The organism is Rhodococcus yananensis (assembly GCF_020515525.1).
GTDB classification, from domain to species: Bacteria; Actinomycetota; Actinomycetes; order Mycobacteriales; family Mycobacteriaceae; genus Rhodococcus; species Rhodococcus yananensis.
Genome location: NZ_JAIYEP010000008.1, coordinates 1 through 97,343 on the forward strand (window position 1 = coordinate 1; position 97,343 = coordinate 97,343).

91 protein-coding genes, 2 pseudogenes and 1 riboswitch are annotated in these 97,343 nt (G+C 69.0%); of the genes and pseudogenes, 17 read left to right on the forward strand and 76 right to left on the reverse strand.

The window, feature by feature from the left end; all coding sequences use genetic code 11:
• Positions 1 to 57: 57 nt before the first annotated feature.
• On the reverse strand, positions 58 to 399 hold the full coding sequence (locus LDQ05_RS03145; RefSeq protein WP_226435449.1) for a hypothetical protein: 342 nt from the start codon (positions 397 to 399) through the stop codon (positions 58 to 60).
• Between the two features lie 23 nt (positions 400 to 422).
• Here LDQ05_RS03145 and LDQ05_RS03150 point away from each other — a divergent pair, with 23 nt between their 5' ends.
• Positions 423 to 1,388 carry a quinone oxidoreductase family protein gene (locus LDQ05_RS03150; protein WP_226435450.1) on the forward strand — a complete coding sequence of 322 codons (966 nt, stop codon included), beginning with the start codon at positions 423 to 425 and terminating at the stop codon, positions 1,386 to 1,388.
• A gap of 141 nt (positions 1,389 to 1,529) precedes the next feature.
• On the opposite strand, the gene LDQ05_RS03155 is transcribed toward LDQ05_RS03150, so the two are convergent.
• Positions 1,530 to 2,507 (reverse strand): heme o synthase, encoded by a 978-nt coding sequence (locus LDQ05_RS03155; protein ID WP_226435451.1) that lies wholly within the window; start codon positions 2,505 to 2,507, stop codon positions 1,530 to 1,532.
• A gap of 210 nt (positions 2,508 to 2,717) precedes the next feature.
• On the opposite strand from LDQ05_RS03155, the gene tkt reads away from it, so the two are divergent.
• The 5 genes from tkt to pgl are packed head-to-tail and all read left to right on the forward strand — an operon-like array spanning position 2,718 to position 9,167.
• Positions 2,718 to 4,820 (forward strand): transketolase, encoded by a 2,103-nt coding sequence (gene tkt / locus LDQ05_RS03160; RefSeq protein WP_226435452.1) that lies wholly within the window; start codon positions 2,718 to 2,720, stop codon positions 4,818 to 4,820.
• A gap of 4 nt (positions 4,821 to 4,824) precedes the next feature.
• On the forward strand, positions 4,825 to 5,970 hold the full coding sequence (gene tal, locus LDQ05_RS03165; protein WP_226435453.1) for a transaldolase: 1,146 nt from the start codon (positions 4,825 to 4,827) through the stop codon (positions 5,968 to 5,970).
• Between the two features lie 2 nt (positions 5,971 to 5,972).
• The gene (gene zwf / locus LDQ05_RS03170; RefSeq protein ID WP_226435454.1) at positions 5,973 to 7,514 is read left to right on the forward strand and encodes a glucose-6-phosphate dehydrogenase; all 1,542 of its coding nucleotides are present in this window, start codon (positions 5,973 to 5,975) and stop codon (positions 7,512 to 7,514) included.
• Positions 7,511 to 8,419, forward strand: coding sequence for a glucose-6-phosphate dehydrogenase assembly protein OpcA (gene opcA / locus LDQ05_RS03175; protein WP_372461025.1), 909 nt, complete (start codon positions 7,511 to 7,513; stop codon positions 8,417 to 8,419). Before zwf ends, opcA begins: the two co-directional genes overlap by 4 nt.
• On the forward strand, positions 8,412 to 9,167 hold the full coding sequence (gene pgl, locus LDQ05_RS03180) for a 6-phosphogluconolactonase (protein WP_226435456.1): 756 nt from the start codon (positions 8,412 to 8,414) through the stop codon (positions 9,165 to 9,167). The genes opcA and pgl overlap by 8 nt, the downstream gene beginning before the upstream one ends.
• Before the next feature lie 17 nt (positions 9,168 to 9,184).
• Here the strand turns inward: pgl and LDQ05_RS03185 are convergent, their stop codons facing one another.
• Positions 9,185 to 9,346 (reverse strand): hypothetical protein, encoded by a 162-nt coding sequence (locus LDQ05_RS03185; RefSeq protein WP_226435457.1) that lies wholly within the window; start codon positions 9,344 to 9,346, stop codon positions 9,185 to 9,187.
• Positions 9,347 to 9,575: 229 nt separating this feature from the next.
• Here LDQ05_RS03185 and LDQ05_RS03190 point away from each other — a divergent pair, with 229 nt between their 5' ends.
• Positions 9,576 to 10,064, forward strand: a complete 489-nt coding sequence (locus LDQ05_RS03190; RefSeq protein ID WP_226435458.1) for an SRPBCC domain-containing protein — start codon at positions 9,576 to 9,578, stop codon at positions 10,062 to 10,064.
• A gap of 34 nt (positions 10,065 to 10,098) precedes the next feature.
• On the opposite strand, the gene LDQ05_RS03195 is transcribed toward LDQ05_RS03190, so the two are convergent.
• The 16 genes and pseudogenes from LDQ05_RS03195 to rpe all read right to left on the reverse strand — a co-directional run bounded on the left by LDQ05_RS03195 (position 10,099) and on the right by rpe (position 25,282).
• Complete coding sequence (locus LDQ05_RS03195; protein ID WP_372461026.1) at positions 10,099 to 11,331, reverse strand: RNA polymerase sigma factor; 1,233 nt, start codon at positions 11,329 to 11,331, stop codon at positions 10,099 to 10,101.
• Positions 11,332 to 11,346: 15 nt separating this feature from the next.
• On the reverse strand, positions 11,347 to 11,688 hold the full coding sequence (locus tag LDQ05_RS03200; RefSeq protein ID WP_226435460.1) for a YciI family protein: 342 nt from the start codon (positions 11,686 to 11,688) through the stop codon (positions 11,347 to 11,349).
• Positions 11,689 to 11,905: 217 nt separating this feature from the next.
• Complete coding sequence (gene secG, locus LDQ05_RS03205; protein ID WP_226435461.1) at positions 11,906 to 12,139, reverse strand: preprotein translocase subunit SecG; 234 nt, start codon at positions 12,137 to 12,139, stop codon at positions 11,906 to 11,908.
• A gap of 288 nt (positions 12,140 to 12,427) precedes the next feature.
• Complete coding sequence (tpiA, locus tag LDQ05_RS03210) at positions 12,428 to 13,213, reverse strand: triose-phosphate isomerase (protein ID WP_226435462.1); 786 nt, start codon at positions 13,211 to 13,213, stop codon at positions 12,428 to 12,430.
• A 1-nt stretch (position 13,214) separates the two neighbouring features.
• The gene (locus LDQ05_RS03215; protein WP_226435463.1) at positions 13,215 to 14,426 is read right to left on the reverse strand and encodes a phosphoglycerate kinase; all 1,212 of its coding nucleotides are present in this window, start codon (positions 14,424 to 14,426) and stop codon (positions 13,215 to 13,217) included.
• Positions 14,427 to 14,473: 47 nt separating this feature from the next.
• Positions 14,474 to 15,490: a type I glyceraldehyde-3-phosphate dehydrogenase gene (gene gap / locus LDQ05_RS03220; RefSeq protein ID WP_226435464.1), complete on the reverse strand. Its 1,017-nt coding sequence runs from the start codon at positions 15,488 to 15,490 to the stop codon at positions 14,474 to 14,476.
• A 150-nt stretch (positions 15,491 to 15,640) separates the two neighbouring features.
• Positions 15,641 to 16,624 (reverse strand): DNA-binding protein WhiA, encoded by a 984-nt coding sequence (gene whiA, locus LDQ05_RS03225; protein WP_226435465.1) that lies wholly within the window; start codon positions 16,622 to 16,624, stop codon positions 15,641 to 15,643.
• Complete coding sequence (locus tag LDQ05_RS03230; protein ID WP_226435466.1) at positions 16,615 to 17,628, reverse strand: gluconeogenesis factor YvcK family protein; 1,014 nt, start codon at positions 17,626 to 17,628, stop codon at positions 16,615 to 16,617. Before LDQ05_RS03230 ends, whiA begins: the two co-directional genes overlap by 10 nt.
• Positions 17,625 to 18,527 (reverse strand): RNase adapter RapZ, encoded by a 903-nt coding sequence (gene rapZ, locus LDQ05_RS03235; RefSeq protein ID WP_226435531.1) that lies wholly within the window; start codon positions 18,525 to 18,527, stop codon positions 17,625 to 17,627. The genes LDQ05_RS03230 and rapZ overlap by 4 nt, the downstream gene beginning before the upstream one ends.
• Entirely contained in the window at positions 18,527 to 20,668 is a 2,142-nt protein-coding gene (uvrC, locus tag LDQ05_RS03240; protein ID WP_226435467.1) for an excinuclease ABC subunit UvrC, read from the reverse strand. The genes rapZ and uvrC overlap by 1 nt, the downstream gene beginning before the upstream one ends.
• Positions 20,669 to 20,678: 10 nt before the next feature.
• A complete protein-coding gene (locus tag LDQ05_RS19815; protein WP_308013150.1) occupies positions 20,679 to 21,101 on the reverse strand; it encodes a PH domain-containing protein in 423 nt (140 codons plus the stop codon).
• Positions 21,102 to 21,164: 63 nt separating this feature from the next.
• A pseudogene (gene ribH / locus LDQ05_RS03250) lies at positions 21,165 to 21,632 on the reverse strand (6,7-dimethyl-8-ribityllumazine synthase); the annotation flags it as partial.
• Positions 21,629 to 22,879, reverse strand: a complete 1,251-nt coding sequence (locus LDQ05_RS03255) for a bifunctional 3,4-dihydroxy-2-butanone-4-phosphate synthase/GTP cyclohydrolase II (protein WP_226435468.1) — start codon at positions 22,877 to 22,879, stop codon at positions 21,629 to 21,631. The gene LDQ05_RS03255 and the pseudogene ribH, both read right to left, overlap by 4 nt.
• A gap of 89 nt (positions 22,880 to 22,968) precedes the next feature.
• On the reverse strand, positions 22,969 to 23,574 hold the full coding sequence (locus LDQ05_RS03260; RefSeq protein ID WP_226435469.1) for a riboflavin synthase: 606 nt from the start codon (positions 23,572 to 23,574) through the stop codon (positions 22,969 to 22,971).
• 11 nt (positions 23,575 to 23,585) lie between these two features.
• Entirely contained in the window at positions 23,586 to 24,602 is a 1,017-nt protein-coding gene (gene ribD, locus LDQ05_RS03265) for a bifunctional diaminohydroxyphosphoribosylaminopyrimidine deaminase/5-amino-6-(5-phosphoribosylamino)uracil reductase RibD (protein ID WP_226435470.1), read from the reverse strand.
• Entirely contained in the window at positions 24,599 to 25,282 is a 684-nt protein-coding gene (gene rpe / locus LDQ05_RS03270; RefSeq protein ID WP_226435471.1) for a ribulose-phosphate 3-epimerase, read from the reverse strand. The genes ribD and rpe overlap by 4 nt, the downstream gene beginning before the upstream one ends.
• 147 nt (positions 25,283 to 25,429) lie before the next feature.
• Between rpe and ppsA the strand changes: the two genes are divergently transcribed.
• Positions 25,430 to 27,703: a phosphoenolpyruvate synthase gene (gene ppsA / locus LDQ05_RS03275; protein WP_226435472.1), complete on the forward strand. Its 2,274-nt coding sequence runs from the start codon at positions 25,430 to 25,432 to the stop codon at positions 27,701 to 27,703.
• Between the two features lie 142 nt (positions 27,704 to 27,845).
• On the opposite strand, the gene LDQ05_RS03280 is transcribed toward ppsA, so the two are convergent.
• The 9 genes from LDQ05_RS03280 to LDQ05_RS03320 form a co-directional block, all read right to left on the reverse strand.
• A complete protein-coding gene (locus LDQ05_RS03280) occupies positions 27,846 to 28,775 on the reverse strand; it encodes a 1-phosphofructokinase family hexose kinase (RefSeq protein WP_226435473.1) in 930 nt (309 codons plus the stop codon).
• Between the two features lie 133 nt (positions 28,776 to 28,908).
• Positions 28,909 to 30,267, reverse strand: a complete 1,359-nt coding sequence (locus LDQ05_RS03285) for an iron chelate uptake ABC transporter family permease subunit (RefSeq protein ID WP_308013151.1) — start codon at positions 30,265 to 30,267, stop codon at positions 28,909 to 28,911.
• Positions 30,231 to 30,905 carry an iron chelate uptake ABC transporter family permease subunit gene (locus LDQ05_RS19690; RefSeq protein ID WP_264184371.1) on the reverse strand — a complete coding sequence of 225 codons (675 nt, stop codon included), beginning with the start codon at positions 30,903 to 30,905 and terminating at the stop codon, positions 30,231 to 30,233. The genes LDQ05_RS03285 and LDQ05_RS19690 overlap by 37 nt, the downstream gene beginning before the upstream one ends.
• Positions 30,902 to 31,954, reverse strand: a complete 1,053-nt coding sequence (locus LDQ05_RS03295; RefSeq protein WP_226435474.1) for an ABC transporter substrate-binding protein — start codon at positions 31,952 to 31,954, stop codon at positions 30,902 to 30,904. The genes LDQ05_RS19690 and LDQ05_RS03295 overlap by 4 nt, the downstream gene beginning before the upstream one ends.
• 106 nt (positions 31,955 to 32,060) lie before the next feature.
• Positions 32,061 to 32,909: an ABC transporter ATP-binding protein gene (locus LDQ05_RS03300; protein WP_226435475.1), complete on the reverse strand. Its 849-nt coding sequence runs from the start codon at positions 32,907 to 32,909 to the stop codon at positions 32,061 to 32,063.
• A gap of 57 nt (positions 32,910 to 32,966) precedes the next feature.
• The gene (locus LDQ05_RS03305; RefSeq protein WP_226435476.1) at positions 32,967 to 33,815 is read right to left on the reverse strand and encodes a helix-turn-helix domain-containing protein; all 849 of its coding nucleotides are present in this window, start codon (positions 33,813 to 33,815) and stop codon (positions 32,967 to 32,969) included.
• Between the two features lie 39 nt (positions 33,816 to 33,854).
• Entirely contained in the window at positions 33,855 to 35,324 is a 1,470-nt protein-coding gene (locus LDQ05_RS03310) for an RsmB/NOP family class I SAM-dependent RNA methyltransferase (protein ID WP_226435477.1), read from the reverse strand.
• The gene (fmt, locus tag LDQ05_RS03315; RefSeq protein WP_226435478.1) at positions 35,321 to 36,244 is read right to left on the reverse strand and encodes a methionyl-tRNA formyltransferase; all 924 of its coding nucleotides are present in this window, start codon (positions 36,242 to 36,244) and stop codon (positions 35,321 to 35,323) included. Before fmt ends, LDQ05_RS03310 begins: the two co-directional genes overlap by 4 nt.
• A 159-nt stretch (positions 36,245 to 36,403) precedes the next feature.
• The gene (locus LDQ05_RS03320) at positions 36,404 to 37,363 is read right to left on the reverse strand and encodes an esterase/lipase family protein (RefSeq protein ID WP_226435534.1); all 960 of its coding nucleotides are present in this window, start codon (positions 37,361 to 37,363) and stop codon (positions 36,404 to 36,406) included.
• A 164-nt stretch (positions 37,364 to 37,527) separates the two neighbouring features.
• On the opposite strand from LDQ05_RS03320, the gene LDQ05_RS03325 reads away from it, so the two are divergent.
• Positions 37,528 to 37,947: an NUDIX hydrolase gene (locus tag LDQ05_RS03325; protein ID WP_226435479.1), complete on the forward strand. Its 420-nt coding sequence runs from the start codon at positions 37,528 to 37,530 to the stop codon at positions 37,945 to 37,947.
• Positions 37,948 to 37,966: 19 nt separating this feature from the next.
• Here the strand turns inward: LDQ05_RS03325 and LDQ05_RS03330 are convergent, their stop codons facing one another.
• The 16 genes from LDQ05_RS03330 to LDQ05_RS03405 all read right to left on the reverse strand — a co-directional run bounded on the left by LDQ05_RS03330 (position 37,967) and on the right by LDQ05_RS03405 (position 55,734).
• Positions 37,967 to 39,985: a primosomal protein N' gene (locus LDQ05_RS03330; protein WP_226435480.1), complete on the reverse strand. Its 2,019-nt coding sequence runs from the start codon at positions 39,983 to 39,985 to the stop codon at positions 37,967 to 37,969.
• 18 nt (positions 39,986 to 40,003) lie between these two features.
• Positions 40,004 to 41,218 carry a methionine adenosyltransferase gene (metK, locus tag LDQ05_RS03335; protein WP_226435481.1) on the reverse strand — a complete coding sequence of 405 codons (1,215 nt, stop codon included), beginning with the start codon at positions 41,216 to 41,218 and terminating at the stop codon, positions 40,004 to 40,006.
• A 143-nt stretch (positions 41,219 to 41,361) separates the two neighbouring features.
• The gene (gene coaBC / locus LDQ05_RS03340) at positions 41,362 to 42,633 is read right to left on the reverse strand and encodes a bifunctional phosphopantothenoylcysteine decarboxylase/phosphopantothenate--cysteine ligase CoaBC (RefSeq protein ID WP_226435482.1); all 1,272 of its coding nucleotides are present in this window, start codon (positions 42,631 to 42,633) and stop codon (positions 41,362 to 41,364) included.
• On the reverse strand, positions 42,630 to 42,932 hold the full coding sequence (gene rpoZ, locus LDQ05_RS03345) for a DNA-directed RNA polymerase subunit omega (protein WP_226435483.1): 303 nt from the start codon (positions 42,930 to 42,932) through the stop codon (positions 42,630 to 42,632). The genes coaBC and rpoZ overlap by 4 nt, the downstream gene beginning before the upstream one ends.
• 81 nt (positions 42,933 to 43,013) lie before the next feature.
• Positions 43,014 to 43,625, reverse strand: coding sequence for a guanylate kinase (gene gmk, locus LDQ05_RS03350; protein WP_226435484.1), 612 nt, complete (start codon positions 43,623 to 43,625; stop codon positions 43,014 to 43,016).
• A 5-nt stretch (positions 43,626 to 43,630) separates the two neighbouring features.
• On the reverse strand, positions 43,631 to 43,951 hold the full coding sequence (gene mihF, locus LDQ05_RS03355; protein ID WP_169646575.1) for an integration host factor, actinobacterial type: 321 nt from the start codon (positions 43,949 to 43,951) through the stop codon (positions 43,631 to 43,633).
• 534 nt (positions 43,952 to 44,485) lie between these two features.
• On the reverse strand, positions 44,486 to 45,313 hold the full coding sequence (gene pyrF, locus LDQ05_RS03360) for an orotidine-5'-phosphate decarboxylase (RefSeq protein WP_226435485.1): 828 nt from the start codon (positions 45,311 to 45,313) through the stop codon (positions 44,486 to 44,488).
• Positions 45,310 to 48,651, reverse strand: coding sequence for a carbamoyl-phosphate synthase large subunit (gene carB, locus LDQ05_RS03365; RefSeq protein WP_226435486.1), 3,342 nt, complete (start codon positions 48,649 to 48,651; stop codon positions 45,310 to 45,312). The genes pyrF and carB overlap by 4 nt, the downstream gene beginning before the upstream one ends.
• On the reverse strand, positions 48,651 to 49,832 hold the full coding sequence (gene carA, locus LDQ05_RS03370) for a glutamine-hydrolyzing carbamoyl-phosphate synthase small subunit (protein ID WP_226435487.1): 1,182 nt from the start codon (positions 49,830 to 49,832) through the stop codon (positions 48,651 to 48,653). The genes carB and carA overlap by 1 nt, the downstream gene beginning before the upstream one ends.
• A 108-nt stretch (positions 49,833 to 49,940) precedes the next feature.
• On the reverse strand, positions 49,941 to 50,456 hold the full coding sequence (locus tag LDQ05_RS03375) for a PH-like domain-containing protein (protein ID WP_226435488.1): 516 nt from the start codon (positions 50,454 to 50,456) through the stop codon (positions 49,941 to 49,943).
• A 6-nt stretch (positions 50,457 to 50,462) separates the two neighbouring features.
• The gene (locus LDQ05_RS03380; RefSeq protein ID WP_226435535.1) at positions 50,463 to 51,776 is read right to left on the reverse strand and encodes a dihydroorotase; all 1,314 of its coding nucleotides are present in this window, start codon (positions 51,774 to 51,776) and stop codon (positions 50,463 to 50,465) included.
• A 29-nt stretch (positions 51,777 to 51,805) separates the two neighbouring features.
• Positions 51,806 to 52,747, reverse strand: coding sequence for an aspartate carbamoyltransferase catalytic subunit (locus LDQ05_RS03385; RefSeq protein WP_226435489.1), 942 nt, complete (start codon positions 52,745 to 52,747; stop codon positions 51,806 to 51,808).
• The gene (gene pyrR / locus LDQ05_RS03390; protein WP_226435490.1) at positions 52,744 to 53,343 is read right to left on the reverse strand and encodes a bifunctional pyr operon transcriptional regulator/uracil phosphoribosyltransferase PyrR; all 600 of its coding nucleotides are present in this window, start codon (positions 53,341 to 53,343) and stop codon (positions 52,744 to 52,746) included. The genes LDQ05_RS03385 and pyrR overlap by 4 nt, the downstream gene beginning before the upstream one ends.
• A 188-nt stretch (positions 53,344 to 53,531) precedes the next feature.
• Positions 53,532 to 54,038, reverse strand: a complete 507-nt coding sequence (nusB, locus tag LDQ05_RS03395) for a transcription antitermination factor NusB (protein ID WP_226435491.1) — start codon at positions 54,036 to 54,038, stop codon at positions 53,532 to 53,534.
• Positions 54,039 to 54,602, reverse strand: coding sequence for an elongation factor P (gene efp, locus LDQ05_RS03400; protein WP_226435492.1), 564 nt, complete (start codon positions 54,600 to 54,602; stop codon positions 54,039 to 54,041).
• Between the two features lie 34 nt (positions 54,603 to 54,636).
• Complete coding sequence (locus tag LDQ05_RS03405; RefSeq protein ID WP_226435493.1) at positions 54,637 to 55,734, reverse strand: M24 family metallopeptidase; 1,098 nt, start codon at positions 55,732 to 55,734, stop codon at positions 54,637 to 54,639.
• A gap of 74 nt (positions 55,735 to 55,808) precedes the next feature.
• On the opposite strand from LDQ05_RS03405, the gene LDQ05_RS03410 reads away from it, so the two are divergent.
• Together LDQ05_RS03410 and LDQ05_RS03415 are read left to right on the forward strand one after the other, a co-directional pair.
• On the forward strand, positions 55,809 to 56,375 hold the full coding sequence (locus LDQ05_RS03410; RefSeq protein WP_226435494.1) for a B-4DMT family transporter: 567 nt from the start codon (positions 55,809 to 55,811) through the stop codon (positions 56,373 to 56,375).
• Positions 56,376 to 56,667: 292 nt separating this feature from the next.
• Positions 56,668 to 57,261 carry a TIGR03086 family metal-binding protein gene (locus LDQ05_RS03415; RefSeq protein ID WP_226435495.1) on the forward strand — a complete coding sequence of 198 codons (594 nt, stop codon included), beginning with the start codon at positions 56,668 to 56,670 and terminating at the stop codon, positions 57,259 to 57,261.
• A gap of 60 nt (positions 57,262 to 57,321) precedes the next feature.
• Here the strand turns inward: LDQ05_RS03415 and aroB are convergent, their stop codons facing one another.
• The 8 genes from aroB to LDQ05_RS19820 all read right to left on the reverse strand — a co-directional run bounded on the left by aroB (position 57,322) and on the right by LDQ05_RS19820 (position 64,790).
• The gene (gene aroB / locus LDQ05_RS03420; RefSeq protein ID WP_226435496.1) at positions 57,322 to 58,431 is read right to left on the reverse strand and encodes a 3-dehydroquinate synthase; all 1,110 of its coding nucleotides are present in this window, start codon (positions 58,429 to 58,431) and stop codon (positions 57,322 to 57,324) included.
• Entirely contained in the window at positions 58,428 to 58,961 is a 534-nt protein-coding gene (locus LDQ05_RS03425; protein WP_226435497.1) for a shikimate kinase, read from the reverse strand. The genes aroB and LDQ05_RS03425 overlap by 4 nt, the downstream gene beginning before the upstream one ends.
• 5 nt (positions 58,962 to 58,966) lie before the next feature.
• A complete protein-coding gene (gene aroC, locus LDQ05_RS03430; protein ID WP_226435498.1) occupies positions 58,967 to 60,154 on the reverse strand; it encodes a chorismate synthase in 1,188 nt (395 codons plus the stop codon).
• A gap of 48 nt (positions 60,155 to 60,202) precedes the next feature.
• Positions 60,203 to 60,802: a prepilin peptidase gene (locus LDQ05_RS03435; protein WP_226435499.1), complete on the reverse strand. Its 600-nt coding sequence runs from the start codon at positions 60,800 to 60,802 to the stop codon at positions 60,203 to 60,205.
• Positions 60,803 to 60,917: 115 nt separating this feature from the next.
• Positions 60,918 to 62,171, reverse strand: a complete 1,254-nt coding sequence (locus LDQ05_RS03440) for an MFS transporter (protein ID WP_226435500.1) — start codon at positions 62,169 to 62,171, stop codon at positions 60,918 to 60,920.
• 70 nt (positions 62,172 to 62,241) lie between these two features.
• Positions 62,242 to 63,183 carry a 3-carboxyethylcatechol 2,3-dioxygenase gene (locus tag LDQ05_RS03445; protein ID WP_226435501.1) on the reverse strand — a complete coding sequence of 314 codons (942 nt, stop codon included), beginning with the start codon at positions 63,181 to 63,183 and terminating at the stop codon, positions 62,242 to 62,244.
• Positions 63,184 to 63,210: 27 nt separating this feature from the next.
• Positions 63,211 to 64,077, reverse strand: a complete 867-nt coding sequence (locus LDQ05_RS03450) for an alpha/beta fold hydrolase (protein WP_226435502.1) — start codon at positions 64,075 to 64,077, stop codon at positions 63,211 to 63,213.
• Between the two features lie 47 nt (positions 64,078 to 64,124).
• Positions 64,125 to 64,790, reverse strand: coding sequence for a hypothetical protein (locus tag LDQ05_RS19820; RefSeq protein WP_226435536.1), 666 nt, complete (start codon positions 64,788 to 64,790; stop codon positions 64,125 to 64,127).
• Here LDQ05_RS19820 and LDQ05_RS19825 point away from each other — a divergent pair.
• Positions 64,695 to 65,270 carry a LysE family translocator gene (locus tag LDQ05_RS19825; RefSeq protein WP_226435503.1) on the forward strand — a complete coding sequence of 192 codons (576 nt, stop codon included), beginning with the start codon at positions 64,695 to 64,697 and terminating at the stop codon, positions 65,268 to 65,270. The two genes, LDQ05_RS19820 and LDQ05_RS19825, sit on opposite strands and share 96 nt — an antisense overlap.
• A 97-nt stretch (positions 65,271 to 65,367) precedes the next feature.
• Here the strand turns inward: LDQ05_RS19825 and LDQ05_RS03465 are convergent, their stop codons facing one another.
• The 6 genes from LDQ05_RS03465 to LDQ05_RS03490 all read right to left on the reverse strand — a co-directional run bounded on the left by LDQ05_RS03465 (position 65,368) and on the right by LDQ05_RS03490 (position 69,961).
• Positions 65,368 to 65,913, reverse strand: coding sequence for a hypothetical protein (locus LDQ05_RS03465; protein WP_226435504.1), 546 nt, complete (start codon positions 65,911 to 65,913; stop codon positions 65,368 to 65,370).
• A 72-nt stretch (positions 65,914 to 65,985) separates the two neighbouring features.
• Positions 65,986 to 66,396: a hypothetical protein gene (locus tag LDQ05_RS03470; protein ID WP_226435505.1), complete on the reverse strand. Its 411-nt coding sequence runs from the start codon at positions 66,394 to 66,396 to the stop codon at positions 65,986 to 65,988.
• A 26-nt stretch (positions 66,397 to 66,422) separates the two neighbouring features.
• Positions 66,423 to 66,534, reverse strand: a riboswitch (SAM riboswitch).
• A gap of 83 nt (positions 66,535 to 66,617) precedes the next feature.
• Positions 66,618 to 67,415 (reverse strand): SDR family NAD(P)-dependent oxidoreductase, encoded by a 798-nt coding sequence (locus LDQ05_RS03475; RefSeq protein ID WP_226435506.1) that lies wholly within the window; start codon positions 67,413 to 67,415, stop codon positions 66,618 to 66,620.
• A gap of 127 nt (positions 67,416 to 67,542) precedes the next feature.
• Positions 67,543 to 68,094 (reverse strand): NADPH-dependent FMN reductase, encoded by a 552-nt coding sequence (locus LDQ05_RS03480; RefSeq protein ID WP_226435507.1) that lies wholly within the window; start codon positions 68,092 to 68,094, stop codon positions 67,543 to 67,545.
• A 327-nt stretch (positions 68,095 to 68,421) separates the two neighbouring features.
• Complete coding sequence (locus LDQ05_RS03485) at positions 68,422 to 68,697, reverse strand: hypothetical protein (RefSeq protein ID WP_226435508.1); 276 nt, start codon at positions 68,695 to 68,697, stop codon at positions 68,422 to 68,424.
• An 871-nt stretch (positions 68,698 to 69,568) separates the two neighbouring features.
• Positions 69,569 to 69,961, reverse strand: coding sequence for a hypothetical protein (locus LDQ05_RS03490; protein WP_226435509.1), 393 nt, complete (start codon positions 69,959 to 69,961; stop codon positions 69,569 to 69,571).
• A gap of 54 nt (positions 69,962 to 70,015) precedes the next feature.
• Between LDQ05_RS03490 and LDQ05_RS03495 the strand changes: the two genes are divergently transcribed.
• Together LDQ05_RS03495 and LDQ05_RS03500 are read left to right on the forward strand one after the other, a co-directional pair.
• On the forward strand, positions 70,016 to 70,312 hold the full coding sequence (locus LDQ05_RS03495) for an AMP-binding enzyme (protein ID WP_372461027.1): 297 nt from the start codon (positions 70,016 to 70,018) through the stop codon (positions 70,310 to 70,312).
• Positions 70,313 to 70,360: 48 nt separating this feature from the next.
• A complete protein-coding gene (locus LDQ05_RS03500; protein WP_226435510.1) occupies positions 70,361 to 70,723 on the forward strand; it encodes a DUF1622 domain-containing protein in 363 nt (120 codons plus the stop codon).
• Positions 70,724 to 70,753: 30 nt separating this feature from the next.
• Here the strand turns inward: LDQ05_RS03500 and LDQ05_RS03505 are convergent, their stop codons facing one another.
• From LDQ05_RS03505 to LDQ05_RS03530, 6 genes are all read right to left on the reverse strand, one after another.
• Positions 70,754 to 71,587: a shikimate dehydrogenase gene (locus LDQ05_RS03505; RefSeq protein ID WP_226435511.1), complete on the reverse strand. Its 834-nt coding sequence runs from the start codon at positions 71,585 to 71,587 to the stop codon at positions 70,754 to 70,756.
• Positions 71,577 to 73,148, reverse strand: a complete 1,572-nt coding sequence (locus tag LDQ05_RS03510; RefSeq protein ID WP_226435512.1) for an endolytic transglycosylase MltG — start codon at positions 73,146 to 73,148, stop codon at positions 71,577 to 71,579. Before LDQ05_RS03510 ends, LDQ05_RS03505 begins: the two co-directional genes overlap by 11 nt.
• Positions 73,149 to 73,267: 119 nt before the next feature.
• On the reverse strand, positions 73,268 to 73,786 hold the full coding sequence (ruvX, locus tag LDQ05_RS03515) for a Holliday junction resolvase RuvX (protein ID WP_226435513.1): 519 nt from the start codon (positions 73,784 to 73,786) through the stop codon (positions 73,268 to 73,270).
• 2 nt (positions 73,787 to 73,788) lie between these two features.
• Positions 73,789 to 76,455 carry an alanine--tRNA ligase gene (gene alaS / locus LDQ05_RS03520; protein ID WP_226435514.1) on the reverse strand — a complete coding sequence of 889 codons (2,667 nt, stop codon included), beginning with the start codon at positions 76,453 to 76,455 and terminating at the stop codon, positions 73,789 to 73,791.
• 167 nt (positions 76,456 to 76,622) lie between these two features.
• The gene (locus LDQ05_RS03525; protein ID WP_226435515.1) at positions 76,623 to 77,285 is read right to left on the reverse strand and encodes a TetR/AcrR family transcriptional regulator; all 663 of its coding nucleotides are present in this window, start codon (positions 77,283 to 77,285) and stop codon (positions 76,623 to 76,625) included.
• Between the two features lie 123 nt (positions 77,286 to 77,408).
• Positions 77,409 to 78,821 carry a replication-associated recombination protein A gene (locus LDQ05_RS03530; RefSeq protein ID WP_226435516.1) on the reverse strand — a complete coding sequence of 471 codons (1,413 nt, stop codon included), beginning with the start codon at positions 78,819 to 78,821 and terminating at the stop codon, positions 77,409 to 77,411.
• 194 nt (positions 78,822 to 79,015) lie between these two features.
• On the opposite strand from LDQ05_RS03530, the gene LDQ05_RS03535 reads away from it, so the two are divergent.
• Complete coding sequence (locus tag LDQ05_RS03535; protein ID WP_226435517.1) at positions 79,016 to 80,614, forward strand: alkaline phosphatase D family protein; 1,599 nt, start codon at positions 79,016 to 79,018, stop codon at positions 80,612 to 80,614.
• 17 nt (positions 80,615 to 80,631) lie between these two features.
• On the opposite strand, the gene LDQ05_RS03540 is transcribed toward LDQ05_RS03535, so the two are convergent.
• Both LDQ05_RS03540 and aspS read right to left on the reverse strand, forming a co-directional pair.
• Positions 80,632 to 81,795 carry a kinase gene (locus LDQ05_RS03540; protein ID WP_226435518.1) on the reverse strand — a complete coding sequence of 388 codons (1,164 nt, stop codon included), beginning with the start codon at positions 81,793 to 81,795 and terminating at the stop codon, positions 80,632 to 80,634.
• Between the two features lie 196 nt (positions 81,796 to 81,991).
• Positions 81,992 to 83,776, reverse strand: coding sequence for an aspartate--tRNA ligase (gene aspS, locus LDQ05_RS03545; protein WP_226435519.1), 1,785 nt, complete (start codon positions 83,774 to 83,776; stop codon positions 81,992 to 81,994).
• Positions 83,777 to 83,918: 142 nt separating this feature from the next.
• On the opposite strand from aspS, the gene ypfJ reads away from it, so the two are divergent.
• Positions 83,919 to 84,830, forward strand: coding sequence for a KPN_02809 family neutral zinc metallopeptidase (gene ypfJ / locus LDQ05_RS03550; protein WP_226435520.1), 912 nt, complete (start codon positions 83,919 to 83,921; stop codon positions 84,828 to 84,830).
• 20 nt (positions 84,831 to 84,850) lie between these two features.
• Here the strand turns inward: ypfJ and LDQ05_RS03555 are convergent, their stop codons facing one another.
• The 5 genes from LDQ05_RS03555 to LDQ05_RS03575 all read right to left on the reverse strand — a co-directional run bounded on the left by LDQ05_RS03555 (position 84,851) and on the right by LDQ05_RS03575 (position 88,212).
• Positions 84,851 to 85,690 (reverse strand): hypothetical protein, encoded by an 840-nt coding sequence (locus LDQ05_RS03555; RefSeq protein WP_226435521.1) that lies wholly within the window; start codon positions 85,688 to 85,690, stop codon positions 84,851 to 84,853.
• A gap of 25 nt (positions 85,691 to 85,715) precedes the next feature.
• A complete protein-coding gene (locus LDQ05_RS03560; protein WP_226435522.1) occupies positions 85,716 to 86,165 on the reverse strand; it encodes a nucleoside deaminase in 450 nt (149 codons plus the stop codon).
• A gap of 9 nt (positions 86,166 to 86,174) precedes the next feature.
• Positions 86,175 to 86,474 carry a protease inhibitor I42 family protein gene (locus tag LDQ05_RS03565; RefSeq protein WP_226435523.1) on the reverse strand — a complete coding sequence of 100 codons (300 nt, stop codon included), beginning with the start codon at positions 86,472 to 86,474 and terminating at the stop codon, positions 86,175 to 86,177.
• A 213-nt stretch (positions 86,475 to 86,687) separates the two neighbouring features.
• A complete protein-coding gene (locus tag LDQ05_RS03570; RefSeq protein ID WP_226435524.1) occupies positions 86,688 to 87,560 on the reverse strand; it encodes a 3-hydroxyacyl-CoA dehydrogenase in 873 nt (290 codons plus the stop codon).
• A 193-nt stretch (positions 87,561 to 87,753) separates the two neighbouring features.
• Positions 87,754 to 88,212, reverse strand: a complete 459-nt coding sequence (locus LDQ05_RS03575; RefSeq protein WP_226435525.1) for a hypothetical protein — start codon at positions 88,210 to 88,212, stop codon at positions 87,754 to 87,756.
• 124 nt (positions 88,213 to 88,336) lie between these two features.
• On the opposite strand from LDQ05_RS03575, the gene LDQ05_RS03580 reads away from it, so the two are divergent.
• Positions 88,337 to 91,021 (forward strand): helix-turn-helix transcriptional regulator, encoded by a 2,685-nt coding sequence (locus LDQ05_RS03580; RefSeq protein ID WP_226435526.1) that lies wholly within the window; start codon positions 88,337 to 88,339, stop codon positions 91,019 to 91,021.
• Between the two features lie 38 nt (positions 91,022 to 91,059).
• Here LDQ05_RS03580 and LDQ05_RS03585 read toward each other — a convergent pair whose 3' ends face one another.
• The 5 genes and pseudogenes from LDQ05_RS03585 to LDQ05_RS03605 form a co-directional block, all read right to left on the reverse strand.
• The gene (locus LDQ05_RS03585) at positions 91,060 to 93,852 is read right to left on the reverse strand and encodes an aconitate hydratase (protein ID WP_226435527.1); all 2,793 of its coding nucleotides are present in this window, start codon (positions 93,850 to 93,852) and stop codon (positions 91,060 to 91,062) included.
• 291 nt (positions 93,853 to 94,143) lie between these two features.
• Complete coding sequence (locus LDQ05_RS03590; protein ID WP_226435528.1) at positions 94,144 to 95,910, reverse strand: oleate hydratase; 1,767 nt, start codon at positions 95,908 to 95,910, stop codon at positions 94,144 to 94,146.
• Between the two features lie 152 nt (positions 95,911 to 96,062).
• Entirely contained in the window at positions 96,063 to 96,401 is a 339-nt protein-coding gene (locus tag LDQ05_RS03595; protein WP_226435529.1) for a hypothetical protein, read from the reverse strand.
• 140 nt (positions 96,402 to 96,541) lie between these two features.
• Positions 96,542 to 96,700: a VOC family protein gene (locus LDQ05_RS03600; RefSeq protein WP_226435530.1), complete on the reverse strand. Its 159-nt coding sequence runs from the start codon at positions 96,698 to 96,700 to the stop codon at positions 96,542 to 96,544.
• Between the two features lie 424 nt (positions 96,701 to 97,124).
• Positions 97,125 to 97,343 (reverse strand): annotated as a pseudogene (locus LDQ05_RS03605) (IS1380 family transposase); the annotation flags it as partial.

Consider the following 97,343-nt stretch of genomic DNA (forward strand, 5'->3'; position numbering starts at 1 on the left):
CGGCCACCCCACCGGGGTGGCCGGCCCGCGTTCGTGCCGGATCGTTCGTGCCGGGTGTCAGCGTTCGTTACGTGCCTTCGGGAACCGGGTCTGCTTCGCGACCCACCCCGCCATCTTCTGCCAGTGCCCCCGTCGCGGGGTCACGATGCTGGTGACCTCCCGATCCCAGTCGGATTCGGTGACGTTCGGCAGGGCGGCGACGACGGCGTGCGCGGTCGGCAGGTCGGCGACCACCCGGTCGCCGAGGACACCGTCCTCGGCGACGACGGTGATGCGCACCCCCACGTAGCCGACAGGCTGGATGACGGCCTTCGCGGAGCCACCGTGCTCCGCGACGAATCCGCGCAGGGACGTGACGATCTCGGACGGTGCCGACACGGGCTGGGTTTCGACGGTCATGCCCGCCAGAATACTGTGGCCGCATGCGCGCAATCGAAGTGGCACAGCACGGCGGCCCCGACGTCCTCACCCCCGTGGACGTCCCCGATCCGGTGGCCGGTCCCGGCGACGTCCTCGTCCGCACCGACGCGATCGGCGTGAACTTCATCGACACGTACTTCCGCACCGGCCTGTACGGGACGGCACTCCCGTACGTGCCGGGATCCGAGGGCACCGGCACCGTCGTCGCGGTCGGCGAGGACGTGGTCGACCTCACCGTCGGGCAACGGGTGGCCTGGGCGGATGCACCCGGCTCGTACGCGGAACTGGTGCGGGTGCCCGCGCGTGTGGCGGTGCCGGTTCCCGACGGGGTACCCGCGCCGCAGGCCGCGTCCGCACTGCTCCAGGGCATGACCGCGCACTACCTCGTCGAATCGACGTACGCGGCGCAACCCGGCGACACGATCCTGGTGCACGCCGGTGCCGGCGGTGTCGGCCTGCTGCTCACCCAACTCGCCGTCGCGAAAGGGGTCCGGGTGATCACCACGGTCTCGTCCGACGAGAAGGAGGAACTGTCGCGGGGTGCGGGAGCCGCGGAGGTGCTGCGCTACGGCGACGACCTGCCCGAGCAGGTACGTGCCCTCACCGGCGGCGACGGGGTCGCCGCGGTGTACGACGGCGTCGGCGCCGCCACGTTCGAGGCGTCCCTCGCATCCCTGCGGATCCGCGGAACACTCGCCCTGTTCGGTGCCGCGAGCGGTCCGGTGCCTCCCTTCGACCTGCAGCGGCTCAACCCGGCGGGATCCCTGTTCGTCACCCGGCCCACGCTCGCCCACCACGTCCGCACCCGCGACGAGCTTCTGTGGCGGGCGGGCGACGTGTTCACCGCCCTCGCGGGGGGTGCCCTTCACGTCCGTGTGGGCGCGACGTATCCTCTCGACGAGGCAGCCCGCGCGCACAGCGACCTCGCGGGACGTCGCACCACCGGTTCGATCGTGCTGCTGCCCTAGAGCCGGCCGTCCTCGGACGGCCCACCACACCCGTGCCCTCCCGCGATCCGCACCGTGGGAGGGCACGGGCGTATCTCGGGGATACCGTGCCGGGGGATACGTGCCGGGGACTACCGCCGGCTGTGAGCGGACGGACCCGCGTCAGAAGAGCGAGGCCACCGTCGGCAGATCCAGCACCGAATCGATGGCCAGCCCCAGGCACACCACCGCAAGGTAGTTGTTCGACTGCAGGAACAACTTGAGCGGCTTCACCGAGGCGCCACCGCGCACACTGTTGTAGAGCTGGTGCGCAACGAACAGGAACCAGGCCCCCGCCGCGAGCGTCACGATCGCGTACACCAGACCCGCCGCGGGCACGATCACCAGCGTCGCCAGGACGGTCGCCCACGTGTACACCACGATCTGCTTCGTGACGTGTTGTTCGGTGGCGATGACCGGCAGCATCGGCACACCGGCCGCCTTGTAGTCCTCCTTGTAGCGCATCGCCAGGGCCCACGTGTGCGGCGGTGTCCAGAAGAAGATCACCAGGAACAGCACGACCGGCTCCCAGCTGAGCGACCCGGTCACCGCCGCCCACCCGACCATCACCGGCATGCACCCGGCGGCACCACCCCACACCACGTTCTGCCAGGTACGTCGCTTGAGGACCATCGTGTACACCAGCACGTAGAACGCGATCGTCAGCACCACGAGCGCACCGGCCAGCAGGTTGGCCCGCCACCACAACCACGCGAACGACGCCACCCCGAGCACCATGCCGAACACGAACGCGTTGCGGGTCGGCACCGCCTGCCGCGCCAACGGACGGAGCGCGGTGCGTTTCATCACCTTGTCGATGTCCGCATCGACGACGCAGTTGAGGGAATTGGCGCTCGCCGCACCCATCCAGCCACCGAACAGTGTGCTGAGGATCAGGACGATGTCGACGCTGCCGCGGTCCGCGAACAGCATCGCCGGGATCGTCGCGACCAGCAGCAGTTCGATCACGCGAGGCTTCGTCAACGCGACGTACGCCAGGATCGTGCCGGTGACCCGACCCCACATCGTGTCGGGACGGGGTGCGGCCGGGACCTCGGGGGCACCGAAGCCGTGTCCTGTCGGCCGTCGACCTTGCCGCACACCGTCTCCTCGCACCACGCGACTACGCACCTTCGCTCGCCCGCTCACGCTCGCCCGGTTCCGGACGAGCCACAACTGGGATCGATGGTAGTCCCCGGCTACCCGCGCACCGAATCGACCCGCTGACCGGCGGGCACTACTCTGGAGGAACGCGTGGACTCCTCGCGCCCACCCGCACCCCGTACACCCATGTCAGGAGACTTGAAGCTCGTGTCGATCACAGACGAGATCCGCACCCTCACCCAGCCGGTCCATCCCGCCGACTGGACCGATCTGGACACCAAGGCTGTGGACACGGCTCGGGTCCTGGCCGCCGACGCGGTGCAGAAGGTCGGCAACGGGCATCCCGGCACCGCGATGAGCCTCGCGCCGCTCGCCTACACCCTGTACCAGCGGGTGATGCGGCACGACCCCACCGACGCAGAGTGGGTGGGCCGCGACCGGTTCGTGCTCTCCTGCGGGCACTCGAGCCTGACCCTCTACATCCAGCTGTACCTGTCCGGATACGGCCTCGAACTCGCCGATCTCGAGGCGCTGCGCACCTGGGGGTCCCTCACCCCCGGCCATCCCGAGTACGGGCACACCACCGGCGTCGAGATGACCACCGGACCGCTCGGGCAGGGCCTGGCCTCCGCGGTCGGCATGGCGATGGCCGCGCGCCGCGAACGCGGACTGTTCGACCCGGACGCCGCGCCCGGAACCAGCCCCTTCGACCATCACATCTACGTGATCGCGTCCGACGGTGACATCGAGGAAGGCGTCACGTCCGAGGCATCGTCCATCGCCGGGGTGCAGCAACTCGGCAACCTCGTCGTGTTCTACGACGACAACAAGATCTCCATCGAGCACGACACCGCGATCGCCCTCGGCGAGGACGTCACCGCCCGCTACGAGGCATACGGCTGGCACGTGCAGACCGTCGAGGGCGGCGAGAACGTCACCGCGCTGCTCGAGGCCGTCGAGAAGGCCAAGGCCGTCACCGACAAGCCGTCGTTCATCGCGGTGCGCACCGTCATCGGTTACCCCGCACCGAACAAGATGAACACCGGTGACGCGCACGGCGCGGCACTCGGCGCCGACGAGGTCGCGGCCGTCAAGAAGGCCCTGGGCTTCGACCCCGACAAGAGCTTCGACGTCGACCCCGCCGTGATCGAGCACACCCGCGCGGTCGTCACCCGCGGTGCCGCGGCACGCGCCGCATGGCAGACCGCCTTCGATGCCTGGGCCGGCCGTGAGCCGCAACGCAAGGAACTGTTCGACCGTCTCCACGCCGGTGAGTTCCCCGCCGGCTGGGTCGAGGCGCTGCCCACGTACGAGCCCACCGACAACGGCCCCGCCACCCGCTCCGCGTCCGGCAAGGCCCTCGCCGCACTCGGGCCGCTCCTTCCCGAACTGTGGGGTGGTTCCGCCGATCTCGCGGGCAGCAACAACACCACGATCGCCGGATCCGACTCGTTCGGCCCCACCTCGATCACCACGAAGGACTGGACGGCTCAGCCCTACGGCCGCACCCTGCACTTCGGTGTCCGCGAACACGCGATGGGCTCGATCCTCAACGGCATCGCCCTGCACGGCCCGACCCGCCCCTACGGCGGCACATTCCTGGTGTTCTCCGACTACATGCGCCCGGCCGTGCGTCTCGCCGCGTTGATGCAGACTCCCGCGATCTACGTGTGGACCCACGACTCGATCGGGCTCGGCGAGGACGGCCCCACCCATCAGCCCGTCGAGCATCTCGCGGCTCTGCGCGCCATCCCGAACCTCGCGGTCGTCCGCCCCGCCGACGCCAACGAGACGTCCTTCGCATGGAAGGCCGCACTGGAGAACCGCACCGGCCCGACCGCGCTGGCTCTGACCCGGCAGAACGTCCCGGTCCTCGACGGCACCCGCGACAAGGCCGCCGACGGTGTCGCCCGCGGCGCGTACGTCCTCGCCGATGCGTCGAACGGCGCACCCGAGGTCGTGCTCCTCGCCACCGGCTCCGAGGTGCAACTCGCCGTCACCGCGCGCGAGACGCTCGAAGCGGACGGCGTCCCCACCCGCGTGGTGTCGGTCCCGGTCCTCGACTGGTTCCTCGAACAAGACAAGGCGTACCGCGACGAGGTCCTCCCCCCGTCGGTGAAGGCCCGTGTGTCCGTCGAGGCCGGCCTGGCGCTTCCGTGGTACCGGCTGCTCGGCGACCACGGTCGGGCCGTCTCCCTCGAGCACTACGGCGCTTCCGCCGACTACAAGACCTTGTACCGCGAGTTCGGGATCACGGCCGACGCCGTCGTCGACGCCGCCCGTGTCTCGCTCACAGACGTGAAGGGATGATGCGATGACCCAGCAGACGACCGTTCAGAACGACAGGCTCGCCCGCCTCGCCGCCGAAGGTGTGTCGGTGTGGCTCGACGACCTGTCCCGTGAACGTATCGAGTCCGGTAACCTCGCCGATCTCGTCGCGACCCGCAGCGTCGTGGGTGTGACCACCAACCCGTCGATCTTCCAGGCGGCGCTGTCGAAGGGCCACGCCTACGACGCGCAGGTCGCGTCGCTCGCCGCGGCCGGCAGCGACGTCGACGCGACGATCCTCGCCGTGACCACCGACGACGTGCGTGCCGCATGCGACGTCCTGGCCCCCGTGTACGAGGCGACCGGCGGTGTCGACGGTCGCGTGTCGATCGAGGTGGATCCGCGGCTCGCACACAAGACGGACGCCACCGTCGAGCAGGCGATCGAACTGTGGCGGATCGTGGACCGGCCCAACCTGTTCATCAAGATCCCCGCGACGGTCGCGGGTCTCCCGGCGATCGCGAAGGTCATCGGTGAGGGAATCAGCGTCAACGTCACGCTGATCTTCTCCGTCGAACGCTACGAGCGGGTGATCGAGTCGTACCTCGACGGGCTCACCGCAGCGAAGGCCGCCGGGCACGATCTCGCGTCGATCCACTCGGTGGCGTCGTTCTTCGTGTCCCGCGTCGACACCGAGATCGACGCGCGGCTCGAGGAGATCGGCACCGCCGCGGCGCTGGCGCTCCGCGGCAGGGCGGGTGTCGCCAACGCCCGTCTCGCGTACGCCGCCTACCTCGCGGCCTTCGAGGGCGGCGCGCGATTCGGGCAGCTCGCCGAGGCCGGTGCACGGCCGCAGCGAGCTCTGTGGGCGTCGACGGGTGTGAAGAACCCCGACTACCCCGACACGCTCTACGTCACCGAGCTGGTCGCCCCGAACACCGTCAACACGATGCCGGAGAAGACCCTCGAAGCGGTCGCCGACCACGGCGAGATCAGCGGCGACACCGTCACCGGCAACATCGCCGACGCCCGGCACGTGTTCGATGCGCTCGGCGCTGCCGGGATCGACCTTCACGACGTGTTCCGCAAACTCGAGGACGAAGGCGTCGAGAAGTTCGAGGTGTCCTGGAACGATCTCCTGGCCGCGACGGAGCAGCAACTGTCGGCACTGAACCCGGGTACGGAGAACTGAGGGTGCGCGGGTCCGGCGCGGCGGCATGGGTCAATCCGTTACGCGACAGCCGCGACCGCCGGCTCCCGCGCATCGCAGGCCCGTGCGCGCTGGTGATCTTCGGGGTCACCGGCGACCTGGCGCGGCGCAAACTGATGCCCGCCGTGTACGACCTCGCCCACCGGGGTCTGCTGCCGCCCGGATTCGCGCTCGTCGGTTTCGCGCGCCGTGACTGGGCAGACGAGGACTTCGGGGAGGTCGTGCATGCCGCGGTCCGCGAGCATTCGCGGACCCCGTTCCGCGAGGAGGTGTGGCAGCGGCTCGCCGAAGGAATTCGCTTCGTGCAGGGCAGCTTCGACGACGACGATGCGTTCACCGAACTCGCCACGACCCTGGCGAAGCTGGACCGGGAGCGGGGCACCGGCCGCAATCACGCGTTCTACCTGTCGGTTCCGCCCGACGCGTTCCCCGTGGTGTGCGGGCAGTTGGCCCGCACCGGCCTCGCCGCGGCGGACGGTGACGCATGGAGCCGAGTGGTCATCGAGAAGCCGTTCGGCCACGACCTCGACAGCGCCCGCGAACTGAACGCGGTGGTCGGCTCGGTGTTCTCCGAGGACTCGGTGTTCCGCATCGACCACTACCTCGGTAAGGAGACCGTCCAGAACATTCTGGCGTTGCGGTTCGCGAACCAGCTGTTCGACCCGATCTGGAACGCGCACTACGTCGACCACGTGCAGATCACGATGGCGGAAGACATCGGACTCGGGGGCCGCGCCGGCTACTACGACGGTATCGGCGCCGCCCGCGATGTCATCCAGAACCACCTGTTGCAGTTGCTGGCGTTCACCGCGATGGAGGAACCCGTCAGTTTCGCGCCGTCCGAACTCCGCGCCGAGAAGATCAAGGTGCTGTCGGCGACGAGACTGGCCGAACCGCTCGACGAGACCACCGCGCGCGGGCAGTACACGGCGGGCTGGCAGGGCGGCGAGCACGTCGTCGGGCTTCTCGAAGAAGCGGGGTTCGCGTCCGATTCGACCACCGAGACGTACGCCGCGATCACCCTCGAGGTCGATACCCGCCGGTGGGCGGGGGTTCCTTTCTACCTGCGCACCGGCAAACGGCTGGGGCGTCGGGTCACCGAGATCGCCGTGGTGTTCAAACGGGCACCGCATCTGCCCTTCGACACGACCATGACCGAGGAGCTCGGGCAGAACGCCCTGGTGATCCGGGTTCAACCCGACGAGGGTGTCACGATGCGTTTCGGTTCGAAGGTTCCCGGCTCCGAGATGGAGGTGCGGGACGTGAACATGGACTTCAGTTACGGGCAGGCGTTCACGGTGTCGTCGCCCGAGGCCTACGAACGGCTCATCCTCGACGTGCTGCTCGGCGAACCGTCGCTGTTCCCTGTCGACGACGAGGTCGAGCTGTCCTGGGAGATCCTCGATCCCGTGCTCGACCACTGGGCATCCGCGGGCCGACCGGAGCCCTACGAGTCGGGCACCTGGGGTCCGGCGACCGCCGACGAGATGCTCCGCCGATCCGGCCGCGAATGGAGACGCCCGTGAGAGTGCAGTTGCGCGACACCTCGGCGGTCGCCGTCAGCAAGAAGCTGGTGGAGTTGCGCCGAACCGGCGGTGTCGTCACACAGGGACGGGTGCTGACCCTCATCGTGTGCGCCGGGGACGCCCGTGGCCTCGAGGCCTCGATCTCCGCGGCCACCGACGCCTCCCGCGAGCATCCGTGCCGCGTCATCGTCGTCGGTCGTGGCCGCGGCGACGGCCCGTCCCGGATGGACGCGGAGATCCGGGTGGGAGGCGAGGCCGGAGCCTCCGAGGTGCTCATCCTCGCGCTGCACGGCGAACTCGGGGATCATCAGGAATCGGTGCTCGTCCCCTTCCTCGTACCCGACACCCCCGTCGTCGCGTGGTGGCCGAACACCTCACCTGCCGTGCCCGCCCGCGATCCCGTCGGACGATTGGCCGTGCGCCGCATCACCGACGCCACCAACGCCGAGAACCCGCGGGCCGCGATCTCGGCGCGCCTGGCCGGGTACACCCCCGGCGACACCGACCTCGCGTGGGCCCGCGTGACGTACTGGCGGGCCTTGCTCGTCTCCGCCCTGGACCAGCCACCCCACGAACCCGTGATCTCGGCGACGGTGTCCGGGCTGCGCACCGAGGTCGCACTCGACCTGCTCGCGGGTTGGCTCGCCAGCCGCATCGACTGTCCCGTGCAGCGCGCGGACGGGCCGCTCCGTGTCGAGTTGCACACCCCCACGCAGAGCATCGTGTTGGGCCGACCGCAGGACGGCCGTGTCGCGACACTCTCGCGGACCGCCAAGCCCGATTCGCTGATCACCCTGGCGCGACGAGACTCCGCGGAATGCCTCACCGAGGAGTTGCGTCGGCTCGATCCCGACGAGATCTACGAGGCGGCCCTGTCGGCACTACCGAAGGTGGAGTATGTCTGAGCCCGGCCCCGTCGATGTCCGTACCTCCCCCGATCCCGACGGCGTCGCACGCGCGGCCGCGGCCGCGTTCGTCGAGGCCGTCGTCGCCGCGCAGGCCGAGCGGGTACAGGCGTCGGTGGTGCTCACCGGTGGCGGCACCGGCATCGCCGTGCTCGAACACGTCCGGGCCGCTCAGGGAGACATCGACTGGTCCGCGCTGAACGTGTACTTCGGGGACGAGCGTTTCCTCCCGCCGGGCCACCCCGACCGCAACGAGGTGCAGGCCCGCGCCGCCCTGCTCGACCGGGTTCCGATCGATCCGGCGCGCATCCACACGATGCCCGCCCTCGGTGAGGACGGGTGCGCCACCCCGCAGGACTCGGCGCTGCGATACGCGGAACTGCTCGCCGCGCACTCCCCCGACGGCACCGTGCCACGTTTCGACGTGCACCTGCTGGGCATGGGCGGGGAGGGACACGTCAACTCACTGTTCCCCGATACGGATGCAGTGCGCGAATCCGTTCGCTTCGTCGTCGGCCTCGACGATTCCCCGAAACCACCGCCGGCGCGGGTGACACTGACGTTGCCCGCCGTGCAACGAGCACGGCAGGTGTGGCTGCTGGTCACCGGCGACGCGAAAGCCGACGCGGTGGCCTCCGCGGTCGGCGGGGCCGATCCACGGGATGTTCCGGCGGCGGGTGCCCGCGGCACCGAACGTACCGTGTGGTTCGTGGACGCCGCCGCGGCAGCGGATCTGCCACGTTACTGACCTCCGATGCTCTCCGTTCACCGCTCGCGGTCGTCACCGTCGTCGGTGCGGTCGCGCGGCGCCGCGGGACCGTCCGCGCGGTCACACAACAACCGGTTCGCGGCGCGTGGCCCGCGCACCGAGCGCTTGTATCCGAGTACCGTCATTCCCCTGCCGCACCGCACCGTCCGTCGATCCATTCGTCCCGCCCCTTCCGCCGTACTCGTCGTCGTGTCGTCGGACCTTGTCGCGGCCCTCATCTCATTGGACGCAGCGAAGGCCCGACCGGTTCCCCGGACTCCCCACCTCGTTCGCGGGACAATGGATACGCGAGACCACGGATACGCGAGACCACGGATATGTGAGACCACGGATATGTGAGGCCACGGATACGCCCCGGTGCGCCGGATGAAGGAAAGGACCGTGACGATGAGCACCCCCACCACGATCCCCGGCACCGTGCGCCCCGAGAGCGACTGCCCACCGGGATCGGTGCTCGTCGCGCTGCACTACCGCAGGACGTTCGTACGACCGCGATCGGCGGTGTGGGCGGCGTTGACCGATCCACGGCAACTGTCCCGCTGGTACGGCACGTTCACCGGCGACCCCGCGACCGGGAAAGTGCAGTTGACGATGGTCGACGACCACGACCGCACCGTCACCGAGGTGCACGTCCTTCGATGCACACCCCCGTCGAGTTTCTCCGTGGACATCGACGGGTGGCTTCTCGAGGTGACGCTACACGCCGTCGGTCCGGTGACAACCCTCGACTTCACGCATCGGCACGTGCCTCGCTCGGAAGCGGCGGAGATCGGTCCGGGCTGGCAGTACTACCTGGACCGACTCGAGGCGGTGCTCAGCGGCGCGCAGACACCGACCTGGGGTGACTACCCGGACCTCGCCGACGAGTACCGGTGATCGCGTGTACCGGTGCTACCGGTACCGGGCTCGGTCACCGACGGTGGAGTTCGTCGATCCGCCTGCGCAACAGGCGCTGCTCCGGATCGGTTCCGGCCAGCGCCGCCGCCCGCCGGAAGTGCACGACCGCCTCGGCCGAACGGCCCAGTCGTCTCAGCAACTCGGCTCGCACCATCTCGTACGGATGATGATCACGCAGGCGCGGGTCATCGGCGAGCCCGTCGACGAGGGCCAGCCCCGCGGCGGGGCCGTCACACATCGCGACGGCCACGGCCCGGTTCAGCGCGACTACCGGTGACGGCGTCAGTGCGAGCAGTACGTCGTAGAGCGCTATGATCTGCCGCCAGTCGGTGTCGTCGGTGCCGGTTGCCTCGTCGTGCACCGCTGCGATCGCGGCCTGCACCGCATACGATCCGGGAAGTCCCCCGGTGAGCGCGGTGACCACCAGGTCACGACCCTCGTCGATCATCGTCCGATCCCACAGGCTCCGGTCCTGGTCGTCGAGCAGGACCATCGCGCCGGTCGCATCGACACGGGCGTCGCGGCGGGCGTGGACGAGCAGCAGCAACGCCAGCAGGCCCGTCACCTCGCGGTGCGTCGGCATCAGCGCGTGCAGGACCCGGGCGAGACGGATTGCTTCCTCGGCCAGATCGACCCGCTGGAGGTCGGCGCCGCTGCTCGCCGCGTAACCCTCGGTGAAGATCGAGTACAGTGCTGCGAGGACCACCGGCAATCGTTCGTGCAGGGCGTCCGGTTCCGGCACCCGGAACGGAATACGCGCCACGCGGATCTTCTTCTTGGCCCGCACGATCCGCTGCGCCATCGTCGTCGACGACACGAGGAACGCCCGGGCCACCTCGTCGGTGCTCAAACCGGCCAGGCAACGCAGGATCAGCGCGATACGGTCGTCCGCGGACAGCGCCGGATGCGCGCAGGTGAAGAAGAGCGCGAGGCGATCGTCGGGCAGGCCACCGGAATCGGTGTCGGGGCCGGGTACCGCCGCCCGCTCGGATTCGGCCTGCAACACGGCGAGTCGGGTGGCATGGACCCGATCGCGCCGCAACCGATCCACTGCTCGGCGTCGGGCGGTGGTGAGCAACCACGCGCCGGGACGGTCCGGGACACCGTCGACGGGCCAACGCTGCAGTGCCGCAGCGAAGGCATCGGCGGTGACGTCCTCTGCGAGGTCGAGGTCACCGAACCGGTGGACGAGAGCCGCAAGCAGCCGTCCGTGTTCTTCGCGGAACACCGACTCGACGCTCGTCACCGGTCCGTTCACCGATCAGACCCCGAAATCGGCGATCGGCCGCACCACGACGGCGCCACCACCGCGCGCGCCGGGGCACCGGGCCGCCCAGTCCAGCGCGGCGTCGAGATCGGGTACGTCGATGACGTCGTATCCGCCGAGCAGTTCACGGGTCTCCGCGAACGGCCCGTCGGTGACGGTGCGGCGCCCGTCCGCCCCGACCTGCACGGTGGTCGCTGTCGTCAGGTCCTCGAGCGAGTGACCGGACACCAGCACGCCCGCATCGCGCAGAGCCGACTCGTAGTCCTGCCACTCCTGGACGTCACAGTCCGGCTCGGTCTGTTCTGCGGCGGCGTGGATCAGCAGCATGTACTTCACGATGTGTCTCCTCCGGTGAACGGTGTGGCACGGTCGCCTCACATCATGACGACGAACGAGGCCGGGCCGGATCGACACAGCGAAGAAAAATTCCTCGGGCACCCGTCATCCGCTGTTACGCAGCGCGGGGCCGGTCCGCCCACCGTCGGCGACGACGGGGCGGATCCGGTGGTGCACCGACAGGTGTCCGCGGTGTGCTCGCGTTCCGCGACGGAGGTCAGCTGAACTTGATCTGCAGACCGATACCGAGGATCGCGATCACCCAGATGATGCCGACGAACAGCGTCAGCCGGTCGAGATTCTTCTCCGCGACCGACGATCCCGAGAGGCTCGACTGGACGCCGCCGCCGAACAGGCTCGACAGGCCACCGCCCTTACCGCGGTGCAACAGCACCAGCAGGATCAGAAGCAGACTCGTGGCGATCAGCAGAATGTCCAGGAACAGTTCCATGTCGGTGATCGATATCCTTCGATGGTCGGTGACGTCGGCCGTCAGCTTACCCGGTCGCCCGGTTCGGACCGCCACGCCCACCGGCATCGACTCCTGCTTCCGGGTGAACGCCCGCCCGGTCCGAGCGAAGGGTACACCCGATCGATCGGATCGAGCCGACGATACATTCGCTCGACCGCCGGGGGTGTGGGACCAGGGGGACGTGGGGACCAGGCGGACGTGGGGAGGCCGGTGGGGGCGTACGGCAACCGCGGCGCCGCCCACCCCCACCGGTCGGGTCCCGGGTCGCTACAGCAGCGGACCGCCCGCGGCGATGGCCGAGAGCTGCGCGAACTCGTCGGCCTTCAGCGAGGCTCCGCCGACGAGTCCACCGTCGACGTCCGGTTGGGCGACGAGTTCGCCGACGTTCTTGGCGTTGACCGATCCGCCGTAGAGCACACGGACGGTCGCGGCGACGTCGGCACCGGCGAGTTCACCGAGGGTGGCGCGCACCGCAGCGCACACCTCCTGGGCGTCCGCCGCGGACGCGACCTTGCCGGTACCGATGGCCCACACCGGTTCGTACGCGACGACGACCTTCGCGATGTCGTCCGCCGACAGACCCGCGAGAGATCCCTTCAGCTGCGCGACGTTGTGGTCGACGTGGGTTCCGGCCTCACGGATGTCGAGTCCCTCACCGATGCACACGATGGGGGTCAGTCCGTGCCGCAGGGCAGCCTTCGCCTTGTCGCGCACGACCTCATCGGTCTCCCCGTGCAGGGTGCGTCGCTCCGAGTGCCCGACGACGACGTACGTGCAGCCGAGCTTGGCGAGCATGGCCCCCGATATCTCACCGGTGTACGCACCCGAATCGTGCACGGACAGATCCTGCGCGCCGTAGCGGAGACCGAGTTTGTCGCCCTCGACGAGAGTCTGCACCGAACGGATGTCGGTGAACGGCGGGATGACGGCGACATCGACCTTCGCGAGATACTTCTCGGGCAGGGTGAAGGCGATCTTCTGCACCAGCGCGATGGACTCGAGGTGGTTGAGATTCATCTTCCAGTTGCCCGCGATCAGCGGTGTACGCGCCATCTCACGCCTCCAGCACAGCGATGCCGGGCAGTTCCTTACCCTCGAGATACTCGAGGGAGGCACCACCGCCGGTGGAGATGTGCGAGAACCCGTCCTCGGGCAGCCCCAGCAGGCGTACCGCTGCCGCCGAGTCGCCGCCGCCGACGACGCTGAACGCACCCTTGCCGGTGGCCTCGACGATCGCCTCGGCGACACCCCTGGTGCCCGCCGCGAACTTCGCGAACTCGAACACCCCCATCGGCCCGTTCCAGAAGACGGTCCTGGCGGAGGACAGCAGCGACGCGAACCGCGCCACCGATTCCGGTCCGATGTCCAGTCCCATCCAGCCGTCGGGAATGTCGGTGGCGGGCACGGTCCGGGTGTCGGCGTCCGCGGCGAAACGATCTGCCACCACGACGTCCTGCGGGATGTGGATGACGTCGGCGAACCGGTCGAGCAGGCTCTTGCAGGTGTCGATCATCGACTCCTCCAACAGTGATGTTCCCACCGGGAGTCCTTGCGCGGCAAGGAAGGTGAAGCACATTCCGCCGCCGATGACGAGGGTGTCGACCTTCGGTGCGAGCGCTTCGATCACGGCGAGTTTGTCGGAGACCTTCGACCCGCCGAGCACGACCGCGTACGGACGCTCCGGATCGGCCGTCAGCTTCGCGAGGACGTCGACCTCCGCCGCGACCAGCCCACCTGCGTAGTGCGGGAGGAGTTTCGCCACGTCGTACACCGACGCCTGCGCGCGGTGCACCACACCGAAACCGTCGGAGACGAACGCGCCGTCGTCGCCGACCAGTTCCACGAGGTCTCGGGCGAGTGCCTGCCGCTGCGATTCGTCCTTGCTCGTCTCCCGCGGATCGAACCGGACGTTCTCGAGCAGGAGGACGTCTCCGTCGGTCAGGCCTTCGGAGCGGGCCAGCGCGTCCTGCCCGACCACGTCGCCGGCGAGCTGGACGTTGCGGCCGAGTACCTCACCGAGTTTCGCCGCGACCGGCGCCAGTGAGAACTTCGGATCCGGTTCGCCCTGGGGTCGGCCGAGGTGCGCGGTCACCACGACCTTGGCACCGGCGTCCGCCAACGCTTCGATGGTGGGTGCCGACGCCAGGATGCGGCCCGGGTCGGTGATGGTGTCGCCGTCGAGGGGGACGTTGAGGTCGGAGCGCACCAGCACGCCACGACCTTCGACCCCCGCGTCGAGTAGGTCCTTCAGGGTCTGAACAGCCACTGTTCGGGTGTCCTCTTCAATCGGTGTGTCGGAGTCCGACCAGTGTGTCAGAGAGACTCGGCCACGAGACCGATGAGGTCGACGAGACGGTTCGAATAACCCCACTCGTTGTCGTACCAGGCCACGACCTTGACCTGATCGTCGATGACCTTGGTCAGCGGCGCATCGAAGATCGACGAGTGCGGGTCGGTGACAATGTCCGAGGACACGATCGGGTCGACGTTGTACTTCAGGATGCCCTGCAGCGGCCCTTCCGACGCCGCCTTCATCGCCGCGTTGATCTCGTCGACGGAGGCCGACCTGCGGACGTCGACGGTGAGATCGGTGACCGACCCGGTGGGGATCGGCACCCGCAGCGCGTAACCGTCGAGTCTGCCCGCCAGCTGCGGAAGCACCAGCCCGATGGCCTTTGCTGCGCCGGTGCTGGTCGGCACCACATTGAGTGCGGCGGCGCGGGCGCGCCGCAGATCCCGGTGCGGCCCGTCCTGCAGGTTCTGGTCCTGTGTGTAGGCGTGGACCGTCGTCATCAGTCCCCGCTCGATGCCGAATTCGTCGTCGAGGACCTTCGCGACGGGTCCGAGGCAGTTGGTGGTGCACGAGGCGTTCGAGATGATGTTCTGACTGCCGTCGTACCGGGCGTCGTTGACACCCATGACGATGGTGATGTCCTCGTCCTTGGCGGGCGCCGAGATCACGACCTTCTTGGCACCGGCAGCGAGGTGCCCCTCTGCCTTCGCCGCGTGTGTGAAGATGCCGGTGGACTCCACGACGACGTCGACACCGAGATCACCCCACGGCAGCGCAGCAGGGCCGTCCTTGATCTCGAGCGCGGTGATCGTCCGATCACCGACGTGGATGGAATCGCCGTCCGCGCGTACGTCCTGACCGAGTCGACCAAGGATCGAGTCGTACTTCAGGAGCGTCGCGAGGGTGTCGTTGTCGGTGAGATCGTTGACCGCGACGATCTCGATATCGGTGGTGCCGAGTGCTTTCTGCGCCTCGACGGCCCGGAAGAAGTTGCGTCCGATGCGGCCGAAGCCGTTCACCCCTACCCGAACAGTCACAGTCGACTCCTTTTCCCAGTTCTTGGTGTGGTGCCCAGTACTCGGTGTGTCGTGTGACCACCACCCTAGTGCGCGGTCGTCCGCGATGTGCGGTCGTCGGAAAGGTCGGATCGGCAGCCCACCGGCGCGATCCTCGACGTGGCGCCCGTCCTAGGCGTCCTCGAGCAACTCCGCCGTCACCGCCGATTCGGTATCGGGGACACCGAGTTCCTTCGCGCGACGATCCGCCATCGACAGGAGCCGACGGATGCGACCGGCGACCGCATCCTTCGTCATCGGCGGGTCGGCGAGTTGCCCCAGTTCCTCCAGCGACGCCTGCCGGTGCTCGACGCGCAGCGCACCGGCCGCCGCGAGATGGTCCGGCACGTCCTCACCGAGGATCGCCAGGGCCCGTTCGACGCGTGCCGCCGCCGCGACCGCCGCACGGGCGGACCGCCGCAGGTTCGCGTCGTCGAAGTTCGCGAGCCGGTTCGCGGTGGCCCGCACCTCCCGCCGCATGCGACGTTCCTCCCACGTGAGCCGGGTGTCCTGAGCCCCCATCTGCGTGAGCAATGCGCCGATGGCCTCGCCGTCACGGATCACCACGCGGTCGGCGCCGCGCACCTCGCGGGCCTTCGCCGCGACACCGAGCCTGCGCGCGGCCCCGACCAACGCCAACGCCGCCTCCGGCCCGGGGCAGCTGACCTCGAGCGCCGACGAACGCCCCGGCTCGGTGAGCGAACCGTGCGCCAGGAACGCGCCACGCCACGCCGCCGCGGAGTCGGAGACGCTGCCTCCGACCACCTGAGCGGGAAGACCCCGCACCGGACGGCCACGACCGTCGAGCAACCCTGTCTGGCGGGCCAGCGACTCCCCGTCCTTACCGACCCGCACCACGTATCGGGAACTCTTGCGGAGTCCCCCCGCCCCGAGCATGTGCACATCCGCCTGATAGCCGAACAGGTCGAAGATCTCCCTGCGCAACCGGCGGGCGGTGGACCCGAGGTCGACCTCGGCCTCGACGACGACTCGGCCGGCGACGATGTGCAGTCCACCGGCGAACCGCAGCAGCGCCGACACCTCCGCCTTGCGGTTGCTGGTGCGGGTGACCGACAGCCTGCTCAGCTCGTCCTTGACCTCCGCTGTCATCGCCACGTGGCGCTCTCCCTTCCGTGCCCACCGGTGCTGCCGCGACCATCGGGTGTCAGATACGTTTCCAGGACCGCGGCGAGCGCGGTCGGGTCGTGCAGATGTGTGCCCGGCACCGCGACGTCGGCGTAGTCGACATCCGCTCCGAGGGTCGCGGCGGCGCGGCACAGGTGTTCGCGTTCCCGTCCGGGCGGCACCGAGGCGTCGTCAACCACGATGTGGTCGACGCGGAATCCCGGCGCGTGCTGCGCGAGGACGTGCAGGTGCCGTTCCGCCGAGAAACCCGCGGTCTCGCCGGGTTCCGCGGCGAGATTGAGTACCAGCGCCTTGCGGGCGGAAGTGTGTACCAACGCGTCGTGCAGGTCGGGCACCAACACGTGCGGGATGACGCTCGAGAACCACGAGCCGGGGCCGAGCACCACCAGGTCCGCGTCGCACACCGCATCGAGAGCCGGTGGGCACGCCGGTGGACCGGCCGGGATCAACCGGACCCGCCGCACCTTGCCGGGAGTGGTCGCGACGGCCACCTGCCCGCGGATGCAGCGGCTCACCCGCGGATCCGATTCGAGACCCGACACGTCCGCCTCGATGTCCAGCGCGATCGGCGACATCGGCAGCACCCGTCCGCGGACACCCAGCACCCGGGCGAGAGTGTCGAGGGCCGCGACGGTGTCACCGAGCACCTCGGTGAGACCGGCGAGGATCAGATTGCCCACCGAATGCCCGGCAAGGGCCCCGGTTCCCCCGAACCGGTGCTGCACCGTCTCGGTCCACACCCGCACGTCCGGACGATCCGCGGACAGGGCCGCGAGCGCCATCCGCAGATCCCCCGGCGGAATCACACCGAGTTCGGACCGCAATCGGCCCGACGAGCCGCCGTCGTCGGCGACGGTGACGACGGCGGTGACCCGGTCGGTCAGACGCCGCACCGCGCTCAGCGTCGCGAACAGGCCGTGACCACCGCCGAGCGCGGTGATCGCCGGTGGCGCGGAGGAAGTGCGGCCGCTCACTCGCGCCCCAGATCCCGATGTGCGACGTGCACCGTCAGCCCGGTGTCGTCGGCGAGACGCGCCGCGAGAGCCTCGGCCATTGCCACGCTCCGGTGTTTGCCGCCGGTGCAACCCACCGCGATCGTCATGTAACGCTTGCCCTCCCGCCGATAGCCGGCTGTCGTCAGGTCGACCAACCGACGATAGGTGTCGAGGTAGTCGGCGGCGCCCTCGCGGGACAGGACGTATTCGCGCACCGCGACGTCACGACCGGTCTGCGGACGCAACTCCGGCACCCAGTGCGGGTTCGACAGGAACCGCACATCACACACCACGTCGGAGTCCATCGGCAGACCGTACTTGAAGCCGAACGACTCCACCGTCACCTGGATGGTGTCGGCGGTCGCGTCACCGAACGCCTCGTCGATCTTGCGGCGCAGTTCCGCACCGGACAGCGCGGAGGTGTCGACGACGAGGTCGGCGACCGCCTTGACCGGCGCGAGTTGGGCGCGCTCGGCGGCGATGCCGTCGACGAGGGTGCGGTCTTCGGTGTCGGCCTGCAACGGATGGCTGCGCCGCACCTGCTCGAAGCGGCGAACGAGCACCTCGTCGCCGGCCTCGAGGAAGAGCACCCGGGTGCGGACCGGTCGCGCACCGAGGTCGTCCACGACCCGGCCGAGATCGCCGGTGAACCACCGGCTGCGCACGTCCATGACGACGGCGAGGCGTTCGACGGGTGGATCGGCGCGCACCGCGAGATCGACCATCGTGGTGACCAGTTGGGGTGGCAGGTTGTCGGTGACGAACCAGCCGAGGTCCTCGAGGGCCGTCGCGGCGGTGCTGAGACCCGCCCCGGACAGCCCGGTGACCAGGATCACCTCGGCGCGGGATCCGGGCGCCGTACCCACCTCGTGGTCCATCACAGTCCCGACTCCGTTCGTGATCCCGACACGCCGACCGTGCCATCATCACCCATCGGCGTGTCGGGCGCATCCGGCGACGCGCCGTGCAGCGCGTCGAAGACGGCACGCGCGGTGGCCTGCCCGATGCCCGGCACCGCCGTGATGTCCTCGACGGCGGCCTCGCGCAGCTTCGCGACCGACCCGAAATGGGTGACGAGTGCCTTGCGTCGGGTGTCGCCGAGTCCGGGGATGCCGTCGAGCGCCGACGCCGTCATCCTCTTCGACCGCTTGCTGCGGTGGAAGCCGATCGCGAAACGATGCGCCTCGTCGCGGATCCGTTGCAGCAGGTACAGGGATTCGCCGGACCGCGGCAGGATCACCGGGTCCTCCTCCCCCGGCACCCAGACCTCCTCGAGTCGTTTCGCGAGGCCGATCACCGCGACGTCGGTGATGCCGAGGTCGTCGAGGACCTCGGCGGCCACGGCGACCTGTGGTGCCCCACCGTCGACGACGAACAGGTTCGGCGGATACGCGAAGCGGCGGGGGCGTCCGGTCGCCGGATCGATCGCGGCCTCGGGTGCGGCGTCACCGCCGTCGCCGGACGTGGCCTCACCCGTCGCGGCACCGGCCGCATCGCGGTTGTGCCGCAGGAACCGACGGCGGGTGACCTCGGCGATCGAACCGACGTCGTCGGAGCGGCCGTCGCCGGCCGCTTCCTTGATCGCGTAGCGGCGATAGTCCGACTTGCGGGGCAGACCGTCTTCGAACACGACGAGCGAGGCCACCACGTCCGTGCCCTGCACGTGACTGATGTCGACGCATTCGATGCGCAGCGGTGCCGTGTCCAGATCCAGCGCGTCCTGGATGCCCTGCAGCGCCGCCGACCGCGCGGTGAAGTCACCGGCGCGCCGCAACTTGTGTTGTGCGAGGGCTTCCTGTGCGTTGCGCAGCACGGTGTCGGCGAGGGCCTTCTTGTCGCCGCGCTGCGGTATCCGGACGCGCACCGGGCCGCCGCGCAGACCCGACAGCCACCGCGTCATCTCGTCGGGTTGCGGGGGCAGCGCCGGGACCAGCACTTCCCGGGGTACCGCACCCGATCCGGTGCCGTCGCCGTCGCCGAGCGCAGCCTCCGCACCGTAGAACTGGGTGAGGAACTGTTCGACGAGCAGCGACAACTCCGTATCGTCGCCGCCGGATGTGTCGTCGCCGGATCCGTGTTCGTGACCGGGCGTCTCGTCCGTCGCGGGCGACGGCGATTCGGTCGGGCGGTCGACGACGTCGCCCGACTTCTCCACCACCCAGCCGCGCTGCCCCCGGACCCGGCCGGCACGCACGTGGAACACCTGCACGGACACCTCGAGATCGTCACCGGCGAACGCCACGACGTCGGCGTCCGTGCCGTCGCCGAGCACCACGGCCTGCTTCTCGAGGGCCTTGCGGAGCGCACCGAGATCGTCGCGCAACCGTGCCGCCGTCTCGAAGTCGAGCGCTTCGGCGGCCGACTGCATGCGTGCCTCGGTGTCCCGGACGAACCGGTCGGTGCGTCCGGCGAGGAAGTCGCAGAAGTCGTCGACGATCCGCCGGTGCTCGTCACGGTCGACGCGGCCGATGCACGGCGCGGAGCACTTGTCGATGTATCCGAGCAGGCAGGGCCGGCCGATCTGCGCGTGCCGGCGGAACACCCCCGCGGTGCAGGTGCGCGCCGGGAACACGCGCAGCAGCAGGTCGAGGGTTTCGCGGATCGCCCACGCATGCGAGTACGGCCCGAAATAACGCACCCCCTTGCGGCGCGGCCCCCGGTACACGAACAACCTCGGGTAGTCCTCACCGACGGACACCGCGAGCATCGGATACGTCTTGTCGTCGCGATAGCGGACGTTGAACCGCGGATCGAACTCCTTGATCCAGTTGTACTCGAGCTGCAGCGCCTCGACCTCGGTGCTGACCACCGTCCATTCCACCGACGCCGCGGTGGTGACCATCTGACGGGTGCGCGGGTGCAGGGACGCGACGTCGGCGAAGTACGAGTTCAACCGCGCGCGCAGGCTCTTGGCCTTGCCGACGTAGATCACCCGCCCGTGCGGGTCGCGGAACTTGTACACCCCCGGCTCCGTGGGAACGGTGCCGGGGGCGGGACGGTATGTGGAGGGGTCGGGCACGACGTCCAGGTTAGTCGCCGGGTCCGACGGCCCGGCCGTATCGCTGTTCGAGTTCCCGGAACCGGTCGAGCGCATCGACGGCGTGTGCGCCGTCGCGGGCCTGCACCGCCATCACCGCCAGGTATTCGTCGCCCGGAAGTTCGAGGCGAGCCCACGGCGCTTTGTGCGGGAAGGTGATGCCCCGCACCTGATCCCACGCGAAGTGCTTCTCACCGAACACGTTGCGCACCGACACTCCATCGGCGCCGGCACGCAACCGTGGACGCGTGAACATCAGCACCCCGCACGCGATGACGATCCCGATCGCGACCATCGCGATCTGATCGGAGGCACGCAGATGCACCCCCGTGTCGCCGCCGGTGCGCAGAACGATCGCCGCAGCGATGTGGGCGACGACCAGGAACGCCGCGAGGGCGATCGCCCCGACCCGCATCCAGCCGGTCTGCACGTCCAGTTCGGGCTCGGCGGCGGTGTCGGCTTTCACGACCGGGCCACCGCGCAGCCGACGGAGGGTCACCGCTGTGTCGAGGGCCGCGGCGCACGCCTGGCCGCCCTTGTCCTCCACCGATCCCGGCAGTCCCGCCCGGTCGAGGGCCTGCTGCTCGGTGTCGGTGGTGAGCACTCCGTTACCGACGGGGGTGTCCTCGTCCAGCGCGATGCGGGTCAGCCCGTAGGTGACCGCGTCGCACACGTACTCGAAGTGCGGGGTGCCGCCGCGGACGACCACACCGAGCGCGACGACCGCGTCGTGGGTGCGGGCCAACTGCTGCGCGACCACCGGCAGCTCGATCGCGCCGGCGACCCGCTCGACCGTGACGTCGGTGATGCCCGCGTCGGTCGCGACCCGCAGGGCTCCCTCGATCAGGGCGTCGGAGATCACCGTGTGCCAGCGGCCGGCGACGATGGCCAGCCGCAGCCCGGCGGCGTCCGCGAGCTGCAGGTCGGGCAGTCCTTCCGCGCTCATGCGTCGCCCGCCTCGTACTCGTCGAGCCCGATCAGGTCGTGACCCATCCGGTCCCGCTTCGTGCGCAGGTAGGCCAGGTTCTCGGAGTTGGCCCGCAACGGCATGGGCACGCGCTCGATGATCTGCAGTCCGTATCCGTCGAGACCGACCCGTTTGGCGGGGTTGTTCGTCAGCAGCCGCATCGACGAGATCCCCAGGTCGACGAGGATCTGGGCGCCGATGCCGTAGTCACGGGCGTCGGCGGGCAGCCCGAGTTGCAGGTTCGCGTCGACGGTGTCGGAGCCGGAGTCCTGCAACTGGTAGGCCTGCAGCTTGTGCATCAGGCCGATACCGCGCCCTTCGTGTCCGCGCATGTACAACACGACTCCGCGGCCCTCGGTCGCGACCATCTCGAGGGCGGCGTCGAGTTGCGGGCCGCAGTCGCAGCGCAGCGACCCGAACACGTCGCCGGTGAGGCATTCGGAGTGCACCCGCACCAGTACGTCGGAGCCGTCGCCGTCGGGTCCGGCGATGTCGCCGAGCACCAGGGCGACGTGTTCGACCTCGTCGTAGATGCTCTGGTATCCGACCGCGGTGAAGTCACCGTGTCGGGTGGGGATGCGCGCTTCCGCGACCCGCACCACGTGCTTCTCGTGACGGCGGCGCCACGCGATCAGGTCGGCGATGGAGATCAGTGCCAGGTCGTGTTCGTCGGCGAACACCCGCAACTCGTCGGTGCGGGCCATCTGCCCCTCGTCCTTCTGCGACACGATCTCGCAGATCACGCCGGCCGGCCTCAGATCGGCCATGCGCGCCAGGTCGACGGCGGCCTCGGTGTGCCCGGGGCGACGCAGGACACCGCCTTCCTTCGCGCGCAGCGGAACGACGTGGCCGGGCCGGGTGAAGTCCTGCGCGGAGGTGTCCGGATCGGCGAGCAGACGCATCGTCGCAGCGCGGTCGGACGCCGAGATGCCCGTGCCGATGCCGTCCTTCGCGTCGACGGTGACGGTGTACGCCGTGCCGTGCTTGTCCTGGTTGACGCTGTACATCGGCGGCAGGCCCAACCGATCGCAGTCGTCCCCGTCCAGGGGGACGCACAGGTAGCCGGAGGTGTAGCGGACCATGAAGGCCACCAGTTCGGGGGTGGCCTTCTCGGCCGCGAAGATGAGGTCGCCCTCGTTCTCACGGTCCTCGTCGTCGACCACGACGACCGCCTTACCGGCGGCGATGTCGGCGACCGCGCGCTCGATGGTGTCCAACCTCGTCACTTGCCTCGGCTCCAGATCTCGTGTTCGGAAAATTCGGTGGGCGAACATCGTCGCTGCGCGTCCACCGTCGGGTTCCACCCTACGACCAGTCAGCGGGCGATCTGCAGCCGCTCCACGTACTTGGCGATCACGTCGACCTCCAGGTTGACGACGGTGCCCGGTTCCGCGAGCCCCAACGTCGTCAGCGACAGGGTCGTCGGGATCAGTGAGATCTCGAACCACTCGTCGCCGGGGTCCCCACCGAGGCCGGACACGGTCAGCGACACCCCGTCGACCGTGATCGATCCCTTCTCCACCACATACCGCGAGACGGTGGCGGGCAGCGAGATCCGCACCACCGTCCAGTTCTCCGACGGCACCCGGGACACCACCGAGCCGGTTCCGTCGACGTGCCCCTGCACGAGATGACCGCCGAGCCGACTGCCGAGCGCGGCAGCCCGCTCGAGGTTGACGCGACTTCCCGTGACGAGTCCCGCGAGGCTCGACCGGTCCAGGGTCTCCTTCATCACGTCCGCGGTGAACGCGCCGCCGTCGAGCACATCGACCACGGTCAGGCACACGCCGTTGACGGCGATCGAATCGCCGTGCTTCGCGTCGGAGGTCACCTGCGGCCCGCGCACGGTGAAGCGCGCCGCGTCGGCCAGGTCCTCCCGCGCGGTGATCTCACCCAGTTCCTCGACGATCCCGGTGAACACGCTCGGCTCCTTCACTCCCGGTCCGGGACCAGGGTCATCAACACATCGGCGCCGACGGTTTCGACGCGCTCCCGACGAAACCGTAGCGCTTCGACGATCGTCGTGACGCCGGCGTCCTCGACAGCGGAACTTCCCGCACCCAGCACCACGGGTGCGACATAGGCCTGGATGCGGTCCACGGAGCCCGCGGCGAGGAACGCCCCGGCGAGTCGCGGACCGCCTTCGAGCAGCACGTCGGGGTGGTCGCCGAGCGCGGCGAGCACCTCCCCGACGTCGTGTGTGCGCAGCAACAGGGTGGGCGCTGCGTCGTCCAGGACCCGCGCGTCGGTGGGGATGTCGCGCATCCCGACCACCACGCGCAGCGGCTGGTGCGGCGCGAGATCTCCGTCGGGTAGTCGCGCGGTCAGCCACGGGTCGTCGGCGAGCACGGTGCCGGTGCCCACCACGATCGCATCGAGCCGGCTGCGTTCGTCGTGGACACGGGCGCGGGCGGCGGCACCGGTGATCCACTTGCTGGTGCCGTCCGCGGCGGCACTGCGCCCGTCGAGGCTCGCGGCGTACTTCCACGTCACGTGGGGGCGCCCGAAGCGTTGCCGGTGCAGCCACGCGCGCAGCGGCCCACGACTGACCGCGTCGGCACCGAGTCCGGCGTGCACGGTGATCCCGGCGGCGCGCAGCGTCCCGGCGCCGCCACCGGCGACCGGATTCGGGTCGGGCACCGCGTAGTGGACGGTGGCCACACCCGCGGCGATCAGCGCCTCGGCGCACGGTCCGGTCCGGCCGGTGTGGTTGCACGGTTCGAGGGTCACCACCGCGGTGCCCCCGTGGGCCCGCTCCCCCGCCGCCGACAATGCCCGCACCTCCGCGTGCGGGCCACCGGGCGGCGCGGTGGCGCCGACGCCCGCGATGGCGCCGTCGGCGTCGAGGATCACCGCCCCCACCGGCGGGTTGGGGCTGGTGGTGCCGCGCACCGCCTCGGAGGCGTCCAGTGCGAACTGCAACGCCTCGGCGAGCCGGGGCGCGGTCACGGCGCGAGCGTCAGGTGCGGCGACACCGTCCCGGCCTGCAACCGGAGCTTGCGTACGGCTTCCGCGGGATCGTCGGCGCCGTACACGGCGGACCCGGCGACGAAACAGTCGACTCCGGCTTCCGCGGCGGCCTCGACGGTGTCGGCGTTGATGCCACCGTCGATCTCCACGAGTAGCCGCAGTTCGCCGGAGTCGACGAGGCGGCGCACCGCGCGGGCCTTCCCCAGAACGTCCGGGATGAACGACTGGCCGCCGAATCCCGGCTCCACGCTCATCACGAGCAGCGTGTCGAACTCCTTCAGGATCTCCAGGTACGGCTCGATCGGCGTGCCCGGTTTGACGGACAGCCCGGCCTTGCCTCCGGCGGCCCGGATGTCGCGGGCCACGGACACCGGATCGTCGGTGGCCTCCGCGTGGAACGTGACATTGTGGGCGCCGGCCTCGGCGTACGGCGGCGCCCACCGGCCCGGATCCTCGATCATCAGATGGCAGTCGAGGGGGATGTCGGTCGCCTTCAACAGCGACTGCACGACCGGGAGACCGAGGGTGAGGTTGGGAACGAAATGCGCGTCCATGACGTCGACGTGCAGCCAGTCAGCGCCGGTCACAGCGGCGGCTTCGTCGGCCAGGTGCGCGAAATCCGCGGACAGGATGGAAGGGGCGATCATCGGGTGGGCCACGGCGATCCAGTCTAATGGGCTCGTCGCAGCCCGGTTCGAGGCGGGCATTCGCGACGAGACCGGGCCCTTTTCCCCTGTTCGGTGAGCGTCCCGGCTGGTTCCCTGGAGAGTGAGGGCCGACTCATCGAGAGCACCGGGAGCCGACGCATGTCCGAACGACCGCGGCGGGTCCGTCCGATCGCCGACACAGGACCTGCCGACGCACCGCTCGTCGGCGGGAAGTCCGCCAACCTCGGCGAACTGACACGCGCGGGATTCCCGGTGCCGCGCGGATTCGCGATCACCGTCGACGCGTACCTCGACACGATGGACGCGGCCGGGCTCCGGGAGCGCCTGCGGGCGGACACGGCGACCGACCGGGCCGACAACGATCTGGACCGCACCTCCGACGAGTTCACCGTCGCGGTGCGCGGCGCAGCGCTACCCGCCGATGTGCGCGCCGAGATCGTCGCGGCGTACGCCGAGCTCGGCGACGACGTGCCCGTCGCGGTGCGCTCGTCGGCCCCGGCCGAGGACGCCGCGGACACCTCGTACGCCGGGATCCACGAGTCGTACACCAATGTGCGCGGCGCCGACGCGGTCGTGCGGGCGGTGCAGGCGTGCTGGGCGTCGTTGTGGTCACCGCGGGCACGCACCTATCGGGCCGTGCAGGGCGTCGCCGACGAGCCGTCCATCGCGGTGGCGGTGCAGGTCATGGTGCCGTCCGATGCGTCCGGGGTGGCGTTCACCGCCGATCCTCGAACCGGCGACCGCTCCCGGGTGGTGGTGGAGGCGGCCCGCGGCCTCGGTGAGGTCGTGGTCGGTGGGCAGGTCGAACCCGACACCTACGTCGTGGTCAAGGACGGATTCGTCGTCGAACAGACCCACCTCGGCCGTCAGGAGTTCGCGATCGAATCGACGGGCACCGGCGAACACCGGGTCGAACTCGACGCGGCGGGCTCGGATCGGGTGCTCGACGATGCGCAGGTCACGCTGGTGGCACGTCTCGGGGTGGCGGTCGAGGAACACTACGGGCAGCCTCAGGACCTCGAGTTCGCGTTCGCGGACGGCGCCCTGTGGGTGGTGCAGACCCGCCCGATCACCACCCTCGACGACCGCTCGCGACCCAGCGCGGTCGCCACCGATGCCGACGTCGCCGATGCGCTGCTGACCGGGCTCGGCGCCAGCCCCGGCCGCGCGAGCGGAGCGGTCCGTGTGCTGCACGACCCCGCCGACGGTGCCCGGTTGACCGCGGGCGAGATCCTCGTCGCGCCGATGACCCGACCCGACTGGCTGCCGATCCTGCGGCGCGCCGCGGCCATCGTCACCGATGGTGGTGGTATCACCTGTCATGCCGCGATCGTGGGACGCGAACTCGGCAAACCCGTGGTGGTGGGTGCCCGCACCGCCACCACCGCACTGCACGACGGGCAACAGATCACGGTGGACGGCGATTCCGGCGCGGTGCTCGCCGGGATCATCGCGACCACCTCACCGACCGCGGTCGCGGTCACTCCAGCGCCGCAGGGGGGCGCTCCGGTGACCGCGACCGCGGTGTACGTCAATCTGGCGACACCCGATGCCGCCGCGTCGGTCGCCGCCGGCGACGTCGACGGCGTCGGTCTGCTCCGCGCGGAGTTCATGATCACCGACGCGCTCGCGGGTGAGCACCCCGCCCGGATGATCGCGCAGGGACGCCGCGAGGAGTACGTCCGTGCGATGGCGGCGGGTCTCACCACGATCGCCGCGGCGTTCGCCCCGCGACCGGTGGTGTACCGGGCCGTCGATCTGCGCAGCAACGAGTTCGCCGATCTCGTCGGCGGAGAGGACGAACCCGACGAGGAGAACCCGATGATCGGGTACCGCGGGTGCTTCCGCTACGTGCGCGATCCGGCGTTGTTCGCACTGGATCTCGATGTGCTGCACCGGGTCCGGGGCCGACACCCGAACGTGCATCTGATGATCCCGTTCGTGCGCACGCGGTGGGAACTCGCCGCGTGTCTGGCGCAACTCGACGCGCACCCGCTCGGCGCGGACCGCTCGATGCTGCGGTGGATCATGGCCGAGGTGCCGTCGGTGGTGTACTGGCTGCCCGAGTACGCGAGGCTCGGGGTGGACGGGGTGTCGATCGGCAGCAACGACCTGACCCAGCTGATCCTCGGTGTTGATCGGGACTCCGAGGTGTGCCGCGACCTGTTCGACACCCTCGATCCGGCGGTGCTCGACGCGATCGACCGGATCATCGACCGGGCTTCGGCCGCGGGACTGACGACGTCACTGTGCGGGCAGGCCGTGTCGACGAGTCCCGAACTCGCCGAACACCTCGTGCGCCGGGGCATCACGTCGGTGTCGGTGACCCCCGACGCGGCGGCACTCACCCGACGCACCGTTGCGCGCGCCGAGCAGCGCATCGTGCTGGACCGGGCCCGCGCGGAACGCTGAGGGTGGCCCGCCCGCGGCGCTTCGGCCGCCGGAGGTCCACAGCGGTCCCGCGGTCGGGGGTCACACCGTCGAACGTGTCCGCACGCCCACTGCGGGCGCGCGGCGGACCCACTGCGGGCGTGTCGGGCGGCGTCGCCCGGTGTCACAGCTCTCGGGCGAGCGCGTCGAACCGGTCGATGTCCTCCCGCTTGCACACGTGGCTGCCGGCGGTGAGCAACGCCGCTGTGGCGCTGGCGATGCCCAGCGCAAGCGCATCCCGCAACGAGCGTTCCTGCAGCAGACCCACCACGAGCCCGGCCACCATGCTGTCGCCCGCCCCGACCGCGCTGCGCACCTCCACGTCCAGCGCCGGCACCGTCACGGCCTCGTCCGCGGTGACCATGATCGCGCCGTCGCCGCCGAGGGACACCACCACGATCTCGGTGATCCCTCGTGTCACGAGTTCACGTGCGGCGGCGATGCGCTCGGGGGCACCCGGCAGGTCCCGTCCGACCCATTCGCACAGCTCGTCCAGGGACGGCTTGACCAGGTGCACCCCCGAATCGATGGACGCGAGGGCATCACCGGACGAGTCGAGCACGAAACGCGCGCCCACATCCGCGGCGGCACGGGCGATGCGCCGCACGAACGTGCCCGGGACCCCCGGTGGGAAGCTACCGCTCGCGACCACGAACTTCGCGTCGCTCGCCGCCTTCACCAGCGCGTCGAGGCAGCGTTCCTGCTCCGCGGCGGTCAACACCGGTCCCGGTGTGAGGAACCGGTATTCGAGCCCCGACGTGGAGTCGATCGCGGTGAAACATTCGCGGGTGTCGTCGGCGATCGTCACGATGCACTCCTCGACGTCGTCGTCGTCGAGCAGACCGCTCATCTGTTCCCCTCGCACACCCCCGGCCGGATACACTGCCGCCGCCGACGCCCCGAGCACACGGGCGACCTTCGCGACGTTCACTCCCCCGCCGCCGGCGTCGTAGAACGGTTCGGTGCACCGCAGTTTCTTCGTGGGCACGATCGCGTCGGCGAAGGTCGTGACATCCAACGCCGGGTTCATGGTCAACGTGACGATGTCGGGCATGACCGAAACCCTATGGGGCACCGGTCGGCGCGTCGACCGATTCCGCCGCAACCCGCTGGGACCGGGGGGCGTGGAGCACGCGGCCGCATCGCACTCTCGGTGACCGACCCGCACGATCCGCGGGGAGCCCCCTTCACGCCCGCGATCGCCGCATCAGCCACACGAAGTACGGCGCCCCGATCAGCGCGATCATCAGTCCCGCCGGGATCTGTGACGGCGCGATGACGGTGCGGCCCACCGTGTCCGCGACGCCGAGCAGGATCCCGCCGAGCAGCATCGACACCGGGATGATCCGCCGGTGCTGCGCCCCGACGATCGCCCGCGCCAGATGCGGCGCAATCAACCCGACGAACCCGACGACCCCGACCGCGACGGCGAGCACGACCGCGACGGGGACGGCATCCGGGAAAGTGCGGCCGTAGGTGGTGCCCGACAACCAGGTGAAGATCCGCGGTGTCTTCCACGGGTCGATGCTGAGCAGCAAAAACGTGGTGATCGCCGTGATGCTGTACCCGCACCCGATACCGACCAGGACGAACCGTTCGGAAAGGAATCCACCGCGCCACGACAACAGTGCGATCACGGCGAACGTCGCGAGGCCGGCCAGGATCGCCATCACGATGAGCATCGGTCGGGAACCGTCGAGCACGGTGACGACCGCGGCCGCACCCAGCCCCGCACCGGCCGTGATCCCGAGGATCCCCGGTTCCGCCAGCGGATTCCGGACCGTCCCCTGTACCAGACATCCCGCCAGGGCGAGCGCCGCACCGGCGAGCACTGCCGCTGCGATACGCGGGGCCCGTTCGCCGAGTGCACGCGAGACCAGCGGCGGCGCACCGCCCTGGAGCCACAGTCCGAGATCACCGAAACGCAGCAGCAGCGTCCCCGAGAGCAGTCCCGCCACGACGACTCCGCCGAGCAGAACGACACAGCCGACGGTGACGACGACGAACCGACGATGCGACCGCAGTCGGGTCGGTGCGCGATCCACCGCTCGGCCGGAACCGGTGTCGCGCATGCGCAGTGCGAGCGCCACGATCATCACCCCGCCGAGCACCGCCGTCGGGACGCCGGTGGGGATCGACGCCGCGCCTCGCGCGCCGAGGACGGCGCGCAACAGCGCATCGGCGAACAGGATCAGGAATGCGCCGAGCAGCCCGGATGCGGGTAGCCGGAAGACATGTCGGCGCAGCGACCGGACCCGGCCGGCGAGAAGCCACACCAGTACCGGCGCGCCCAGACCGACGAAGGCGATGGGTCCCGCCAGAGTGACCGACACCGCTGTGAGCACGACCGCGCACACCACCGCGACCACGTACGTGGACCGGACGGGAACTCCGAGCGACGAGGCCGCGTCGGCGCCCAGCACCAACACGTCGAGTCGGCGTGACAACGACAACACGGTGAGCAACACCACCGCGATCAGCGGCGCGGCACGGACGCTCGCATCGATGCTCAGTTGCGCGAGGGAGCCGTTGCCCCATGCGTACAGACCGGTGTGTTCTCGTCGAACAGGATCAGCAACGCACCGGTGGCCGCATCCAGCGCCATGGCCATCGCCGAACCGGCAAGGATCAGGCGAGCGGCGCCGGTGCTCGCGCCCCTACCCGAGATCACGAGCACCACCGCCGCCGCGAACAGACCACCGACGAACGCGAGAGCGCTCGACGCCCACGACGACAGGGTCACCCCGAGGGCAGCGGCCGCGGTCAGTGCGAAGTAGGCCCCCGATGTCACGGCCAGGGTATCCGGGGACGCAAGAGTGTTGCGGGAGATCGACTGCAGTAGCGCGCCGGCGACCCCGAGTGCGATGCCGACCGCCGCACCGGCGCAGAGCCGGGGCAGTCGGGAGTCGGCGAAGATGTCACCGACCGACACCGCCCCGACGACGGAGCGCTCACCGCCCACCAGGTGGCGCAGCAAGTCCATCGCGCCGACACCCGAGGTGCCCTGGGTCAGATGCCACAGGCCCACCGCGACCACGGCGGCGAGCAGACCCGCCAACACGAGGACGCCACCGAGCACATGATGCATCGGTTCCGGCCGTCCGGGGCCGACCCCGTGCGGGGTGGTCGTCGTGTGCGCAGAATCGGTGCGATCCTCGGCGACGACCGGTGACGGCGACGTCATTCGCCGGTCAGGGCGTCCGCATACGCGTCGATCGCTTGCTGGGTCGAACGCGGTCCACCCGCACCCCAGATCAGCGGGAACTCGTAGGCGCGTCCCTCCTTCACCGCGGGCAGCGACCGCCAGATGTCGCTCTTCTCCAGTTCGGAGACGTAGCCGCCCTCGTCGTCGTGGGAGTAGAACAGGGTGGCGTCCCCGACGCCGACGAGCCCTTCGATGTCGGTCTGCGCGAGACCGTAGTCGGCGTACAGGCCGCCGGTGCCGTAGGACTCGTCGACCGAGGTGTCCCAGACGGGGTTCAGCCCGAGCTCCATACCGAGTTCCGCGAACAGCGACCCGTCGATGTAGGGGCGGAGCGTCAAGTTGCCGCCCTCCACCCAGCCGTCGAAGAAGAGGAAGTCACGGGTCGGCAGATCGACGGCAGCCACATCCTGTTTACGTTGTGCGAGGTGCGCATCGAACTCGTCGAGGACCTGCCGGGCACGTTCGGTGCGGCCGGTTGCCTCGGCGATCATCGAGAAGACACTCTTGACGTTGCCGATCGGGTCGGCGGGATCGTTGCCGAGCGCGGCGAGCACCGGGACGTCGTACTGTTCGAGTTGCCCGATGATCTCGTCGTCGGCGTTGAAGGCCTCGACGACGATCAGATCGGGATCGGCTGCGAACAGCGCATCGAAGTCGGGTTCTTCGCGGCTGCCGATGTCGACCACACCGGCGGGAAGCGTCTCGGCGCTGACCCAGGTGCTGTATCCCTCGGGATCGGCGACCGCCACGGGCGTGACGCACAACGTCAGCGCGTCCTCGACCTCCTGCCATTCCAGGACGGCGATGCGCTCGGCCGGCCCGTCGAGCTCGACGGTACGTCCGACTCCGTCGACGAGCGAAACCGGATCGGTCGACGTCGCGGTGGTGTCGGCGGCACAACTCTCCGAGACGGGTGCGTCGGCGACGGTGGCGGGTCCGTCGACCTCCGTGGTGCCGCAGGCACCGAGGGTGAGCGCACAGGCCAGGGTGGCGCCGCCGACCGCGGCCGTGCGTCGGAAGGACTTCATCTTCGGTGTTTCCTCTGTTCATGTCGGGGACAAGGGACAAGATGATGCTGCGGAGCGCGCGGGCTCTGCGTCCGCAGTACGTGGGAGGTGCCGTGATACGGCGGGATCAGGTAGTGCGGACGGCCGGTCCGCGGTGTCGGCTCACCGGATCGATCCGCAGGCGCCCGGATTCCGGGTCGATGCTGGTCTCGACTCGGATCTCGTACACCTCACTGAGATTCTCGTCGGTGAGGACCTCCGACGGCGGCCCCACCGCACGGACCCGCCCGCGCTGCAGGAGGATCAGTGTGTCGGCGATCAGGGCCGCATGGTGCAGATCGTGCAGGACGATACCGACAGCGACACCCCGCTGGTCGACGAGATCGCGTACCAGATCGAGGGTTTCGATCTGGTAGCGCAGGTCGAGGTGATTGGTCGGTTCGTCCAGCAACAGCACTCCGGCCTCCTGGGCGAGACACGTGGCGAGCCAGACGCGTTGCAGTTCCCCGCCGGACAGTTCGCCGGCGGCGCGGTCCGCGACGCGATGCACGCCGGTCACCCGCATGGCGTCGTCGATCGCGCGTCGATCCGCGGGCGACAGGCCGCCGAACACACGTCGGTACGGATGCCGTCCGAACGCCACGATCTCGCCGACGGACAGACCTTCCGGTGACTGCCGCGATTGGGTGAACAACGTCACCTCGCGGGCGAACTCACGACCGTCCACGAGCGAGACCGATCGAGGCCCCGCACCGTCACCGGTGTCGAGCAGCACCTGACCGGCGTCGATGCCGTGCAGGCGGGCGAGCGCCCGAAGCAGCGTCGACTTGCCGCTGCCGTTGGGCCCCACCAGTGCGGTCACCCGTCCTGCCTCGAGGGTGATCGACGCATCGTCGACGACGATCGATTTCCCGTGGCGCAGAACGAGTTCCTCGCCGATCAGCCTCACCGGCACATCCATGGGACTCGTTTTCACTTAGGTGATCCTAAGCAAATGCCACCTCGTCCGTAATCCGGAATCTACGCCATGCGATCAGGTGTTTCGGACAGTCGACGCCGCGGATGACTCGACGAACGCACCGGGGGTCGTCCCCATCACACGTTTGAACGCGTCGATGAATGTGCTCGGATGCGCGTAGCCGAGCACCTCCGCCACGTCTCGCACCTCGTGGCCCTCCGCCAGCAGCGTCAATGCCCGATGGATACGCGCCGTCCGGCGCCACTGCGAGAACGACAACCCGGTCGCCGACCGGAACGCGCGCGTGATGGTGCGGGTACTCGTGCGGAGCTCACGAGCCCAGTCGTCCAGGGAACGCTCGTCCCCCGGATCGCCGAGAAGCGCCTCCGCGATCGGATCGATCTTCTCGTCGTGCGGCAACTGCACCGCGAACTGGTGCTCCGACGGATCCAGCACGTCGAAGACCACGGCCTCCGCCCTCGCACGCTCGTCGGGTCCCAGATCCGCCCGCGCCAGGTGGATCAGCAACGACTCCAGCACCGGGGTCATCGTGACGACCGACGGTCCCGCGAACGCCCGAGGGACACGTTCGGGCGCGAAGAACGCGTCGTACAGCCGGATGTTCGCCGTGAGCCGCCCCGCGTGGACCTCCCCGGCCGGTACCCACAGCCCGTATCCCTCCGCGACGGTGAAGACCCGGTCCCCGACCCGGGCGGTCATCGTTCCGCCCCGCACCCACACGAGTTCGTGCGCCGGATGCACGTGCGGATCCCACTCCGTCGACGGAACCAACACGTGCGCTTCCGCCGCGATCACGAACGGAAGCGTCACGTCCTCGGGCAACGTCACGGTGCGACCGGTCACCGAACCCGGCTCCCTGCTCCACGCACCCAGCACCGAACCCGGTACAGCACCAGCGATCATGGGGGAAGTGTAGGCAGGGTTCGACGGTCCGAGCCGCGACTACCCGGCCGGTTTGCGGAGCGCGGCCATGAACATCGCGTCGGTGCCGTGCCGGTGCGGCCACAACTGCACGCCGGGTCCGGAGCCGAGCTCGGGCACTCCCGGTACGAGCTCACGGGTGTCGAGTTGCTCGACACCGTGGCGACGCACCGCATCCGCGACGACCGCGACCGTCTCCGACACGTGCGGCGAACACGTCGAGTACAGCACGACGCCGCCGGGCCGGAGCAGCCCGATCGCGGAGGCCAGCAGCTGCTTCTGCAGACGCACCAGGTCTGCCACGTCGTCGGGTCGACGGCGCCACCGCGCCTCCGGGCGACGCCGCAGCGCACCGAGCCCGGTGCACGGCGCATCCACGAGGATGCGGTCGTAACCGGCGTCCAGCCCCGGATCGCGGCCGTCCGCCACGTGCACGGTCACCGGCAACCCCCGCGTGGTCTTGCGGACGAGGTCGGCGCGGTGTTCGGCGGGTTCGACAGCGTCGACCGCGAACCCGTCGAGGTCGGCGAGGGCTCCGAGCAGCGCCGCCTTGCCTCCCGGCCCGGCACACAGATCCAGCCAGCGGCCACGGTCCTCACCGAGCAGCGGTGCGAGCGTCAAGGCGCGGGCGACCAGCTGACTGCCTTCGTCCTGCACCGCGGCCATACCCTCGCGGACCGGTTCGAGACGGCCCGGATCACCGTGTTCGAGATGCACCGCGTACGGCGACCACGGACCGACCTCACCGCCGGTGACCAGGGCGAGTTCCTCCGCGGTGATGATGCCGGGGCGCGCGACCAGATGCACGATCGGGCGGGCGTCGTCCGCGGCGAGGACGCGGTCGAGCTCGCCGGCGTCGGGGCCGAGCGCGTGCGCGAACGCCTGCGCGATCCACACCGGATGCGCGTAGCGGAACGCCAGATGCCCCACCGCGTCGGTGTCCGCGGGCGGAGCCAGTCGCTCCACCCACTGCTCTTCGGTCTGCTCCCCCACCCGGCGCAGCACCGCATTGACGAATCCTGCTCGTCCCGAACCGAATTCACTGCGTACCAGATCTACGCTCGTGGCGACGGCGGCGTGCGGTGCGACCCGGGTCCGCAGCAGCTGGTACGCACCGAGTCGCAGCACGTCGAGCAGGGGACCGTCGATCTCGTCGACGGGCCGGGCCGCGGCGGAGGAGATGACTGCGTCCAGCAGGCCCCGCGCACGGGCCGCCCCGTAGGTCAGTTCCGTCGCCAGTGCCGCATCCCTGGCATCGAGGCGGCGTTCACGCAACAGGGTGGGCAGCACCAGGTTCGCGTACGCGTCGCGTTCCCGCACCGCCCGCAACACATCGCGTGCGACGACGCGGGCCGGGTCGACCGCCGACCGGGACGGTCGCGGAACGTGCCGGGGACGACCGCCGCGATCGCCCCGACCGCGACCACGCCTCCCGCCGCGGGCAGGTTCGCCGGATCGCCGTTCGGAGGATCGGCCGGATTCGTCGGTCACCGGGCACCCGCCTTCTCGTCGAGACGGGCACCGCGGGCCCAGTCGGTGGCGGCCATCGCCTTCTTCCCGGGTGGTTGCACGACGCCGAGTTGCACAGCGCTGCTTCCGGTCCCGATCAGGAGTGCCTTCTTGCGGACACCGATCTCCCCCGGCTCGAGGGCTTCCTCGGTCGCGGTGACGGGGCCGACCTTCACCCGCAGATCACCGATCATGGTCCAGGCTCCGGGCGCGGGGGTCACCGACCGGATGTGTCGGTCCACCACGTGCGCGGGTAGGGACCAGTCGATGCGCGCGGCATCGACGGTGATCTTCGGCGCGTACGACACCCCGTCGGCGGACTGCGGGACGGCATTCACGATGCCGTCCTCGAGAGCGTCGAGGGTCGAGGTGAGCAGGGTCGCGCCCGCCCCGGCGAGTCGGTCGAGGAGATCCCCCGCCGTGTCGGTGGGCCGCACCGTCTCGGTGACCACCCCGTACACCGGGCCGGTGTCCAGGCCCGACTCGAGCCGGAACGTGCTTGCTCCGGTGATCTCGTCGCCCGCGGCGATCGCCGCCTGGACCGGTGCCGCGCCCCGCCACGCGGGGAGCAACGAGAAATGCAGGTTGACCCATCCGTGCACCGGGATGTCGAGCACCGGTTGCGGAATCAGCGCACCGTACGCGACGACCGGGCAGCAGTCCGGGGCGAGTTCGGTCAGGCGCGCGACGAACTCGGGGTCGCGCGGCGACCGAGGCGTGAGCACCTCGATACCGTGCTCGTCGGCGACCCGCCCGACCTCCGAACGCACTGCTCTGCGGCCCCGCCCCGCGACCGTGTCGGGTCGGGTGACGACGGCGAGCACCTCGTGGCGGCCGGAGTCGATCAGCGTGCGCAACGACGGGACCGCGGGCGCGGGTGTACCCGCGAACACCACCCGCATATCAGGGCACCGCCGGTGCGGTGTGCGGGGCGGGCGCGGGTCGGGCCGAACGTGTCACGGATACTGCTCCCGGATCTCGAGGACGATGTCCCTCCAGTCTAGGAAGTCGCACGGTGGGCCGTGCAGGGCCGTCAGCCAGCGCATCCTCACGTAGCGTCCTCAACTGTTGCTCTGCAGGACGACCTCGGGAATCCCCGTGCCGAACGGCACCGCGACGCAGGTCCCCGGGGCGAAGCGCTCGGGGGCGAGCACGTGCCGGACCGTCTCGAGTGTGAACCGGTCGTAGACCATGTTGAAGTGACCGGTCATGTCCGCGGGGCAGAGATCCTGGATCACCAGGTTCGTCGCGCCGGGGCCGCGGAGCGCGATGTTGCTCGCCGGTTGGATCACCTCGTCCACAGCCGACCCGATCGTGGTGTACCGCACTCCCGGCACGGTGTCGACGGGGGTGTTGAGTTCTCCGAGCACGTCCGAGCCCTGCAGTTGCTGGACGAGCGCCTCCGACAGGACCGAACCCACCGCGTCGACGGCGCCGGGAATCGTCGCGGCGGCGCTTCCCAATCCGTAGAACGTGCCACCGTAGCTCGGGGATGCCAGCCCCACCCAGTGGTCGACGACGTGCGCTCCACCGAGTCGGTTGATGTACCAGCGGGTCACCGTCGCTCCCTGTGAGTACCCGATCACGTCGACCTCGGCCGCACCTGTCGCCGACCGCACCCGATCGACGAATCGGCCGAACTGTTCTGCGCTGACCCGGATGTCGCCCGTACCGTAGCCGTCCTCCCCCGGCGCGCGCCCGTAGTCGACCGCGAACACACACCAGCCGGAATCCGCGAGCAGGGGCGCCAGAGCCGCGAAGTCGGAGTAGCTGTCCGAATCCGTTCCGTGCGCGAGCACCAGGGGACGCGGATGTTCGGTGGTCGGCACACACGCGAAGTCGTTCGTGCCCGGTGGGGCCGAACCGGGATGGTTCTCGCTGTATTCGGAGGCCTCGGCGTGGGTGTGTGCCACCGGGCCCGGATCGGTCGGCACGAAGTCCACCGAACCACCGGCCGGATCGGCACTCGCCGTTCCCCCCACCAAGGCGATCGCGCTCGCGATCGCACCGAGTACGAACATCCGTGACACCCGTCGTCTTCCTCCCACAGCCCTCCCCTTCCCATCCGGTCACAACCCCGACCAGTCACCATTGTGGCCGAACCCGGGGCTGGTGTCCCCGCACGGAAAAAGTTCCGGTTCACCGCCCGGCGGGAGCACGGGGAACTCCCCGATACGATGGCGCCGTGACGACAGCGAACGTGATCACCGTCAGCGCCGTGGTCCTCCGAGACGATGCGGGGGCGGTGTTGACTGTCCGCAAACGCGGCACCGACCATTTCATGTTCCCGGGCGGCAAACCCGAACCCGGCGAGTCCCCCGCGCAGACCGCGGTCCGCGAATGCGCGGAGGAACTCGGTGCCGACCTCGACCTCGCCGAACTGCGTCCCGTCGGTGTGTTCCGCGCCGCCGCCGCGAACGAGGACGGTTTCGTCGTCGAGGCATCCGTGTTCGAGCACCCACCGGTAGCGGCGGTCGCGCCCGCCGCGGAGATCGACGAGGTGCGCTGGCTGGACACCGCCGCGGGCGCGGGATTCCCCCACGATCTCGCGCCGCTGTCCGTACTCGTGCTGTCCGGTGGAGAACCGCTCGGTCCCGTTCGCTGACCGGCGGGGCGGCGAGCCGTCAGCCGATCCGCGGTGGATCCATCTGCACTCGCAGAGGACCGTCGGTGCGCCGCGCGGTGCGCCCGGCCTGGGCACTGCGCAGCGCCGACCCGAGTGCCCGCCCGCGGTCCCGGGGCACCCGGACCAACATGCGATGCACCTCGTCGGGTTCGGGATCGTCGGCACCGAACGGGAGTCGCTGCCCCGGCGGGAGCGGCACCGGTCCGAGCAGTTCGGCACCTGCCGGAAGGTGCGTGGCCTCGAGCAACGCCGCGACCGCAGGTGCCGCGCCGTCGACCGCCGCCATGTGCACGGCCGGCGGAAATCCCACCTCGGCGCGTTCGGCGACCTCCGCAGCGGCGTGACCGACCGGGTCCCAGCGCACCAGGGCCTGCACCGTCGGGATCCCCGAATCCGCGACCACCACGACCCGTCCGCCCTCCGATGCCGGACGCACCAGCGCCGACGCCGTCAACCAGCGGCGCATCGTCTCCTCGGTCGCCCGCAGATCCGCGCGACCGAGGAGCGCCCACCCGTCGAGCAGCAGCGCCGCACCGTAACCACCGGCCGCCACCGGTTCGGCACCGACGGTGGACACGACGAGCGCGGCGGACTCGGGCGCGGTCGCCTTCACCTCGGAACCACCCGACGTCACCACCGGTACCCCGGGGAAAGCGCGACCGAGTTCCTCCGCGGTGCGGCCCGCACCGACCACCACCGCGCGCAGCGAACGCGCGCCGCACGCGTGACAGCGATGCGTCGCATCGGCGACCCCGCACCACTTGCAGGCGGGGACGGCCGCACCGTCGGGGCCGCCCGCGGACGGTAGCGCCAGCGGACCGTTGCAACGCCGGCAACGCGCCGGTGCCCGGCACTTGCCGCATGCCAGCGCCGGCACGTAACCGCGGCGCGGAACCTGCACGAGCACGGGGCGTCCCGCACCGATCGCCGCCCGGGCCGCCTCGAACGCGATACCGGGCAGCCGGGCGGCGCGCGCCGCCGGATCACGGGCGAGGGCCCGGTCGCTGTCGGCGAGGGCGACGATCCGCGGGGCGCACGCGCGTACCACCTCGCGGGGAGCGACCAGGTCGTGCGCCCAGCCCGCCTCGACGAGGGCCTGCGTCTCCGCGGTGCGAGCGTGGCCGGCCACGACGACGGCCGCACCACAGGCGTGGGCGCGCAGCGCCGCCACCTCCCGGGTGTGCGGGTACGGGGAGCGCGGTTCGCAGTGCAGGTCGTCACCGTCGTCCCACACGACGAGCAACCCGATGGCCGGGCCGGGCGCGAACACCGCGGCCCGTGTCCCCACGACGATGCGGGCCGAGCCACGCAGCGCCGCGAGCCACCGCCGGTATCGCTCGGCGGGCCCGAGCCCGGCGGCGAGGCCGACGACGTGGTCGTCGCCGACGAGGTCGACGCACGCCGTGAGCACCCGGTCGAGGTCACGTTGGTCGGGGACGACGAGGACGGCACCGCGACCGCGGGCCGCGGTGACGGCGGCGAGTTCCGCGAGGCGGCGCGGCCAGTCCTCTCCCGGTAGTGCCTGCCACGCGGCGCGCGGTGTGCGTCCGGCGACGAGTGCGTCGAGGAAGTTGTCGCCGTGCCGGTAGCGGGCCCAGGCCGCCCGGTCCACCCGCGGCGGTACCGGCGGTTCGGTGACGCGGACGGCCTCCGCCTCGACACGGGCGTGCCGGGGCGGCACGGCCAGTCGCAGGACGTCGGCTCGGGTGCCGGCGTAGCGGGTGGCGACCTCGTCCGCGAGAGCGGCGATCTCGGGGGTGAGCACGACCTCGGCGGAGACGACGCGTTCGATGCGGCCGAGTCTGCCGGGGTGGTCGCTGGTCGCGACACGGTCGAGGAGGAATCCGTCGACGAGACGACCGGCGAAACGCACGCGGACGCGGACGCCCGGGCGGGCGTCCGCGTCCAGCTCGCGCGGAATCAGGTAGTCGAACTCGCGGTCTAGGTGCGGGAGCGGCAGCAGGGGCAGCACCCGAGCGACCGGGTCGACCTCGGCTGCGGGTCGTTCGGCGGCCAACCGTGCGTGCCGGTCGGGTTACAGACCGGCTGCGGCGCGCAACTTCTCGGCGCGGTCGGTGCTCTCCCACGGCAGGTCGATGTCGGTGCGACCGAAGTGGCCGTACGCCGCGGTCTGCGCGTAGATGGGACGCAGCAGATCGAGGTCGCGGATGATCGCGCCCGGTCGCAGATCGAAGACCTCTCCGATGGCCTGCTGGATCCGGGCCGGATCGGTCTTCTCGGTGCCGAACGTCTCGACGAACAGACCGACGGGGGCGGCCTTGCCGATGGCGTAGGCGACCTGCACCTCGATGCGGTCGGCGAGTCCCGCGGCGACGGCGTTCTTGGCGACCCACCGCATCGCGTACGCGGCGGACCGGTCGACCTTCGACGGGTCCTTGCCGGAGAAGGCGCCGCCACCGTGGCGGGCCATACCGCCGTAGGTGTCGACGATGATCTTGCGTCCCGTCAGGCCCGCGTCGCCCATGGGTCCGCCGAGGACGAACGATCCGGACGGATTGACGAGCAGCCGGATGTCGGAGGTGTCGAGACCGGCGAGGTTCGGGTCGGCGAGTACCGCATCGACGACATGCGTGCGCAGATCCGGGGCCAACAGGTTGTTCAGGTCGATGTCGGCGGCGTGTTGTGTGGAGATGACGATGGTGTCGAGGCGGACCGGGGTGTCACCGTCGTACTCGATGGTGACCTGGGTCTTCCCGTCGGGACGCAGGTACGGCAACACCCCGGTCTTGCGGACCTCGGTGAGCCGCCGCGACAGTCGGTGCGCGAGCGAGATCGGCAGCGGCATGAGCTCGGGGGTGTCCGAGCAGGCGTAGCCGAACATCAGGCCCTGGTCGCCGGCGCCCTGCAGGGCCACCTCGTCGTCGGTCAGGGTGCCGGTGCGTGCCTCGTGCGAGACGTCGACGCCGCCGGCGATCTCCGGCGACTGCGCGCCGATCGCGATGTTGACACCGCACGAGTTCCCGTCGAACCCCTTCGACGACGAGTCGTAGCCGATCTCGAGGACCCGATCGCGGACGATCTTCGGGATGTCCGCGTACGCCGACGTGGTGACCTCACCGACGACGTGGACCTGGCCGGTGGTCACGAGGGTCTCCACCGCGACACGGGAACGGGGATCCTCGGCGAGGAGGGCGTCGAGGACGGAGTCGCTGATCGCGTCACAGATCTTGTCCGGGTGCCCCTCCGTCACGGACTCACTGGTGAAAAGCCGACTTCCGGTCTTGCTCACAGACTCTCCCTCTCGACTGATGTTCTGGCCTCGTGTGTAGTGGTTCTAGCACGTGCTCGGTGTGGCCCCGAATCCCCCACCCCGATTCCGACGCTACTGCCCCCGCAGCATCGGCGCGAGTGTCCGAGGTCACTCGAGCGTAATCATCCCGCCGGAGGCAACAGCGGTCGCAGGGCGTCCAGGACCCGGCTGGCCATCAGTGCCTTGGATCCGTGCGCGAGCGCGGTCTCGGATCCGTCCGCGGAGAGCAGCCAACCGTCGTTGTTGTCGACCTCGAAGGCCTTGCCGTCACCGACGGCGTTCACCACGAGCAGGTCGCACCCCTTGCGTGCGAGCTTCTCGCGCGCGTAGGTCAGGACGTCTCCCTGTTCGTCTCCGGTCTCCGCGGCGAAGCCGACGATGGCGGTGTCGGCGGCGAGATCGCCCTCCGCACGGGCCTTCACGAGACCCGCGAGGATGTCGTCGTTCTTGGTCAGCGGAATGGTGTCGGGTTCGCCCGCACCCTTCTTGATCTTGCTCGCGGCGAGGGTGGTGGGCCGGAAATCCGCGACGGCCGCGGACATGATCACCGCGTCCGCGCCGGCGGCCAGTGCGGTGACCGCGTCCCCCATCTGCGCGGCGGTCTGCACACGCACGACGTCGACCGCGGCGGGATCGTCCAGGCCCGCGACCGCGCCGGCGACGAGCGTGACGTCGGCGCCGCGTTGCGCGGCGAGCCGCGCCAGTGCGTACCCCTGTTTTCCGGAACTGCGATTACCGAGGAACCGGACCGGGTCGAGAGGTTCGCGGGTACCCCCGGCGGAAATCACCAGCCGGCGCCCTTCGAGGTCCCGCGGCAATGCGTCGGCGCGTTCGAGCAGCAGTGCAGCGAGCGCGAAGATCTCGTCGGGCTCGGGCAGGCGCCCGGCCCCGGTGTCCTTGCCGGTGAGCCGACCGGACGCGGGTTCGACGACGACGTTGCCGCGGCGGCGCAGCGTCGCGACGTTCTCGACGGTGGCGGGATGCTCCCACATCTCGGTGTGCATCGCGGGCACGAACATCACCGGGCACCGGGCGGTCAGCAGGGTCGCGGTGAGCAGGTCGTCCGCGCGGCCTGTCGCCGCGCGCGCCATCAGATCGGCGGTGGCGGGCGCGACGACCACGAGATCGGCTTCCTGCCCGAGACGCACGTGCGGAACCTGCGGCACGTCGGTGAAGACCCCGGTGTGCACGGGATTGCCCGACAGTGCCTCGAAGGTGGCGCGGCCGACGAATTCGAGTGCGGATTCGGTGGGAACCACCCGCACCTGGTGGCCGCTCTCGGTCAGCGCACGGATCAGCGCACACGACTTGTATGCGGCGATACCCCCGGCAACCCCGACGACGACCCGACGTCGAGCCGACTCGGCCGGACCGTCGACGGTGTGGGCGCTCACTCGCCTTCGGTGTGTTCGAGCAGATCCGAGTGGATCTCGCGCATGGCGATCGACAGCGGCTTCTCCTGAAGACCCGGCTCGACGAGCGGGCCGACGTACTCGAGGATGCCGTCGCCGAGCTGGTTGTAGTAGTCGTTGATCTGGCGGGCGCGCTTGGCCGCGTAGATCACCAGCGCGTACTTCGAGGAGGCGCGTTCGAGCAGCTCGTCGATCGGCGGGTTGGTGATACCCAGCGGGGTGTCGTAGACCGGCAGGGTGTTGCCCGCAGTGTCGGTCGCGGCGGCCTGGATGCTGCTCACTCGGTGTACTCCTGAGTTTTCGCTTCGAATGTGGAAGGGCTGCGGACGCGCACCCGACCGGAACCGATCGGGTGCGGTCGGTCAGGTGGCGTCGGGTCCGACCAACAAGGATACCAACTCGTCGCAGGCACGGTCGACGTCCTCGTTGACCACCACGACGTCGAACTCGTCACGGGCGGCCAGTTCGGTGCGAGCGGTGTCGAGCCTGCGGGCCACGACGTCGTCGGTTTCGGTACCGCGACCGGTGAGGCGCTCGACGAGGACCTCCCAGCTGGGCGGCGCCAGGAACGCGAGCACCGCCTCCGGCATCGCGGTCCGCACTGCGCGGGCACCGGCGAGATCCACCTCGACGAGGACCGGGCGGCCCGCGTCGAGAGCCTCCCGGACGGGTGCGGCCGGGGTACCCGATCGCTGCAGGCCACCGTGGATGTCCGCCCATTCGAGCAGATCACCGGCATCGATCATCCGATCGAACTCGGCGCGGGACACGAAATGGTAGTCGTGCCCGTCCACCTCCCCGGGACGCGGATCCCGGGTCGTGGCGGACACACTGAACAGCAGATTCGGCACGCGCTCGCGCAGAACCTTCACGACGGTCGACTTCCCGACCGCGGAGGGGCCGGCCAGGACGACCAGCCGGCCCCTCCGCGCTGCGGGTGCGCTGTCCGCCACGGATTGTGCGTCAGCTACCACGGTGCTCAGGCGTCGAAATCGAACCTGGCGAGCAACGCCTTGCGCTGGCGATCACCGAGACCGCGCAGACGGCGGGTCGGAGCGATCTCCAGTTCGGTCATGATCTCCTGCGCCTTGACCTTGCCGACCTTCGGCAGGGCCTCGAGCAGGGCGGACACCTTCATCTTGCCGAGGATCTCGTCGTTCTCGGCGTCGGCGAGCACCTGCTTGAGGTCGGTGCCGCCACGCTTCAGGCGCTCCTTGAGCTCCGCCCGGGCACGACGGGCAGCAGCCGCCTTCTCCAGAGCAGCGGCGCGCTGCTCGTCGGTCAGCTGGGGAAGGGCCACGGTTCCTCCGTCTCATCGTTGGCAAACAGTCTTCGACCGCTGTCAACCAGCGGCGATAGCGACCGTACTCACGACCGCCGACGATTGCGAACCCGCCCCCCGCCGTTCCAGTCGAAAACACGTGCGGTAGTGGGAATCGGAAACGGACCGGAGAACCCGCAGGTCGTGAGCGCGCACACGTTGGATCGCACACGATCGACATCGCAAAACCGCAGGTCACAGCCCCGCCTCCGCGGGTCGGGACGGGGATGGACACTCGCGCGGCGCAGTTCCGCACCTCGCATCCGGACGCGGCCGCGGGTCGGGCGAAATTTTTTCGCGGAGTGCGCGTGTCGCGAGCGGGTACAACCGCACGGAAAGCCGTACATCCTGCATGTTCGCAGCCGACGCCGCCCGTCCGGCGGGCCCACACGACCTCACGACGTCGGGGGCACCGCACAGGCGTGCACGGCGCCCCCGAACCTGTCGAGACTCTTCGGTGCGGCCGGAACGTCCCCCGGACGTCTCGGTCGCGCAGGAACGCGAACGGATACCTCAGTCGCGTAGGAACGCGAACGACGCGGCCACACGGGCCGCCTCGTCACGCAACGCCTGCACCGACGGCCCCGCCCGCAGTACCTCGCGCGAGACGTTGGGGACAACGGCCCGGAGCGCGTCCCCCGCGAGCCGGCGCACGTCGTCGGCGGTACCGCCCTGTGCGCCGACACCCGGCATCAGGATCGGACCGTGCACGGCACTCAGATCGGGTGCGGCGGTCAGCGTCGCGCCCACCACCACACCGACCGGACCGAGCACCGGGTACCCGGCGTTCCGGGCCGCGGCCTCGTCGACCATCACCTGGGCGAGGGTGCGCCCGTCCGCGACGGTCGCGCGCTGCACCTGGGCCCCTTCCGGGTTGGAGGTGGCCGCGAGCACGAACACACCACGATCGGCGCCCCGAGCCAGGCTCAGGGCCGGTTCCAGGGCACCGAATCCCAGGTACGGCGACACGGTCACCGCATCCGAACACAGCGGCGACTCGTCGGACAGCCAGGTGCGCGCGTACGCGGCCATCGTCGATCCGATGTCGCCGCGTTTGGCGTCGGAGAGCACCAGGGTGCCGCTCTCGCGCAGCGCCGCCACCGCCCGTTCGAGCACCGCGATGCCCGCCGAGCCGAACGCCTCGAAGAACGCCACCTGTGGTTTGACGAGCGCAACATTCCCGGCGAACGCGTCGACGCACCGTTCGGTGAACTCGGCCAGCCCGGCCGTGTCCACTGTCAGTCCCCACGCCCCGAGCAGTTCCGGATGCGGGTCGATACCCACGCACAGCGGTCCGCGCTCGGTGAGCGCCGCGTCCAGCCGCTCCCCGAATCCGGTCACGACTGCTGCTCGCCGCCGCGCAGACCCGCCTGCATCCGCTGGATGGACCGGACACCGATCTCGCCGCGGATCGCGGCCTCGATGCCCTGGATGGCAGCGGCGGCGCCCTGCACGGTGGTCACACACGGAATGTTCGCGGCGACGGCGGCACTGCGGATCTCATAGCCGTCGACGCGCGGACCCGCGTTGCCCCACGGTGTGTTGATCACCATCGCCACGTCCCCGGCGCGGATGCGATCGACGATCGTCGGTGCCCCCTCGGGCCGGTCCTCGTCGGACACCTTGTACACGTGTTCGCAGGCAACCCCGTTGCGCTGCAGGGTTTCCGCGGTGCCAACGGTCGCCATGATCCGGAACCCCAGGTCGGCGAGATGCTTGACCGGGAAGATCATCGACCGCTTGTCCTTGTTCGCGATCGAGACGAACACCGCGCCGTCGACCGGCAACGACCCGTACGCGGCGGTCTGCGACTTCGCGAATGCCCGGCCGAAGTCGCTGTCGAGACCCATGACCTCGCCGGTGGACTTCATCTCGGGGCTGAGCAGAGTATCGACACCGGTACCGTCGGCGCGGCGGAACCGGTTGAACGGCAGCACCGCTTCCTTCACCGCGATGGGCGCGTCGAGGGGGGCGTCGCTGCCGTCGCCCTCGGCGAGCAGCAGACCCTGCGTGCGCAACTCCGCGATGGTCTCACCGAGCATGATCCGCGCACACGCCTTCGCGAGTTGCACCCCGGTCGCCTTGGACACGAACGGCACGGTGCGGCTGGCCCGCGGGTTCGCCTCCAGGACGTACAGGATGTCGTCCTTGAGCGCGTACTGGACGTTGAGCAGGCCCTTGACGCCGATCCCCTTCGCCAGCGCTGCGGTGGAGCGTCGCACGTTCTCGATGTCGGAGCGGCCCAGCGTGATCGGGGGCAGCGCGCACGCCGAGTCGCCGGAGTGGATCCCGGCCTCCTCGATGTGCTCCATGATCCCGCCGATGTAGACGTCGGTGCCGTCGCAGAGCGCGTCGACATCGATCTCCACCGCGTCGTCGAGGAACCGGTCGACGAGCACGGGGCGGTCGTCGGAGATCTCGGTGGCGTTCGCGATGTACGCCTCGAGCGCCTTCTCGTCGTAGACGATCTCCATGCCGCGGCCGCCGAGCACGTAGGACGGACGCACCAGCACCGGGTAGCCGATGCCGGCGGCGATCTCCCGCGCACCCTCGAAGGTGGTCGCGGTGCCGTACTTGGCGGCCGGCAGACCGGCCGCATCGAGGACGTGACCGAACTCGCCACGATCCTCGGCCAGGTCGATGGCCGCGGGGCTGGTGCCGACGATCGGCACCCCGGCGGCTTCGAGCCGACGTGCCAGCCCCAGCGGCGTCTGACCGCCCAGTTGGACGATGACACCGGCGACGGTGCCCGACGCGCATTCGGCACGGTACACCTCGAGGACGTCCTCGAAGGTGAGCGGCTCGAAGTACAGGCGGTCGGCGGTGTCGTAGTCGGTGGAGACGGTCTCCGGGTTGCAGTTGACCATGACGGTCTCGTACCCGGCGTCCGACAGGGTCAGCGCGGCGTGCACACACGAGTAGTCGAACTCGATGCCCTGGCCGATGCGGTTCGGACCGGAGCCGAGGATGAGCACCTTGGGACGCTCGGTCTGCGGTGCGACCTCGGTCTCGGCGTCGGGATCGAGCTCGTACGTCGAATAGTGGTAGGGGGTACGGGCCTCGAACTCGGCGGCGCAGGTGTCGACCGTCTTGTACACGGGATGCACGTTCAGGTCGGTGCGCAGGTCACGCACGGCGTCCTCGTCGGCGAACTGCTCCGGGCGCAGCTCGGCGATCTGCCGATCGGAGAATCCGTGATGCTTGGCGTAGCGCAGTTCCTGCTCACCGAAGCTCTCGGCGCCGCGCACCTTCTCCCCCAGTTCCACGATCTGCTGGATCTGGTCGAGGAACCACGGGTCGATCTTCGTGGCGTCGAAGACCTGCTCGACGGTCGCGCCGAGTTCGAAAGCCGCGGCGACACCGTAGATGCGGCCGTCGGTGGGCGTCGCGATCTCCGCGAGCAGCGTCCCGAGATCGCCCTCGACGGCCGGTCCGGTCCAGAAACCGGCACGCTTGGTCTCCAACGACCGCAGCACCTTGCCGAACGCCTCGGTGAAGTTCCGGCCGATGGACATGGCCTCGCCGACGGACTTCATGGTTGTGGTCAGCGTGCCGTCGGCGCCCGGGAACTTCTCGAACGCGAACCGCGGCGCCTTGACCACGACGTAGTCGAGGGTCGGCTCGAAGCACGCCGGCGTTTCCCGGGTGATGTCGTTGACGATCTCGTCGAGGGTGTAGCCGATGGCGAGCTTGGCGGCCATCTTCGCGATCGGGTAGCCGGTGGCCTTCGACGCCAGCGCCGAGGACCGCGACACCCGCGGGTTCATCTCGATGACGACGAGACGGCCGTCGCGCGGATCCATCGCAAACTGGATGTTGCAGCCGCCGGTGTCGACACCGACCTCACGTAGGATCGCGATCGAGAGGTCGCGCATCTTCTGGTATTCGCGGTCGGTGAGGGTCATCGCCGGTGCGACGGTGATCGAGTCGCCGGTGTGCACACCGACCGGGTCGACGTTCTCGATGGAGCAGACGATCACGACGTTGTCGCGGCCGTCACGCATCAACTCGAGTTCGTATTCCTTCCAGCCGAGGATGGATTCCTCGATGAGGACGTTCGCGGTGGGCGACGCCGCGAGACCACCACCGGCGATGCGCTCGAGATCGGCGTCGTCGTAGGCCATCCCCGAGCCGAGGCCACCCATCGTGAACGACGGCCGCACCACGACGGGGAAACCGAGTTCGGCGACGGTGGTGCGCACCTCGTCCATCGTGTAACAGACCGCGGAGCGGGCGGATTCACCACCGCACTTGGTGACGATGTCCTTGAACTTCTGCCGGTCCTCGCCGCGTTGGATGGCGTCGAAGTCGGCACCGATCAGTTCGACGTCGTACTTGTCGAGGATGCCCTGCTCGGACAGCGCGACCGCGGTGTTGAGCGCGGTCTGGCCGCCGAGGGTGGCGAGCACCGCGTCGATGGGGGTGCCGTTGGCGGCCTCGGTGGCGATGACCTTCTCGACGAACTCGGCGGTGATCGGCTCGATGTAGGTGGAGTCGGCGAACTCGGGGTCGGTCATGATCGTGGCCGGGTTCGAGTTGACGAGGCTGACCCGCAGGCCCTCCTCGCGCAGCACCCGGCACGCCTGGGTGCCCGAGTAGTCGAACTCGCAGGCCTGGCCGATGACGATCGGGCCGGACCCGATGACGAGGATGTGGGAGAGATCGGTACGACGTGGCATCAGTTCTTGTCTCCCTCGAGCAGGCTGGCGAAACGATCGAACAGGTAGGCGGCGTCGTGCGGTCCTGCCGCCGCCTCCGGGTGGTACTGCACCGAGAAGGCGCTGCCGTCGAGGAGGCGGACGCCTTCCACGGCACCGTCGTTGGCACACGTGTGGCTGATCACGGCGCGGCCGAAGGGCGTATCGAACTCCTGGCCCGCCTCCCCTTCGAGTGCGAACCCGTGGTTCTGCGCGGTGATGGCGATACGGCCGGTGTCGTGTTCGACGACCGGGATGTTGATGCCGCGGTGCCCGAACTTCATCTTGTAGGTGTTCAGGCCGAGTGCACGGCCGAGGATCTGGTTGCCGAAGCAGATGCCGAACAGCGGCAGGCCCTGCCCCAGCACCTCCTTCGTCAGGTGCACGATGTCGTCGGCGGTGGCCGGGTCCCCCGGACCGTTCGACAGGAACACACCGGCGGCCTTCAGATCTAGGATGTCGTGGAGGGCGGCGGTCGCAGGCAGCACGTGCACGCGGATACCACGGCTCGCGAGCATCCGCGGTGTGTTGCTCTTGATGCCGAGGTCGACGGCGGCGACCTCGAAGCGGACGTCACCGTCGGGTTCGACGACGTACCCGGATTCGGTGGTGACCTCGCGGGCCAGGTTCGCTCCGAGCATCGAGGGCTGGTTCCTCACCCGGTCGACGAGCGCGGCGACGTCGATGTCGGCACCGTTGTACGGCAGAGCGTCGCCGGAGAACACCCCCGCCTTCATCGAGCCGCGGGTACGCAGATGCCGCACGAGCGCGCGGGTGTCGATACCGGCGATCCCGACGACATTCTGCCGTTCGAGCTCGTCCTGCAACGACCCGGTGGCGCGCCAACTCGACGTGCGCCGCGACGGGTCACGCACCACGAATCCGGCGACCCAGATCCGTGAACCAGCGGCATCACCGTCGGGTCCGACCGATTCGTTGTCCTCACCGTTCCAGCCGGTGTTGCCGATCTGCGGGGCGGTCGCCACCACGATCTGCCGGTGATAGCTGGGGTCGGTGAGAGTCTCCTGATATCCGGTCATGCCGGTGGAGAACACGGCCTCGCCGAGCGTCTGTCCCGCGGCACCGAACACACTGCCGCGGAAGGCGCGCCCGTCCTCGAGGACCAACACCGCGGTGTCGGGGGCGAATGAACTGCCGCTCATGTGTTCTCTCCGTTCTGTTCGACGTCACCGGAGCCGGCCGCACGGGCTGAGTTCTCGCGTGTCGTATCCGAAAGCATCTTCTTCGTCGTCTTCATCGTCTTCTTCGTCTCAGGCGTCCTCGACGCCGTCCTCGTCACGCCCACCGCGCGGCGGCGCGGTCCACGCCGGGTACACCGACTTGTCGTCGCCGCGGAATCCGGTGTCGATCTCGGTGCCGCTGGGCAGTTCCCACCGGATGACCAGCACGCCGTCCTTGCTCATCACCTTCCCGGCGAGACCGCGTTCGGTGCGGATGGCACGGATCGACTCCTGCGGGATCCACACGGGCGTCTCGCCGGATCGTTCCAGCAGGATGCCGCGGCTGTACCTGCTCAGCTCCGCCGCAGCACGGTGTCCGAGATCCCCGACAGCGATCCGGTCCTGCCAACTGGGTGCCAGCGTGCTTCCCACGTACAGGCCGGTGCTCGGCGCGATCAACTCGTCTCCGAGTTCGGCGGGAACCGCCGGGAGTGCACCGACGACATCTGCCTGTCGCCGGGCCCGGCCACGCCAGCCCTTCCACATCAGCAGGACCAGCACGACCCACAGCAGCAGGAACCCGAGGGTGAGCAGAGCACGATCCATCGGTGATCACCGTCCTCCGTCGAGCGGGAACACGTTGCCGTCGCGGGCGGTGATCCGGCCCCGCAGCACCGTCGCGGTCACGCGACCGGGCAGCGTCATGTCCTCGTACGGGGTGTTGTGGGAGATGCTCGCGAAGTCGTGTCCGCGCACGATCCACTCCGCGTCCGGATCGACCAACACGATGTTCGCGGGCTCGCCGACCTCGAGCGGGCGGCCCTGATCGTCGAGCCCGACGATCTGTGCGGGACGTTCGCTCATCACCTTCGCGACACCACGCCAGTCCAGCAGGCCCGGTCGCACCATCGTCTCGATCACGATCGACAGTGCTGTCTCGAGTCCGAGCATGCCCGGTCGTGCCTGCGAGAACTCGCAGCACTTGTCCTGCTCGGCGTGCGGCGCGTGATCGGTGGCGACGCAGTCGAGAACACCGTCCGCCAGGCCTCGACGCAGCGCCTCCACATCGGACCGTTCCCGCAGGGGCGGATTGACCCGGTTGATCCCGTCGTACGTCTCCAGACGCGAATCGTCGAGCAACAGATGATGCGGGGTGACCTCAGCGCTGATCGCAATCCCCTGCGTCCGCGCCCATTTCACGAGCTCGACCGTCCCGGCCGTGGATGCGTGGCAGATGTGCACGCGCGCACCGGCATCGCGGGCCAGCAGCGCGTCCCGCGCCACGATCGATTCCTCGGCCGCGCGGGGCCATCCCGCCAACCCCAGTCGCGCCGCAGTCGGTCCTTCGTGTGCGACCGCCCCGTCCGTCAACCGCGGTTCCTCCGCGTGCTGCGCGATCAGCACGCCGAGCGAACTCGCGTACTCGAGCGCGCGCCGCATCAGCAACGGATCGGACACGCACTTGCCGTCATCGGAGAACATCCGGACCTGCCCGACACCGGCGGCCATCGCGCCCATCTCCGCGAGTTGGGTCCCGCCCAGCCCGACCGTGACCGCACCGACCGGATGGACGTCGACGAGGCCGACCTCCCGGCCGCGCCGCCACACATGGTCGGTGATCACCGCCGAATCGGCGACCGGATCGGTGTTCGCCATCGCGAACACCGCCGTGAAACCGCCCCGTGCCGCCGCGGCGGAGCCGCTGTCGATGGTCTCGGTGTCCTCGCGGCCCGGTTCGCGCAGGTGCGTGTGCAGGTCGACGAATCCCGGCAGCAGGATCTGCCCGGCGCCGTCGATGACCACAGCGTCGGTGGGCGCAGCAACATCGGCGCCGATCGCGAGGATCTGCTCGTCCCCGAGCAGCACGTCGACGGGATCGCCCTCGCCGTAGGGCCGGGCGTTTCGGATGAGCACCTGCGACGACACCGCTGTGTCTCCTGTTCCTCGGGTGGTGGTCACGAAAGAGTCCCTTCGGTGCCGACGAGAAGCCGGAAGAGCACCGCCATACGCACGTGCACACCGTTGGTGACCTGCTGCAGAACGGCCGTGCGGGGGGCGTCGGCAACCGGGTATCCGATCTCCATGCCGCGCAGCATCGGTCCCGGGTGCAGCACCACCGCGTGGTCGGGCAACATCGCGGCCCGCTTCTCGCTCAGTCCGTACCGGATCGAATACTCGCGTGGAGAGGGGAAGAAACCGCCGTTCATGCGTTCCGCCTGTACGCGCAGCATCATCACCGCGTCGAGGGCCGGTAGTTCGGCGTCGAGGGAGTCCGCGACCGTCACCGGCCATGTCTCGACGCCGACGGGCAGCAGGGTGCGCGGCGCGATGAGGACGACCTCGGCACCGAGCATGCTCAGCAGCAACGCGTTCGAGCGGGCGACGCGGCTGTGCAGGATGTCCCCGACGATGCCGATGCGGCGGCCGTCGATCGACCCGAGTCGTTGTCGCAGAGTGAGGGCGTCGAGGAGCGCCTGGGTGGGGTGTTCGTGGGTGCCGTCCCCGGCGTTGATCACCGCGGGGCCGGTTCCGGTCTCGTTCGTCCAGTGTGCGATGCGGTTCGCTGCGCCCGATGCGGGATGCCGAACGATCAGGGCGTCGGCGCCGGCGGCGTGCAGCGTCAGGGCGGTGTCGCGCAGCGACTCGCCCTTCTTCACCGACGACGTGGAGGCGGAGACGTTGATGACGTCCGCGCTCATCCACTTGCCGGCGACCTCGAAGGACACGCGGGTGCGGGTGGAGTTCTCGAAGAACACCGTCATGACAGTGCGACCGCGCAGCGTCGGGAGCTTACGCACCTCACGACCGAGCAGCGCCTGCTCGAACCGTTCGGCGTCGTCGAGTAGCTCGATCGCGGAATCCCGATTCAGGTCCGCGATGGAGAGCAGGTGCTTCACAGGGTCTTGCCTCCCGAGATCTCCACGGCGTCACGCCCGTCGTGTTCGCTCAGCAACACCCGCACGTCCTCGGTGCGCGCGGTGGGCACGTTCTTGCCCACGTAATCGGCGCGCAGCGGTAGCTCGCGGTGGCCACGATCGACGAGGACCGCCAGTTGGACGGATGTGGGGCGCCCGAGGTCGCGCAGCGCATCGAGTGCAGCACGGACGGAGCGCCCGGAGAACAGCACATCGTCGACGAGGACAACGAGAGCGTGGTCGACACCGCCGTCCGGCACCGAGGTGCGCTCGAGGGGCCGGTGGGGTTTCGTGCGCAGGTCGTCACGGTAGAGGGTGATGTCGAGCGAGCCGACGGGCACCCGCACTCCGGAGAAGTCCTCGATCCGGTCGGCGAGCCGCTGGGCCAACGCGATCCCGCGGGTGGGGATACCCAGCAGGACGACGCGGGGGGCGTCACGCTCGGCGTCGAGCGCGGTCTTCTCGATGACCTGGTGCGCAATGCGCGCAATGGTGCGGTTGACGTCGGCTGCCGAGAGCAACTCGCGGGCCGGCGGTGCAGATGATGAAGCTGTCGACCCGTCCTCGGACACGGCCATGCAGCGACCTCCTTCTCCGCCTCACGGGACGGATCGTTAAAGGATGCCTGACGGTCATCCAGCCTAGCAGCGGCGCGGTCACCGACCCCGATCGTTCACAGGTGAACCGCAACACAAGAGAGACGGGTCCGCCCGGAGCGTGTCCGGGCGGGCCCGCCGGGTCGTCTCGACGTCCGATCTGCGGGGCGTCAGCGCCGCTCGGGATCTGCGGGAGCGTCGGGCCGGGAATCGACCGTCGTCGCGGCGGCGGCCGCCCGGACCTGGTCCGCGAGCGCGACGATCTGACCCAACACCCCGTTGATGAAGGCGGGTGAGTCGTCCGTCGACAACTGCTTGGCGAGCTCGACGGCTTCGTCGACGGCGACGACGGGGGGAACGTCGACGGTGTGGAACAACTCCCACACCGCGATCCGCAGGATCGCCCGGTCCACCGCCGGCAGCCGCTCGAGCGTCCAGTCGTGCAGATGATCGGCGATCGTGCGGTCGACCTCGTCGAGGTGATCCGCCACGCCCGCCACGATCGTCTGCGTGTACGCGGGGACGGGCGCCACCTGGTCGTCGCGGACCGCGAGCTCGACCCGATCGGCCGCGAGGTCGGCGGGATGGGTGTCGCGGGCCTCGGCCTCGAACAGCAGATCGACGGCGCGCTTACGCGCCTTGTGTCGTGCTCCGAGTTTCTTCTGTGTTCCGGACACTCAGGAGTTCACTCGCCCGAGGTAGTTGCCGTCGCGGGAATCGACCTTGAGCTTGTCGCCGATGTTGATGAACAGCGGGACCTGGATCTCGGCGCCGGTCTCGAGGGTCGCGGGCTTGGTGCCGCCGGTGGACCGGTCGCCCTGCAGACCCGGATCGGTCTGGGTGACCTCGAGCTCGACGGTGACGGGAAGCTCGACGAACAGCGGCTGGTCCTCGTGGGTCGCGACCTGCACCGCCATGTTCTCGAGCAGGAACTTCGCGCCGTCACCGAGCAACTCGGGCGTGATCGAGATCTGATCGTAGGTCTCGCCGTCCATGAAGACGTAGTCGGTGCCGTCGTTGTAGAGGTACGTCATGTCGCGGCGATCGACCGTCGCGGTCTCGACCTTGACACCGGCGTTCCACGTCTTGTCGACAGTCTTGCCCGAGGTCACGTTCTTGATCTTCGTCCGGACGAACGCGGGGCCCTTACCCGGCTTCACGTGCTGGAACTCGATGATCTGCCAGAGCTGGCCGTCGATCTTCAGAACGAGACCGTTCTTGAAATCACTGGTGTCAGCCACTTACTTCGTGTCTCCTAGAGTCGGGGGACCGCCCTCAGACGACGGTCAATGTCTTGTCGGTGAGTGTCAGCAGCTCAGGTGTCTGCTCCCGCACCACGAGCGTGTCCTCGATCCGCACGCCACCGCGCCCCGCGAAGTACACGCCCGGTTCGACGGTCACCGCCGCACCGGCGACAAGTGTACCGGGCGCCGCCGCGCCGATTCCGGGCGCTTCATGGATCTCCAACCCCACACCGTGCCCGAGTCCGTGCAGGAACAGCTCACCGTGCCCCGCATCGGCGATCACCGTGCGCGCGGCCGCGTCGACGTCCGCGCACGCGACGCCGGGCGCCAACGCCTCACGCCCGGCCCGCTGCGCGCGCAGGACCAGGTCGTACACGTCGCGCTGCCAGTCGGAGACCCGGTCGAGGACGTAGGTGCGGGTCATGTCGGAGTGGTAGCCACCGATCTGCGCACCGAAGTCGAGTTTGACGAAGTCGCCGCTCGCCAGCACCGCCCCGGTCGGCCGGTGGTGCGGGATCGCCGAGTTCGCGCCGGCCGCGACGATCGTCTCGAAGGCGATACCGTCGGCTCCGTGCTCGAACATGCGCCACTCGAGGTCACGAGCCACCTGCTGTTCGGTTCGGCCGGGTCGCAGCCCACCGGCGGCGACGAGATCGGCGAGGGCACGGTCGGCGGCGGCGCACGCAGACGTCAACAACGTGATCTCGTGTTCGTCCTTGACCATCCTCAGCTGTTCGACGAGACCCGGCGCAGCGACGAACTCGACCGCCGAGTCGAGACCGTCCCAGCGGGCCCGTTCGTCGACGGTGACAACGTGACTCTCGAAGCCCCATCGCGAGCGGGCACCGCCGAGCGCGGCGACCAGGTGCGCGGCGGATGCCCGACCGATCTCGGCGCGCAGATCCGGCACCTGCTCGGCGATCTGCGACAGATACCGGCCGTCGGTGCAGACGACCGTTCCGGATTCGTCGGCGTCGTCGACCGCCACGACGAGGAGTGCGGCGTTCGAACCGGTGAATCCGGTGAGGTACCGGATGTTGAGGAGGTCGGTGACCAGGAGGGCATCGAGGCCACGGTCGGCGAGCGCAGCGCGCAGCGCCATGCGGCGGGAGGCGTGATCGGCGGGCATGTGTCGAACGTACCGCGCGACCAGCATGTGGGCCCGGACACACATCGGGAACAATTGCCGTTACGCTCACGTACATGAAACCCTGGTTGCTTCGCGGACTGGGACTCGCCCTGGTCCACACCGTGGTGCGTGTCCTCCTCGGTGCCGCTCTCGTCCAGTGGCCGTTGCAGGGCTCACTGATGCGCTGGACCGGATTCGTGATCGTCGTGCTCGCAGCATTCGTGTGGGCAGGGATCGACGGGATCCGCGACCGCCGTGCGAACCCCGACCCCGATGACGGCACCGACCTGACGATGCGCTGGCTGGCCGCGGGAGCGGTCACCGGACTGATCGGCGGGGCGGCGACCTGGCTGATCGACACCGTGACGTCCATCCCCGTCGGCGTGAAGTCGCTGTTCTTCGAGCTGACCTCCGGTGCGGCGTTCACCGTGCTGCTGGTGTTCCTCCCCGCGACTGCGGCGGTCGCCCTGGGCAGGTTCTTCGTGGGCCGCGAGCAGCGCGGGACGAAGGAGGTGGCCCCGGAACCCGAACCGGCGCTCATGGGCGCCGGTGGCGCCGCGGACCCGACGTGGCGCGACGACGATGCGCCCACCGAGACCTTCCCCGCGGTCGGGACCGACTCCGACCGCACCGACCGCTGACACGTCCACCCGGAATCGCCTGTACAACCCTATCCTCACCCATCGATCGACAGTGGTCGACCGTGGAGGTGACGATAGGGTTGTTCCGCGTCCGATTCCTCGTTCTCGGTCGACCGGGTCGCCGAACGCCCCGGGCTGCACGTGCACGCCGTCCACGGTCGCGTCCGCGACGCGACGGCTTCCACGCCCACGCCGTCGACCTGATCGGCGCGCCCGGGCCCCGCGCTCAGTTCCGGGCCCCGCACGAGTCGGTATCGGTGACGTCCACCCCCCTGGGAGGCAGGAGACATCGATGACCGAGATGCTGGATCTGTTGCCCGCCGCCGCGCGCGTCGCGGGAATAGTCGAGGGTATCCGCGCGCACCAACTCACCGGTCCCACGCCGTGCGCCGACGCGACCGTCGCCGCCGTCCTCGATCATGTGCTCGGGCTGGCCACGGCATTCGAGGCCGCCGCGCGCAAGGATTTCGGCCCGCTGACCGATCACCCACCGAGGCCCTCGGCCGACGCGTTGCCCGATGACTGGCGCGACTCGGCACGACCCGCATTGACGGCGTTGGCGCGGGCCTGGGCCGAGCCGTCCGCGTGGACCGGCACGACCCGCGCCGGCGGTCTCGAATTCCCCGCCGCGGCGGCGGGTCTCGTCGCGCTCGACGAACTGGTCGTACACGGCTGGGATCTCGCTGTCGCCACCGATCAGACCTATCGCTGCACGCCGGACGAGATCGCCGCGTGCACGGCGTTCGCCGAGCCGATCACCGACGAGCAACGCACCGCCGGCGGACTGTTCGGGCCGGTCGTGCCGGTCGCGGCCGACGCGACGGCGTGGGATCGACTGCTCGCGCTGACCGGCCGCGATCCCGCCTGGTCACCCGTGCGCCGGTGACGGTGCCCGGGCGAACGTGCCCACCGGCCGTCGCCCGCGGCGTCGGGGACGGTCACGCGGTCAGAGCAGCACGGTTCCCGCGTCCGCCCTACCCTGCCGAGCCACCTCCGAGTACGCCGCGGCCAGCAGCGACGGATCGGGGCCCTCGAGGCGGCCCGGTCTGGCCAGTCCGTCCAGGACGACGAACCGCAGCAGGCCGGCACGGTTCTTCTTGTCGGTCTGCATCCCGGCGAGCAGGTCCGTGAACGCGTCCGGGTCGTAGGTCGTGGGCAGGCCCACCGCCTCGAGGATCGTGCGGTGCCGTTCCGCGGTGGTGTCGTCGAGCCGGCCCGCGAGCCGGCCGAGTTCGGCAGCGAACACCAGCCCGACGGACACGGCCGCGCCGTGACGCCACCGGTAACGTTCCCGTCGTTCGATGGCGTGACCGAGGGTATGCCCGTAGTTGAGGATCTCGCGCAGGTTCGATTCCCGCAGGTCGGACGCGACGACCTTCGCCTTGACCTCCACCGATCGACGGATCAGCTCCGGAAGGACCGTTCCGGTGGGATCGAGCGCTGCCTCCGGGTCCTCCTCGATCAGTTCGAGGATCATCGGGTCGGCGATGAACCCGGTCTTGATGACCTCGGCCAGACCCGCGATGATCTCGTTGCGCGGGACCGTCTCGAGGGTCGCGAGGTCGACGAACACCGCGGACGGCTCGTGGAACGAACCGACGAGGTTCTTGCCGGCCTCGGTGTTGATCCCCGTCTTGCCGCCCACCGCGGCATCCACCATCGCCAGCAGGGTCGTCGGAATGTGGTAGACCCGCACGCCACGCATCCACGTGGCGGCCACGAACCCGGCGAGATCGGTGGCGGCACCGCCGCCGAGCCCGATCACCGCGTCGGATCGCGTCAGCCCGATCCGCCCGAGCACCTCCCAGCAGAATCCCGCGACCGCCAGATCCTTGCCGTCCTCGGCGTCCGGGATCTCGATGCGGTGGGCGTCGATACCGGTCTCGGCCAACGCCTCCCGGACCGCCTCGGCTGTCGCGGTCAAGGTGGGCTGGTGGAATATCGCCACGGTTCGGGTGCCGGACAGTTCCGTCACCACATCACCGAGCAGGCCCCTGCCGATGATCACCGGATAGGGCTGGGCGGTGGCCACGTCGATACGTACCGGTTCGCTCACGGTGTGCTGCTCCGATCCTGTTGTGCTGACTCGAGTTTTGCGATCACCTGCTGGACTACACGGGCCGGGCTCCGACCGTCGGTCCGGACCCGGATGGTGGCCGACTGCCGGTACAGCGGCCTGCGTCGGCGCATCAGATCGCGGTACTTCTGCGCGGGGTCCCCGCCGTTGAGCAACGGCCGGTTCGTGTTCGCACCGGTCCGCCGCAAGCCCTCCGCGACACTGATCTCCAGGTACACCACGACGTGACCGGCCAGCAGTCTCCGCGTGCGCTCGGAGAGGATCGCGCCGCCGCCCAGCGACACCACCCCGTCGTGGGTGGCGAGCGCGTCCGCGACGACCTGCTCCTCGATCCGCCGGAACTCGGGTTCGCCGTCTCGCGTGAAGATCTCCGGGATGGTGCGCCCCGTGGTCCGCTCGATCTCGACGTCGGTGTCGAGCAGCGGGACGTCCAGTGCCTGCGCGACCCTCTTGCCGATGGTCGACTTGCCCGCCCCCGGCGGGCCGATCAGGACTGCACGCGGTGCCATGGAGGTCACCGCGGCGGACGCGCCGCGATGCCCGACAGGTAGCGGTCTGCGTTCCCGACGGTCTCGGCGAGCGAATCGCCACCGAACTTCTCGAGTGCCGCCTGGGCCACGACGAGCGCAACCATGGCTTCCGCGACGACACCGGCCGCGGGCACGGCGCACACGTCGGAACGCTGATGGATCGCGACCGCTTCGTCACCGGTGCTCATGTCGACGGTGGACAGGGCACGCGGCACCGTGGAGATCGGCTTCATCGCGGCGCGCACACGCAGTGCCTCACCGTTGGTCATGCCGCCTTCGACGCCGCCGGCGCGGTTCGTCGACCGCAGCACACCGTCGGGTCCGGGCTTCATCTCGTCGTGTGCGGCACTGCCTCGCCGGCGCGCGGTTTCGAATCCGTCGCCGACCTCGACACCCTTGATCGCCTGGATGCCCATCAGTGCCGCCGCGAGGCGCGCGTCGAGGCGGTCGGTGCCGCTGATGAACGAGCCCAGACCGATGGGCAGACCGTGGACGACGACTTCGACGACACCACCGAGGGTGTCACCGTCACGCTTGGCCGCTTCGATCTCGGCGATCATCGACTCTTCGGCGGCCTTGCCGAAGGCACGGACCGGGCTCGCATCGATGGCTGCGAGGTCGTCGGCGGTCGGTTCGACACCGGTGTAGGGGTCGGAGGCACCGATGGAAATGACGTGGGAGACGACCTCGGCGCCGAACAGTTGGCGCAGGAAGTTGCGGGCGACGGTGCCCGCGGCGACTCGTGCCGCGGTTTCGCGGGCGCTGGCACGTTCGAGCACGGGCCGGGCGTCGTCGAATCCGTACTTGAGCATGCCCGCGAAGTCGGCGTGTCCGGGGCGGGGGCGGGTCAGCGGGGCGTTACGCGCCTGACCGGCGAGTTCGTCCGCGTCGACCGGGTCGGCGGACATGATGGTTTCCCACTTGGGCCATTCGGTGTTGCCGATCTCGACGGCGACGGGGCCGCCGAGTGTCAGGCCGTGGCGGACGCCACCGATGATCGTGACCTTGTCGGCCTCGAACTTCATGCGGGCACCGCGCCCGTAGCCGAGTCGACGGCGCGCGAGCTGCTCCGAAATGTCGTTCGATGTCACCTCGACACCGGCGATCATCCCCTCGAGCATCGCGACGAGGGCGGGACCATGGGATTCTCCAGCAGTTATCCAGCGCAGCACAACGCATATCCTTCCATGCCCGGCAGGGCCGCTGTGACAGTGGTCCGGTCAGGCGGCGACGAGCACCGCGAGTGCGGTGACCGCGCACATGGACGGGCCGTGGGGAATCAGTACGGGCCGGGCTTCCGGACTCCCCCATCGCCTCACCCGAACCACCAGCCCCACCGCAGCGGTGAGCAGTGGCGGGACGAGCGCGACGAGCATCCACGCGACCGGTCCCGTGATGCCTGCGACCGCGCCCACACCGAACGCCAGTTTCACGTCGCCGGCCCCCAGCGATCGTGGAGAGAGAAGATGCGCCAGCAGCATCGGCACCGCGAGCAGTGCCGCACCGGCAAGCGCGGCCCGGCCCTGTCCCGCAGTCGCCGCGACACCCGCGACGACGAGTGCGCCGGGCACCGTCAGGGCATCGGGGAGGCGACGGGCGAGCAGGTCGACGGCGCTCAGGCACACGCACCACCAGGTCAGGGCGAACAGCGCGAGGGCCGTCGCCGGTGATGCGGTCAGCGCCGCACCTGCCGCGCCGACGGCACACGCCACCTCACAGGTACCCCGGATCGGGGGCCGGCCCGCGAACCGGGCACCGACGGTGCGGGCACCGGTTCCTGCGAGGAAACCGGCTGCCGCTGCGCACATCACGAGGATCATGTGCGCAGCGTGCCGGAGAATCCACCCGGTTTCCACACCCGGGATCGGGGATCGGGTTTTCTGTGGACGAACCGGGCGGTTGTGGACAACCTCGACGACCGTGAGGGCTCGGCCCTCAGGACACGCGGCTGAGCGTCCGTGTCTCCGGCGACAGGTAGATCGCCAGCGCAGCCACCGCAACCATCCCGATGAAGTACCACGCGATGTTGCCGGTACCGCCGGCACCCAGACCGACGAGCCAGTTGGCCATGAGCGGGGCAGCACCCGCACCGACCAGCGATGCACCCTGATAGGTCAGCGACAGTCCGGTGTAGCGGTCACCGGTCTCGAACTTCTCGGCCAGGAACGCACCGATCGGCCCGTACATCGACGCCTGGATCACCACGTTGCCCACCACGAAGCCCAGTGCCACCGCCCAGAAGTTGTCCGATTGGAGCAACGCGAACATGGGGAACACGAGCACGACGGACACGACCGCACCGGCGAGCATCACCGGTCGGCGCCCGAACCGGTCCGACAGCCACGCGAAGAACAGGATCGCGAAGATGTGCAGGAAACTCGAGAAGGTCAGCATGTAGAGCGCGTCCTGCCGCGACACCACACCCTGCTCGGCGACGAACGGAACGACCCACACCGCCAGCAACGCCTGGATGAACAGCGGCGCCGCACCCGCGAGGATCCCGATGACCGTCGAGCGCGGGTACTTGCGGAGCACCCGCATCAACGGCACACCGGTGTGCAGTTCCCCAGCCGCACGTGCGGCTGGGGAGTCCGGGGACTCGGTCACCCGGTAGCGCATGTAGAGACCGATGATCACCAGCGACGCCGACAGCAGGAACGGGATTCGCCAACCCCAGCTGAGGAAGGCATCGTCGGGAAGACCCGCGAACAGTCCGAGGACGAGGGTCGCCAGGACCGCGCCGCTCGGCCCGCCCGCGACCGCGACCGACGCCGCGAGCCCACGGTTCCGGTCGTGGTCGTGTTCGGCTGCCATGAGCGTGGCACCCGCCCATTCCCCACCGACCGCAATGCCCTGGATCACGCGCAGCACCACCAGGATCAGCGGTGCGGCGATACCGATCGTCGCGTAGGTCGGCATGAAGCCGATGCACACCGACACCAGACCCATCATCATCAAGGTGATGAACAGGACGTTCTTGCGGCCGAACCGGTCACCGAAGTGCCCGAACAGCACACCACCGATGGGCCGGGCGATGTAGCCGGTGAGCAGGATGACGAACGACAGGGTCGCGCCGAGTCCCCGATCCATCGTTTCGGGGAAGAAGAGGGTCGGGAAGACCAGTCCGGCGGCGGAACCGTAGAGGAGGAAGTCGTAGTACTCGACGGTGGATCCGAGGAAGCTCGACACGAGCGCGCGCCGTGAGCCTTCGGGTCGGGTTTCGGTGGGCGGGGCGTGCGTCGGAGCGTGTGTGGTGCAATCAGCGCAGGTGTGCGGTGGTGACGGCGAACCCGGCGATGTACTCCTTGATCGGGCGGTAGAACTCGTAGGTCACGCGGTAGTCCCCGCAGGCACGCAGAGCCGAGTAGGCCGCAACCCAGGTGCGTACCTCGTGGGAGGAGTGGCCTGCGACCGCATCCATGCCGTCCGCGGTGTACCGGTCGAAATCGGTCACGCGACCCGACGCGCACACCGCGAGGAACTCGCGGTCCCACTCCGGGTTCAGGTCCATGATGTCGGCTTCCCCGGCCGCGAAACGCCGTGCCGTCGCGATCGTGTTGGCCTGTCGCGCCGCGCGCGCTTCGGCAGTGGGATGTCTTCCTGCGGTGAGGAATTCACGCTGCGCTTCGGTGGCGGTCGGGTACTGCGGGACCGGCGGGTCGTGCGACAGTCCACCCGAGCCGATGAACAGGACACGTTCGTCGCGGTCGCGGAAGTACTCCCCCACCGCCGCCCCGAATCGGCGCACCCGTTCCATCGGGGCGAACGGCCGCGCAACGGAATTCACGAAGGTCGGCAGGACGGGCCGGGCGGCCACGTTGCCGTCGTGGAGGATCTCCATGGGCTGCACCGCACCGTGGTCGACCTCCATCCGGCGGGAGATCGCAACATCGATCCCACGATCCATGACGAACTGCGCGAGGTCCTCCGCGGTCGCCTCGGGAACGTCGAGTTCGCCTGCGTACGAATCGTAGTCACCGGACCCGTGTGCCTTGTATCCGATACAGAACGGCGGCATCAGGTCGTAGAAGAACCCGTTGAAGTGGTCCGGCCCGAAGTTGACGACGATGTCGGGGTCGAATTCGCGGGTGAAGGTGCGGGCGTGTTCGAACGCGTCCTGGACGGCCTGCACGACGTCTTCCGGCGGGTCGGCGTGATCGAGCAGCGGGCTGTGGGACATACACAGGAGTGCCTGGGGCATTTGCGGTCTCCCTCCGGTGGTCGCGGGTCAGCGTGCGTCGGCGTGACGGGTCAGGCAGTTGCCGACGATCTCGTTGAACTCGACCGCGCGTTCGACCTGCGACCAGTGACCGCACTGGCTGAAGATGCAGGCGTCGGCGTTCGGGACGACGTTGAGCAGGTCCCAGGTACGCGAGACGGGGATCACCACGTCCTGCACACCGTGGATCAGCAGAACCGGAATGTCGAGGTGGGCGAGGGCATCGAAATCCAGGGGAAGTTCGTAGCGGTCCCGGTCCCGCGCTGCGACGACCTCGGCGAGGCGGTCGGAGGCGGTGTCGTTCAGCGCTGCCCGGTACCGCAGTGCGACGAGTTCGTCGGTGACGAGCGAGGTGTCGACGACGAACATCTCGAGGGTTTTGCGGATGCCTTCCTCGGTCAGCACGGGGTTGGAGTGCCCGGCGAGCGCACCGGTGAGCTTGGCTCCGCCGGTTCCCATCGACACGACGCCCAGCAACCGCTCCGGGAAGTCCAGCGCGAACTGGAAGGCCAGCCATCCACCGAGGGAGTTGCCGACGATCCAGGTCTTCTCGATGCCCAGCGCGTCGAGTACCCGCACGGCGTGGCGGACCCACTCCTTGATGCCGTAGGCGGTGCCGTCGGCGACGACCGTCTGTCCGTATCCGATCGAGTCGATCGCGATGCAGCGGCCGTGGCGGCTCAGTTCGGGCAGGTTCAGCCACCAGTTCGCGGCGGCGGTCACGCCGGTCCCGGATCCGTGGAGGAACAGGATCGGGGTGCTCGTTCCGAGTTCGTGGTAGTGGGTCAGTTCACCGTCGGCGGTGGGCAGCCAGCGGTCCTCGAGTCCGAAGAACTCGTCGGTGGTGTAGTCGGGAACAGCAACGGTGGGCGTCATGGGGATGTCCTGGGGTGCGATGGTGGCGGATGAGGCCGGGGGGCGGTTCACAGTCCGGCTTGCGCAAGTTCCGGCCGGGTACGGTCGGAGGCCGGGCGGCCGGTGAAGTGCATGGATTCGAGGATCGCGTCGAGTGTGGCCGGGGCGTGCTGGGCCAGGCACGCGCCTGCGACGAAACGGTCCGGTCGCAGGAAGACGATGGGGGTGGGCCGGTCGTCGAACCATTCCTTGAACCGGCCGGTGTGGTCACCCAGGACCAGGACCCGGGGGTCGGCGGACCGTTCGGTCCATTCACGCTGGTTCTCCGGCACGATCGCGACGAGCCGGGCCCCGAGTGCCTCGAGTTTCCCGAGTTCGGTCTCCGACAGCAGATCCGTGGGGTCGTTGCCCCACACGAGGACCGACCACCAGTTGCCGACGACGTCGTCGAGCAGTGCGTCCGAGGCGTCCCGGGTGGTGACGCGGGGCTGCGGGAACTGGACGCCGACCGGCGAGGTCCGGTTGTTGGCGGTGACGATCGGGACGAGCCGGCTCGTGAGTTTCGCGGCGGCCCGGCCGGGTTCCTGGGTCGTCGGGTCGGCGAGGACTCCGCGGGTGTAGCGGTGTCGTTCCTGTTCGTGCTGACACCCGGTGCGGACTGGGCATACGCGATCGCTGCCGGCCTGCGACATCGGACGGTGCTGCCCGCGATCGGCGGCATGCTGTCGGGTCACCTTCTCATGACCGCGATCGTGGCGGCGGGCGTGGCGGCACTGGTCGCGCGCACCCCGGCCCTCATGACGGTGCTGACCACAGCAGGAGCGGTGTATCTGCTGTGGCTGGGAGCGAAAATGCTGACGCAACCGGCGCAGTCCGTGCAGGCCGCGCAGGACCCGGTCCCCACGTCACCGGCCCGGGAGGCACTCGCCGGGCTGGGTGTGAGCGGCTTGAACCCGAAGGTGCTGCTGCTGTTCGTGGCATTGCTGCCGCAGTTCACCGACGCGAACAGCGGGTGGCCGCTGCCGATGCAGATCCTGATGCTCGGGCTGGTGCACACAATCGGATGCGCAGTCGTCTACACCGGGGTGGGAACCGGAGCCCGCGTCGTTCTGCGGGCCCGCCCCGCCGCCGCCGCGCGGGTTGTGAGCACAGTGTCCGGGATCGTGATGGTCGCACTGGGCGTCGTTCTGCTGGTCGAACGTCTGGTCGCCTGACAGCACCGACACCGGCGCCCCGGCAGTTCACACGGCATTCGCCCTGTTCCCCACAGGGTTCCCCTCTGCGGGAAACGACCCGAGAGAATCGGCCCGGCTACGCGTTCTCGCCCACCGGACCGAATCTGCGCGTGACATAGTCCGGACAAGGTCCGTTGTTGTCACTGTTGCATTCGTCGTTGCCGGTGATCACACCACCGGTGCCGGGTGTCCACTGCACCGCGCCGAGGAACTCGATGGCGGCCGCCGCCAACGCCGTGCCGTCGGCTCGCCGACGTGCCCAACTATCCTTGTCCACAACCCATTCGAGTGTGCGGTCGTCGACGAGCGTGAGTGTGAAACCTCGCTCCGACCATTGTGAGTCGCACGGCCCGGAGGCCTGTAGTTCGCCGGTGATCTCGATGTCGGAGAGCAGCCGTCCCCCATGCCTGCGAACGAAGCCTTCCGCCGACATCCGTGCGACCGCGCGTCGCGCCGCCTCCCGGTCGCCGTACGGTATGGCGTAGATCGACTGCAATGCGGCGGTCCGTTTGCCCTGGGGCATCATCCCGAGATTTTCACGCACGGAACGGTACTCGTCGACGACGAGCCGACGGGCCTCGTCCACCACGTCGTCGAGGACACGCCGCAACCCCGGCGCCACACCCGGTGGCAGCTCTATCGTTCCGGATTCCCATTCGTACCGCCCCATTCGGCCACGCCCCCTCGTCGTCGGTCACCGGCAGCGTAGCGATACCGCCGGACGATGCAGCACTCGGCGCGGCGCGTCCGGCTCGCCGGTGCACGGGGTCCAGTACTCGGGATCGCACAGCGTGAACACGGTGTGTCGATCCGGGTTCGCGCCGGGCAGGATCAGCACACGCCATCGCGGAATCCATTCCCCGATGTCGCCGCCGACACGTACCGCCTCCGCGATCGCGTCGACATCGTGATGCCGGAACCCGAATTGTTTTCCATCCCAGGACAGTTGAATTTCCTGGTCGGTTACGTCGACGAGGACGTGCACCGCGAGGTCGCGGTCCGACAGGGCATGTTTTCCGCGGAGATCGTGGATGTGATGCCCGTCGTGGTGCAGGTTGCACGTGGATGCGGCGGTACGAACGGTCGAAACGGTGGTGTGGATCATCGTGTTCCTCCGGGCCGGCCCCGGGTGGGGCGCTCGTGCCCGAGCCGGTCGGCTCGGACCGCTTCGTCACCCGAGCCACCCGCGAGCGTGGGGTTGGCATGCCGTCCAGTCGGGGCTTGGCGACGGCAATTCGTGAAGCACCGCCACTCTACCCCGCCCCGCCGGCTATCGGTACATCGACCACCCTGACCCGAATCCGCCCCCCTCATCCGGGGCACGGGTCAGGTGAAGTCCGAGCCTCCGTCGACGTTGACGTTCGCCCCGGTCATGTACGAGTTGCGGCGCGACACCAGGAACGTCACGACCGCACCGATCTCCTCGGGCCGGCCCGCGCGCGGAAGTTGCGCGGCGTGACCGTATTGCGCACCGATCAGTTCCATCAGCCGATACGGATCGTCCGACTCGACGCCCACGGATGCGGCCCACCCGACCAGGGACGGGGTGACGACCGTGCCGGGCGAGACGACGTTGACGAGAATCTCGTCGCCGGCGAGCAGCAACGACAGGTTCTTCGAGACACTGACCACCATCGCTTTTGCTGCGGTGTATGCGACAAGCGAAACACTCTGGCGCTGTGTCGATTGCGCGGAAAAATTCACGATGCGCCCCCACTGTGCACCGCGCAGCATCGGTAGGGCCGCGCGGACACAACGGACCATCGACAGGACACCGTCGTCGACGGCGTCACGCCACCGATCGTCGGTGAGGACATCGAAACTGCCCTGCACGTCCGGACCGACCGCATTGACGAGAACGTTGAGTTCACCGCCCCATCGTGCAGCCAGGTCCGCGAACACCGATTCGACGCGGGCACCGTCACGCACATCCGCGACCAGACCCACCGCATCGGGACTGCCCCGGCCGGCGAGATCGTCGACGGCAGCGGCGACACCCGCTTCGGTGCGCCCGATCACCGCGACGCGCGCCCCCTCCTCGGCTAGGCACCGGACAGTGGCTAATCCCATGCCGCGTGTTCCACCGACGACCACCGCTGCCGCATTCCCGAGTCCGAGATCCACCGCCCACCCCCCCACTCCATACCGATGCGCTTACAGTATCAACGTCGTTACGACTCGACGTGTCCGACCGCACATTCCGATCCGCTTCTCCGGCCGACGTCGATTCGGCTGCCGGGCCCACCTCTCCTCAGTCCTGCTTCTGTCGCGCCCGTTCCAGGAGGGTGAGAGCCACCGATCGGAGCTCGTCGACCGCGTCGGGTGTGCTCACCAGTCCGTCGGCCGAGAGATCCGAGGCGGCCAGAGGAATATGACGGCATGCGTCGTCGATGATGTCGGCTCCCGTGTATGCCAGGACGGTCTCGAGCGACGAGTGTGCGCCCGCTGCTCCGGTGGCGTTCGCCGACACGTTGATCCAGGCTGTGGGCTTACCGACGATCTCCATTCCACCCACCGTCCAGTCCAGCAGATTCTTGAAGGAACCGGGAAGAGCACCCGCGTACTCGGGGGTACAGATCAGGACCGCATCACTGCCTTCGATGCTCCTGCGCAGACGCGCAACGACTTCCGGCAGGGCCGTGGCTTCGACGTCGGGGGTGAAGTGGGGCAGCACACCCATTTCGTCGTACACGGTGACGTCTACGTCGGCGGCGAGTTGGGCGGCTACCGTGCGGATCGCTGCGCTGTTGATCGATCCTTCACGCAATGACCCGGAAACGAGCAGGATCAGGGGGCCGGTCACTGGGGCACCGTCCTTTCTGCGGAATCTTCTCTGCGGAATCTTCGGAACTGTTCGGAGATGGAACCCGACGGGACGCGAGGTGACGGCCGAAAGTGTTCCCCTGGCGGCGATCCGGTCCAGCCCTGCCGCGCTCGGTGGCGTCGACTGTGTGGAACCGGCTTCATGACCGTGCACCACAGAATCCCGGTAGCCGACCCCGTCGATCGGTTGAGGAATGCCACTGGAGAGGTCATGGGTGAAAGCCGGGTGCCGCTGCTCACGGTACTCAACGGTGTCCTCCGGGTCGGCACCGGTCGGGCACAGTGCGTGGGTTCGACTCGTGAAATGTCATGAGCTCGCCTCGGCGAGTTCACCCTCGCCTGTCAGCATGTCCGACTTTCTGATAGTGGCGAAGGCGATCAGCGCACCGAGGGCACAGACAATTCCGCACGCGATCATCACCCAGGAGAGTCCGCTGGCGAACCAGGACCGCGCCGAATCAACCGCGTCGGCAGGCATACCGGTGAGGTCACCGCTGGCAACCGTCGTGCCCAGCTCACGGAACCACTCCCGGACTTCGGTCTCGACTCCGGGATCGTATGAGATCCCTGCTGTCGTGGTCATACATTCCTCCCGAATTCGGCTGCGTCCGTTGAATTCCGACGGACCGACCCTGCGTGGACGTCTGGCCGCACTCAACCCCGAGGCCGCAGTCCGATATCAAACCGAACTTTCGGTTTGTTACTTCAGCATCGCACGGTTACCCACAGCGGGCCGTGCCAATGTGCTCGAGCCCAACGGGCGTTGCACGGCGGCGTGTTCGAGTCCAGCCGGAATGGGACGGGAGCCCGACCGCTGCCGGAATCGTCCCATTCCTGCGCCTGCACAACCGGTCCGACGCCGAGCGCGAGTAGTCGATCCCCCAGGTTTCGGTCGCGCGAGGATCTTCGGGAACTCCGCGATGTGTCCCGAAGTGATTCGGGGAAGGAATTGCCGTCGGGCACGGGAGTCCTTCCGCGGCCACCACACGGGAGTCGATCGTCGGCGCGTCGGAGCGGGACCGCCGTAGCCGTCGGCAACCTGCTCGAACTCGATCCGCCCGAGGGTTCCGCCCAAGTGGACCCTCGGGATCCCGACATCGGATGACCCGGACCCCTTCCTCCGGTACGACATCCGATCGAGACTGCCACTCCCGTCGTCCGCGGTGTCAACATCATCCCGATGTGCGCGGTCGGAACTGCGAATCACCCGTACGCCGGATCCGGCACCGTCACCGGATTCTGCGTTCACATACCGTCGACCAAGCGATCCGGGATCTGTACGACCGGCGGTGGAGAGCGGGCGGGTCACGGCATCCCGCAACCGTTTCCGCAGCTCCAACGCCCGGTCGATCGCCCCCTGCCCGGATATCTCGACGGGGGCGGGTTCGTGAATCGCGCGGACAGCGAAGGGCGCCCTACGCACCGACGCATACGGCAGTCGAGTCCAGCGACCGCTACGCGACCCGAGGAGACACGGGACGGGTGTACGCCTCGTCGGAGCAGGCCGTCCAGTGGTCCGAATCGCTCAGCGTGAAGACGGTTCGGTCGTCGGGTCCTCTGCCGGGAAGGACCAACACGCGCCAGCGCGGGATCCACTCCCCCACCTCGCCGTCGGAGCCGAAGGTATCGGCGATCGAGTCGACATCGTGATGACGGAACTGGAATTGTTGTCCGTCCCAGGACAGTTGCACGACACTCTCGTCGACGATCTCGACGAGCACGTGCACAGCGAGGTCTCGATCCTGCAGGGCGCGAAGCGCACGGATGTGGTGGACGCGGTGTCCGTCGTGGTGCGACCCGCAGAGCGCGGCGTCGGCGTGAACGATCGAACGGGCGATGACAGTCATCGTGAATCCTCCGGGTCAGCCCCGGGACGGGGCGCTCGTGCCGAACTTGCGATCGTGTCGCATCCGCATGTCGTCGACGTCGTCGTCGCGGGACGCCCGCACGAACGGTGGGGGCACGAGGTCGTGGCGATTGTCGTCCCCACCGCCGGTACGACACTCGACGCCGCCGACGTGGTCGAGCACGCGGCGCGGTCGGTGGCCCGATACAAGCTGCCCAAGGCCGTCGTTTTCCAACCCGAGATCGCCAGAAGTCCTGCAGGCAAGGCCGACTACCGGTGGGCGCGAGAACAAGCCGTATCCGACGATGTCGTCGTCGTGACGGACGCGTCTACTCGGCATTCCACGACATAGCGGTTCGGCCGTGACCACAATCGGAGGGTGGTCACGGAAGGAGTGCGCGTGAACGTCGCCGAAATGATGGACACCGTGGGGTCCGCCATAGACATCGTCGGTGTCACCGTCATCGTCGTCGGCGCGATCGTGTCGACCGCGATCGCGTACGACACCCGGCGCCGCGAGGTCGGCGCCCCGATCTATATCGTGTACCGCCGTAATCTGGGCCGGTCGATCCTGCTGGGACTCGAATTCCTCGTGGCCGCGGACATCATCAAGACCGTGGCCGTCACGCCCACGTTCACGTCGGTGGGGGTGCTGGCCGTCATCGTGCTGATCCGCACGTTCCTGAGCTGGTCGCTCCAGCTCGAGATCGACGGCCGCTGGCCGTGGCAGAAACCCGATACGCACGAGACGGCCGGGGCGTGATGCTCCGCCCCGGCCGTCTCGTGGGAGGAACTACAGCCCGATGGCCTGCGCCATCTCCGCGCGCGGGGCGGACAGTCCGGTGAACTGCTCGACCTGACCGAACGCCTGGTGCAGCAGCATGTACAGGCCGGACACGACGACGCTGCCGCGGGTCTGCGCCGCCGAGGCGAGCGGTGTCGGCCACGGATCGTAGATCGCGTCGAGCACGAACGGTGCCCGGGCCAGTGCCCGCGCGTGCGGCGCGGCCGCCGGGGCCGGCACCGTCGACACCAGTGCGCCCGCGTCCGCGCAGCGGTCGGCCAGAGCCGGATCGTCGAACGACATCCAGGTGGCCCGCGCACCGACCGCTTCCGCGCAGTCGAAGGTTTCCGCGGCCCGCTCCGGCGACCGTGCCACGACGGTGAGTTCGCGGGCGCCGAGGCCGGCGAGCGCGACGATCGCCGGACGGGACGTACCGCCGCTGCCGACGACGACGGCGTGTTTCCCGGTCAGATCGGTGACGCCCACCGTCGCCAGTGCACCGCTGACTCCGTCGACGTCGGTGCAGTCGGCACGCCACCCATCGGCGGTCCGCACGAGGGTGTTCGCGGAGCCGATGGTGACCGCGCGGGCGGTGCGTTCGGTGGCGACCTCCAGTGCCGCGAATTTGCCGGGCATCGTCACCGACAGTCCGACCCAGTCGTCGTCGAGTCCGGCGACGAGACCCGGAAGGTCGTCGCCGGTGCACTCGATCCGGTCGTACGTCCAGTCGGTCAATCCGAGCGCCCGGTACGCCGCGAGGTGCAGCAGCGGCGATTTCGAGTGCGCGACGGGGCTGCCGAGTACCGCCGCCTTTCGCGGCCGGGACGTGAGATCATCTGCCACTGTTGAGGATTCCGTTCGCCAATGCAAGTTCGGTGTTGACGAGGTGTTCTTCGTAGGTGTCGGCGAACAGGGTGGTTCCCCGATCGTCGATCGTGACGAAGTACAGCCAGCTGCCCGGCTCCGGGTTCTCGACGGACTCGAGTGCCCCGATGCTCGGTGACGAGATCGGTGTGGCCGGTAGCCCGGGGCTCGCGTACGTGTTCCACGGGGTGACACGGGCGCGGTCCTCGTCCGTGGTCGCCAGTTCCGTCTCGTCCAGTGCGTAGTTGACCGTCGAATCGAACTGCAGCATCTGGCCGATCGCCAACCGGTTGAGGATCACACGCGCGACCCGGGTGAAATCCGGTGGCAGGGCTTCTCGTTCGACGAGCGATGCGGCCACGAGCAACTCGTACGGCGTCAGCCCCACCTTCTGCGCCGCCGCCGTGATACCGGTGTCGGTGTACCGCGCGGAGCTTCCGGTCACGAGTGTGTTCAGGACCTCGGTGGCCGACGCGCTCGGATCGAAGTTCCAGCTCCCGGCCGCGATCAACCCTTCGAGTTGACGTCCCGGGTCGGGCACCGTCGACACCGCGTCCCGCGCCCAGTCCGGAACCCCCAACGCATCCAGATCGGGACCGGCCGCAGCCTGCGCGAGCTCGTCGTATGTGATGCAGTGGGTCGTTCCCGCGTCGTCGTAGCAGCTGGCCTCGCTGATGAGAGTGAAGATGCCCTTGCGGACCGCTCCGGTGTTCACGTCGCTGATGTCGTGGAGCTGACGGCCCTCGGAGACGACGAGGGCACCGACCCGATTGTCGGGATCGACGAGTTCGGCGACGGCGTCGACGGCCGGCAGGTTCGTGGGTACCGCGTAGAAACCCGGATGCATCGCATTCATGCCCGGGTTCTGGACGGCCGCGTTGTAGAAACCGTCGGCACTCGCGACCACACCCTTGGCGGTGAGCTCACCGGCGATCTGCGCTGCCGTGTCACCGCTGTGGACCTCCACGATCGCGACGGGGCCTGCCGGGCCGTCGAAGTCGGGGAGTTCGTAGAAGTACCGCTGGTACGCGAAGTAGCCGCCGCCGGCGAACACCGCGAGCATCACCACCGCGGCGAGCACACCGACGATGCGCCCGCGCCGTTTCCGTTTCGCCCCGGCGCTCGGCGTGGTGTTCGTCGCAGCAGGAACGCTCTTCGGGGCCGCCTTCGTCCGGCCCGTTCGTCCGCGCGACGCGACTGCGGATCCACCGGCCGAGGTGGCGGTCGCCACGTCGGCGGCACGCTCCTCGACGTCCCGAGGCGGTGGGTCGCCGGTGTCGTCGGAATCCGGTACGTACGCCGGAAAGGTATCGGTGTCGTACGCGTCGGGATCGTGGTACCGCTCCGTGCCGCGATCGCGGGCCGCGTAGGAGTAGCCGCCGTCGTACACGTCGTCGCCGGGATCGTCGGCGAACTCCCGCGGTGCGTGCCACTGCTGCGTGGCCTCCTGCGACGCGTGACGGTCCCGGATCGCCCGGGACTCCTCCGGGTGACGCCGGTCCGGAGGTGGCCCGTCGAACACGCCGCTGCCGAACCTCATGACCGTGGTGGGTTCTTCCGCCTCCCCGGCGTGGCGCCCCGGCCCCTCGCGGGACTGTTCTCCGCCGAACGGACCCTGCCGGGTCGCGTCCTGATGTCCGTCGTGTCGCCCGTGTCGGCTCAACGGCTTCCCCCCACGTCCCCATCCGCTTCGTTCACTGCCGCGCTCCGCTCGTCCAACCAACCTTGCAAGATCGCGACCGCAGCGGCCTGGTCGATGACCGGCCGTGCGCCGCGCGCGCTCACCCCGCTCTCGCGTAGGGCACGCGCCGCAGTGACCGTGGTGAATCGTTCGTCGGCCAGCCGCACGGGAACGTCGGGCATGCTGCGTCGTAGGCGACGTGCGAACTCGCTCGCCAGTTTCGCCGCCTTGCCCGGCTCACCGCGCAGTGTCTGCGGCAGCCCGACGATAACCTCAACGGCTTCGTATTCCCTAACGATCCCGACGATGCGCCGGACGTCGGGCGCGTCGAGTCCCCGATCCTTCGACCGCGGCACCGTTTCGACGGGCGTGGCGAGAATCCCGTCGGGGTCGCACGAGGCGACCCCGATCCGGACACTGCCGACATCGATGCCGATGCGGCGGCCGCGGCCGGGATCGTCGGTTCCGGGATGATCGGGGTGCGGCAGTTCCGCCACGATCAGCCGGCCAACTCGCGCAGCCGGTTGCGGAATCCGTCGAGGGCCGTGTCGATCCCCGATGCATCCGATCCCTGGCCCTGCGCCATGTCGGGCTTGCCGCCGCCGCGGCCCCCGATCGCCGGGCCGAAGCTCGACACGAGATCACCCGCCTTGATGCCCTTCGCGCGTGCGGCGTCGGTCGTCGCGACCACGAACGGCACCTTGCCGTCGCTGTCGCCGAGGAGCAGCACCACCGCCGCGTCGCCCCCGAGACGGCCCCGCACGTCGGAGGCCAGGGTCCGCAGCGTGTTGCCGGTGGCGCCCCGGGGTGCCCGCTCGGCGACGACGAGGACGTCACCGACGCGCTGAGCCTTCGCGGCGATGTCACCGGCCGCTGCCGCGACGTTCGCGGCGCGGGTCTTCTCGAGTTCCTTCTCGGCGACCTTGAGGCGTTCGAGCAGCGACTCGACGCGACCGGGCACCTCCTCGGAGGGCACCTTCAACGTCGACGACAGACCGGCCAGCAACGCGCGTTCCTTCGCGAGATGCCGGTACGAGTCGAGCCCCACATAGGCCTCGACCCGCCGGAAGCCGGAGCCGACGGACTGCTCGCCGAGCAACGTGACGGTGCCGACATGCGACGAATGTTGCACGTGGGTACCACCGCAGAGTTCCATCGAGAAGGGCCCGCCGATCTCCACGACGCGCACCTCGTCACCGTAGTTCTCCCCGAAGAGCGCCATCGCACCCATCTTCTTGGCCTTGTCCAGGTCGGTGACGAACGTGTTGACCGGGAAGTTCGAGGCGACCGCCTCGTTGGTGACCGCCTCGATGTCCTGCTTCTGCTGCTCCGTCAGGGCCGACGGCCAGGAGAAGTCGAAGCGCAGGTAGCCGGGCTTGTTCAGCGAACCCGCCTGCACGGCGTTGGGACCGAGGACCTGACGCAGCGCGGCATGCACCAGGTGGGTACCCGAGTGGCCCTGGGTGGCGCCCTTGCGCCATTCGGGGTCGACCTGCACGAGCACCGAATCGCCTTCGACGACCTGCCCTTCGAGGACGGTGACCTTGTGCACCCACAGCTGTTTGGCGATCTTCTGCACGTCGTTGACCTTGATGCGCAGCCCCTGACCGGTGATGGAACCGATGTCGGCGATCTGGCCACCCGCCTCCGCGTAGAGCGGGCTGCGGTCGAGGATCAGTTCGACGTCCTGACCGGCGCTCGCGGCGTGCAGTCGCTCACCACCGGTGATGACGGCGAGGACGTTGGCCTCGGACACCAGTTCCGTGAAGCCGGTGAACTCGGTGGGGCCGCGATCGAGGAGTTCCTTGTACACGGTCAGGTCGGCGTGCGCGTGCTTGCGGGCCCGTGCATCGTCCTTCGCACGCTGCCGCTGCTCGGCCATCAGCGAACGGAAGCCGTCCTCGTCGACGCTGAGCCCGGCCTCCGACGCCATCTCGAGGGTCAGATCGATGGGGAACCCGTACGTGTCGTGCAGGGTGAACGCTTCGGTGCCTCCGAGTACCGTCCGTCCCTCTGCCTTGACGGCCTCCACAGCGCCCTCGAACAGCTTGCTGCCGGTCCCGAGTGTCTTGAGGAACGCGGCCTCCTCCCCCACCGCGACGGTCTCGATACGCGAGAAGTCGGTGGCGAGTTCCGGGTACGACGGCGCCATCGTGTCACGCACGACCGTCATGATCGCGGCCATCGTCGGCCGCTCGGCTCCGAGCAGTCGCGCGGACCGCACGATGCGGCGCAGCAGCCGACGCAGCACGTAACCGCGGCCGTCGTTGCCGGGGTTCACACCGTCGACGATGAGCATCGCGGCGGTGCGCGCGTGGTCGGCGATCACCCGGAAACGCACGTCGTCGTCGTGCTTCACACCGTAGGCGGCACCCGTGAGCTCGGCCGCCTTGTCGATGACGGGACGCAGCAGATCCGTCTCGTACACGTTCTCGACACCCTGCAGCAGGAATGCGACCCGCTCGACACCCATGCCCGTGTCGATGTTCTTCTTCGGCAGCGGCCCGAGGATCTCGTAGTCGTCCTTCGAGGTGCCGCCACCGCGCTCGTTCTGCATGAACACGAGATTCCAGATCTCGATGTAGCGGTCCTCGTCGGCTTCCGGTCCCCCTTCGACGCCGTACTCGGGGCCACGATCGTAGAAGATCTCCGAGCACGGACCGCACGGACCGGGGATGCCCATCGACCAGTAGTTGTCCTTCATCCCGCGCCGCTGGATGCGTGCGGCGGGCAGGCCCACCCTGTCGTGCCAGATCGAGTAGGCCTCGTCGTCGTCGAGGTAGACCGTCGCCCACAACTTCTCGGGATCGATACCGTATCCGCCGTCCGCGACCGAGCCGGTCAGCAACGACCACGCGAACGCGATGGCTTCTTCCTTGAAGTAGTCACCGAACGAGAAGTTGCCGGCCATCTGGAAGAACGTGTTGTGGCGGGTCGTCTTGCCGACCTCCTCGATGTCGAGGGTGCGCACGCACTTCTGCACCGACGTCGCCCGCGGGAACGGCGGGGTCTGCTGGCCCAGGAAATAGGGCACGAACGGGACCATGCCGGCGTTGACGAACAGCAGGTTCGGGTCGGCGAGGATCAGCGACGCGCTCGGCACCTCGGTGTGGCCCGCCTTCACGAAATGGTCGAGAAAGCGCCTGCGGATCTCGTGGGTCTGCACGTCGATGGTCCTTCTTGTGTTCTGACGGTTGGCGGATAGCCCGGCACGGGCGACCGGTCGGTGGCGATCGGCCGTCCTTCAGCCTATCGCGCCGCGTGTCGCGCCCGCCGCCGCATTCCGCGCGGCACCGTCGCACGGGTGTGCGATGGTCGTCCGCGGCCCCGAGGTCAACCCAGATACCGGTCGTAGTCGCCGCGACGGTCCACCGGCACCACCGTCTCGAGCACCACACGGGTCTGCATCCGGATGTACTCGTCGAGGGTGTGGCGGGCACCGAAATGCCAGTGTTTGAGCGCCCATCCGTGTGCGAGCAGCATGACGTCGAATGCCACGAGGTCCACGTCGACGGGGTTGAGTACCCCGGCGGCGATCCCGCTGTCGAGGACCGCCCGCAGCGGGGCCGACGACTCGACCTCCAACTCTTTGATCCGGGCGCGTCCCGCCGCGTCGAGGGTGCGACTCTCCCGGTATGTGAGCACCGTCGCATCGAGATTCTCGTCCACGATCTCGACGTAACGGCGGATTCCGGCCGCGAGCCGATCCACCGGGTCGTCACCTGCCGCGGCGATGGCGGGTTCGAGCTGATCGCGGAAGGCGTCGAGGATCGCCAGGATGGTCGCGAGGAGGATGTCCTCCTTGCCTCCGAAGTACTTGTAGATCAGGCCCACGCTCACCCCGGCCTCGTCGGCCAGCATCTGCATGGACATCTGATGGAACCCGGTGCGTTGCATGACGCGGACGGCGGCATCGAGGATCTGCTTGCGGCGCGAGTGGGTGCGCACCGCCCGCACCGCCTCCTCGACGGGTAACGCCTCGTGCTCGGAGGTCATATCGCTGCTCCTCGATGTCGTGCGGCCGTCACGTCGTCTCGTTCCCCTCGCCACCGGTCCGTGCCCGTGTGTGCCTCCGCTGCGGATGCGGATCGGAACCACCGTACCGAGCAGCCCGTCCGGTCAACGCACTCCACGCACGATGCGGCGCAGCTTCGGAACCCGTGCGGCAAGGTCCCGTTCCGTCCCTCGCCCGGTCGGTGCGTAGTAGTCGACGTCGACGAGTTCGTCCGGCGGGTACTGCTGGGCGAGCACACCGTCGGGATGGTCGTGCGGATACCGGTAGCCGATGGCGTTGCCGAGCTGCTGTGCGCCCTGATAGTGCCCGTCGCGCAGGTGATTCGGAACCGGTCCGGCGCGTCCGGCGCGCACGTCGGCGATCGCCGCGCCGAGCGCCGCGGTGACGGAACCGGATTTCGGGGCCGTCGCGATGTGGATGGTGGCCTGCGCGAGCGCCAGTTGCGCCTCGGGCATCCCCACCTGCTGAACCACGTGTGCCGCGGCGACCGCGGTCTGCAGCGCCGTGGGATCGGCCATTCCCACCTCCTCGCTGGCCTGGATCATCAGCCGACGAGCGATGAAACGCGGGTCCTCGCCGGCGACGATCATCCGCGCGAGGTAGTGCAGAGCGGCATCGACATCGGAGCCGCGCAGCGACTTGATGAACGCGCTGGCGACGTCGTAGTGCTGGTCGCCGTCACGGTCGTACCGCACCGCGGCCTCGTCGATGCTCGATTCGACGGTGGTCAGGTCGATCACGGCGTCGCCGTCCCCGGCACGGTCCGCGGCGGTGTCGGCGGACGCCTCGAGCGCGGTGAGGGCTCGGCGCGCATCGCCGCCGGAGAGCCGCACCAGGTGCTCCATGGCCTCGTCGGTGATCGCGACACCGTCACCGAGGCCCCTCGGGTCGGTGCGGGCCCGTTCGAGCAGCGCACGGATGTCGTCGGGGGCGAGTGGCTGCAACTGCAGGACCAGCGACCGCGACAGCAACGGTGCGACGACGGAGAACGAGGGATTCTCGGTGGTCGCCGCGACCAGCAGCACGATGCGGTTCTCGACGGCGGCGAGGAGCGCGTCCTGCTGGGTCTTGGAGAATCGGTGTACTTCGTCGATGAACAGCACGGTCTGCTCGCCGTGGGTCAGGCGTCGCCTGGCCAGCTCGATGACGGCCCGGACGTCCTTCACACCCGCCGACAGTGCGGACAGCGCCTCGAATCGGCGGCCGGTGGCACCGGAGATCAGCGACGCCAAGGTGGTCTTGCCCGTCCCCGGCGGCCCGTACAGCACCACGGAGGCAGCACCGGATCCCTCGACGAGCCGCCGCAGCGGCGCGCCCGCCTCGAGGAGATGCTGCTGCCCGACGACCTCGTCGAGCGTCGCCGGTCGCATCCGGGCCGCGAGGGGCGCACCCGGACCGGTCGGCGCGGACGACACCCGACCGGTCGGTTCCTCCGGTTCGGTGTCGCGGTCGCGAAGTACCTCGAACAGGGCATCCGGATCGGTGGACGGGTCGTCCGCCCCGAACAGATCACTCACCTTTCCGACGCTACAGGCCCGATCGTGAACCGCCCCCGGGCGCTCCGGCCGACCGATTGGACGGGCGTCCAATCCTGTGGTCGGATCTGTCCGTGCCACGGACAGATCCGCCGATTCCCCCGTCCATCACCCCGCTCCCCGCTTCCTCGTCATCCGCCCCGGCCCGGTCCGGCCCCACCCTGTCCCGCCGGACCGTGCTGCGCACCGGTGCGATCGCCGGTGCCGCCGCTGTCGTGACGGTGCCCGGCGCTGCCGGTGCCGCGGCCTCGACACCGCTGTTCGGGCACGGCGTGGCCTCCGGCGATCCGCTCCCGGACGCCGTGATGCTGTGGACCCGGGTGACGCCCACCGCCGCATCCGCTCCCGGTTCGGGTACCGGCCCGGACACGACCGTGCGCTGGGAAGTCTCCCGCGACCGCGATTTCACATCGGTGGTCGCCTCTGGTTCGGTGACCGCGACGGCCACCTCCGATCACACCGTCAAGGTCGACGTCTCGGGGCTGACGCCGGCCACGGAGTACTTCTACCGGTTCTCCGCAGCGAACACGCTCTCGGAGACCGGTCGGACGGTGACCGCCCCCGCACCCGAGAGCGCCGTGTCGGGGTTGCGACTCGGGGTGGTGTCGTGCGCGAACTGGGAGGGCGGATACTTCTCCGCCTACCGGCACCTCGCGGGCCGCGACGACCTGTTCGCCGTGGTACATCTGGGCGACTATCTGTACGAGTACGGAACCGGCGAATACTCGGCGATGCCGGCCGGAACCGGTCGGGTGCACGAACCCCGGCACGAGATCGTCACCCTCGCCGACTATCGGATCCGGCACGCCCAGTACAAGACGGACCCCGATCTGCGGGCACTGCACGCGGCTGTCCCGATGATCGCGACGTGGGACGACCACGAGAGCGCCGACAACGCCCACGAGCGCGGTGCCGAGAACCACGACCCGGCGACCGAGGGTGACTGGGCGGCTCGTCGCGCCGCCGCGACACGGGCCTACATCGAGTGGATGCCGGTCCGCACCGACGGCTCCCGCCTGTACCGCCGGTTCCGGTTCGGAACGCTCGCGGAACTGTCGATGCTCGATCTCCGCACCTACCGCACCGAGCAGCCGAGCCTCCGCGCACCCCGGCGCTCCCCGGCCGACGACCACGGCACACTCACCGGCGCCCGACAGATGGAATGGCTCACCTCCGGGCTGACCACGTCACCGACACACTGGAAACTCGTCGGAAACCCGGTGATGATCACACCGCTGCTGATCCCACCCCTCGACCCGCAGCGGACCGGCGCACTGACCGATCTGCTGGGAGTTCCCGCAGCGGGTGTTCCCGTCAACACCGACCAGTGGGACGGCTACCCCGCCGACCGGCAGCGGCTGCTCGATGCGCTCCGCGAAACCGGAACCGGCAACGTCGTGTTCCTCACCGGTGACATCCACACCACGTGGGCATCGGATGTGCCCGAGGACGCCGCCCTGTACCCGGCGGGCTCGGTCGCGACGGAACTGGTGGTGCCGTCCGTGACATCCGACAACATCGACGATCTCCTGGGAGTACCGCCGCGCACCGCGACACCCCCGATCGAGGACGCGATCCGCGGCCTCAACCGGCACATCGCCTATGTCGAGCTGGACTCGCACGGCTACGGCGTGCTGGACGTGACACCGGAGGCGGTGCAGATGGACTGGTTCTTCCTCGACGACCGCACCGATCCCGCTTCGGGCGTGACGCGCGCGGCAGGTATGCGGGTGCGAACCGGAACCGCCCACGTCGAGCCGGCCCCACCGCTGTGACGGCGGCGCCGCGGGCGTCAGCCCGCGGCGCGCTCGTCGAGCCGCGCGAGCACATCGCGGGCATGCCGCCCGACGTCGTCGTGCCCGGTGCCCTCCGCGAAATCCGCGAGCAGTTCCCACCGGGCGGCGAGACCGGTCAGTCGCGGCACCGACAGGTCGTGCGCGCGGACGGACGCGATCCGCTCGTGGTCCTCGGGCAGGAACAGGTGGGTGCTGAGCCACACGCACGCCAACTGCGCGTCGAGGAGGCGTTCGGCGAGCACTTCGTCGTAGGCCAGTTGCGGCCACATCCCCACCACCTCGGCGCGCCACGCGTCGGCCATCGCCCGAATCCGGTCGGATGTCAGCGGTGCCCGGCACAGACACAGCGGGAACGACGTCAGGGCGTAGGCGAGGTCGAGTGTCGCATCGCGGAAACCGCCCCACTCGTAGTCGAGGAACTGGACTCCGGCGTCGCCGACGACGACGTTGTCCGGGCACAGATCGGAGGGGCTGAACGCGCGGAATCGACCGCCCGTGAACAGCTTCGCCGACCGCTCGGCTCGCTCGAGGACGCTTTCCGGCACGTCGAGCCCGAACTGTCCGGCGAGCAGCGCCGGGACGGTGCCGACGGCGGCCAGTGCCTGCTGCGACACCACGTCCGAACCTTCGGTGACACCGGCGCGGCGCAACAGTGCCGAGAAATCCTCCTCGCGGCCCACCGTGGCCGCATGCATCCGGCCGAGTGCCTGAGCAAGGGCCATCAGGGTGTTGCCGACGGTGTCGGGGTCGTTGCTGCGCAGGCGCACGGCAAGCGGTGTGGCATCACCGAGGTCGCTGAGCACCAGCAGTCGGGACTCGAAGTCGTACGCGAGCAGTTCCGCGCCGGGCCGGTGGTCCTTGGCCAGCGCGGTCGCGAACTGGTAGGAGACCGCTTCCCGCAGGAAAGCCACGTCGTCCCCCGGTACGCCGGAGTTGCCGTGGAGGCCGGTTGCGCGCGGCGGTGGAACCTTCTTCAGGACGAGGGTGCGAGGCAGGGAGAACGGGTTCGCCGCGACCCGGACCCGGAGCACCACGGACCGGCCGCTACCACCCAGGTCCATCGGGTCGGCGAGGGTCACGGGGGCGCCGGTTCGACGGGTGAGCAGCTTCTCCGCTGCCTCCACCACTTCCGACACGGGGTCTGCCAATGTTGCGGTCATCAGATGCCAATCTACAGTGTCGACGCCACGAACAGGTCCCGCAGAAGCCCCGATCCGGACGGGACCATCGACAGCGCCACGTCCCGGGACGGGTCCGATTCGCCCGGAATGATGACATCATCGCGCGTGTCGTCGACGACACCGGCGGTGGTGCGGGCGCGTCGCCAGCACCACCGCCGGGCGGCGGAACCCGACGCTACGCGCCGGTCGCGGTCTCCGATTCCTCGGGAACGAAGTCCATTCCCGACTCCTTGCGCTGCTCCGGGCTGATCGGGCCGGGGGCGTCCGTCAGCGGATCGACACCGCCACCGGACTTCGGGAAGGCGATCACCTCACGGATCGAGTCCACCCCGGCGAGCAACGCCGCGATGCGGTCCCAGCCGAAGGCGATGCCACCGTGCGGCGGCGCACCGTACTTGAACGCCTCGAGCAGGAACCCGAACTTCTCGTCGGCCTCCTCCTCGGAGATCCCCATGACCTTGAAGACGCGCGCCTGCACGTCCGGGCGATGGATACGAATCGAACCGCCACCGATCTCGTTGCCGTTGCACACGATGTCGTAGGCATATGCGAGCGCCGAACCCGGGTCGGTGTCGAAGGTGTCCAGGAACTCCGGCTTCGGCGACGTGAAAGCGTGATGCACCGCCGTCCACGCGGACGAACCGAGCGCGACGTCACCGGATGCGGTGGCGTCGGCCGCCGGCTCGAACAGCGGGGCGTCGACGACCCACACGAACGCCCACGCCTTCGGATCGATCAGGTCGAGTTTGCGGGCGATCTCCCCGCGCGCCGCCCCCAGCAGCGCACGCATGGGCTTGGTCGCGCCGGCGGCGAAGAAGATGCAGTCGCCGGGATTCGCGCCCACGTGTGCGGCGAGACCCGCGCGTTCGGTGTCGGTGAGGTTCTTCGCAACCGGTCCGGTGAGTTCGCCGTCGTCCCCCACCAGCACGTAGGCGAGCCCCTTGGCGCCGCGCTGCTTGGCCCATTCCTGCCAGGCGTCCAGTTGCCGGCGCGGCTGCGACGCACCACCGGGCATGACGACGGCGCCGACGTACTCGGCCTGGAACACGCGGAAGGTGGTGTCCTTGAAGAACTCCTTGCACTCGACGAGTTCGATGCCGAACCGCAGATCCGGCTTGTCCGAGCCGAACCGGCGCATCGCCTCGGCGTACGTCATCCGCGGAACCGGTGACTCGAGGTCGTACCCGACGAGGCGCCACACCGCGTGCAGGACCTCCTCCGCCAGGTGGATGACGTCCTCCTGGGTGACGAACGCCATCTCGATGTCGAGCTGCGTGAACTCCGGCTGCCGGTCGGCACGGAAGTCCTCGTCGCGGTAGCAGCGCGCAATCTGGAAGTAGCGTTCGACACCGCCGACCATGAGCAGCTGCTTGAACAGCTGTGGGGACTGCGGCAGTGCGTAGAAGTTGCCCGGCTGCAGACGAGCGGGCACGAGGAAGTCGCGGGCGCCCTCGGGTGTCGAGCGAGTCAGGGTGGGGGTCTCGACCTCGACGAACTCGTGGTGCGCGAGCACCGCCCGTGCGGCGGCGTTGATCTTGCTGCGCAGCCGGATGGCCTTGCCGGGGCCTTCGCGGCGGAGGTCGAGGTAGCGGTACTTCAGCCGCGCTTCCTCACCTGCCTGGTCGTCGAGCTGGAACGGCAGCGGCGCCGCCTCGTTCAGCACCTCGAGTTCGGTGGTGTTCACCTCCACGGCGCCGGTGGGGATGTCGAAGTTCTGGTTGCCCTCGGGCCGGACCTCGACGACGCCGGTGACCTTCACGCAGTACTCGGCGCGCAGGCGGTGGGCCTGCTCGAGCACGTCGGCGTTGCGGAACACCACCTGCACCACTCCGGATGCGTCGCGCAGGTCGATGAAGATGACCCCGCCGTGGTCGCGGCGCCGGGCAACCCAACCGGTGAGGGTGACGGTTTGCTCGGCGTGCTCGGCTCGCAACGAGCCGGCGAGATGGGTGCGCAGCACGGAATTCCTTTCGAAACGCTCATCGACGGGGTTCGCCGCTGCAATCCTACGAAAGACACGAACGGCCCGAGCACACCCGTGCCCATTCGCTCGTGCCAAGCTTGTCCCGCTCGAGTGACCCGACGAAGGTAGAGGCGGAGGCATGACGTTCAACGACGGCGCCCGGATGGACCCCGGCCGTGTCCGGACCGGCGGCGGTGGCCGCGGCGGCAAGATCGCACTCGGCGGCGGGGTCGGCGGCATCATCGTCCTGGTACTCGCGCTGCTCCTCGGCGGGGATCCGTCGTCGCTGCTGGGGTCCGGCACGGCCGACGACAGTGCGCAGTTCGATGGCGGCGGCCTGGAACACTGCCGGACCGGCGCCGACGCCAACACCGATGTCGACTGCCGCATCCTCTACACCGCCGGATCCCTCGATTCGGTGTGGGAACAGCAACTCGCCGACCAGACCGGTATCGCCTATGTGCAGCCCGATATCGCGATCTTCACCGGTTCCACATCCACCGGCTGCGGGAACGCAACCAGCGATATCGGCCCGTTCTACTGCCCGGCCGATCAGACCGGGTACTTCGACAGCAGCTTCTTCCAAGAACTGGTGACCCGATTCGGGTCGAGCGGCGGTCCGCTGGCGCAGGAGTACGTCGTCGCCCACGAGGTCGGGCACCATCTACAGAATCAACTCGGCGATCTGGGCCGCGCCCAGTCGGATCCCCGGGGCCCCGAGTCCGGTGCGGTACGCACCGAACTCCAGGCCGACTGCTACGCCGGGGTGTGGGCGTACCACGCCGACAAGACCCCCGACCCCACCACCGGTGAGCCCTTCCTCGTACCGCTCACCGACGCCGACATCCGCGACGCCCTGTCCGCCGCATCCGCCGTCGGCGACGACCGGATCCAGGCCGCGGCGACCGGCCGGGTGAACCCGGAGGCGTGGACGCACGGGTCGTCCGAGCAGCGACAGAAGTGGTTCCTGGCCGGCTACCGTACGGGTCTGGTCTCCGCGTGTGACACGTACTCGGCGCCCGATCTCGACGCTCCGCCGACTCACCGCTGAGGGTCGCGTCCCGCTCGCCCTCACGGTACGGGGTCCACGACGAGCCTCATGACGGCGTCGCCGACCGACCAGTACGCGTGCGGGTTGCCGCGCGCGGCGGCGTACACGACCGCGGCGGACTCTCCGGTGATCTCGCCCGCGGCGCCGCCGACACCCTCCGTGAGGAAGCTCTGCGGGTCCGGACCCGGCCACTCCGGGACGTCGTCGGCGGGTGCATCGGCGCCGGGAAGCTGGAAGACGGCGACGGTCTGCGGAACGTAGGGTTCGGAGTGGCCCCGGGTGAACTCCCACGCGTCCTCGATGGCCGCGCGCAGCGCCGCACGGTTGGTGAGCGCATCGGCGGACAGTCCCTCCTCGAACCGCGGAGCGAAGGCGTACACCCGCAGATCGGCGGGTTCTCCGTACGCGTGCAGAGTCACCGTCGTGGTGGCCTGATCGGTCACACCGGGGATCCCCACATCCGTGCCGAGATCGACGAGGTTCTGCTGCTCCAGATCGTGGGCGAACGCCGACACGTCGACCGGGTCGACGCGGGCGACCCGGTATTCCGGCGGCGCCATCGAGGTTCCCGGCCCCGTGACCGTGCCGGTGTCGACGAAGACGACACGGCCGTCCCCGTGGATGGTGAGCGTCGGCGAGTGCAGTTGCTGCACCGTGTGCGACATCCAGCCGTGCCCGGTGCTGCCGAGCCCGAACACCACGCGGTCCGCGGGCAGCACCGGCGGTGACCCCGGTTTCGGATCATCACCCGTGCAGGCGGTGAGCAGGAGTGCGGCCGTGGCCGCGCCGACTCCCCACCGCGTTCCCGTCGACCGGCCGGATCGCACAGTCCGCCACTCCCCCTCGTCGTCGACCCTCACGCCGGGTACCGTTCGGCTCCGCCGCTCACGATATCCCGATGTCCTCGTTCCACAGGTCCGGTTGTTCGTCCACGAACCGGGTCATCAGCGCCACGCAGCGCGGATCGTCGAGCACCGTCACGTCCACGCCTGCCCCGGCGAGCCACTCGATCCCACCGGCGAAGGTCGCCGCATCACCGACGACGACGTGCCCGATACCGAACTGGCGGACCAGCCCGCTGCAGTACCAGCACGGAGCGAGGGTGGTCACCATCGTGGTCGACCGGTAGTCGCGACGGCGTCCGGCCGCACGGAAAGCCGCGGTCTCCGCGTGGACGGACGGATCACCGTCCTGCACGCGACGGTTGCGGCCGCGTCCGAGCAGCGTGCCGTCCGCGTCGTAGAGTGCCGCGCCGATGGGCACGCCGCCCTCGGCGAAACCTGCTTCCGCCTCGGCGAGCGCGCACGCAAGCATTTCGTGCGGGTCGAGAACCATCGGCCGCCCTCAGGTGACGGTGATGGTCATGTCGGCGAACGACGCGGCCAGATCGAGATGTTTGCGCATACGCAACGACAACGGCCACACGCCGGGCCGTTTGGCCTGCACGTAGAACACACGCTCGCTGGTTGCGCCCGGCAGCGGATTCTTGGACGGGACGAACCGGATGTCGCGCAGGTTCAGGCCCTTGCCGATCCGCGTGGTCGACCAGCAGTAGTCGCGGGAGGTGTTCTCCGGCAGGTGCAGTTCGATCGTGTCGCCCACATCGACCGTCAGATCGTGTGGACCGGTGGTGATGTGCTTCATGGAGTCAGAGTACGACCGAAATGTGATCCCGACCACCCGATTCTCCATCACGTCGGCGCGGGCACCGATCAGTGCCCGTGCAGGCTACCGGTACGCGGTGGCCGCACACGGACGCGAAGGCGAGGGGCCGGGGCACGGTCGTCCACGTCGAGGAACCCGCGTCGAGGACACCGGAGCGCTCGGGCGACGCGACGGACCGGGCCCCCGAACCGCTCAGTCGCCGGAGGGATCCTCCGGGTATCGGTAGAAACCCTCACCCGAGGCGAGTCCGAGCTTGCCCTTGTCGATGTAGTTCTCCTTGAGCCACGCCGCGAGTTCCTGCGCGTGTGCATCACCGTGCGACATGATGTTGTACGGGGTGGTGAACCCGATGATGTCGAAGATCCGGCAGGGACCGATCGGTGCACCGGTCGCGACCATCCACGTCCTGTCGACCGCTTCGGGGTCGGCGTAACCGCCGGCAACGAGGTCCACCGCGGCGTTCAGGAACGGAACCAGCAGGGAGTTCAGGACGTATCCGGCCTTCTCCTTGTGCAGTTCGATGGGAACCATGCCGATGTCGTTCGCGAAGCCGACGACCGCCGAGTACACCGCCGGATCGGTGTCGGCCGTGCCCATCACCTCGGCGGTGTTGAACTGCCACACCTTGTTCGCGAAGTGCAACGCGAGGAAGCGTTCCGGTCGGCCCGTGAAGTCCTTCAGGTCGCTCGGCAACAGTGTCGACGAGTTCGTCGCGAAGATGGCCGACTCGGGCGCGAGTTCGCCGATCTTCGTGTAGATCTCACGTTTGAGGTCGAGGATCTCGGGAACGGCCTCGATGACCAGGTCGGCGTCCGTCACCGCCGCGGCCAGGTCCGAGGTGAGGGTGATCCGATCGATTCCTGCTGTCACAGAGGAGGAGTCGGCCCCGGGGACCTCACGGGTGTATGTCTCGGCGAGCTTCGTGAACCGGTCGCGGGCGGCCGCGAGCGCGTCCTCACTGACATCGTAGGAGGTGACCTCGAATCCCTTGAACGCCGACTGATATGCGATCTGGGATCCCAGGACACCGGCGCCCAGAACCGTGACCTTGCGGATGTCGACCAACGTTTCGCTCCCTCGTTCGGAATGCCGTCGCGGGCGACCGGAACCGGTGGTGGATCCGCAACCGAGTCCGGACGCACGAAAATCTACCACGGTCGATGATGCAGGCGGGGCGAGCCGGACACGTCACCGGCGACACCCGCACACAATGCGAACTCGTCTGGGTATCAGTCGCATTCGCCGGATTCGGGACGGATCACCCCGGCGTGAGAACCACCGACAGCGCGCCGCTCCGGGCAAACAGCGACCGCAGCGCCGGTGACACGTCGCCGTCCGTGCGGGTCGCCCCGGCGAACGCCGAGACAGGCGGGACACCCAACAGGATCTGTGGTCCGACGACGGGGCGGCCACCGATGAGGAGCAGGATCTCCTCGTCGACCTGCCGCACCATCACGTCGCATCGGCCGCACACGTCACCCAGAACGACCGCGACGAACTGCTCGCCGTCGCCGTCGTGCACGACCAGCAGCCGCACCGAGTGATCCCCGCAGTCGACACGTTCGTCGAGATCGGACACCGCGCGGCGGCGATCACGCTCGGACAGCTCGATCCGAGTCACATCGAACGGAGCCCAGGCATCGGAGTGTCCGGTTCCGCCCGGTCCCGTCGGATCGGTCCCGATCGCGGGGGCCTCGGTGTCGAGCAGCGCCACCATGACGCACCTCTCTCTGCCTTCGTCCGTTCCTGTTGCGCGTACATCCACGATGCCGCCCTCTGCCCCGTATGTCGCGCGTAGTCGATTACGTGTTTCGCAGCATCGAACGGATTACCATCGAAGGATGGATCGGCGGTGGCCCCTGATTCCACGGTGCGAGCTCGACCTGATCGTCACCGCTCTGTCCGACCCCGCACGGGGCGGTGCCGTGCTCACCGGCGGTGCGGGCGTCGGCAAGACCACTCTGGCCCGGATGGCGACCGCGGAACTGGACTCACCCGTCCGCTGGATCGCCGGCACGGAGTCCGCCCGAGGTATCCCACTCGGGGCGTTCGCGCACCTCGTCCGCGCACCCGCCGCGCAGGATCCGGTGTCGTTCCTGGCGACCGCCCGGGAAGAGCTGCTGCACGATCACGGCGACGGGTCCGACCGACTCACCCTCGGTGTCGACGACGGTCACCTCCTCGATCCGCTGTCCGCAACCTTCCTGCATCAACTCACCCTCGACCGCGAGGTGCACGTGGTCGCCACCGTCCGCAGCGGCGAGGCCGTGCCGGACGCCATCACCTCGCTGTGGAAGGACGAACACCTCCTACGTGTCGACGTCACCCCGTTCACGCGGGAACAGAGCATCGACCTCGTCGAATCCGTCCTCGACGGCCCGCTCGAGGACCTGAGCGCCGAGCTGATCTGGCGGGCCTCCGGCGGCAACGCCCTGTTCGTCCGCCATCTCGTGGAAGGCGCCCGAGACGCCGGCACTCTCCGCCGAACCGGTGGCGTGTGGCAGCTGCGGGGAGGAACGGCGATCACGCCGGAGCTGGCGTCGCTGCTCGAACACCGGCTCGAGCATCTGCCGGCAGAGGTCGTCGACGTCCTGCAGCTCCTCGCGTTCTGCGAACCGCTCGACCTCGACGCGCTGTGCTCACTCACGGGCGACACTCCCGTCGAGGAGGCCGAACGCCAGGGATTGATCGACATCACCGACGACGGCCCACGCCTGACCGTCCGGTACACGCATCCCCTGTTCGGAGAGGTCATCCGACGTGAGATCGGCCGGGTGGCCGGGCGCCGCCTCCGCGGGCAACTCGTGGACGCGCTCACCGGGCATCCCGCTCAGGGCCCCGTCGAACGGATCCTGCTCGCCGATCTGGCACTCGACAGCAACCGTCCCGTCGACGCCGATCTGCTCACGTCCGCCGCGCACGACGCGATCACCCTGGCGAACGCACCGCTGGCCGAGCGCCTCGCGCGCGCCGCGCACCGACAGTCCGCGGACTTCGACTCCGCCGAGCTCCTCGCCCGTGCCCTCATGTGGCTCGGACGCGCGACGGAGGCCGAGGAGTTACTGGCGGCGTACGATCCCGAATCGCTCGACCAGGCCCGACTGATCCGGTGGGGCACGTCCCGCATCTCCAACCTGTTCTGGGCCATGGGGTCCGCAGACCGCGCCGACGCGGTTCTGGCGATCCTCCGGGATCACGTCACCCACCCCGGACTGCACCGGATCGTCGACGGAATCGAATGCGCCTGCGCGGTCTTCGCGAATCGCCCGCACGATGCACTGACGACCGCACGCACCGTCCTCGATGCCGAGCATGCCTCTCCGTGGGCCGTGGAGTGGGCCTGCTTCGGCGGCGGCCTCGCCCTGGCCGTGATGGGACGCGGACACGAGGTACCCGCGATGGCCACCCGCCGCGCGGCGGTCGCCCACCGCGTCGACGGCCTGTTGCACTTCCCCGCTGCACTCGGCGAGGTTCTCGCCGCCCTGCACGTGGGAGACCTCGCCGCCGCCGAACATCTGGCGCTGCGCTACCGGGACGAGGCGGAGAGCCAGAGCCACTCCTACGAGCGGGTGGTGTCGAGTGGCCTGTTCATCGCCTGGGGGTTGGCGAACATCCTGGTGGGCGCCGTGGAGATCGCCCGCGGCCGATTCGGCGACGCCACCCGCCGGCTCGAGCAGGCCGTCGCCGCCCTCGACCCCGGCACCGCGCCGAGCGGTGGTGGCGCCGAGGCGCCGGGTCCGTCCGGCGCGGTGTCGTGGAGCGTTCCCGCATACATCGCGCTGGCCCGTGGGTGCGCCGCTCTCGGCAGGTTCCACGAAGCACGGAACGCGGTCGTGCAGGCGCGTTCCCGCAGCGGTCGGCACGTCGCGGTGTTCGAACCGACCCTGGTGGTCGCGGAAGCGTGGTGCACGGCCGGCCGCGGTGAGGTGTCGGTGGCCGTCACCCAGGCGCGACGTGCCGCCGCGATCGCCGCGGCGGCCGGTCAGTCGGCGATCGAAGCCGAGGCGTTGCACACCGCGACCCGATTCGGTGATCGCACGACGGCGGGTCGACTCACCGCTCTGGCGGACGTGTGCGACGGTGCCCTCGTCCCCATCATGGCCGCACAGGCCCGGGCGCTGGCCGACGGCGACGGCGACCTGCTGCGCTCGGCCGCCGTACGATTCGAAGACATCGGTGCGCTGCCCGACGCTGCCGACGCCTACGCGCAGGCCGCCGTGGCGTACGCCGACGGTGCACCGGGACGCGCGGCGCTCGAGTCCGCGGCGGCCGCCGCGGCGCTCGCCGTGCAGTGCGACGGATTCTCGTCACCGGCGCTCGAGCAGGCCGCGCATCCGCTGCCGTTGACGAGTCGCGAGCGGGAGATCGCGTCCATGGCAGCTGCAGGGCTGTCGAACAGACAGATCGCGGAACGACTGGTGGTGTCGGTGCGGACGGTCGAGGGCCACATCTACCGGGCATGCACCAAGCTCGATGTGTCCGACCGCGGCGCTCTGGCCGACATGCTGCGGGACGCCGGTCGTTGACCGGCCCCGCTGCGCTTCGGCCATCGGCTGTCGCTCGGTCACCGACCGAGTTGCCGTAGCACGTACTGAAGGATGCCGCCGTGGCGGAAGTAGGCCGCTTCGGCGGGTGTGTCGATCCGGACGGGCGCATCGAACTCCACGTCCCCGGCCCGCACATGCACGGTCTCGGGGATGCCGTCCGCCGCCGCGAGTCCCGTGATCGTGAACTCCTCCTCTCCGGTGATCCCGAGGCTCTCGGCCGAGGTTTCCTCCGGGAACTGCAACGGCAGCACACCCATCCCGATGAGGTTGGACCGGTGGATTCGTTCGTAGGAGCGCGCGATCACCGCGCGCACCCCCAGCAGAAGGGTTCCCTTCGCCGCCCAGTCCCTCGACGACCCCGATCCGTACTCGGCACCGGCGAGCACCACGAGCGGTGTACCGTCCTGCGCGTACCGCTGGACGGCATCGTAGATGTCCATCCGTTCGTCGGTGGGCAGGTACCGGGTGACACCACCTTCGACCCCCGGGACGAGTCCGTTGCGCAACCGGATGTTCGCGAAGGTCCCTCGGATCATCACTTCGTGGTTGCCGCGTCGTGATCCGTAGGAGTTGAAGTCCGCGGGATCCACACCGTGCTCCTGCAGGTAGCGCCCGGCCGGGCCGTCACGTCGGATCGATCCCGCCGGTGAGATGTGATCGGTCGTCACGGAGTCCCCGAGCAGGGCCAGCACCCGGGCACCCTCGATGTCCCGGAGCGGTTCCGGGTCCGCTGGCATTCCGTCGAAATACGGTGGACGCCGCACGTACGTCGACGTGTCCTTCCACTCGAACACCTCACCCGTGGGGACATCCAGGTTCCGCCACGTGTCGTCGCCGTGGTAGACGTCCGCGTAGCCGGATCCGAACATCTCGGAGCGCACACATTCGTCGATGACGTCCTGGATCTCACGGGTGTCCGGCCAGATGTCCCGCAAGTACACGGGTTTGCCGTCGTCGCCGACGCCGAGCGGGTCCTCGAAGAGATCGACGAGCATCGATCCAGCCAGTGCGTACGCGATCACCAGCGGCGGCGACGCGAGGAAGTTCATCTTCGTCTGGGGGTGGATGCGTCCTTCGAAGTTCCGGTTGCCCGACAGGACGGCGGAGACGTTCAGGTCGTGCGCGTCGACCGCGGCGGCGATCTCGTCCGGTAGCGGTCCGGAGTTGCCGATGCACGTGGTGCAGCCGTAACCGACCAGGTAGAAGCCGAGCTTCTCGAGGTACGGCACGAGACCGGCACGCTCGTAGTAGTCGGTGACGATGCGGGATCCGGGGGCGAGTGTGGTCTTGACCCACGGTTTGCTGCGCAGCCCCTTCTCGACCGCCTTTTTCGCGAGCAGCGCCGCGCCGATCATCACCGAGGGGTTGGACGTGTTGGTGCACGAGGTGATCGCGGCGATCACGACGTGACCGTGGTCGAGTTCGAACTCCGGTCCGTCACCGACCCGTACGGCGACCTTCTCCGAAGGCGGTGTTCCCACGTCGGTGTCGGGTACGGGATCGCGGGGCGGCGCGCTCGTGTCCGGGCCGTGTACGGACACCGGGTCGCTGGCGGGGAACGATTCCATCGAGGCCTCGTCGAGCCCTGCCTCCTGCACCCGCGACACGACCTCCGGGACATCCGCTCCACCGAGCAACGCGCCGACGGCTGTCGGGGCGAGCGCGACGGGAATGCGGTCCTGAGGCCGTTTCGGTCCGGCGATCGACGGCGTCACCGTGGAGAGATCGAGTTCCACGACCTCACTGAAGTCGGGTTCGCGGGCGGGATCGTGCCACAGTCCCTGTTCTTTCGCGTAGGCCTCGACGAGCCTGACCTGCGCTTCGCTGCGCCCGGTCAGTCTCAGGTAGTCCAGGGTGACGTCGTCGATCGGGAAGATCGAGATCGTCGACCCGTATTCGGGGCTCATGTTGCCGATGGTGGCGCGGTTCGCGAGCGGGACGTTCGCGACTCCCGGTCCGAAGAACTCGACGAACTTGCCGACCACACCGGTCTTACGGAGCATCTCGGCGACGGTGAGCACGAGGTCCGTCGCGGTGGTCCCCTCTCCCAACTCGCCGGTGAGCTTGAATCCGACGACCTGTGGGATCAGCATGGACGCGGGCTGGCCGAGCATGGCCGCCTCGGCCTCGATGCCTCCGACACCCCACCCGACGACGCCGAGGCCGTTGACCATCGGTGTGTGCGAGTCGGTTCCCACGAGTGAATCGGGGTACGCGTCGATCCTCCCGTCCGCGGCCTCTCGGGTGAACACCACCCGGGCGAGGTACTCGAGGTTGACCTGATGGCAGATGCCGGTACCGGGGGGCACCACCTTGAAGTCGTCGAATGCACCCTGCGCCCAGCGCAGCAGTTCGTAACGTTCGCGGTTGCGGGTGAATTCGAGGTCGGTGTTGATGCGGAACGCATCCTCGGTACCGAACACGTCGGCGATCACCGAATGATCGATGACGAGTTCCGTGGGGATCAGTGGATTGATGCGGGTGACGTCACCACCGCGCGCGGTCATGGCGTCGCGCATCGCCACGAGGTCCACGACGCAGGGCACGCCGGTGAAGTCCTGCATGAGGACTCGGGCGGGCGAGAACTGGATCTCCGGGTTGTGTTCCGATCGGGGATCCCAGTGCGCAACGGCCTCGATCTGCGGGCGGGTCACGAGGTGACCGTCCTCGGTGCGCAGCAGATTCTCGAGGAGAACCTTGAGGCTGTAGGGAAGCCGGCCGGAGCCGGGAACGCGGTCGATGCGGTGGATCCGGTATGCGGTGTCGTCGACCGTGAGGGTGTCGCGTGTGCCGAAGCTGTCGTCGCTCATGATGTGCCTCCACAACTGCATGTGCTCGGCGAGGCGTGGGCTGGTGCTCGCCGAGTGCGGTCACCGTGCAGGCGACGGTGTGTCCTCGACGCTACGACGAGATCGCCGGCGCGTCAGGCCATCGGGGAGAACCGCATCATGTGAGTCGATCCGATCCGCCACGATCGGCGGCGGAGTACGGAAGGTTGCCCTGCCGTCACCACGCGAGACGTTCGCCCGCTCGATGCGGGCGAACGCCGGCGGAGTCGTCGTACTCCTCGAGGCCACACGGATGAGGCGGACGGACCGGTTCTACTCGCGGGGCAGGATGTGGTACTCGTGCAGCAACCGACCGATCTCGTTCTCGTCCAGCTTCTCACCGAGTCGTCGGCGCAACGCCTTCGGCAGCGGAACGTCCTCCTCCTTCTTGTCGTTGAGGAAGTAGGTCGCCTGCAGTAGCGTCCGGATGTCGTAGGTGGATCCGTACACCTCCGGCACGCCCCGGTCGATGCCCAACAGTTGGTAGGCGGCCTCCATCCCCGTACGCACCGAATACTCGGTGGTGAAGATGCAGTCGCGGGTGGTCTCCGCGAACTGACCGATGAACGCGAAGTTGGTCGCATGCTCGGGTACCACGGCGGGACGATCCCCCGCCTGACGCGGCATGAAGAACGCCGTCACGTACGGCATCATCACCGGAACGGTCTTCGCGCCGTCGGCTGCGAGATCGTCGATGTCCTCGACCGGAACGCCCAGGTGGTACAGCCATTCCCGGGTGATCTCCTCACCGGTGCACTCCTGCATGGGCTTCTCGACGTAGTCACCCGGGACGTCGACGAACAGCGCGTACACCCAGACCACGATCTGGTCCTTCGACTGCTGCTTGAAATGCGGCTGCCGGTTCACCGTCCAGCTCAGCAACCAGGTGGAATCGCGAGCGGTGACGATGCCTCCGGTGACGACACGCCCGCTGAACGGATCCCGTTTGCACACCTTGCGGATGTACTCCGGGATGCGCTCGTCGAGGGTCGTCACGGTGGCCGACTCCCACTTGGTCTCCGGGATGTGGGATCCGAAGACGTCCGGGCGGCCGAACGCAGGGTCCTTCGCCGCGATGCGGCGCCACAGATCCCACGCCGGTGCCGGCCCCTCGTCGAGGCGCGCGGGCGTGTGGTGGTCCCCGTTGTCCGAGTTCTCGGTCAGCGAGCCGATGGTGGTGAGCACGAGGTCGTCTTCGCCGAGGTCGACGCCGCCCGGGGTGCCCTCGGAGACCCAGTGGATGCGTGTGGCCGTCTTCTCGTCGGCGGAGATCGCGAAGTCGATGTCGGTGACCTCGGTATCGAACCGGAAGTGCACGCCCTGATCCAACAACCACCTGTACAAGGGCAGGACGAGAGATTCGTACTGGTTGTACTTGGTGAACTTGAGCGCGCTCAGATCCGGCAGGCCCCGGATGTGGTGCACGAATCGGTGCAGGTACAGCTTCATCTCGAGCGCACTGTGCCATTGCTCGAAGGCGAACATCGTTCGCCAGTACAGCCAGAAGTTGCTCGCCAGGAAGTCCTCGCCGAACACCTCGTCGATCCGCTTGTTCTCGAGTTCGTCACGCGGAGTCAGGAAGATCTTCATGATGTCGCGCTGTGCCTTCGAGTTCAGACCGAACTCGAAGTCGGTGTGTGCATCCTGCCCGCGCCGCTCGGTGACGCGCTGCAGCGACGAGTTCGGATCGTCCTTGTTGAGCCAATAGAACTCGTCGAGCACGCTGGCGTCCTCGACCTCGAGGGACGGTACCGAGCGGAAGAGATCCCACAGGCATTCGAAATGGTTCTCCATCTCGCGTCCGCCGCGGATGACGAAGCCTTTCTTCGGCTCCTTGATCCCGTCGAGTGCGCCGCCGGGAAGTTTCAACCGTTCGAGGATGGTGATCCGGTCGCCGGACATCCGGCCGTCCCGGATCATGAACGCCGCGCCCGACAGCGACGCCAGCCCGGAACCGACGAACCATGCGGTCTTGCGGTCCACTCCCTCCGGCTTACGCGGTCGAGCAAATGCCTCGTAATTGCCGCTGCTGTAATACATATCGACCCATCCCTCCGATCGCTCCCCACAATCGTCGGCCGGCGCCACCCGACCTCCCGAAACGTAACACGCGCATCCCGGTAGCGGACGCGGTTACCCAGATCCGGTGGAATATGCACGCACACAATCACATTCCGGTCAACCCGGTCGATTCACCCACTCTCGACGGCACGACTGCGCCGCGATCCGGCGCGCGAGCGGGGAACGAAGGTCGCACGGAACGCCGTCGACGCCGTCGCACACGCGGCGCCGACGAATCCGAGTCCGCTCGCGATCACCGGGAGCGCCGACGCGGCAACACGTTCGTGGACACCGACGTCGCATGCCGAGGCGGCCGGATCGGCCAGCTCGGTCAGGTCCGCCGCGGGGATCCACGTCGGGGCATCGTCGGCGGAGGACCGGAAATACCACATGACGAGATGCAGGGAAGATGAAACCAACACGCCGAACGACAGATGCCTCCAGTCGGCGTGTTGGAATTGGTAGATCATCTTTCCTGCAAAACCGCAGGTAGAAGATGCCGACGCGTTTCCCGTCGTGCAGCTACATGACCCGATGACAGACCATTCCAGGAATTGAGTCAGGAAAGCCTAACCTAGGCTGACGGCAACTCTGTCGGTTCTGGGCGCGGTCAGGCGGTCGGCTGCCAGACTGCGAGTTCGCATCCGCCCGGCTCTCGGAAGTGGAAGCGCCGGCCGCCGGGGAACTCGAACGTCTCGACGGTGATAACGCCACCAGCCGCTTCGATATCCCGGCGCGCCTTATCGAGATCATCGGTGCGAATCGTCACCAGCGGCGCACTCGGCCGCTCTGCGGAGTCCTATTGAAACCCAAGACCGATTCCACTGTTACTCACGTCGGTGTACTCGGGGCCGTACGCGGTCGCCTTCCACCCGAACGCTTGCTCGCAGCAACGCCCGGAGGCGTCCGCCGAGTCGGACGGGAACTCAACGAAATCCACGGCGTACATGGGCGCGGACACTACCACGCCATACACATCGAACTGTCGAGTCGCTCCGGACGCGTGACACGCCGACGTCCTGAGCGTCCGAGTTTGGACGGACTAAGCCTCAATGCACCGATCGGCTGATGCTGTCGTCGTGACTTCCTTTGCGCGCCTTCGGGCAGAGTGTGGAGATAGCTGACCGCCCGACCGCTCGTGCCGGGTTGTTCCACTGGATCTTTCGTGTCGTAGACGGGCAAGGACGAGCCGGTTAGCTGACGATCGGCCGGTTTCGTCCGAACACCGTGTCGAACAGGGTGTTCCACGCCGGTTCCCACGGCCAGCTCTGGGGTAGATGCAACGTCAACCGGCGTGCCGACGACGCGATACGTGCGGGAACCGACACGATGGTCCGCCGGATAGTGCCGGTGGTCGCCTTGACCAGCTTCGGATCGCCGGTGACGGCGGCCGCGGCGCGGGTGAGGTTGAA

Excerpts from the sequence above, each read along its gene's own strand:
- LDQ05_RS03410 (WP_226435494.1), top strand. The coding sequence starts at position 55,809 with ATGAAACCCTGGTTGCTTCGCGGACTGGGACTCGCCCTGGTCCACACC.
- LDQ05_RS19815 (WP_308013150.1), bottom strand. The coding sequence starts at position 21,101 with ATGCGGGTCGGGGCGATCGCCCTCGCGGCGTTCCTGGTCGTCGCCCAC.
- tpiA (WP_226435462.1), bottom strand. The coding sequence starts at position 13,213 with ATGGCGCGTACACCGCTGATCGCGGGCAACTGGAAGATGAATCTCAAC.
- LDQ05_RS03445 (WP_226435501.1), bottom strand. The coding sequence starts at position 63,183 with ATGCCCCAGGCACTCCTGTGTATGTCCCACAGCCCGCTGCTCGATCAC.
- LDQ05_RS03425 (WP_226435497.1), bottom strand. The coding sequence starts at position 58,961 with ATGGCACCGCGTGCAGTCCTGATCGGCCCGCCGGGGGCGGGCAAGTCG.
- ppsA (WP_226435472.1), top strand. The coding sequence starts at position 25,430 with ATGTCCGAACGACCGCGGCGGGTCCGTCCGATCGCCGACACAGGACCT.
- carB (WP_226435486.1), bottom strand. The coding sequence starts at position 48,651 with ATGCCACGTCGTACCGATCTCTCCCACATCCTCGTCATCGGGTCCGGC.
- LDQ05_RS03150 (WP_226435450.1), top strand. The coding sequence starts at position 423 with ATGCGCGCAATCGAAGTGGCACAGCACGGCGGCCCCGACGTCCTCACC.
- LDQ05_RS03565 (WP_226435523.1), bottom strand. The coding sequence starts at position 86,474 with ATGAAGCACATCACCACCGGTCCACACGATCTGACGGTCGATGTGGGC.
- LDQ05_RS03580 (WP_226435526.1), top strand. The coding sequence starts at position 88,337 with ATGGATCGGCGGTGGCCCCTGATTCCACGGTGCGAGCTCGACCTGATC.
- LDQ05_RS03585 (WP_226435527.1), bottom strand. The coding sequence starts at position 93,852 with ATGAGCGACGACAGCTTCGGCACACGCGACACCCTCACGGTCGACGAC.
- LDQ05_RS03590 (WP_226435528.1), bottom strand. The coding sequence starts at position 95,910 with ATGTATTACAGCAGCGGCAATTACGAGGCATTTGCTCGACCGCGTAAG.
- LDQ05_RS03305 (WP_226435476.1), bottom strand. The coding sequence starts at position 33,815 with ATGATCGCTGGTGCTGTACCGGGTTCGGTGCTGGGTGCGTGGAGCAGG.
- LDQ05_RS03320 (WP_226435534.1), bottom strand. The coding sequence starts at position 37,363 with ATGTTCGTACTCGGTGCGATCGCGAGCGCGATCGCCTTGGTGGGGGGA.
- LDQ05_RS03485 (WP_226435508.1), bottom strand. The coding sequence starts at position 68,697 with ATGACCACGACAGCAGGGATCTCATACGATCCCGGAGTCGAGACCGAA.
- LDQ05_RS03540 (WP_226435518.1), bottom strand. The coding sequence starts at position 81,795 with ATGACCGCAACATTGGCAGACCCCGTGTCGGAAGTGGTGGAGGCAGCG.
- LDQ05_RS03145 (WP_226435449.1), bottom strand. The coding sequence starts at position 399 with ATGACCGTCGAAACCCAGCCCGTGTCGGCACCGTCCGAGATCGTCACG.
- LDQ05_RS03510 (WP_226435512.1), bottom strand. The coding sequence starts at position 73,148 with ATGAGGTTCGGCAGCGGCGTGTTCGACGGGCCACCTCCGGACCGGCGT.
- LDQ05_RS03280 (WP_226435473.1), bottom strand. The coding sequence starts at position 28,775 with ATGCCCGACATCGTCACGTTGACCATGAACCCGGCGTTGGATGTCACG.
- fmt (WP_226435478.1), bottom strand. The coding sequence starts at position 36,244 with ATGCGGGTGGTGTTCGCGGGTACACCCGCGCCCGCGGTCCCGTCGTTG.
- LDQ05_RS03190 (WP_226435458.1), top strand. The coding sequence starts at position 9,576 with ATGAGCACCCCCACCACGATCCCCGGCACCGTGCGCCCCGAGAGCGAC.
- LDQ05_RS03435 (WP_226435499.1), bottom strand. The coding sequence starts at position 60,802 with ATGATCCTCGTGATGTGCGCAGCGGCAGCCGGTTTCCTCGCAGGAACC.
- LDQ05_RS03595 (WP_226435529.1), bottom strand. The coding sequence starts at position 96,401 with ATGATCTACCAATTCCAACACGCCGACTGGAGGCATCTGTCGTTCGGC.
- LDQ05_RS03295 (WP_226435474.1), bottom strand. The coding sequence starts at position 31,954 with ATGAAGTCCTTCCGACGCACGGCCGCGGTCGGCGGCGCCACCCTGGCC.
- LDQ05_RS03575 (WP_226435525.1), bottom strand. The coding sequence starts at position 88,212 with ATGGTGGCGCTGCTCGACACCGAGGCCCCCGCGATCGGGACCGATCCG.
- ypfJ (WP_226435520.1), top strand. The coding sequence starts at position 83,919 with ATGACGTTCAACGACGGCGCCCGGATGGACCCCGGCCGTGTCCGGACC.
- tal (WP_226435453.1), top strand. The coding sequence starts at position 4,825 with ATGACCCAGCAGACGACCGTTCAGAACGACAGGCTCGCCCGCCTCGCC.
- LDQ05_RS03375 (WP_226435488.1), bottom strand. The coding sequence starts at position 50,456 with ATGGATCGTGCTCTGCTCACCCTCGGGTTCCTGCTGCTGTGGGTCGTG.
- LDQ05_RS03415 (WP_226435495.1), top strand. The coding sequence starts at position 56,668 with ATGACCGAGATGCTGGATCTGTTGCCCGCCGCCGCGCGCGTCGCGGGA.
- LDQ05_RS03560 (WP_226435522.1), bottom strand. The coding sequence starts at position 86,165 with ATGGTTCTCGACCCGCACGAAATGCTTGCGTGCGCGCTCGCCGAGGCG.
- LDQ05_RS03450 (WP_226435502.1), bottom strand. The coding sequence starts at position 64,077 with ATGACGCCCACCGTTGCTGTTCCCGACTACACCACCGACGAGTTCTTC.
- LDQ05_RS03185 (WP_226435457.1), bottom strand. The coding sequence starts at position 9,346 with ATGGATCGACGGACGGTGCGGTGCGGCAGGGGAATGACGGTACTCGGA.
- pyrR (WP_226435490.1), bottom strand. The coding sequence starts at position 53,343 with ATGGCCGTGTCCGAGGACGGGTCGACAGCTTCATCATCTGCACCGCCG.
- LDQ05_RS03525 (WP_226435515.1), bottom strand. The coding sequence starts at position 77,285 with ATGACCTCCGAGCACGAGGCGTTACCCGTCGAGGAGGCGGTGCGGGCG.
- LDQ05_RS19690 (WP_264184371.1), bottom strand. The coding sequence starts at position 30,905 with ATGACGTCGCCGTCACCGGTCGTCGCCGAGGATCGCACCGATTCTGCG.
- carA (WP_226435487.1), bottom strand. The coding sequence starts at position 49,832 with ATGAGCGGCAGTTCATTCGCCCCCGACACCGCGGTGTTGGTCCTCGAG.
- LDQ05_RS03470 (WP_226435505.1), bottom strand. The coding sequence starts at position 66,396 with ATGATCCACACCACCGTTTCGACCGTTCGTACCGCCGCATCCACGTGC.
- LDQ05_RS03490 (WP_226435509.1), bottom strand. The coding sequence starts at position 69,961 with ATGACTGTCATCGCCCGTTCGATCGTTCACGCCGACGCCGCGCTCTGC.
- LDQ05_RS03405 (WP_226435493.1), bottom strand. The coding sequence starts at position 55,734 with ATGCCCGCCGATCACGCCTCCCGCCGCATGGCGCTGCGCGCTGCGCTC.
- secG (WP_226435461.1), bottom strand. The coding sequence starts at position 12,139 with ATGGAACTGTTCCTGGACATTCTGCTGATCGCCACGAGTCTGCTTCTG.
- rapZ (WP_226435531.1), bottom strand. The coding sequence starts at position 18,527 with ATGGACCACGAGGTGGGTACGGCGCCCGGATCCCGCGCCGAGGTGATC.
- pgl (WP_226435456.1), top strand. The coding sequence starts at position 8,412 with ATGTCTGAGCCCGGCCCCGTCGATGTCCGTACCTCCCCCGATCCCGAC.